Annotated in this window: 105 protein-coding genes (1 of these 105 running past the window's edge); 39 read left to right on the forward strand and 66 right to left on the reverse strand. The window is 39.3% G+C overall.

Translation table 11 applies throughout. The features are described from left to right. Positions 1 to 31 precede the first annotated feature (31 nt). From O0V13_RS16175 to O0V13_RS16205, 7 genes are all read right to left on the reverse strand, one after another. Entirely contained in the window at positions 32 to 268 is a 237-nt protein-coding gene (locus O0V13_RS16175) for a YdcH family protein (protein WP_268036013.1), read from the reverse strand. An 81-nt stretch (positions 269 to 349) separates the two neighbouring features. Then, positions 350 to 1,909 carry a M81 family metallopeptidase gene (locus O0V13_RS16180; protein ID WP_268036014.1) on the reverse strand — a complete coding sequence of 520 codons (1,560 nt, stop codon included), beginning with the start codon at positions 1,907 to 1,909 and terminating at the stop codon, positions 350 to 352. A gap of 82 nt (positions 1,910 to 1,991) precedes the next feature. Continuing rightward, positions 1,992 to 2,498 carry a hypothetical protein gene (locus O0V13_RS16185; protein ID WP_268036015.1) on the reverse strand — a complete coding sequence of 169 codons (507 nt, stop codon included), beginning with the start codon at positions 2,496 to 2,498 and terminating at the stop codon, positions 1,992 to 1,994. Between the two features lie 10 nt (positions 2,499 to 2,508). Further along, positions 2,509 to 3,408, reverse strand: a complete 900-nt coding sequence (locus O0V13_RS16190; protein ID WP_268036016.1) for a hypothetical protein — start codon at positions 3,406 to 3,408, stop codon at positions 2,509 to 2,511. Between the two features lie 55 nt (positions 3,409 to 3,463). Further along, positions 3,464 to 4,171: a 2-phosphosulfolactate phosphatase gene (locus O0V13_RS16195; protein ID WP_268036017.1), complete on the reverse strand. Its 708-nt coding sequence runs from the start codon at positions 4,169 to 4,171 to the stop codon at positions 3,464 to 3,466. After that, the gene (gene gcvT, locus O0V13_RS16200) at positions 4,168 to 5,262 is read right to left on the reverse strand and encodes a glycine cleavage system aminomethyltransferase GcvT (protein WP_268036018.1); all 1,095 of its coding nucleotides are present in this window, start codon (positions 5,260 to 5,262) and stop codon (positions 4,168 to 4,170) included. The genes O0V13_RS16195 and gcvT overlap by 4 nt, the downstream gene beginning before the upstream one ends. A gap of 131 nt (positions 5,263 to 5,393) precedes the next feature. Continuing rightward, entirely contained in the window at positions 5,394 to 5,720 is a 327-nt protein-coding gene (locus O0V13_RS16205; protein WP_073570701.1) for a HesB/IscA family protein, read from the reverse strand. Between the two features lie 93 nt (positions 5,721 to 5,813). On the opposite strand from O0V13_RS16205, the gene mce reads away from it, so the two are divergent. Both mce and thiL read left to right on the forward strand, forming a co-directional pair. Continuing rightward, complete coding sequence (gene mce / locus O0V13_RS16210; RefSeq protein ID WP_268036019.1) at positions 5,814 to 6,218, forward strand: methylmalonyl-CoA epimerase; 405 nt, start codon at positions 5,814 to 5,816, stop codon at positions 6,216 to 6,218. A 175-nt stretch (positions 6,219 to 6,393) separates the two neighbouring features. Further along, positions 6,394 to 7,422: a thiamine-phosphate kinase gene (gene thiL, locus O0V13_RS16215; protein WP_268036021.1), complete on the forward strand. Its 1,029-nt coding sequence runs from the start codon at positions 6,394 to 6,396 to the stop codon at positions 7,420 to 7,422. 55 nt (positions 7,423 to 7,477) lie between these two features. Here thiL and O0V13_RS16220 read toward each other — a convergent pair whose 3' ends face one another. Next, positions 7,478 to 7,855, reverse strand: coding sequence for a hypothetical protein (locus O0V13_RS16220; protein WP_073570698.1), 378 nt, complete (start codon positions 7,853 to 7,855; stop codon positions 7,478 to 7,480). Further along, positions 7,852 to 9,258: a 23S rRNA (uracil(1939)-C(5))-methyltransferase RlmD gene (gene rlmD, locus O0V13_RS16225; protein WP_268036022.1), complete on the reverse strand. Its 1,407-nt coding sequence runs from the start codon at positions 9,256 to 9,258 to the stop codon at positions 7,852 to 7,854. Before rlmD ends, O0V13_RS16220 begins: the two co-directional genes overlap by 4 nt. A gap of 182 nt (positions 9,259 to 9,440) precedes the next feature. Here rlmD and O0V13_RS16230 point away from each other — a divergent pair, with 182 nt between their 5' ends. Then, positions 9,441 to 10,511 carry a DUF4221 family protein gene (locus tag O0V13_RS16230; RefSeq protein ID WP_268036023.1) on the forward strand — a complete coding sequence of 357 codons (1,071 nt, stop codon included), beginning with the start codon at positions 9,441 to 9,443 and terminating at the stop codon, positions 10,509 to 10,511. A 91-nt stretch (positions 10,512 to 10,602) separates the two neighbouring features. On the opposite strand, the gene O0V13_RS16235 is transcribed toward O0V13_RS16230, so the two are convergent. Beyond that, positions 10,603 to 11,190 (reverse strand): hypothetical protein, encoded by a 588-nt coding sequence (locus O0V13_RS16235; protein ID WP_268036024.1) that lies wholly within the window; start codon positions 11,188 to 11,190, stop codon positions 10,603 to 10,605. After that, positions 11,187 to 11,651 (reverse strand): PspC domain-containing protein, encoded by a 465-nt coding sequence (locus O0V13_RS16240; RefSeq protein ID WP_268036025.1) that lies wholly within the window; start codon positions 11,649 to 11,651, stop codon positions 11,187 to 11,189. The genes O0V13_RS16235 and O0V13_RS16240 overlap by 4 nt, the downstream gene beginning before the upstream one ends. A gap of 138 nt (positions 11,652 to 11,789) precedes the next feature. On the opposite strand from O0V13_RS16240, the gene O0V13_RS16245 reads away from it, so the two are divergent. From O0V13_RS16245 to O0V13_RS16270, 6 genes are all read left to right on the forward strand, one after another. Next, positions 11,790 to 13,583: a tetratricopeptide repeat-containing sensor histidine kinase gene (locus O0V13_RS16245; RefSeq protein ID WP_268036026.1), complete on the forward strand. Its 1,794-nt coding sequence runs from the start codon at positions 11,790 to 11,792 to the stop codon at positions 13,581 to 13,583. A gap of 2 nt (positions 13,584 to 13,585) precedes the next feature. Then, the gene (locus O0V13_RS16250; protein ID WP_268036027.1) at positions 13,586 to 14,335 is read left to right on the forward strand and encodes a LytR/AlgR family response regulator transcription factor; all 750 of its coding nucleotides are present in this window, start codon (positions 13,586 to 13,588) and stop codon (positions 14,333 to 14,335) included. Positions 14,336 to 14,561: 226 nt separating this feature from the next. Further along, a complete protein-coding gene (locus O0V13_RS16255; RefSeq protein ID WP_268036028.1) occupies positions 14,562 to 15,374 on the forward strand; it encodes an SDR family oxidoreductase in 813 nt (270 codons plus the stop codon). Beyond that, entirely contained in the window at positions 15,375 to 19,262 is a 3,888-nt protein-coding gene (locus tag O0V13_RS16260; RefSeq protein ID WP_268036029.1) for an AAA domain-containing protein, read from the forward strand. It abuts the gene before it with no gap. A 263-nt stretch (positions 19,263 to 19,525) separates the two neighbouring features. Beyond that, positions 19,526 to 19,861 (forward strand): helix-turn-helix domain-containing protein, encoded by a 336-nt coding sequence (locus tag O0V13_RS16265; RefSeq protein ID WP_268036030.1) that lies wholly within the window; start codon positions 19,526 to 19,528, stop codon positions 19,859 to 19,861. Then, a complete protein-coding gene (locus tag O0V13_RS16270) occupies positions 19,855 to 21,156 on the forward strand; it encodes a type II toxin-antitoxin system HipA family toxin (RefSeq protein ID WP_268036031.1) in 1,302 nt (433 codons plus the stop codon). Before O0V13_RS16265 ends, O0V13_RS16270 begins: the two co-directional genes overlap by 7 nt. Here the strand turns inward: O0V13_RS16270 and O0V13_RS16275 are convergent. After that, entirely contained in the window at positions 21,153 to 22,049 is an 897-nt protein-coding gene (locus O0V13_RS16275; RefSeq protein ID WP_268036032.1) for a hypothetical protein, read from the reverse strand. The two genes, O0V13_RS16270 and O0V13_RS16275, sit on opposite strands and share 4 nt — an antisense overlap. Positions 22,050 to 22,166: 117 nt before the next feature. Beyond that, entirely contained in the window at positions 22,167 to 22,937 is a 771-nt protein-coding gene (locus O0V13_RS16280; RefSeq protein ID WP_268036033.1) for a YdcF family protein, read from the reverse strand. A 228-nt stretch (positions 22,938 to 23,165) separates the two neighbouring features. On the opposite strand from O0V13_RS16280, the gene O0V13_RS16285 reads away from it, so the two are divergent. Together O0V13_RS16285 and O0V13_RS16290 are read left to right on the forward strand one after the other, a co-directional pair. Then, complete coding sequence (locus tag O0V13_RS16285) at positions 23,166 to 23,684, forward strand: Uma2 family endonuclease (RefSeq protein ID WP_326492738.1); 519 nt, start codon at positions 23,166 to 23,168, stop codon at positions 23,682 to 23,684. Positions 23,685 to 23,774: 90 nt separating this feature from the next. Next, positions 23,775 to 26,720 carry an FAD-binding and (Fe-S)-binding domain-containing protein gene (locus tag O0V13_RS16290; protein WP_268036035.1) on the forward strand — a complete coding sequence of 982 codons (2,946 nt, stop codon included), beginning with the start codon at positions 23,775 to 23,777 and terminating at the stop codon, positions 26,718 to 26,720. Between the two features lie 23 nt (positions 26,721 to 26,743). Here O0V13_RS16290 and O0V13_RS16295 read toward each other — a convergent pair whose 3' ends face one another. The 6 genes from O0V13_RS16295 to hutH form a co-directional block, all read right to left on the reverse strand. Further along, the gene (locus O0V13_RS16295) at positions 26,744 to 27,940 is read right to left on the reverse strand and encodes a 6-bladed beta-propeller (protein WP_268036036.1); all 1,197 of its coding nucleotides are present in this window, start codon (positions 27,938 to 27,940) and stop codon (positions 26,744 to 26,746) included. 84 nt (positions 27,941 to 28,024) lie between these two features. Next, positions 28,025 to 28,843 (reverse strand): mechanosensitive ion channel family protein, encoded by an 819-nt coding sequence (locus tag O0V13_RS16300; protein ID WP_268036037.1) that lies wholly within the window; start codon positions 28,841 to 28,843, stop codon positions 28,025 to 28,027. A 159-nt stretch (positions 28,844 to 29,002) separates the two neighbouring features. Next, positions 29,003 to 29,959, reverse strand: coding sequence for a formimidoylglutamase (hutG, locus tag O0V13_RS16305; protein ID WP_268036038.1), 957 nt, complete (start codon positions 29,957 to 29,959; stop codon positions 29,003 to 29,005). Between the two features lie 112 nt (positions 29,960 to 30,071). Then, entirely contained in the window at positions 30,072 to 32,072 is a 2,001-nt protein-coding gene (locus O0V13_RS16310) for a urocanate hydratase (protein ID WP_268036039.1), read from the reverse strand. 41 nt (positions 32,073 to 32,113) lie between these two features. Beyond that, positions 32,114 to 33,367 (reverse strand): imidazolonepropionase, encoded by a 1,254-nt coding sequence (gene hutI / locus O0V13_RS16315; RefSeq protein ID WP_268036040.1) that lies wholly within the window; start codon positions 33,365 to 33,367, stop codon positions 32,114 to 32,116. Between the two features lie 11 nt (positions 33,368 to 33,378). Next, the gene (hutH, locus tag O0V13_RS16320) at positions 33,379 to 34,944 is read right to left on the reverse strand and encodes a histidine ammonia-lyase (protein ID WP_268036041.1); all 1,566 of its coding nucleotides are present in this window, start codon (positions 34,942 to 34,944) and stop codon (positions 33,379 to 33,381) included. Positions 34,945 to 35,037: 93 nt separating this feature from the next. Between hutH and O0V13_RS16325 the strand changes: the two genes are divergently transcribed. The 3 genes from O0V13_RS16325 (at position 35,038) to O0V13_RS16335 (ending at position 37,425) form a co-directional block, all read left to right on the forward strand. After that, positions 35,038 to 35,904, forward strand: a complete 867-nt coding sequence (locus tag O0V13_RS16325) for a LysR family transcriptional regulator (protein ID WP_268036042.1) — start codon at positions 35,038 to 35,040, stop codon at positions 35,902 to 35,904. A gap of 63 nt (positions 35,905 to 35,967) precedes the next feature. Further along, positions 35,968 to 36,492, forward strand: a complete 525-nt coding sequence (locus O0V13_RS16330) for a VanZ family protein (protein WP_268036043.1) — start codon at positions 35,968 to 35,970, stop codon at positions 36,490 to 36,492. Between the two features lie 153 nt (positions 36,493 to 36,645). Continuing rightward, the gene (locus tag O0V13_RS16335; RefSeq protein ID WP_268036044.1) at positions 36,646 to 37,425 is read left to right on the forward strand and encodes a helix-turn-helix domain-containing protein; all 780 of its coding nucleotides are present in this window, start codon (positions 36,646 to 36,648) and stop codon (positions 37,423 to 37,425) included. 5 nt (positions 37,426 to 37,430) lie between these two features. Here the strand turns inward: O0V13_RS16335 and menD are convergent, their stop codons facing one another. From menD to O0V13_RS16350, 3 genes are read right to left on the reverse strand one after another with little or no spacing between them, the layout of a single operon-like run. Next, complete coding sequence (menD, locus tag O0V13_RS16340) at positions 37,431 to 39,119, reverse strand: 2-succinyl-5-enolpyruvyl-6-hydroxy-3-cyclohexene-1-carboxylic-acid synthase (protein ID WP_268036045.1); 1,689 nt, start codon at positions 39,117 to 39,119, stop codon at positions 37,431 to 37,433. Further along, the gene (locus O0V13_RS16345) at positions 39,116 to 40,327 is read right to left on the reverse strand and encodes a chorismate-binding protein (RefSeq protein WP_268036046.1); all 1,212 of its coding nucleotides are present in this window, start codon (positions 40,325 to 40,327) and stop codon (positions 39,116 to 39,118) included. Before O0V13_RS16345 ends, menD begins: the two co-directional genes overlap by 4 nt. After that, positions 40,324 to 40,746 carry a hotdog fold thioesterase gene (locus O0V13_RS16350; protein ID WP_268036047.1) on the reverse strand — a complete coding sequence of 141 codons (423 nt, stop codon included), beginning with the start codon at positions 40,744 to 40,746 and terminating at the stop codon, positions 40,324 to 40,326. Before O0V13_RS16350 ends, O0V13_RS16345 begins: the two co-directional genes overlap by 4 nt. A gap of 52 nt (positions 40,747 to 40,798) precedes the next feature. Between O0V13_RS16350 and O0V13_RS16355 the strand changes: the two genes are divergently transcribed. Next, on the forward strand, positions 40,799 to 41,422 hold the full coding sequence (locus tag O0V13_RS16355; protein WP_268036048.1) for a histidine phosphatase family protein: 624 nt from the start codon (positions 40,799 to 40,801) through the stop codon (positions 41,420 to 41,422). A 12-nt stretch (positions 41,423 to 41,434) separates the two neighbouring features. On the opposite strand, the gene O0V13_RS16360 is transcribed toward O0V13_RS16355, so the two are convergent. The 3 genes from O0V13_RS16360 to O0V13_RS16370 form a co-directional block, all read right to left on the reverse strand. Continuing rightward, positions 41,435 to 41,833: a hypothetical protein gene (locus tag O0V13_RS16360; protein ID WP_268036049.1), complete on the reverse strand. Its 399-nt coding sequence runs from the start codon at positions 41,831 to 41,833 to the stop codon at positions 41,435 to 41,437. A 104-nt stretch (positions 41,834 to 41,937) separates the two neighbouring features. Continuing rightward, positions 41,938 to 42,708 carry a zinc ribbon domain-containing protein gene (locus O0V13_RS16365; protein ID WP_268036050.1) on the reverse strand — a complete coding sequence of 257 codons (771 nt, stop codon included), beginning with the start codon at positions 42,706 to 42,708 and terminating at the stop codon, positions 41,938 to 41,940. 3 nt (positions 42,709 to 42,711) lie between these two features. Further along, entirely contained in the window at positions 42,712 to 43,812 is a 1,101-nt protein-coding gene (locus O0V13_RS16370) for a Nif3-like dinuclear metal center hexameric protein (protein WP_268036051.1), read from the reverse strand. A 41-nt stretch (positions 43,813 to 43,853) separates the two neighbouring features. On the opposite strand from O0V13_RS16370, the gene lpxK reads away from it, so the two are divergent. The 4 genes from lpxK (at position 43,854) to O0V13_RS16390 (ending at position 48,844) form a co-directional block, all read left to right on the forward strand. Beyond that, positions 43,854 to 44,897, forward strand: coding sequence for a tetraacyldisaccharide 4'-kinase (gene lpxK / locus O0V13_RS16375; RefSeq protein WP_268036052.1), 1,044 nt, complete (start codon positions 43,854 to 43,856; stop codon positions 44,895 to 44,897). Positions 44,898 to 44,907: 10 nt separating this feature from the next. Beyond that, on the forward strand, positions 44,908 to 46,851 hold the full coding sequence (locus O0V13_RS16380; RefSeq protein WP_268036053.1) for a putative porin: 1,944 nt from the start codon (positions 44,908 to 44,910) through the stop codon (positions 46,849 to 46,851). A 2-nt stretch (positions 46,852 to 46,853) separates the two neighbouring features. Then, entirely contained in the window at positions 46,854 to 47,465 is a 612-nt protein-coding gene (locus O0V13_RS16385) for a tRNA-(ms[2]io[6]A)-hydroxylase (protein WP_268036054.1), read from the forward strand. Between the two features lie 134 nt (positions 47,466 to 47,599). Then, the gene (locus O0V13_RS16390) at positions 47,600 to 48,844 is read left to right on the forward strand and encodes an ABC transporter permease (protein ID WP_268036055.1); all 1,245 of its coding nucleotides are present in this window, start codon (positions 47,600 to 47,602) and stop codon (positions 48,842 to 48,844) included. 11 nt (positions 48,845 to 48,855) lie between these two features. Here O0V13_RS16390 and O0V13_RS16395 read toward each other — a convergent pair whose 3' ends face one another. After that, positions 48,856 to 49,692: a glycerophosphodiester phosphodiesterase gene (locus O0V13_RS16395; RefSeq protein ID WP_268036056.1), complete on the reverse strand. Its 837-nt coding sequence runs from the start codon at positions 49,690 to 49,692 to the stop codon at positions 48,856 to 48,858. A 112-nt stretch (positions 49,693 to 49,804) separates the two neighbouring features. On the opposite strand from O0V13_RS16395, the gene O0V13_RS16400 reads away from it, so the two are divergent. Next, a complete protein-coding gene (locus O0V13_RS16400; RefSeq protein WP_268036057.1) occupies positions 49,805 to 51,496 on the forward strand; it encodes a GMC oxidoreductase in 1,692 nt (563 codons plus the stop codon). A gap of 107 nt (positions 51,497 to 51,603) precedes the next feature. Further along, positions 51,604 to 52,899: a prolyl oligopeptidase family serine peptidase gene (locus tag O0V13_RS16405; protein ID WP_268036058.1), complete on the forward strand. Its 1,296-nt coding sequence runs from the start codon at positions 51,604 to 51,606 to the stop codon at positions 52,897 to 52,899. 32 nt (positions 52,900 to 52,931) lie between these two features. Here O0V13_RS16405 and O0V13_RS16410 read toward each other — a convergent pair whose 3' ends face one another. The 3 genes from O0V13_RS16410 to O0V13_RS16420 are packed head-to-tail and all read right to left on the reverse strand — an operon-like array spanning position 52,932 to position 53,675. Beyond that, entirely contained in the window at positions 52,932 to 53,138 is a 207-nt protein-coding gene (locus tag O0V13_RS16410) for a helix-turn-helix domain-containing protein (RefSeq protein WP_268036059.1), read from the reverse strand. A gap of 3 nt (positions 53,139 to 53,141) precedes the next feature. Beyond that, positions 53,142 to 53,435, reverse strand: a complete 294-nt coding sequence (locus O0V13_RS16415) for a DUF2975 domain-containing protein (protein WP_268036060.1) — start codon at positions 53,433 to 53,435, stop codon at positions 53,142 to 53,144. Between the two features lie 33 nt (positions 53,436 to 53,468). Then, positions 53,469 to 53,675 carry a hypothetical protein gene (locus O0V13_RS16420; RefSeq protein WP_268036061.1) on the reverse strand — a complete coding sequence of 69 codons (207 nt, stop codon included), beginning with the start codon at positions 53,673 to 53,675 and terminating at the stop codon, positions 53,469 to 53,471. A gap of 166 nt (positions 53,676 to 53,841) precedes the next feature. On the opposite strand from O0V13_RS16420, the gene O0V13_RS16425 reads away from it, so the two are divergent. Both O0V13_RS16425 and O0V13_RS16430 read left to right on the forward strand, forming a co-directional pair. Then, positions 53,842 to 54,897, forward strand: a complete 1,056-nt coding sequence (locus tag O0V13_RS16425; RefSeq protein ID WP_268036062.1) for a PA0069 family radical SAM protein — start codon at positions 53,842 to 53,844, stop codon at positions 54,895 to 54,897. Between the two features lie 88 nt (positions 54,898 to 54,985). Beyond that, entirely contained in the window at positions 54,986 to 56,542 is a 1,557-nt protein-coding gene (locus tag O0V13_RS16430; protein WP_268036063.1) for a M61 family metallopeptidase, read from the forward strand. Positions 56,543 to 56,584: 42 nt separating this feature from the next. On the opposite strand, the gene O0V13_RS16435 is transcribed toward O0V13_RS16430, so the two are convergent. The 8 genes from O0V13_RS16435 to mtaB all read right to left on the reverse strand — a co-directional run bounded on the left by O0V13_RS16435 (position 56,585) and on the right by mtaB (position 67,268). Further along, positions 56,585 to 58,297 carry an amidohydrolase gene (locus O0V13_RS16435; protein ID WP_268036064.1) on the reverse strand — a complete coding sequence of 571 codons (1,713 nt, stop codon included), beginning with the start codon at positions 58,295 to 58,297 and terminating at the stop codon, positions 56,585 to 56,587. A 136-nt stretch (positions 58,298 to 58,433) separates the two neighbouring features. Continuing rightward, positions 58,434 to 61,088 (reverse strand): DUF7133 domain-containing protein, encoded by a 2,655-nt coding sequence (locus O0V13_RS16440; protein WP_268036065.1) that lies wholly within the window; start codon positions 61,086 to 61,088, stop codon positions 58,434 to 58,436. A gap of 187 nt (positions 61,089 to 61,275) precedes the next feature. After that, entirely contained in the window at positions 61,276 to 61,650 is a 375-nt protein-coding gene (locus tag O0V13_RS16445) for a nuclear transport factor 2 family protein (protein ID WP_268036066.1), read from the reverse strand. An 83-nt stretch (positions 61,651 to 61,733) separates the two neighbouring features. Continuing rightward, positions 61,734 to 62,546, reverse strand: coding sequence for a DUF4349 domain-containing protein (locus tag O0V13_RS16450; RefSeq protein WP_268036067.1), 813 nt, complete (start codon positions 62,544 to 62,546; stop codon positions 61,734 to 61,736). A gap of 92 nt (positions 62,547 to 62,638) precedes the next feature. Then, on the reverse strand, positions 62,639 to 63,076 hold the full coding sequence (locus O0V13_RS16455) for a GNAT family N-acetyltransferase (RefSeq protein ID WP_268036068.1): 438 nt from the start codon (positions 63,074 to 63,076) through the stop codon (positions 62,639 to 62,641). Between the two features lie 89 nt (positions 63,077 to 63,165). Beyond that, on the reverse strand, positions 63,166 to 63,765 hold the full coding sequence (locus O0V13_RS16460; protein ID WP_268036069.1) for a GNAT family N-acetyltransferase: 600 nt from the start codon (positions 63,763 to 63,765) through the stop codon (positions 63,166 to 63,168). 3 nt (positions 63,766 to 63,768) lie between these two features. Further along, positions 63,769 to 65,784, reverse strand: coding sequence for an alpha-amylase family glycosyl hydrolase (locus O0V13_RS16465; protein WP_268036070.1), 2,016 nt, complete (start codon positions 65,782 to 65,784; stop codon positions 63,769 to 63,771). A 164-nt stretch (positions 65,785 to 65,948) separates the two neighbouring features. Next, on the reverse strand, positions 65,949 to 67,268 hold the full coding sequence (mtaB, locus tag O0V13_RS16470; RefSeq protein WP_268036071.1) for a tRNA (N(6)-L-threonylcarbamoyladenosine(37)-C(2))-methylthiotransferase MtaB: 1,320 nt from the start codon (positions 67,266 to 67,268) through the stop codon (positions 65,949 to 65,951). 233 nt (positions 67,269 to 67,501) lie between these two features. Here mtaB and O0V13_RS16475 point away from each other — a divergent pair, with 233 nt between their 5' ends. The 8 genes from O0V13_RS16475 to O0V13_RS16510 all read left to right on the forward strand — a co-directional run bounded on the left by O0V13_RS16475 (position 67,502) and on the right by O0V13_RS16510 (position 79,886). After that, entirely contained in the window at positions 67,502 to 69,664 is a 2,163-nt protein-coding gene (locus O0V13_RS16475; protein ID WP_268036072.1) for a glutamine synthetase III family protein, read from the forward strand. Positions 69,665 to 70,187: 523 nt separating this feature from the next. Continuing rightward, positions 70,188 to 73,259 carry a SusC/RagA family TonB-linked outer membrane protein gene (locus tag O0V13_RS16480; RefSeq protein WP_268036073.1) on the forward strand — a complete coding sequence of 1,024 codons (3,072 nt, stop codon included), beginning with the start codon at positions 70,188 to 70,190 and terminating at the stop codon, positions 73,257 to 73,259. Positions 73,260 to 73,261: 2 nt separating this feature from the next. Continuing rightward, positions 73,262 to 74,857, forward strand: coding sequence for a SusD/RagB family nutrient-binding outer membrane lipoprotein (locus O0V13_RS16485; RefSeq protein WP_268036074.1), 1,596 nt, complete (start codon positions 73,262 to 73,264; stop codon positions 74,855 to 74,857). 78 nt (positions 74,858 to 74,935) lie between these two features. Next, the gene (locus O0V13_RS16490; protein ID WP_268036075.1) at positions 74,936 to 75,808 is read left to right on the forward strand and encodes an ROK family protein; all 873 of its coding nucleotides are present in this window, start codon (positions 74,936 to 74,938) and stop codon (positions 75,806 to 75,808) included. Then, on the forward strand, positions 75,798 to 77,645 hold the full coding sequence (locus O0V13_RS16495) for an FAD-dependent oxidoreductase (RefSeq protein ID WP_268036076.1): 1,848 nt from the start codon (positions 75,798 to 75,800) through the stop codon (positions 77,643 to 77,645). The genes O0V13_RS16490 and O0V13_RS16495 overlap by 11 nt, the downstream gene beginning before the upstream one ends. A gap of 67 nt (positions 77,646 to 77,712) precedes the next feature. After that, positions 77,713 to 77,916 carry a hypothetical protein gene (locus tag O0V13_RS16500; protein WP_268036077.1) on the forward strand — a complete coding sequence of 68 codons (204 nt, stop codon included), beginning with the start codon at positions 77,713 to 77,715 and terminating at the stop codon, positions 77,914 to 77,916. Between the two features lie 10 nt (positions 77,917 to 77,926). Further along, entirely contained in the window at positions 77,927 to 78,475 is a 549-nt protein-coding gene (locus tag O0V13_RS16505) for an RNA polymerase sigma factor (protein ID WP_073570649.1), read from the forward strand. Beyond that, positions 78,462 to 79,886 carry an outer membrane beta-barrel protein gene (locus O0V13_RS16510; RefSeq protein ID WP_268036078.1) on the forward strand — a complete coding sequence of 475 codons (1,425 nt, stop codon included), beginning with the start codon at positions 78,462 to 78,464 and terminating at the stop codon, positions 79,884 to 79,886. The genes O0V13_RS16505 and O0V13_RS16510 overlap by 14 nt, the downstream gene beginning before the upstream one ends. A 318-nt stretch (positions 79,887 to 80,204) precedes the next feature. Here the strand turns inward: O0V13_RS16510 and O0V13_RS16515 are convergent, their stop codons facing one another. Continuing rightward, positions 80,205 to 80,936, reverse strand: coding sequence for a DUF4397 domain-containing protein (locus tag O0V13_RS16515; RefSeq protein WP_268036079.1), 732 nt, complete (start codon positions 80,934 to 80,936; stop codon positions 80,205 to 80,207). Positions 80,937 to 81,117: 181 nt separating this feature from the next. Between O0V13_RS16515 and O0V13_RS16520 the strand changes: the two genes are divergently transcribed. Further along, on the forward strand, positions 81,118 to 82,596 hold the full coding sequence (locus tag O0V13_RS16520) for a pyruvate kinase (protein ID WP_268036080.1): 1,479 nt from the start codon (positions 81,118 to 81,120) through the stop codon (positions 82,594 to 82,596). On the opposite strand, the gene O0V13_RS16525 is transcribed toward O0V13_RS16520, so the two are convergent. Together O0V13_RS16525 and O0V13_RS16530 are read right to left on the reverse strand one after the other, a co-directional pair. After that, on the reverse strand, positions 82,593 to 83,057 hold the full coding sequence (locus tag O0V13_RS16525; RefSeq protein ID WP_268036081.1) for an acyltransferase: 465 nt from the start codon (positions 83,055 to 83,057) through the stop codon (positions 82,593 to 82,595). The genes O0V13_RS16520 and O0V13_RS16525 overlap by 4 nt on opposite strands. Then, on the reverse strand, positions 83,054 to 83,746 hold the full coding sequence (locus tag O0V13_RS16530) for a DUF4386 domain-containing protein (protein ID WP_268036082.1): 693 nt from the start codon (positions 83,744 to 83,746) through the stop codon (positions 83,054 to 83,056). Before O0V13_RS16530 ends, O0V13_RS16525 begins: the two co-directional genes overlap by 4 nt. A gap of 170 nt (positions 83,747 to 83,916) precedes the next feature. Between O0V13_RS16530 and O0V13_RS16535 the strand changes: the two genes are divergently transcribed. Beyond that, complete coding sequence (locus O0V13_RS16535) at positions 83,917 to 84,951, forward strand: NAD(P)-dependent alcohol dehydrogenase (RefSeq protein ID WP_268036083.1); 1,035 nt, start codon at positions 83,917 to 83,919, stop codon at positions 84,949 to 84,951. Here O0V13_RS16535 and O0V13_RS16540 read toward each other — a convergent pair. The 4 genes from O0V13_RS16540 to O0V13_RS16555 all read right to left on the reverse strand — a co-directional run bounded on the left by O0V13_RS16540 (position 84,877) and on the right by O0V13_RS16555 (position 90,785). After that, entirely contained in the window at positions 84,877 to 85,452 is a 576-nt protein-coding gene (locus tag O0V13_RS16540) for a Crp/Fnr family transcriptional regulator (protein ID WP_268036084.1), read from the reverse strand. The two genes, O0V13_RS16535 and O0V13_RS16540, sit on opposite strands and share 75 nt — an antisense overlap. A gap of 146 nt (positions 85,453 to 85,598) precedes the next feature. Further along, the gene (locus O0V13_RS16545; RefSeq protein ID WP_268036085.1) at positions 85,599 to 88,007 is read right to left on the reverse strand and encodes an alpha-L-rhamnosidase-related protein; all 2,409 of its coding nucleotides are present in this window, start codon (positions 88,005 to 88,007) and stop codon (positions 85,599 to 85,601) included. Between the two features lie 33 nt (positions 88,008 to 88,040). Further along, entirely contained in the window at positions 88,041 to 89,711 is a 1,671-nt protein-coding gene (locus O0V13_RS16550; protein ID WP_268036086.1) for a carboxylesterase/lipase family protein, read from the reverse strand. A 141-nt stretch (positions 89,712 to 89,852) separates the two neighbouring features. Then, a complete protein-coding gene (locus tag O0V13_RS16555) occupies positions 89,853 to 90,785 on the reverse strand; it encodes a TolB family protein (protein ID WP_268036087.1) in 933 nt (310 codons plus the stop codon). A gap of 143 nt (positions 90,786 to 90,928) precedes the next feature. Here O0V13_RS16555 and O0V13_RS16560 point away from each other — a divergent pair, with 143 nt between their 5' ends. After that, entirely contained in the window at positions 90,929 to 91,654 is a 726-nt protein-coding gene (locus O0V13_RS16560; RefSeq protein ID WP_268036088.1) for an NUDIX hydrolase, read from the forward strand. A 39-nt stretch (positions 91,655 to 91,693) separates the two neighbouring features. On the opposite strand, the gene O0V13_RS16565 is transcribed toward O0V13_RS16560, so the two are convergent. From O0V13_RS16565 to O0V13_RS16635, 15 genes are all read right to left on the reverse strand, one after another. Beyond that, entirely contained in the window at positions 91,694 to 92,620 is a 927-nt protein-coding gene (locus O0V13_RS16565; protein WP_268036089.1) for a DMT family transporter, read from the reverse strand. Between the two features lie 3 nt (positions 92,621 to 92,623). Further along, on the reverse strand, positions 92,624 to 93,010 hold the full coding sequence (locus tag O0V13_RS16570; RefSeq protein WP_268036090.1) for a DUF2255 family protein: 387 nt from the start codon (positions 93,008 to 93,010) through the stop codon (positions 92,624 to 92,626). 6 nt (positions 93,011 to 93,016) lie between these two features. Beyond that, on the reverse strand, positions 93,017 to 93,997 hold the full coding sequence (locus O0V13_RS16575; protein ID WP_326492740.1) for a PQQ-dependent sugar dehydrogenase: 981 nt from the start codon (positions 93,995 to 93,997) through the stop codon (positions 93,017 to 93,019). Next, the gene (locus O0V13_RS16580; RefSeq protein WP_268036091.1) at positions 93,998 to 94,222 is read right to left on the reverse strand and encodes a hypothetical protein; all 225 of its coding nucleotides are present in this window, start codon (positions 94,220 to 94,222) and stop codon (positions 93,998 to 94,000) included. Between the two features lie 102 nt (positions 94,223 to 94,324). Continuing rightward, complete coding sequence (locus O0V13_RS16585) at positions 94,325 to 94,555, reverse strand: tautomerase family protein (protein WP_268036092.1); 231 nt, start codon at positions 94,553 to 94,555, stop codon at positions 94,325 to 94,327. 147 nt (positions 94,556 to 94,702) lie between these two features. Continuing rightward, on the reverse strand, positions 94,703 to 95,101 hold the full coding sequence (locus tag O0V13_RS16590) for a (R)-mandelonitrile lyase (RefSeq protein ID WP_268036093.1): 399 nt from the start codon (positions 95,099 to 95,101) through the stop codon (positions 94,703 to 94,705). An 11-nt stretch (positions 95,102 to 95,112) separates the two neighbouring features. Next, positions 95,113 to 95,475: a cyclophilin-like fold protein gene (locus tag O0V13_RS16595; RefSeq protein ID WP_268036094.1), complete on the reverse strand. Its 363-nt coding sequence runs from the start codon at positions 95,473 to 95,475 to the stop codon at positions 95,113 to 95,115. A 107-nt stretch (positions 95,476 to 95,582) separates the two neighbouring features. Next, on the reverse strand, positions 95,583 to 96,770 hold the full coding sequence (locus O0V13_RS16600) for an NAD(P)-dependent alcohol dehydrogenase (RefSeq protein WP_268036095.1): 1,188 nt from the start codon (positions 96,768 to 96,770) through the stop codon (positions 95,583 to 95,585). Between the two features lie 21 nt (positions 96,771 to 96,791). Then, a complete protein-coding gene (locus tag O0V13_RS16605) occupies positions 96,792 to 97,265 on the reverse strand; it encodes a cupin domain-containing protein (RefSeq protein WP_268036096.1) in 474 nt (157 codons plus the stop codon). A gap of 36 nt (positions 97,266 to 97,301) precedes the next feature. After that, the gene (locus O0V13_RS16610; RefSeq protein WP_268036097.1) at positions 97,302 to 97,889 is read right to left on the reverse strand and encodes a sugar O-acetyltransferase; all 588 of its coding nucleotides are present in this window, start codon (positions 97,887 to 97,889) and stop codon (positions 97,302 to 97,304) included. A 134-nt stretch (positions 97,890 to 98,023) separates the two neighbouring features. Further along, positions 98,024 to 98,950, reverse strand: coding sequence for a helix-turn-helix domain-containing protein (locus tag O0V13_RS16615; RefSeq protein WP_268036098.1), 927 nt, complete (start codon positions 98,948 to 98,950; stop codon positions 98,024 to 98,026). Between the two features lie 146 nt (positions 98,951 to 99,096). Continuing rightward, positions 99,097 to 99,954: an aldo/keto reductase gene (locus tag O0V13_RS16620; protein WP_268036099.1), complete on the reverse strand. Its 858-nt coding sequence runs from the start codon at positions 99,952 to 99,954 to the stop codon at positions 99,097 to 99,099. Between the two features lie 317 nt (positions 99,955 to 100,271). Then, positions 100,272 to 100,829: an NADPH-dependent FMN reductase gene (locus tag O0V13_RS16625; protein ID WP_268036100.1), complete on the reverse strand. Its 558-nt coding sequence runs from the start codon at positions 100,827 to 100,829 to the stop codon at positions 100,272 to 100,274. Further along, the gene (locus O0V13_RS16630) at positions 100,826 to 101,341 is read right to left on the reverse strand and encodes a DUF2480 family protein (RefSeq protein ID WP_268036101.1); all 516 of its coding nucleotides are present in this window, start codon (positions 101,339 to 101,341) and stop codon (positions 100,826 to 100,828) included. Before O0V13_RS16630 ends, O0V13_RS16625 begins: the two co-directional genes overlap by 4 nt. A gap of 48 nt (positions 101,342 to 101,389) precedes the next feature. Next, on the reverse strand, positions 101,390 to 102,013 hold the full coding sequence (locus O0V13_RS16635; RefSeq protein ID WP_268036102.1) for a superoxide dismutase: 624 nt from the start codon (positions 102,011 to 102,013) through the stop codon (positions 101,390 to 101,392). A gap of 193 nt (positions 102,014 to 102,206) precedes the next feature. Between O0V13_RS16635 and O0V13_RS16640 the strand changes: the two genes are divergently transcribed. The 3 genes from O0V13_RS16640 (at position 102,207) to O0V13_RS16650 (ending at position 104,726) form a co-directional block, all read left to right on the forward strand. Beyond that, complete coding sequence (locus tag O0V13_RS16640) at positions 102,207 to 102,836, forward strand: helix-turn-helix transcriptional regulator (RefSeq protein WP_268036103.1); 630 nt, start codon at positions 102,207 to 102,209, stop codon at positions 102,834 to 102,836. 202 nt (positions 102,837 to 103,038) lie between these two features. After that, positions 103,039 to 104,013, forward strand: a complete 975-nt coding sequence (locus O0V13_RS16645) for an ion channel (protein WP_268036104.1) — start codon at positions 103,039 to 103,041, stop codon at positions 104,011 to 104,013. Positions 104,014 to 104,015: 2 nt separating this feature from the next. Then, on the forward strand, positions 104,016 to 104,726 hold the full coding sequence (locus O0V13_RS16650; protein ID WP_268036105.1) for a 6-phosphogluconolactonase: 711 nt from the start codon (positions 104,016 to 104,018) through the stop codon (positions 104,724 to 104,726). A gap of 7 nt (positions 104,727 to 104,733) precedes the next feature. Here O0V13_RS16650 and O0V13_RS16655 read toward each other — a convergent pair whose 3' ends face one another. The 6 genes from O0V13_RS16655 to O0V13_RS16680 all read right to left on the reverse strand — a co-directional run bounded on the left by O0V13_RS16655 (position 104,734) and on the right by O0V13_RS16680 (position 112,657). Further along, positions 104,734 to 105,489, reverse strand: a complete 756-nt coding sequence (locus O0V13_RS16655; RefSeq protein ID WP_268036106.1) for a sulfite exporter TauE/SafE family protein — start codon at positions 105,487 to 105,489, stop codon at positions 104,734 to 104,736. A gap of 88 nt (positions 105,490 to 105,577) precedes the next feature. Next, complete coding sequence (locus O0V13_RS16660; protein WP_268036107.1) at positions 105,578 to 107,839, reverse strand: xanthine dehydrogenase family protein molybdopterin-binding subunit; 2,262 nt, start codon at positions 107,837 to 107,839, stop codon at positions 105,578 to 105,580. A gap of 10 nt (positions 107,840 to 107,849) precedes the next feature. Continuing rightward, positions 107,850 to 108,308: a (2Fe-2S)-binding protein gene (locus O0V13_RS16665; protein WP_268036108.1), complete on the reverse strand. Its 459-nt coding sequence runs from the start codon at positions 108,306 to 108,308 to the stop codon at positions 107,850 to 107,852. Positions 108,309 to 108,395: 87 nt separating this feature from the next. After that, entirely contained in the window at positions 108,396 to 110,648 is a 2,253-nt protein-coding gene (locus O0V13_RS16670) for a xanthine dehydrogenase family protein molybdopterin-binding subunit (protein ID WP_268036109.1), read from the reverse strand. 111 nt (positions 110,649 to 110,759) lie between these two features. Next, the gene (locus O0V13_RS16675; protein WP_268036110.1) at positions 110,760 to 111,653 is read right to left on the reverse strand and encodes an alpha/beta hydrolase; all 894 of its coding nucleotides are present in this window, start codon (positions 111,651 to 111,653) and stop codon (positions 110,760 to 110,762) included. A gap of 107 nt (positions 111,654 to 111,760) precedes the next feature. Further along, the gene (locus O0V13_RS16680; protein ID WP_268036111.1) at positions 111,761 to 112,657 is read right to left on the reverse strand and encodes an alpha/beta hydrolase; all 897 of its coding nucleotides are present in this window, start codon (positions 112,655 to 112,657) and stop codon (positions 111,761 to 111,763) included. Between the two features lie 159 nt (positions 112,658 to 112,816). Here O0V13_RS16680 and O0V13_RS16685 point away from each other — a divergent pair, with 159 nt between their 5' ends. Next, positions 112,817 to 114,157: an ammonium transporter gene (locus O0V13_RS16685; RefSeq protein WP_268036112.1), complete on the forward strand. Its 1,341-nt coding sequence runs from the start codon at positions 112,817 to 112,819 to the stop codon at positions 114,155 to 114,157. A 307-nt stretch (positions 114,158 to 114,464) separates the two neighbouring features. Here the strand turns inward: O0V13_RS16685 and O0V13_RS16690 are convergent, their stop codons facing one another. Next, the gene (locus tag O0V13_RS16690) at positions 114,465 to 114,986 is read right to left on the reverse strand and encodes a DinB family protein (RefSeq protein WP_268036113.1); all 522 of its coding nucleotides are present in this window, start codon (positions 114,984 to 114,986) and stop codon (positions 114,465 to 114,467) included. 249 nt (positions 114,987 to 115,235) lie between these two features. Here O0V13_RS16690 and O0V13_RS16695 point away from each other — a divergent pair, with 249 nt between their 5' ends. Beyond that, on the forward strand, positions 115,236 to 115,343 hold the start of the coding sequence (locus O0V13_RS16695; protein ID WP_268036114.1) for a hypothetical protein. The gene runs 678 nt beyond the window's last position; the window shows 108 of its 786 coding nt (coding positions 1–108); its start codon is at positions 115,236 to 115,238; the stop codon falls past the right edge of the window.

Here is a 115,343-nt window from a genome sequence, read left to right on the forward strand (position 1 = left end):
AAAAATGCCCGGTCTAAACCGGGCATTTTGATTAATTATCCTGAAGAAACTGGTAAATCTCGTCCTTCAAATGAAGTCTTTTGATCCGAAGCTGATTTGCCGCCTCATCAGAAGCCGGCTCTGTATCGGATTCTACTCTATAAATTTCATGATCTACTTCATCGTAGTTTTCGAAAAGCTTTTTGAAGTGCTCATTTGAAACCTTTAGATCATTGATCTTGCTTTCAAATTCTGGAAATTCTTCCTGTAGTGGATGTTTTTTTAACATGGTCTATTTGCGTTTATCAATTACCAAGATTACCCAGAATATTGGCCAATAAAAATGACAAATGTCACTTTTGAGTATAAATTAGTTCAGTTCATCAGCTGCTTTCATCCATCTGACAGTCAAGTCAGGATCAGCCATGTCTTTATCCAATGGGAACATCGGTCTTTTGATTCTTTGGTAGCCTAGACGCTCCAAATCCTGGTCCACTCCACCTGGAGTCAAAGCCATGATCCAATCTCCTCTCATATTATATAGTTCAGGTACTAGGTAGCCGATTTTTACAACTAAAATATCTGAATTTCTAGGATCCAATTCGAGTTCAGTAAAGTCAGATTCGTTGTGGTAAGGCTTTCTTTTTTCAGTAACGATTACCTTGATCGAGCCAACTTGAACTACAACTTCTGTTTTTGCATCTCTGTCTCCTTCTTTGATTGCTAAGACTTTTCCTTTTAGCAAAACAGGGCCTGCAAAACGATTGTCTACAGCAGCTCCCACATACCCTTCAACCTGAGCTCCAACTCCTGCCTCTTTTGCTTTTGCAACCAATTCTGGTCCCGGGATGGATGCGTAGATTAATTCTGGTCCATTCTCTGACTTGAATTCTGGTCTTTTTAATAGCTCATTCAAAGTCCAGGTAACATCGCCTGCACCCCCTGCTGTGGGATTGTCTCCCATATCAGAAATCACAAATGGCTTTTTCTCACTTTTCAAAGCCATCTCTAAACTCTCGTCCAAATATGCAACGGGTGCGACGAATTCGAATTCATTTCTGACATCCCAAAAGCTTTGAGCCAAAAACTCAGCACTTTCTTTGACTTGAGCCTCATTATCTCCGGTTACCATTACTACAGCATGGTTTCTTGGTTCATCCGCCCATGCATATCCGATCCAGATTGCAGCATCAATCACCCCTTCTTTTTTGGTCTGGGGATCAACTTTTGAATACAAGGTTTTTCCGGGGTCGATTCTGGTTGAGGTTTTTTCTCCTGGAAGTAAAATAGGAACTGGAATCCATGCTTTGAAAGCTGGTTTTCCTTTTCCGGATTCCAATCTATCCAACATGTTTTCAACTGCTCTCTGCTTGGATTCTAATGCATCCTCATGAGGTGCCATTCTATAGCAGGTGATCAAATCGGAGTTCTCAGCAAGTCTTTCAGAAACATTTCCATGCAAATCCATGGATGTAGAAATCAACGTCTCAGGACCGACTACTTCGCGCACCTTGACTATAAAATCACCTTCAGGATCATCTAAGTCTTCTACACTCATGGCACCATGGATGTCAAAGAATAATCCGTCATAGGGAAGGTTTTCTTTCAGCATTTCCAAAGTCACATTGACCAAAGAGTCATAAGCTTCGCGAGTTACCATTCCTCCTGGGATGGCATGGCCTCTCAAGGTTGGAAACCATTGGGCTCTTGCTCGATCTTCAGAACTATCAGAAAGGAATCGGTAATAATTGAAAATATCGTCTCCAACCCGAGCCTTGAAAGACTCTGCCGTAGATCTGGCAGGAGAGAAAGTGCTGGATTCTATCGCCAATCCGGCAATAGCAATACGGGGAAGTGGTTTTTCCTTACTCTCATTTTTGCAGGAAGTGAAAAGCAAAAGAAGAGAGAAAATAGATAAATAATATTTCATCAGCTGGTGGTTTTAAAGAATGTAAAATACCAGCTTCTTTTAAGAATTCAATTAAGTTTTGGTTGGTTGGGAAAAATTTCGTTTAAGATGAGTACTCATGCTTAAAGTTGGGAGTCTCATTTTCGCTTTTCGGTTTGATAATTACCGTCCTGGGTAAACTCATCAGGTCTATTCCAAATAAATAGTAATTAACCGAACCTAAGATTTCAATTCTTCCGTCTTTTTCCTGAATCCCTTCTTGTTTCCATACCCTTCCTAAAACAAAACCTGATAAGTAGGAATCCGAAAGAAAGGGATTGATTTGGTTGTTTTCCTTTTCTCGTACAATAGATATATTTAAATCATTAATAGTGGAAACAGGAATTATAATCTGATCAACTGAATATTCTAAGCCTATAGGGCTGTCCTTTCCTTGACCCGGTTTGTTTTGCTTGATTAGTGAAAAGGTCCCAATCAAAATTGCAGGGATGGCAATGAACCTCCATTTTTTTTGTAGTTGGGAAATGCCGAGTCGTATCACCAACAAGAAAAAGAATACAAAAAGAATAATTATCGCTAAGTCAAAGATACTCCATAGTAAGTCTAACATTATCAGTCTTTTAGGTGTGCTGAATAATATAGCAAACTATTTTGGTATTTGGATTCATAAAAATGAAAAGGTCCCCATCAGATCCAAAATTCATTTTATTATAATACGAATTATCAATCGAGGCCGAAGAAAATTTTAAATCAGATTCTATTACAGGGACATTTATTTCTGATGAAATTTGGCAGATAAATTTCATCATTTCTCCTGATTTTGGACATGTAGGAATGGCAGGATTTTGAATCCATTTAGGGATTCCAATCAGCCCGTTCTCCCACTCTAATTCTCTGTGTTCGTAAAGTTTTTCAGTAGAAATAAATGTTTTTTCAAATATTACTTGGCTGCTTGAATTCACAATTTTATCATCATAGTCTGAGTTTAAATACTCGGATTCATTGATGACAAATGGGTTGTTTTGATCAGAATAATCCAAAAATAGTTGGTCAAAATAACCATATAATGGAATGGTAAGATTCAGATCAAATGGTAGCCACTCGAAACCATGAGTTTTGTTTGATAATTTTCCTAAATATTGAAACGATGGCTTTTTTGAGAATTTTGGAAGATTAAATTCCTTTTCTTTTGTTCCGCCGAGAAAACTTTCTGATTTAGCTTGAGAAAGTAAAATGGCAAAAATAACATTTGGTGATATTTCTTCTTTTAGTTGGAATGATTTTTCTTCATCAGATAACTCTAATGGATCTCTTTCCCCATACATCCATTGATGCTTTTCGATTAATAAACCATCCTTAAAAACTAATTCTAGTCCATCATTGTCCTCTTTTGCAAATAATTTATCTACAGCTTGGGTTCTTAAAAAATTGTAAGATTGTGCATCTCCTTTGAATACTACTTCTGAGCCAATTAAAAAATGCTTGGTTACTTTTATTGTAAAAGGATTTTTGAATTTCATAAAATCGTTTGTTGAAAATATGAACTAAAAAATAAATAAATTTTAAGAAAGACAATTAGATTTTTTTCAAAACGTCGCCATTAAAAACCTTTCCTACAATATCAAACAAGTCCAAGGTCAAGCAGATGTCAATATCATGTTCAATTCCATGATTCTGCAGTCTTTTGGCATGTGAAGCCTGAGAAAGGAATTGCTTCATCTGATGGCCTTCTTTTTCAAAAAGTGACTTCATGGCCATCGCCCCATCATCCTCAGAAAGATGCGTGGATTCAAGAGATTTAACCAAAGCCCCGGCATAAAGAGAGTCTTCCAGATTGAATTTCCCTTTCCATCCTGCACAATGAATTAAAACATCCTTGTCTTGTTGCTGAATATATTGGATGGTAGCGGAAAGGTTTGGAAATGCACCAATTAGGATTTCGTCAGCCTCCTGAGACTTGGAAATAGCCAATGTTCCATTAGTTGTGGTCATAGCTAATTTATTTCCGGAATAATCCTTTTTCAAAAATGCCACTGGTGAATTACCCAAATCAAACCCTTCGATGGTTTTGCCATTTCTTTCTCCGGCTACCAAGTATCCCTGGCTTTGCATTTTGCGGCAGGATTCCTTGTCTGCAAAGGTTCTGATCTCTTCAATTCCCTTGGAAAGGGCGGTAACCATCGTGGTTGTCGCACGGAAAATATCCACGACAACCACGATTTTACCTTGTAATTCATGTAATTGAATCAGCTCAGGGCTGAAGCAAACTTCAATCTGTCTCATCCTTTATAAAGAGGAAGTTTTTCTACCTGTGCTTTCAGGTTTTTGTTTCTGATCTGGATAAAAATTTCAGTTCCGGCCTTTGCGAATTCGGTTTTCACATAGCCCAATCCAATCCCAACTTCCATAGAAGGAGATTGAGTTCCGGATGTGACTTCGCCGATTACATTTCCTTCAGAATCTACAATAGGGTAATGACCTCTTGGAATCCCTCTTTCCTGCATCACAAAACCCACTAATTTTCGTTGAACACCAGCTTCTTTTTGAGCTTTCAAAGCTTCAGAATTGGTGAAATCCTTGGTGAATTTGGTAATCCATCCCAAACCAGCTTCAATAGGGGAAGTTTCATCCGTGATGTCATTACCATAAAGGCAATATCCCATTTCTAGGCGAAGAGTATCCCTTGCTCCTAATCCGATTGGTTGGATTCCAAAGTCTTTTCCTGCTTCAAAAATTGCCTTCCATACTTTCTCGGCATCTTCGTTTTTCACATAGATTTCAAATCCACCAGCTCCTGTATAACCGGTTCCAGAGATGATGACATCCTGAACTCCTGCAAATTCTCCTACAGTGAAATGGTAGAATTTAACCTCGGAAAGATTAACTGGAGTCAATGACTGAACTGCTTCGATAGCTTTAGGTCCTTGTACTGCAAAAAGAGAAATCTCATCAGAAATATTGGTCAGTTTCGCTCCCATGGTGTTGAACTTGTTTACCCAAGCCCAATCTTTATCAATATTGGAGGCATTCACTACCAACATGTATTTTTCATCTTCAAATTTGTAAACGATCAAATCGTCAACAATTCCTCCCGTTTCATTTGGAAAACAAGAGTATTGCGCCTGGCCATTGATCAATTTGGAGGCATCGTTGGAAGTAACCTTTTGAATCAGATTTAAGGCTTCTGGACCTTCCACCATGAATTCTCCCATATGGGACACATCAAATACCCCAACTCCCTGTCTTACGCAATGGTGCTCTTCTTTGTCTGAGCTATATCTTACAGGCATATTGTATCCGGCAAAAGGGACCATTTTGCCACCTAATGCAGTATGAAGATCATTGAGTTGAATTTTTTTGATTTGTTCTTCCATAATTTGGGTTCGGTTTTAATGGGGGCAAAGGTAAGGAATGAGCGCTAAAATGGGGTAGGAAATGGGTAAAAAGAAAGGCAACCCGTTTGGGTCGCCTCATTAATTTTTTGATAGCTGAAGTATTGCTCAAATTAAACTGAGAAGCTTTCTCCACAGCCGCAGGTTCTGCTGGCATTTGGATTGATAAATTGGAAGCCTTTTCCGTTCAATCCGTCCGTAAACTCCAAAGTAGTTCCTGCCAGATACAACAAGCTTTTTCTATCAACGATAATCTTCACACCTTTATCTTCAAATACGTGATCGGTCTCAACAGTATTCGCATCAAATCCCAAATCATACATTAACCCGGAACAGCCGCCACCTTTTACAGAAACGCGGATGTTTTCGTTATCGGCACGACCTTCTTCTTGCTTGAGTTCCAAAATTCGCTCTTTGGCCTTATCAGAAACGATGATCATATTTTATATCTTTTTATATATCTTCAATTGTATTCGAAAGCAGAACAGAGAGGCTTTCGAAAAGATTCATTTGCAAATATACAAAATATTAAAATGAGGAAAATTGAGCATATAGGAATTGCTGTGCAGGATTTAGAAGAATCCAATGCTTTGTTTGCCAAGTTGTTGGGGAAAAAGCATTTCAAGACTGAAAAAGTGGAAGGTGAAGCGGTTGAAACCTCATTTTTTCAGGTTGGAGAAACAAAAGTTGAATTGCTTCAAGCAACGAATCCCAACAGTGCTATTGCCAAATATTTGGAAAAAAAGAAGCCCGGCGTCCATCATATTGCTTTCGATGTTGAAAATATTGAAGCTGAAGTGGAACGCTTAAAAGGGGAAGGTTTTGAAATATTGAATGAAACGCCAAAACTGGGTGCGGACAATAAATTAGTCGTATTTTTGCATCCCAGAACCACAAATGGGGTTTTGGTGGAACTCTGTCAGGAGATTGGGGTTTAACAGTGAGCAGTGAGCAGTGAGCAGTGAGCAGTGAGCAGTGAGCAGTGAGCAGTGAGCAGTGAGCAGACTGGTTTTCAAAAGAATAGAAAATAGAAAGTAGTTTCAAGGTTAGGATATTGAATCTATTGATTTCAAATACTTAATACTTTGAACATCATACTTTGTACAAATAAAAATGAGCGAAAAAAGAACAGAAATAGGTGATTTGGGTGAGTTCGGTTTAATCGATCACCTAAGCGAAAAAATTGAAATCAAAAACAACTCTTCCCTTAAAGGAATCGGTGATGACGCAGCTGTCATTGAAGGTGGAGATCATGTGAAGGTGGTAACCACAGATTTATTATTGGAAGGGGTTCATTTTGACCTTTCCTATGCGCCATTGCCTCATGTTGGCTTTAAAGCTGTGGCTGTAAACGTTTCTGATGTGGCTGCGATGAATGCAATTCCCAAGCAGATCACGGTTTCGATCGCACTTTCCAATCGCTTCTCAGTTGAGGCAGTTGATGCCCTATATTCTGGGATTCGAGCAGCCTGTGAACATTATGGAGTGGATTTGATAGGAGGAGATACCACAGCGTCAAGAAGTGGGTTGGTTATTTCCGTGACTGCCATCGGTGAAGCTAAAAAAGAAGAGATCAGCTATAGAAATGGTGCAAAGGTGAATGATATTCTTTGTGCTACTGGCGATTTGGGAGCGGCATTGGTAGGACTTCAGATTTTGGAGAGAGAAAAGCAAGTTTTCCTTGCCAATCCTGATATGAGGCCTGATTTGGAAAAGTATACCATCGTCACGGGCAGACAGCTGAGGCCAGATGCTAGAATGGATATCATTCATGAATTGAAAGAAGCTGGCGTGGTTCCTACTTCCATGATGGATATTTCAGATGGATTGGCTTCTGAAATTTTTCATATCTGTAAAGCCTCCAATGTGGGTGCAACAATTTATGAGGATAAACTTCCCATTGATAAGCAAACCTTTGATACGGCCGTAGAATTGAATTTAGATCCGATCACCTGTGTGTTGAACGGGGGAGAGGATTATGAATTGCTATTCACTATCGACCAAAAGGATTTTTCCAAGCTGGAGAAACATCCAGATATTCACTTTATCGGTCATATGACTAAACCTGAAGAAGGGAAATTCCTAGTGACAAAAAGTGGTACAGCCGTACCTCTTAAAGCTCAGGGGTGGAAACATTTCTAATCCGAAACATGTAAAAAGAAAGGCTTGATATTTATAATCAAGCCTTTCTTTTTATCTATTCTTCTGGATAAGGAATGTAAACGAAGCTGGTAAATGCTCCATCCATTACAAATAAGCAACAGAACTCGTCTGGATCTTTGTATGATTTTTTAAACTCTTCCAGAGATTCTTCAGAAATGAGTTTTCTCTGAACGAATTCATCCACATAGGTAATGAAGTAATTCCACTCTAGGTTTTTCTCTGCTTTTCCCAGAAATATCTTTCCGATCGGTTGCATTTCCTTGGAAATTGGGAATATGGGGTAATCCGAAAAACCACGGGATTTGATCTGGTAAGCAGCCTCTTTCAATACATCAGAAATCTTAATGAAATCACTGCTAATTGTACCAAGGTACTTTCCGTTTAATTCGGGATCATTGAAATCTGAAATCATGATTTGAGGGTTAAGCGTATAACATTTTCAACATGGTAGGTTTGAGGAAACATATCTACAGGCTGAATTCGTTCCACTTGATATTTTTCTCCCAATAAAGCTACATCCCTGGCCTGAGTCGCTGGATTACAGGAAACATAAACAATAGTCGGTGCTTCCAATCTCAACAGCATATTGATAACATCTTCATGCATTCCGGCTCTAGGAGGATCTGTAATGATCACGTCCGGTCTGGCATGTTGAGAGATGAATTCCTCATTCAATACATCTTTCATATCTCCTGCATAAAACAATGTATTCTCAATCTCATTGATTTGGGAGTTGAGCTTGGCGTCTTCAATCGCAGCTTCGACATATTCCACACCGATCACCTGCTTGGCTTTTTTAGCCACGAAATTGGCAATCGTTCCAGTTCCTGTATACAAGTCATAAACGACCTCATCACCTTTCAACTCGGCAAAGTCCCTTGCGACTTTGTAAAGCTCATAAGCTTGCTCTGAATTAGTTTGATAAAAGGATTTCGGTCCTATTCTAAATTTGAGACCTTCCATTTCCTCTTCTATGTAAGGCAAACCTGCGTATGTTACCAACTCCAGATCGTGGAACGTCTCATTTCCTTTGGTGTTGATTACATAAAGAAGGGAAGTGATTTCAGGGAATTTAACTTTTAGGAATTCCATAACCTGTGGAATCTGATCTGGATTGTCTTCCCCGAATTGGACAATGACCATGCTTTGACCAGTCGAGGTAGTACGGATGATCAGATTTCGGAGCAATCCGACTTGCTCACGGATGTCATAGAAGCTCAGGTTGTTTTCCAAGGCAAAACTTCTCAATTCATTTCGGACATCGTTGGAAATGCCTCCTTGTAGGTAACAATGGTCGATGTCTATAATCTTATCAAACATTTTTGGGATATGAAATCCCAATGCGTTTCTATCGAAGTCTTCCTCAGAGCGGATCTGCTCCAAAGTCAGCCATTTTTTGTTGGAAAAAGTAAAATCGAGTTTGTTGCGATAATAACGGGTTTGGGAAGAACCCAGAATAGGAAGTACTTCCGGTATCGGAACTTTGGCGATTCGGGTAAATTGATCAACCACCTGTTGTCTTTTGTAATCTTTTTGAAGTTCGTAGTTGATGTGTTGCCACTTGCATCCACCACAAGTACCAAAATGTTCGCAAAAGGGCTCGACACGGTCTGTTGAATACTCATGGAAGTGAATGGCCTGACCTTCCATAAAGGAGCTTTTTCCTTTGGTAATGCGCACATCTACCACATCACCGGGAGCTACTCCACTGACAAATACTACCTTGCCATCATGGTGTCCCACACATTTTCCCTCTGAAGCAATTCGCTCGATCAGGAGGTTGGAAACCACTTTGTTTTTCATTTTTCGCGACATGGCCGCAAAATTAGGGAAAAAAGATGGCTGGAAGAAATTCAATTTGTATTCAAAATATTATATATTTAGGTTAATTATTAAATGTTAGTAGTGTGAAATTGTTTTATGTTTTGAGTCTGTCATTTTTGATTTTCTCCTGTACTGACAAGCGCAAGGAGATAAAAGGGATCGACTTAGACCCTATGAGTCAGAAAGTAATCCCGGTTAATGATTTATCCACAGATTTTTCATTGCTCTCCCAGGTAAATTTTCAAGAGGATGGAGATGCCCTTTTTATCCATTTAAATTACTTTGATTCTGATCCCAATTATTTGTTTGTCAATTCCTTGAATGATCCAGAGATGGATTTAGTCTTAAAATTTGAGGGAGAGGGACCGAATGAAGTTGGGGGAGTGACAGACTTCTATTTTCACAATTATGATTCCATATTTTTGATAGACAGGTATCGCTATCAAGTGAGCTTGGCTGACTCTTCCGGAAAGGTGCTCAGGAGATATAGGCTAAAAGAAAATGACAGCAATAGGCCCGGGGAGAATTCAGTCCTTCCCTGGGTGACCTCCAAATCCCGAATTTTTTTGCGTGGAAGATATCTATATATCCCTGGTGTTCCAGATCAAAGTCCCTACAAAAGCAAATACACCAAGGAAAATTTATTAATTAAAATGGATTTGCAAACAGGGAAGTATACAACCCTCTTAGGTTATCCTGAACTCTACCAAACAGATGACTATTGGGGAAATATTGATCATGTGCATCCAAGTCTTTCTTCTACCGATGACCCGGATTTAATTCTAGTCAGTTACCCTTTAGCAGATTTGATTTATAGCTTAAATCTAAAAACAGAAGAATTGGAACCTTATTTCTGGATGGGCAGTGATCATCTCGATCCTCCAGTTTTTATAGATTTTAAGGATAATCAGTCAGATAAAATGATCCGATATCAGTATGGTACAGATTATTATTTCTCCTTGAATTATGACCCTTTTCGAAAACTTTATTGGAGGATTGTTTATAAAAAATATGATGCCGAGTCGCTGGATAAGATGGTGAATCGCACAGAAGCCGGAAAACCCAATAAAAAATATATGATCGTATATGATGAAAATCTGGATAGAATAGGAGAGTTTGATCTGGATTCAATTCCCAGGTTTGTAGGCTATGATTTTATTGTTTTAAAAGACGGACCTTATATTTCAGTCACTCCTGAAGATGTGGAAGATGAAAAGATTTTTCAGAGGATGGTTCTAGAGTAAGGGATGGATTGGTTTTCCTTCTTATTGAAATCAAGCGGTGTTGATTTTAAAGTGGTTACCAATTCCGGTTTTTTTAAAAGGTTCCTATGCCTTATTCATTGTTTCTGGGGACCCTAAATTCTCCCTCAGAAATCTCAACTTCACCGATCAGAAGGTTTTGACCGGAGCTGGAATCATAGGCTCTGGCCTTCCCTGAAAAATCACCTTTCATAGATTCTGCTCCTATTTCCTCAAATTCAATGACAAGCTCCTCCCATATTGGGCTAATCGTATTATTCGTTGCGATATAGACCTGTCCATTTTCATCAAAATAACTAAAAAGCAATGTCTGGAGATGAATGGATCCTGAGGTGGCTAGGTTGGAATAGCTGATTCCGGCTTTAAAGTCCTCGGTGTGATCCAGGCGGAAAACGATTTGGTTATGAAGAGGTTCGAATATATTCTTGCTTCCCGAAAGTTGGATGATATGCAATTGACTTACCTGATCAAAATATTTCCCTGCAGTTAAATTAATCTGGGTTTCAGGTTCATAATTGTAGATCTTTTGCTCTCCGTCAACTTTGAACTTAAAATAGTAAAGGGAGTTGTTGTCTTTGGGTTCTTCATCCCCGCTAGAACAGGCTGTCAGCAGCAAAAAAGTACCTGCAACTAAGCAGCATAAATAGAAGTTGGTTTTCATGAGGATTGGTTGGCTTTTTTTTCAAGGATGAATCCGATGATCCCTCCTAAAAAGGTGAATAGAAAAATGGATAACATCAGGTTTCCAATGAGGGACCAGCTGTTTCCAACATAGTGATGGTATTCCTCCATGATTCCCGGAAGGCCTGTCAAGTATCCAAAAACCCCACTTCCTCCTTTCCAGTTTTTGATGATTTCAGGCTGAAAATAGTAGCTCAAAGGAATTCCAAGCAGTGCGCCTGTTAAGGAAAAGGTCACTGTTTTTCCTTTCCTTAAAACCAGAGTCAGGTACAGGAGAATATAGAGAAAGAGTCCCAAAGGAATTAGGAAGAAAGTAAGTACTACTAGACCAATTCTAGGAACTAAGGGGGAACTGTTGATTTTTTTTGAAACTTCAGCACCAACGCCTAAAATGATTTTGTCGGGTTTTGAAAAGTAAGATTGAATTTTCTGAGCGTCCATAGAGATGGTTTTCTGATAAAAATAAAGGTCAGAGCTGCGATATGGAAGTGAGAATTAGTGTGTGTGGCAGTTGGCTGATTTTCTGCCCACTTGTATTTATTTGTTGATCTAATCGCTTAATTTAAAGTGCTTTTAGGAATGCTTATGAATTTTTGTATATCCCTGATTTTTCTCTTTTATTTTGATGGGTTGATCCAGGAGAACTTATTGACCGGATTTGATTCTCTGGATTTAAACCCAACTCACCTTTCCATCCAGGATTCTGTCATTATTGATCAAAGAAATGATTTCATCAAACAAAGGCTTTTTGAAAATCCACAGGATAGCAGCTTGTTGGAATTTGCCCAGGAAACCTTGGTTTTCTCTCATCTTTTGAACTACGCCAAGGGTGCTTTAATGTCCAACGACCGTTTAGGTTTGATTTATCAATATACTTTTTCCAATCCCTTTAAGGCCTTGGATTCCTATTTTCAGGCGCTGTCCATTGCGGAAGAAAATCCAGAGCTTTCCGACTTGCAGTGGGGAATCAAAGGAAATGTCGGGCTTATCTATTATGAACAGGAGGAATATGGGAAAAGCCTGAAATTATTTCAGGAAGTAGCTGCCAATAGCAGGGAATCAGAACTGACAGCTCTCTTGAATATAGGGAATATTTATGGGGCAATCCATCAGAATGATTCCGCTATATACTATTTTGAAAAAGCCCTTCTTTTTCAGGAACTTCATAGCAACCCCGTCCAATTGGCAAATCTGTACAGTAATCTCTCACTGATTTATGTCCAGGAGCAAGATTCCGTCAATGCTTTGGATATGGCCCAAAGGAGCCTGAACCTGGTAGATTCTTTAGATATCAATTTTGTCAAACCCACTGCGTTTGCGAATGCTGCCATGGCATATCTTCTGATTGGGGCATTGGATCAATCGGAGGAACTGGCCATAAGGTCTTTGAAGATCAGTCAGCAACAGGGGAACATCTTTGTTCAAAAAGTAGCCTGGGGAACTCTGTCGGATATCTATGCCGCCAAAGGGAATTACAAGCAGGGCTTACAGGCATTCCAGGAGTTCTCTCTTTTGAAAGACAGCTTGAATAACCAAAACCGAAGAGTTGAAATCAATAGGAGGCAAATGGCTTTTGACTTCGAAAAGGAGCATGATCAGGCAATGGCTGAAATTGAAAGGCAAAAACTGCAGAGAATTTATACTTTGGGCATCGCTGTTCTTGTGGGGCTGATACTGATGGCAATAGGGTATATTTATAAGAAAAGAAGAGATACACGTACAGAAATAAGTGAAGCAAAATCAAGGGTCTTGATTTTTGAAACTGAGTTGAAATTGCTCCGCACACAGATGAATCCTCATTTCATTTTTAATTCCCTGAACTCAATCGGTGACTATATCCTCAAATATGACCCTGAATCTGCTCAGGATTACCTTTCCAAATTTGGAAAGCTGATGAGAATGTTACTTGAAAATTCTTCGAAGGATGAAATATCCTTACAGGAAGATCTGGAATTTTTGGATCTTTACCTACAGATTGAAAGCAGAAGACAGCCCTATAAATTCTCCTATTCTATCGAGGTTGATGATAAGTTGGACGTTACCAATGTATTGGTACCACCAATGCTCTTGCAGCCTTTCGTCGAAAATTGCATCTGGCATGCCTTTCCTGAAAAAAATAAGATGGGGAAAATAGAAATTAGTTTCAAAATGGAAGAGGATACCTTGCATTGCGCTATTGAAGACAACGGAGTCGGCAGAAGCAGGGGGCAGGTGAGCGGAACCCATCAATCCATGGGATCTGCCATTACTGAAAGCCGACTAAGAATTTTAAATCAGAGATTGGGTTGGGACGGAAAACTTCAAATCATCGATAAACCTTTCAATAGCGGAACCCAAGTAGAGATTTCACTTCCTTTGATTTTGGCTTTTTGAATATGAAACGGATCATTTTTATAGTAGAGGACGAACAACATTGTACCGATAGGATTGTAGAGTTCCTTAAACCCTACCAAAGTAAAATTGACCTGTATTGGTTTGACTCAGTGGAAAGGGCAAAAAAAGAATGGGAAAATAGAAGCCCGGACATCGTTTTCTTGGATGTTAGAATAGGAGACCGGACCGGTTTTGAGCTGTTGGCAGAAATCAGTCTGACTGATTTTTGTTTGATTTTTACCACTTCCTTTGAACAGTATGCTTTGGATGCCTTTCGATTTTCAGCTCTGGATTACCTACTGAAGCCAATTGATCGGGAGGAGTTTGAAAAAGCACTGAACAGAGCTTTTGAAAAACTCGATCACCAACAGCTAAAGGAAAGATTAGGGGTGCTGTTGGGCCATCTTTCCCAGGTTCCCAGCTCCAAAAAAATCAGCCTGCCCTTTCAGGGCGGATTTATTTTCTTAGATATCCAGGATGTTCTAAGATGTGAGGCAGATAGCAACTATACCCATCTGTTTACCGTGGAGGGAAAGAAATATACTGTGTCCAAAACCCTGAAGTATTATGAATTGCTCTTACAGGATTTCGGGTTTTTTAGGATACATAATTCCCATCTCATCAATCTTAGGTACGTGAATGAATATTCCAAAACCGGTTATGTAACCTTGTCAACACAATTGATTTTGGAAGTTTCAAGCCGCAGGAAGGAAGCTTTCTCGAAAGCAATGGGTTTGTTTCTCAATGGTTGATTGAAACAATCAAAAAATCCTTCAAGATCAAATCCGTTTCAACTATCAATGGAATTCCTTCCTTTTACCGATTTCATGCCAGAGGCTTGTGATACTAAATAAACCAACCATTTAAACCAGATGAATAAGGAATTGTAAGGTGTGGAACTGAAAGTCTTTTTGAAATTCAAGATTGGGATACTGTATTTATTCCATAGCCATTATCTTTACCCCTTTAATTTTTGCCATGAAGTTTAAAGATAAAGTCGTAGTCATTACAGGAGCTACCTCAGGGATCGGAGAGGCTTGTGCGGAAGTATTCGGAAGAGAAGGAGCTAAACTGTGTATTACCGGGAGAAATCCTGAAAAGCTGGGAAAGACCCAAAAACAACTGGAAGAAAAAGGATTTGAAGTACTTGCTGTTTTGGCAGATGCAGGATCGGAATCGGATAATAAAAAAATGGCTGAAGAAACCCTTCAGCGATTTGGCCGAATTGATGTGTTGATCAATAATGCTGGTATCTCCATGAGAGCCTTGTTTCAGGATCTGGATCTGGAGGTTTTTCGCAAAGTGATGGATACCAATTTCTGGGGGACTGTCTACGCTACCAAATACTGCCTTCCTGCTATTTTGGAATCCAAGGGTTCGATCATTGGTGTGTCTTCTATCAATGGATACCGAGGTACGCCTGCTCGAACCGCCTACACAGCCAGCAAATATGCCATGAATGGCTTTTTTGAAGCCCTTCGGACAGAGGTGATGAAAAAGGGAGTTCATGTACTGGTAGTTGCCCCTGGATTTACTTCCTCCAATATTCGGAATTCAGCATTGACTGCTGATGGATCCTCTCAGGGAGAATCTCCGCGGGATGAAGGGAAAATGATGACATCTGAACAGGTGGCAGAGCATATGTTGAAAGCTACCCTGAAAAGAAAAAGGGATATTGTCCTGACTTCTGAAGGGAAAATGGCTGTGTTCCTGAATAAATGGATACCGGGAATTCTCGATGGAATTGTCTATAATAAGATGGCCAAAGAAAAAGATTCTCCATTTAAATAAATGCCCCAAAACCTCTTTCAATTTTACCTCAATAGACTCACTGATCTTTCAACCCGTAACAGGTCTTTGTATTTGCCCAAATTGGAAGGGTTCGGGATGATAGATGTACTGGATTTTGATTTTTTAATCGGAGCCCCGGCATTTTCTCTGATTCAGCTATTGATTCAAGGGAAAAAGAAAATCAAACTGATTCCAGAAATTGATCCGCGGTCAGGGGTCTCGAATCAGCTTTCTAAAGGTTTAAGCAGACTTGCCTACAGGGATCAATTAACACAAGAAGAAACAGGCGAGCAAAGCCTTTACATTGGGTGGCTGTTTGTGGAGGGGAAATTAGTGAATGGACAACTAGTCCGCTCTCCGCTTTTATTGAAATCTATATCATTACTTCGGGAAAAAGGAGATTGGGTCTTATCGTCTGATGGTGATTGGGAATGGAACCCCGCTTTTTTATTAGCGTGGAAGCACGCTGTCAAATCGGATTTTGGTGATGAATTTCCAACGAACCTTTCGGAATCCTTATCAACTGACCCAAGAGAGTTTAGGGTTCAGCTCAATCAACTGATCCAAGAGAATTTTTCGATTCAGGTTCAATCCAATCTATTGGAGGATCGAATTCTTGCTTTTCCGAATATTCAGGCATCGCTGGATCAGGAAAAGTTTCAGGAAGGAAAGGTTTCATTGAAGCCTTATGCTGTTTTGGGACAATTTTCTCAAAAGGGCAGTTTCTTGTTTTCAGATTATGAGCTGCTGCAAAAAATGCAACGGGAAAAGTCATTAGAAGAAGTCTTTCAAACTCGGTTTATTCCTGATAAGTATCTTTCTGAGCCAAGAGAAGAAGATTTGTATCCGGTATTTCCATTGGATTCTTCTCAGGAGAACGTATTGGTGGAGGTGAGAAAAGGCAAAAGCATGGTAGTTCAGGGCCCTCCTGGGACCGGGAAGTCTCAATTGATTACCAATTTGGTTTCTGACTTTATTTCAAGAGGAAAAAGAGTCCTGGTCGTCTCTCAAAAAAGAGCCGCTTTAGATGTGGTTTTTGAGCGTCTGGATCAATTGGGATTTGGGGATTTTTTGGCTTTGGTGCATGATTTCAGAGGGGATAGAAATCTGCTTTTTAAGAAAATCAAAAAACAGATCGATGCTATTGATACTTATCAGGAGGAAAGCAGGGGAATGGATTCCATCCAGTTGGAAAGAGAGATTTCGGTCTTAAGCCGTACGATTGCTAGACTTTCCTCTCAGTTTGAAGGATTAAGAGAATCTCTCTTTGATTCTGAAGCCTGTGGATTACCTGCCAAATCCTTGTATTTACAGGCCAGATCTGAGGGTCCGTTTTTTAAGTCCAAGGATCTGATTCGTCTGAATTGGGATGAGGCAAAGGATTTTGAACAAAATTATCGAATCTACTATGGCTATCAGACCAAGTTTGGTGAAGGGTTCTGGCAGAAAAGAAATTCCTTTTCCAACCTAAGCACCCAGAACTATTCTCAAATTACAGATGCACTGCATTCGGTAGAGGAATTCAGAGAAGAGAATTTCAAAAACTTAGAATTTAAAAACTGGAAAAAGGTTTTGGAAAACCTGTTGGAATCAAATCAGTTTTTGGATGATTTGAAAAAGGCTTATACTTCTTTTGAAGGCTTGGAAAACCCGTCTGTTGGACTTGAAATCATTGGGGATAAAAAGATTCAAAATGAACTGAAACTGGTTCATGGTTTTCTTCAGGAATGGATAGATTCAAAGAATTCATGGTCCTATCAAATTTCAGGTTCTCTTCAAAATTTGGAGGAAGAATTGAAGGAGTTGATTCCTCAAAGTCAATCTTGGTTCGGTAAGCTCAAAGCCAAATTGAACCGCCAAAAATTCCCTTTGGTTTTCCAAAATCTACAAGAAAATGAACTCCTATTTCAATCTGATATTTTGGTTTCGGTCCTGAATGAGGTGCGGGAGAAAATCAGGATAAATAATAGAAAAGAAGAACTTTCAAAAATCACTTTTTTCGATTTTTCTGAGCTACCAGATAAGGATTTTCAGCGAATTCAAATATTTAATACCTGGCTTGAATCATGGAATCTTATTTTAAGTAATGATTTAGTTAATGATTTATTAAAATCTGTTTATCAGGATTTTAAAGAAAAATTGAAAAGTCTTTTAGCTTTACTTGAAGTCTATAGATCCCAGTGTGTGAGGTGGAGAAATTGGCTTTCCAATGATCAGATTTTGCTTCTTTTGGAAAGTGGACTTAAAGAGGTTATTTCTGAACCTGAAATCAATTGGCAAACTATTTTTTCTGAGCTCCAGAGCTTTGATCAGCTATTGGATAATTGGCCTCATAGGGGATTAGCAAAAGCGCTTTGGACGCAAGGGGCGAGATTGGGATTAGCTAAACAAATTGATCTTTTTTGGAATGGATGGTATCTGAATTGGATTTCAGAATTGGAAAGAAGAAACCCTGTGTTGGCTGAGGCCGGAAGTCTGAAGATGGTGCAGGAGATGAGCTTAATTTCATCCTCGATTTTAGAAAAAAGGAAGCTTTCGCATCACATTTCTCTTTTAAGAATTAAGGAGCGATTTATCCAAGATTTGGAATATAACCGGCTTGGAAATCGGGTGTCATTTCGCGAGCTATTGCATCAGGTTTCCAAAAAAAGGCAAAAGTGGTCAGTACGAAAATTGGTAACAGAATTAGAGGAAGATGTTTTCCATGCCATGCCTTGCTGGCTGTGTAGTCCAGAGACTGTTTCTGCTGTTTTCCCTATGGATCAGCAATTTGATCTAGTGATTTTTGATGAGGCCTCGCAATGTCCTGTGGAGAAAGGAATTCCTGCAATGCTTCGGGGGAAGCAAGTGGTAATAGCCGGAGATTCCAAACAGCTGAAACCTTCTGATTTTTATCAGATACGTTGGGAAAGTGAGGAAGAAGGGATTGAATTGGAGTCAGAATCATTATTGGAATTGGCCTCGAATTATTTTGAAAACGCTTCCCTAAAAGGACATTATCGATCGGCTGATCCTAGTTTAATTCATTTCTCCAACCAGCAATTCTATGAAGGAAAGCTTGAAGCTTTGCCTGATTACCCTACTGTAACCGCAGGACTTTCTCCCTTTTCTTGGGAAAAAGTGGAGGGGATATGGGAAAATCAGGTGAACAGGATGGAAGCCGATGCGGTGGTTGTAAAAGTCAGTAAAATTTTAAGTGAATCGCCAAAAGCAAGCTTGGGAATTGTTACCGGAAATTATTTCCAAATGGAATTGATTCGGGATTTGTTGTGGAAAGCCGGGATTCAAGATTCGGATATAAAGGTTAGAAATATTGAAAATGTGCAGGGGGATGAATTTGATCAGGTGATTTTATCTTTGGGGTATGGACCTAATCGGGAAGGTCGATTGGTGACCAACTTTGGACTTTTGGGAAAAAGTGGGGCTCCAAACCGGCTGAATGTGGCTATCAGTAGATCCAGGAAAAAGATGCATGTGATTTCCTCCATAGACCCAGAGGATTTTCGACCCAAGCAATTGGAAAATGAAGGGTTGAAACTCTTGAAAGAGTACTTGTCCTTTGCTAAAGCTCAGAGCAAAGATTACAATGTGGCTCCATTGGAAGTTGTTTCAAGAGGATTTGAAACAGATTGGAGTTTAAAGAGTAAGCTTCGGATGAGTTCTGACTCTTATTCGCTGAACGTCCCAAGCTCTTTGATGGATTTGGTTAAGCTTGAATCTAATGGAGATGCCCTAGCGATTCTCACCGATGATCAGCGATTTTTTAATGCATCTTCAGCCAAAGCTGCGATGGTTTACCATCCTATTTTATTGGAACAGAAAGGATGGAAATGGGATTGGAAGTGGAGTAGAGAGTGGTTTTTAGGTCATGGTGATCAGTCTCAGTGATCAGTATCCAGTTTCAATTAAGGTGGATTCTAGAAATCAGAAGTCTGGATTATTAAAGCCTTACGAATTAAAGTTTTGCAAAATTTTTAATTTATGTATTATAATTCATTCATTGAATTCAATATGTTTTATTAATGAATTTTATCTCATTCATTAAATTGTAAATTCGCCAAATTTTTATTTCTCAAATCTCAAACCATATTTTCGTATGAAATATCATTCTTTATTAGTATTTTTAGGTATTAATGAATGATTAATAAGTCATGAATATCGCTAATTTATCAGATTTGGCAATTCTTCAATTGATAGGAGATTTTATCAAAAAGAAGAGAGTTGCATCCAATAAAACCCAAGATCGATTATCCGAGGAGGCTGGGATCAGCCGTTCTACGCTCAGTTTGTTGGAGCGAGGTGAAAAGGTCAATCTCATCACCCTGATTCAGGTTTTACGTGTTTTGGATGAGTTGCAGCTCTTGGAAGCTTTTGAAGTCAAATCTGAAATAAGTCCCATAGAATACATGAAGCTGCAGAAAAAGCAAGAGAGACAGCGGGTTCGTAATAGTGGTATGTCTGCTGAAAACCCACCGTCAGAATGGTAAGTGCTGCCGAAATTTGGATTTGGGGAAAAATGGTTGGAGCAGTTCTTTGGGATGAAGATTCTCAAATCGGACGTTTCGAATATGCCAATGATTTTTTGCGTTCAGGATGGGATATTTCTCCGGTCAAAATGCCTCTTTCTCAGGGAAAGCAGCTGTATTCATTTCCAGATTTAAGAATCAGCAGGAATGACTATGGGGATACTTTCAAAGGCCTACCCGGTTTGTTGGCAGATATGCTTCCTGATAAATATGGGAATCAACTGATTAATGCCTGGCTGGCTCAGAATGGAAGACCTTCGGATAGTTTGAATCCCGTTGAGTTACTTTGCTTTATTGGAAAGAGAGGAGTGGGAGCTTTGGAAATTCAGCCCCCCATGCGGAAAGAAACTACCAGAACCTCTGTGTTGGAGATCAATAGTTTGGTGGAGACAGCAAATAAAATATTGAATTCCAGAGAATCTTTTCAAACCGATTTATCCAAAGAGGAGGAACACGCACTGACAGATATTCTCAAAATTGGAACCTCAGCAGGTGGAGCCCGGGCAAAGGCTGTTATTGCCTATAACTCCAAAACTGGAGAGGTTAGAAGCGGTCAGGTAAAAGCTCCTGCTGATTTTTCCTATTGGTTGATCAAGTTTGATGGAGTTATGGATAGCCAATTTGGAGCTTCTTCCGGCTATGGAAGAGTGGAGATGGCTTATTACCTGATGGCTAAGGCAGCTGGAATCGAGATGAATGAATGCAGGCTTTTGGAGGAAAATGATAGGGCTCACTTTATGACTAAGCGTTTTGACAGGACAGATTCTGGAGAGAAAATCCATATGCAAAGTCTCTGCGCTATGCGTCATTTTGATTTCAACCGCGTAGGCGAATTTAGCTATGAGCAGGTATTTGAAACTATGCGAATGCTAAGGCTTTCGTATCCGGAAGCGGAGCAAATGTTTACCCGGATGGTATTCAATGTACTATCTAGAAATTGTGATGATCATACTAAGAATTTTGCCTTTCTAATGGATCGGGCCGGCAAATGGAGACTTTCACCGGCCTTTGATATTTGCTATGCCTACAGACCAGGTAGTCTTTGGGTGAGCAAGCAGTCACTTATGGTCAATGGAAAAAGAGAAAATATCACAGAATCGGATTTTTTGACTGTGGCTAAACAAATGAATATCAGAAAACCAGAGGAAAAAATCTCTCAAGTCAGGTCAGCTATTTCCAAATGGTCAGAGTTTGCCGAGGAAGTGAAAGTGGAACCTGTACTTAGAGATACCATTCAAAGCAACCTTTTGGTTTAATCTTTTGGCAGAACGCCGGTTCCTCTTAGATTGACTAATTTATTGAGGGTTTGGAACCAGAATGGTGCCCCAATGATTCCGGCAATTATTGAAAATATCAGGCCCAGCAGCTTGTTGATGATTTCTCTCATGGAGATCTCTCCGTCTCCTTTTTGCCAGCCAAATGGCAATTTGCTAGAGTCTATGGAAGCTTTGATTTCTCGAAGTTGCTGAATGTCCATTTTGATTTTTTGCTCAGTGCTTAAAGAATCGGCGTTTTCGACTCTAGAGTCAGTGTTTAGCTCTTGGATGGATTCACTGATTTGGTCAGCCAAAGCTTCAGATTCGGCTGGATGATTATAGAGATATTGAACGATATTGATGGTATCTACATTCAAAAGTAGGACTGTCCCAGTAGATATCATCACGATAAATAGTTGAGCTTTCTTTTTGTAAGTACCAGAAATTCTGTCCATACAGTCATTGAACCAACCTTCTATATCCCTTCTGACATCTTGAAGACCATTTTTGGCCTCTGCAATACTTTGAAGAAGCCGTCTTTTTAAATCTGCAGGGAGTTCAGAAGTTTTGACAGATTCCTGGAGGGATTCCAGATCATAGGGTTCCTCCTTTTTTTGATGAATCAAATCCAGTAGGACTCCAGAAAAAACCATAGAAGGAATGTAACTCGCTCTTCTTCCTATCGCTGTTAGTCCATCAATTAATCTGTGTTGCAATATTTTTTCACCCAATTGATGTTCCCGAAAAGTGTCTTTGATCCATGTTTCCAGATTATCTGCTCGCATATCCAAATAGTGAGCGATGAGTTCTTGGATGGTGGAGCAAGCCAATGCAATCAGGAAATAAATAAAGATCAAACCTATAACAAGGTTGAGAATAGCTGAAAAATCCATAAAAATAGAATCTAATGAAAAATTGTTAATATAGGTTCTATTTACGAATTATTGTATTGAAAATCAATAGTTTGAGATTTTTGGTTGGTTGTTTTTAAAGATGAAAAAGTGATTGTTTTACATATAACCAACCAATTTATAAACAATGATTCCAAGCCATTCTTTAAACAGTTTGGTCCAGTATTGAATAGAGTTTGAGTCCGGGAAAATCAGGGAAGGAATGTCATATTTGACATCATGGCTATAGTAATCGGTTGGAAAGGTTTCTGTTTTCAGCCCGACTTTATCAAAGCAACCTTTTGCTCTATACATGTGGAAAGCTGAGGTGATCAAGATAAATCCCTGATTTGTGTCAATCCCTTTCTTCACCAAAAAGTCCTTGGTGAACTGAGCATTTTGGGCGGTGTTTTTACTTTGATCCTCGATCCAAATATCTTCTTGCGGCATACCGGTCATGATCAGAAAACGCTGCAATAATTCTGCTTCAGATTGAGGATTGACAGGGTTTAGTCCCTGACCTCCTGTAATCAGGATCTTTTTAATTTTCCCCATCTGATACAATTGAAGGGCATGGGTGATTCGATCTGCTCCTTTATTGAAGAAGGTTCGATCATAGGCTGTTTTACTCAAATTGGTGACACCTGTCAGGACTATTCCGATTTCATGATTCTCTATCTCATCAAAGGATTTGAAATCTGGTTCCCAAGCCAATAAGGCTAGGTTTGAAAGGAAAGGATTCGTGAAAAAAATGAGTAAAATGATTCCAGTCCAAAGCATCTTCTTGCCCCATTTTCTTTTCAAAAAGATTGCTCCTCCTATGATCAGGATCAACAAAATCGTCAAAGGCATTGCTAGGAAACTCAAAAATTGGGAGAGGTAGAAAAACATGGATTTGAGATGGATTTGAAGCAAATAAAATATGGAATTGTTCAATTTTCAAATTAGAATTCAAAGGAATTAATTATTGATATGGAGGAATAATAACTTTAGATTTAGGTAATCAAGGAGTATAGATTGATTCGGAAGATATATAAACCCGAAGACAGGGTAGAAGACCCGGGTATCAATGCGGGACCATATTCCTATGCCGATTAGTTGACTTGGGAGTTCGATGAAATGGTTGAATTGATCCATGGGAAAATCTTTAAAAAGGCAGCAGCTGCTCCTCGCAGAAGTCACCAAATTGTTTCAGGGGCGCTTTTTTATCAGATTTTTAAATTTTTAGAAGGGAAAAAATGTCATGTGTATTCAGCCCCTTTCGATGTGAGATTCCCAAAAGAGTCCAAAGCTGATAAAGACGTATTCAATGTCGTCCAGCCTGATATTTCAGTGATTTGTGATCTATCCAAATTGGATGAAATGGGTTGCTTGGGAGCACCTGATTTGGTTGTAGAGATCCTTTCTCCTGCCAATAGTAAGACCGAGCTACGCTATAAATATTCTTTGTATGAAGAGTTTGGAGTTAATGAATATTGGATAATACACCCGATCGAATGCACCCTTTTGATTTATACATTGAAAGATGGGAGATTTCAATCTTCTAGGCCATATTCGAAAGGTGACGAAGTGCAATCGCAAGCTGTTCAGGGGTTTGAACTTGAGCTAGATGATATTTTCAAAGGTCTGGATGCCTAATCGATTTTTCTGTCAAATTAATTTTCAGGCAATTTTTATTTTCTCTTTCTTCCTGTTTCCGTAATCCCGTCCAGAAAGCTATTTTTGGACATGAGTTCAGACCAACCTAACCTATTGCCATTATTGCAAAAACTTTCAACCGAATTGGAAGGTGCTTTGCAATTTGATAGCCTTATCAAGACCCTTTATGCTACAGATGCTTCTGTTTATAGAGAAGTGCCTCTGGCGGTGTCTTTTCCTAAGTCAATCAAAGACATTCAAAAATTGATTCGATTTGCATCTGAGAACGGGACTTCACTGATTCCAAGGACTGCAGGGACATCACTGGCAGGGCAATGTGTGGGAAATGGGATTGTCGTGGACGTGTCTAAGAATTTCACTCAAATTCTCGAATTCAACAAAGAGGAGAGATGGGTTCGTGTACAACCTGGGGTTGTCCGGGATGAATTGAACCGTTTTTTGAAACCTCATGGACTTTTCTTTAGTCCTATCACATCCACTGCCAATCGTGCGATGATCGGTGGAATGGTTGGAAATAACTCTTCTGGTACCACTTCTATCGTTTATGGTGTGACCCGAGACAAAGTGATTTCCTTGAATACCATCTTAAGTGATGGGGAAGAGGTGACGTTTGGAGAGTTGACTAGGGATGAATTTGAGGCAAAAAAAGGACTGAATACTCTTGAAGGGAAGGTATACCAAGAGATTTTTCAAGAGCTTGAAAAGGAGGAAGCAAGGACGGAGATTCATGCGCAGTTTCCAAAAAAATCTATTCATAGAAGAAATACAGGTTATGCAGTAGATGAATTGTTGAAGTCGGAGATCTTTGAAGGAGAGGAGAAATTCAACTTTTGTAAACTTTTGACAGGCTCAGAAGGTACATTAGCCTTCACAACTGAAATCAAGGTGAGTTTGGATCCTCTTCCAGATCCGGTGGATATTGTGGTTGCGGCCCATTTTGAGACTATTCATGAAAGTATGAAGTCCTCTCAAGTCGCGATGAAACATCCTGCAGCTGCGGTGGAACTAATGGATAAAATAATTCTGGACTGTACCAAGGAAAGTATTGAGTACAGTAAAAATCGGGATTTTGTAGAAGGAGACCCTGAAGCTTTGTTGATGGTGGAGTTTCGAGGTAAGACCTTGGAAGAAGCCTTAGCAAAAGGTGAGGCTTTAGTAGCAGACTTGAAGGCAAATGGATTGGGATATGCTTATCCAGTAATTGGTCCAGAAAGGACGGCGTCCGCTTGGTCTTTGAGGGCCGCTGGTTTGGGATTACTTGCCAATATACCAGGGGATCCAAAAGCGGTGGCATGTATTGAGGATACCGCAGTGGATATTGAGGACTTGGCTGATTATATCGATCAGGTGGATGAAATGATGGAAGGTTTTAATCAGAAACCTGTTCATTATGCTCATGCAGGTGCTGGTGAGATTCACTTAAGACCGATTCTGGATTTGAAAACCAAGGAAGGGGTAGAAGATTTTTATAAAATTTCATTGGCTTCTGCAGAATTGGTGAAAAAATTCCAAGGCTCTCTTAGTGGGGAACATGGCGATGGAAGGGTTCGTGCCGCTTTTATTCCCTTGATGGTGGGAGAAAAGAACTATGAGCTGGTCCGGCGTATCAAGTTTACATGGGATCCGAAGAATATTTTCAACCCAGGTAAGATTGTCGACGCGGCTCCAATGAATGAATTTCTTCGCTATGAGCCAGGAATGGAAACACCCGTTCATAAAACTGAATTGGATTTTTCAGCGACAGGAGGGATTCTTCGGATGGCAGAAAAATGCAATGGCTCTGGAGATTGTCGTAAACTTCCAGGTTCTGGAGGGACGATGTGTCCATCTTATATGGCAACTCGAAATGAAAGGGATGCTGTTCGGGGTAGGGCTAATACACTACGTGAGTTTTTGACAAGAGGAGAAAAGGAAAATCCTTTCGATCATCCGGAGATCAAGGAAGCTATGGATCTTTGCCTAAGCTGTAAAGGATGTACCTCAGAATGCCCTTCCAATGTCGATATGGCAAGCATGAAGGCAGAGTTCCTATATCAGTACCAAAAGACGAATGGAGTTCCACTTCGCGCGAAGGCTTTTTCTCATATCAATGAATTGAATGAATTCGGTTCACTTGTTCCAGGAATAGCTAATTTCTTCCTCAATAACTCGGTGACGGGCGGAATGATGAAATCCATCCTGAACGTAGCTCCTGAGCGGAATCTGCCAGCAATTAGCTCTGTAAGTTTGAGGAAATGGTATAAAAAGAATTACGGTTCTCTTCCAGGAGCTGAAAAGCCTATCAAATCGGTTTATTTCTTTGTGGATGAATTTACCAATCACAATGATACTGAGATTGGGATCAAGGCTATTTCATTGTTGAAAAAGCTGGGCTATGATGTCCAAGTAATCGATCATCAGGAAAGTGGTCGTTCTGCCTTGTCTAAAGGTTTGCTTCCAAAAGCTAGAAAACATGCGGAAGCGAATGTAAAAGTTTTTGAAAAGCTGATTGACGGAAATACACCTTTGATCGGTTTGGAGCCCTCAGCCATTTTGAGTTTTAGAGATGAATATCCTCGGATAGTTGGCAAAGAATTGGTCGATGCTGCCAAAAAATTAAAGTTTCATGTCAAGCTAATTGATGAGTTTTTAGCTCAAGAAGCAGCTGCAGGAAATATCAAATCAGAATCTTTCACTTCTAAAGAGCAAAAGATCAAATTGCATGGGCATTGCCATCAAAAGGCACTCTCTTCAGTCCTTTGGACCCAAAAGATTCTTTCATTACCCGCCAACTATTCTGTAGAAACGATTCCAAGTGGATGCTGTGGAATGGCGGGAAGCTTTGGTTATGAAAAAGAGCATTATGAAGTTTCTCAGCAAGTAGGAGAGCTGGTTCTTTTTCCAGCTGTTAGAAAAGCTGATTCTGATACATTGATCGCTGCGCCAGGAACTTCCTGTAGACATCAAATCGCAGATGGTACAGGCAAGAAAGCCAAGCATCCAGTTGAGATACTTTGGGAAGCTCTAGCTATTTAAGCCAGGGCTTCCATTTTCATTGATTAATCGAACTTCACTTTGTATTTGATCAGAATAGGGTCTTCGAATCCATTAAGTTCAGATAATTGTTTTTCTAGAACTTCTCCAAAAGTACCAAAAGAGCCCTTCTCCAAAGCATATATCCAGTCTTCAGTTTGGAGAACATCGTAGAAATAACCGTCTTTGGCATCACCAAACCCATTGGACCATCCTGCCAAAGAAGGGAACGCGACAGCTTTTTGACTTTCATGATCGATGAATACTTCATGGATAGGAAAGCTACGCATATTTGACATTTCCATATCGGGATTGGGAGACAAGGCAAAGGTCTTGATTTTTGAAATTGAATCGGTATACTGGATTTTTCCCATATTGAATGCATAGGGTTGGTTGACAACAGTAGACTCAAAATCTTGCGCATCCATATTTAAGTCATCTTTCGCCATCTTTCGATCACCAAAATCGATAACAGAGAACGCTTCTGTTTTTCCTTCCTTGAACAAAAAGAGAGTGTCTGAAAATGCATAATTCAAGACATGAGTTTTAGTATCAATTTGAGCGATTTCACCTTCACTGATTTCTGCAGTTAATGCGGTTGCTCGCATAGGAAGATCGGAAATGCTATTTGTAGCTGAGTTGTAAGTTTTAAAAACCGGATAAGTCCCATTTTCATCCAATTCACCCATAAACATCGGGGACAGTAGCCATTTTCCGGGAGAATATTCTAAAAAGGTCAATAAGAAAGGGAATGATTCACTTAGCTTTTGACTTCCGATAAATTCGAAATCAGGAAGTAGAAAAGATTTGAGAACGCCGCTTCCAACCGAAATAGTCAAAGTATCTTGAATTAGGTTCATTCCTTGAATAAACTGGTATTCTTCTGGGCCATCTCCTGCTTTATCTATGGTTTTAAGATGTTCTCCAGCAAGATCAAAAAGGTGGATTTTGGCATCAGGATTACAGATTGTAGAATAGATCATCCTTTCATCTTGTACCAGCAATCTCCATACGCTGCAATTCAAATTAACAGGGGAATCTGAATCGTTTTTTAATGGGATAAACTCGATGGACTCAATAGCCTCATCAAAAGGTACAATAGTACTTTCATTGATCTGGACATTTATTGATTTTTTACTTTCCTCATGCTTGGTTGTGCATGAGTATAGAACAATTCCTGAGAAAAGGAATGTCAAAAATGGGGAGCTTAAAAATTTCTTCATGGATTGAAACTAATTCAACCAAGCTAAAAAAGAAAAGACTGGGAACTAAGTCCCAGTCTTTTAATTCATTTTAACAGAAGCAGATTATGCCTTCCCTTCCGGATAAAAATGATGTACATCTCTTTGAGGGAATGGTATTCCGATTCCAGCTTGATCAAATGCTTTTTTGATGTTTTCCTGCATGTAAAAATGGACATTCCAGAAATCTTCAGTTTTACACCATGGCCGAACAGCAAAATTCACTGAAGAATCACCCAGTTCGGAAACCAAAATATCAACTGGCTGTGATTGGTCAATAAATTCACATGAGGCGGCTACCTTTTCAATGACACTCCTTGCTTGATCAATATCAGCTCCATAGCTGATTCCAAAAGTCATAGGTACTTTTCTTATTGGATTCATTGTCAAGTTTTCCAATGGGTTCGATGCTATCGCTCCATTTGGAACGATGATGACTCTATTGTCCAATGTGGTCATTATCGTATTGAAAATCTGGATTTCTTTGACTGTACCAGAATATCCATTGGTTACGATGAAATCTCCAACTCGGAAAGGCTTAAAAAACAAAATTAGGATTCCAGCCGCCATATGGCTGAGATTCCCTTGCAAAGCCAAACCAATAGCAAAGGCTAAAGCCGAGAATATGGCAATAAATGAAGTTACTTCAATTCCAAACATGGATGCAGCACTCAAAAGCACCAAAAGCTTCAGAGTGATGTTGATCATGGAATTTAGGAAAGGAGCAAGGGACTTGTCCACATTGTTCTTTTCCATAGATTTTTTGATTTTGGAGGAGATCAATCCTGCAATCCAAAACCCAATAACCAGGGTGATAATGGCTCCTAAAACTTTGGGAGCATAGGTGTAGACTTGGTCTAAAATTTTTGAAATATCAAAATCCATAGTTGAAAATTGTTTGGTAAAACAGAGTATGGAATGTTCTGTTTTACAATTAAAATTTTAATTGACTCAAACAATTTGATTAATTTTTCTGTAGGGGAAAAATAAAATGGATGGAAATATGTGTTTTTTAAAGTGGAATTAACTGTTTCTTAATAATTATTAGGAGAATATTTTTCTAAGTAAATATTCAATACATCTCGCGGCCAATCTTGCGGTAGCATTATCTTGATCAAACCTCGGATTTAATTCAACCACATCAAGTGAGATCATTTTTTTGCTTTTTGCGATCAACTCAAAGACTTTAAATGCAATCTGAGGATTGAAGCCCATCGGAGAAGGAGCGGATACTCCGGGAGCAAATGCCGAAGCAAATCCATCCAAATCAATCGTGAGATAAACCTTATTCACTGAATCCAAAAACCAGATGATTTGCTCCTCGATGTATTCCCAATTTTGAAGTCGAAATTGCTCCATTACCAAATAATTGGCATTTACATTTTTGGCAGTATTAAAGAGGGATTGGGGGTTGGCTGCCCGCTGGATACCTAAAGCTAAATACCGGAACTGATCAGGGAATTCTTCATATAATTGATAAAATGGAGAGCCTGAATGTCCCTTTCCATTGACCAAAGGTCTAAGATCAAAATGGGCATCTAGGTTGATAATACCCAACTTTTCTCCCTTAGGGTGTAAATGTTGTAGAATGCCCTTTCCATGCGCGTACGCCAAATCATGACCACCTCCTAAAAGGACAGGAAAATGCTTGTTTCTAAGCAAATCAAGGACTGTTTCAGAGATTTTTTGCTGGGTACTTTCCAAGTCATTGCCTGAAGTCACTATGTCTCCATAATCAAGAATCTGACTATTATCATTCAAATGAAAGGCAGTTCCGGCTAGAAACTTGCGAATCAAATCAGGTCCTTCTTTTGCTCCGGGCCTTCCCTGATTTCTCTTGACTCCTTCTTCTCCCGGATAACCTAAAATGCCTATTTTCCTGCCTGTTTCTGATGAAAAATTGAAGTCTGATATGCATTGGACAAACTGGTACCAATATTCAGGTTCTGAGGTTTTTCTTCCTGTCCAAATTTCCTGATTCGGGTTTTGATGTAGGCTCATGGATAAATGGTTTTAATAAAAGTAAGAAACAAGTTTGCTCTTTTTTTGAAAATGAAAAAAGCCTTGAAAGGAAAAGAATCCAATTCAAGGCTTTACGACAAATTATCCCTGATTAGTCGATGTTTTGCAAAATTGATTCATCCACCAAGTTTGGAAGAGTGACTTTCAATGAAGGAGTTCTATCCATTTCTCTTTGGATGGCTTCCAAAGACCCCGAATTTCTTGCCCAAGCTCTTCTTGCAATTCCATTGTTGACGTCGTAGAAAAGCATGGATTTGAGGTTGTTTTCTGCCTTTTGACTGCCGTCCAAAACCATCCCAAAACCACCATTAACCACTTCTCCCCAGCCAACGCCACCACCATTATGGATAGAAACCCAGGTAGCACCTCTGAAGCTGTCTCCAATCACGTTTTGGATTGCCATATCAGCAGTGAACCTACTTCCATCATAAATATTGGATGTCTCGCGAAAGGGTGAGTCAGTACCACTGACATCATGATGGTCTCTTCCCAAAACGATAGGGGCAGAAATTTCCCCTGAAGAAATCGCTTGGTTGAAAGCTTGGGCAATTTTAGCTCGACCTTCAGCGTCCGCATATAAGATTCGGGCTTGAGAACCAACCACCAATTTATTCTTCTCAGCTTCTTCGATCCAAGTGATATTGTCCTGCATTTGCTGCTGAATTGAAGCAGGGGAGGAATGCATGATTTCTTTCAAAACTGAAGCAGCAATTTGGTCAGATTTTCTTAGATCCTCGGATTTTCCTGAAGTACAAACCCATCGGAATGGACCAAATCCGTAATCAAAACACATCGGTCCCAAAATGTCCTGAACATAGCTTGGATAGCGGAAATCAATTCCATTCCCCGCCATTACATCTCCTCCAGCTCTGGATGCCTCTAAAAGGAATGCATTTCCATAATCAAAAAAGTATGTCCCTCTAGCCGTATGTTTGTTGATGGCGGCAGCATGCCTACGGAGAGATTCCTGAACTTTCTCTTTAAAAAGCTCAGGGTTTTCGGCCATCATTTCATTCGATTCTTCCAAAGAAAGCCCAACTGGATAGTAACCTCCGGCCCAAGGATTATGAAGGGAAGTTTGATCTGAACCCAATTCAATAAATAGGTTTTCAGTATCGAATCTCTCCCAAACGTCTACGATATTTCCTATAAAAGCGATGGATACAACTTCTTCATTTGTTTTTGCTTTTTGAACTCGATCAACCAAAGTATCCAAGTCATCGATCAATTCGTCCACCCACCCTTGCTCATGACGTTTGGTTGCAGCGCTTGGATTGACTTCAGCACAGATAGTAATACAGCCTGCAATATTTCCCGCTTTAGGTTGGGCGCCGCTCATTCCTCCTAAGCCAGCGGTTAAAAAGATTTTCCCATTAGGGCTAATTCCTGAACCTAATTTCTTCCGAAAAGCATTCATTATAGTGATGGTTGTCCCATGAACGATTCCTTGTGGTCCAATGTACATGTAAGAACCCGCCGTCATCTGTCCATATTGAGTGACTCCTAAGGCGTTGAATTTCTCCCAATCCAATGGCTTGGAATAATTAGGAATCATCATCCCATTGGTCACGATTACTCTTGGGGCATTTGCTGAAGAAGGGAATAGTCCCATGGGATGTCCAGAATACATGTGGAGAGTTTGCTCCTCCGACATCTCGGACAAGTATTTCATGGTCAGCAGGTATTGTGCCCAGTTTTGGAATACCGCACCATTTCCACCGTATGTGATCAATTCTTCAGGATGCTGCGCAACTGCAGGATCTAAATTGTTTTGGATCATCAACATAATGGCTGCCGCAGATTTGCTTTGAGCAGGATACTCTTCGATTGGTCTGGCATACATTTCATATTCTGGCATAAATCGATACATATAGATTCTACCAAAATCTTTAAGTTCATCCATGAATTCCTGAGCTAAAACTGAATGCCATTCTTTGGGAAAATATCTCAAGGCATTGCTCAAAGCCAACTTTTTCTCATCAGAAGAAAGAACATCTTGCCTTTTTGGAGCATGGGAAATTGAGGCGTTTCTTACTTTTTTTGGAGGGAATTGAGAGGGGATTCCTTGCTTGATATGTTCTTGAAAAGTCATGAGGTTGATTTTCTAAATATGGGAAATTGGGCTTAGTGGGCTTATTTTTTAGGAGTGGGTACTTTTTTTCCAGATTTCCAGACCTGAGCTGGTTTTAATTTTCCCTGTTGGTAGAGTATTTCCTGGTAATTGGAAGTGGGGTATAAGACAAAATCTGCCTTTTGACCAGCTACTAATTTCCCTCGATCTTGAAGTCCAAGGGCTGCAGCAGCTCTAAACGTGATTCCTGCAAAAACTTCGGCGGTGCTTAATTTTTCAAAAGTTGCCAAGATCGAAGCTTGTGTAATCAAATCTCCCATTGGGGCAGAGCCGGGATTCCAGTCTGTGGCAATTGCCAAAGAGCCCCCTAGATCCAAAAGTTTTCTTGCCGGCGTAAATCCACACCCGAGACCTAAAGAAGCACCGGGAAGCGCAACTCCGATAGTGTTTGATTTTGCAAGTCTCTGAATATCTTCATCAGTAGAAGCCTCCAAATGATCGGCAGAAATAGCACCAACCTGGACCGCCGCTTCGGATCCACCAGAGCTGAATTGGTCTGCATGGACGGTCAAATCAAAGCCCATTTCTTTGGCCTTTTGGAAATAGGGTAAAATCTGCTCCGGTGAAAAAGCCGATTTCTCCACAAAAGCATCTACCCGCTTACTTAATTTTTCTCTTTTGAGGAGAGGAAGAAGTCGTTTGACCAACTCTTCTAAATATTCATCGGTTGTTCCCTGAAAATCTTTGGGTAGCATATGGGCCGCAAGACAGGTTGAAATCAAATCAGCTTTGGTTTTGGCCTGGGCTTTATGAATAGCCGTTAGCATCTTGATTTCTTCCAAAGTAGAAAGGCCGTAGCCGCTTTTCACCTCAATGGTCGTAACACCTTCTCGTAGATGTCTATCAGCTCTTTCTGTAATGCCTTTTGCCAGTTCTGAGGCACTTAATTTCCTTGTTTGGGTAACCGTATCCCAAATTCCACCTCCTGAAGCTGCAATCTCCAGATAGGATTTTCCAGCATTTCGCATAGCAAAGTCTTTTGCTCTGCTACCACCAAAACAAATATGAGTGTGACAATCAACTAAGCCAGGAATCGCTACGAAATCCTGATTTAGGTCAACTCTCATTACTTCTGATAAGTCTGACCTTTTTCGAAGGTCTTCATATTGGCCAACCTCAAGGATTCTGTCATCTTCGATAAGTATTCCTCCCTTAGAAATCACCTCCAATTGGTCGTCAGTGATAGCTCCCTTTTGTGGTAAGCCTTTCAAGCTTACCAACTGATGGATAGGACCAATTAACTTTTTGTTTTTCATGGAGTTTGGGTTTAATATTCAAACTTTTCAGTCCAAGGAGTATCAAATTCTAAGCCTTCCTCCTCAGCCACTTGATGTGCGAGAGATATCAATTCCCCTGAGCGAATCAGTTCAATAGCAGTTTCCATGTCCTCGTACATGACTCTGTCAGAAACAACCGGAGGAATCAATTTTCGAACCTTCTCATAGATTGCTGTCATGATTTTACCTGATTTCATAGGAGCATGATAATCCATTGCCTGTGCTGCGTAGAAAAGCTCAATTCCGAGGATTTTCTCCACATTTTCTATCACTCGCAATGCCTTTCTTCCTCCGATACTTCCCATACTTACATGGTCTTCCTGTCCCAAAGAGGTAGGGATGGAGTCCGCAGAAGCGGGAAAGCATAAACCTTTATTTTCAGATGCCAAAGCAGCTGTTGTGTATTGAGGAATCATCAGGCCGGAGTTTAGACCTGTTTCCTTCAAAAGAAGTTTTGGAACTCCTGGAGTATCTCCTTCAATGGAAAGATAAATTCTACGGTCAGAAATATTTCCGATTTCAGAGGCTGCAAGACATGCGTAATCTAATGTCAAAGCGATCGGTTGCCCATGGAAATGACCTCCGGAAATGGTGTGATTCTCATCAAAAACAACCGGGTTGTCTGTCACGGAGTTGATTTCAATTTCCAAGGTATCCTTTACATGCAACCAAGCATTCCAGCTAGCTCCATGTACCTGAGGCATACATCTCAAAGAATAGGGATCCTGAACTCTGGCACAATTGATATGGGAATTGACAATCTCTGATTCATGGAGCAGATTCAATATAGTCTGAGCCACATGTTGATTTCCAGCAAAAGGTCTCAATTGATGCAATTCTTCAGAAAATGGCTTGACAGATCCCATCAAACCTTCGATCATCATGGCTCCTGAAATACTTGCATGAGTCAGAACATTATGGAGTCTTTCGACAATCTTCATCCCATGAGCTGCCATGAATTGTGTACCATTGATCAAAGCAAGTCCTTCTTTCGGCCCTAAAGACAAAGGTTCTTTATGGAATTCTCCCAAAACCTCTTTGGTAGGAAGAAAACGGCCATGATGCCATACTTTTCCATACCCAATCAAAGGCAAAAACAAGTGGGACAAAGGAGCCAAATCTCCTGAAGCACCTACTGATCCCTGTATTGGTACTAAAGGCACCAAATCAACTTCCAGCATCCAATGAATTCGCTGTATAGTTTCAAGACGAATTCCAGAAAATCCCTGAGCCAATGCATGGATTTTCAAAACCATCATCAATCTGGCGATTTCCAAATCAACAGGTTCACCCACGCCAACCGCATGACTTTTCAGAAGGTTTTCCTGAAGGGTGGTTGTATCTGCAGAAGAGATTTTCGAAGTACAAAGCGGACCGAAACCGGTATTGATTCCATAAACAGCCTTTTCTCCTTGAGCGATTTTGGCTACAGCTTCCGACGAAGCCTCAATTTTTTTGATAGTTTCTGGGCTGAAAACTCCTTTGATTTCCCTTCGAGCTAATTGAATAGCTTTGGAAGCTGTAAGATGGTCCTGACCAAAATTGAAAGTAGACATGAAGATGGGTTTATATTCTGATTCAAAGATAGGGACTTTGATTGATGCTTTTTGATACTATATTTGTCAATATTTGATAACTGATAGGTATCAATGGAGCTAAGACATTTACAATATTTTAAGGCTGTAGCTGAGGAGTTAAACTTTCGAAAAGCAGCAGATCGATTGTTTATTTCCCAACCGGGATTGAGTAGGCAGATCCGCCAATTGGAAGAACTATTGGGAGTTCAGCTTTTTGAAAGAGATCAAAAGCATGTGCAGCTCACACCTGCAGGAGTATACTTGAAAGGGGAAGTGGATTTCGTATTAAATCACCTTGAAACTACTCGTACCCAATTGAAGCAGATTGACTCTGGAAAAATAGGGGAATTGAGGATTGGCTTTTTAGGGTCAGCATCCAATCGGGTTTTGCCGGATTTATTACAAAAGCTCAATGAGAAGCAGCCCGGAATTACCACCAGTCTGGAGGAGCTCAGCAATGCCATGCAGGTAGAGATGATTCAAAAGGATAGATTGGATTTGGGGTATGTTCGTATGGCGATAGTCCCAGAAGGTTTGAGTAAAAAGACTGTTCTAAAGGATTCATTCTCAGTCGTAGTGCCGTTGGACCATGGAGTCAACTCTTCTAATTTCAATAGTCTATCCCAATTTTCAGAGGAAGCTTTTATTCTTTTTTCGAGTGATTATAGCAAGTATTATTATGATCAAATTATGGGGATTTGTAGAGATGCTGGCTTTTCTCCACAGATCAGACATAAATCTGTCCATGCTTTAACCATTTTTAAATTGGTAGAAAATAGAATGGGAGTTGCCATCGTACCAACTTCTCTGAAAGAGGGATATGAGTTGAAAGTTCGATTTTTGGAGATACCGAATACCAGTCAATATACAGAGCTTTCTGCCATCTGGAAACCGGAAAACAGAAATCCAGCTTTGAAGCGGGTATTGGCATTATTGTAGTGTAAATTGAATTACAAGGATTCCAATTTCTAGTTTTTTAAAAGAATAAGCTATAAATCAAAAGTGACTAAAGAGATTGCAAAGGGAAATCAGTCCAATCAACTGACTAGGATTTTATTAATAATTTATCTGATAGTATTGGTTTGGATCATTTTGTTCAAAATGGGAGTAAGTTTTTCCTATATGGAAGAAAGAAGAATCAATCTGATTCCATTTGCAAATGGCTATTACACCCTGACTGAAACCATTATGAATGTGGTGATTTTTATTCCTCTTGGTTTATACGCTCATATTTTGTTCCGAAGGAAATCGTTTGTTTGGTCAGTACTTTTCTTTTTTTTGGTCAGCTTGATTGCAGAGACTCTTCAAGTTATCATCAAAACAGGAGTGTTTGATGTTACCGATTTATTGACTAATACCACAGGGGGAATTGTAGGTTATCTGCTTATCTCACTTTTTGAAAAGGTTACTTCCAAACCATTGAAGGTCCAAAAGATCCTGAATATCCTTGCTTCAATCTGTACAATTTTGGTTATTTCATTGTTGGTTTTGCTGAAACTCAATATGCTTCCAGTAAGATTTCAATAACTTGAATCAAGCAACAATATTTTTGAAAAACCCTCTAAATAGGCCTTAAACCTAAATGTCGGGCAAATGTCGGGTGAAAACCGAGTTGTTTTCGTCCTCTTATAATCAATGAACTGAGAAATTGCCATGGTTAAATCAAAATCACAATTCACAATGAAGCAACCAGAATTAGGTAAAAAAATCTCAGAATGGAGAAAGGCCAAGGGAATGACCCAAGAGGAGTTAGTCGAAAAATGCAATTTGAATGTAAGGACCATCCAGCGGATAGAAGCTGGAGAAGTCATGCCCAGAAGCTATACGATCAAGGCATTGATGGAGGCATTGGAAATAGAGTGGGAGACTTCATCTGAATTTGAAAAAGCTTCATCTTCTGTTTTTCCGAAAACCCCTTCCAAGATCCTTTTGATCAGTATACTTTTCGGGGTTTTGTATCTGCTTTCTATTTTTTTTGAATTCGGTTTGGACATGGCATATATCCAAAAATCGATTTCAGCTATTAACTATATCCCTTATAAAATAGTTATTTTCATTTTCTATTTGATCTTCATGCTTCCCATATTCAATATCGCCTGGGGACTTAAATCTAGGTGGATGAAAACTGGAGTTTGTCTTTTGGTGATCGCCAAATTTGTAGCCTATATAGTTTCTTTTTTTGTGATCGCTAATGATTCTTTGAATCATCAATTTTCTTATATGATACCAAGTATGATTCCTTGGGGAGTTGGATATATCTTGTTGGGTTACCAATTAACCAAAATTGAAATTAGCTTTCCGGAGGAAGTAAAACTCATTGGAATTCTAGGAATTGTTTCTGGATTTTTAATTCTTTCAATTATAGGAGGGATTTTGGCACCCTTTACTTCTTTTGTATTTGAATTGGGACTTTTATATATCTATTTCAAGCTTTTCAATTCAAAGATGGTGATGGCTTAATTTGATTAATTTTCACCTAATTCAGATTTTATTACCCCTTTCAGTTTTTTCAACTGCTGCTCATTGAGGCTGCTTTCACTTTCAATCTCCAGGATTTTTGGATGGATACTTGGAGAATAGAAATCCTGTAATGCTTCAGTCAGGGATTTTTGATCCGAAACTTTTGTGTAGTTGAAATGGAAATCTTTTGCCAAACTCTCCGCCGTTAAGGCTTGTTTGGTTTCGAAGTATTCCTCCAATTCTGGTTGTTTCTTTGGCCCGTCAATCATTCTGAAAATGCCGCCTGCATGGTTGTTCAGCAGGATGATTCTAAGATTCGGCATGGAGTAGTTGTGCCAAAAGGCATTTCGGTCATAGAAGAAGGCCAAATCACCTGTAATCAGTGTGACTGGATCTTTGGTGGTAAACGTACAACCTACTGCAGTGCTATTGGATCCGTCTATTCCACTGGTCCCTCGATTGCAATAGATTTCTTGAGTTCTTGCTCCCAATTGATTCAGGTAGCGAACAGACATGGAATTGGCAACGTGGATTTTTGAGCTTTTAGGTACATAAGAAAGTACGGTTTTCAAGGCTGAAAACTCGCCAAATTCTAGTTCCTGAAAAGCTGTTTCCAGAAGTTGATCGGTTTGGCAATTCAAATCATGCCATCTAGCGTAATAGCTTTCCTCTTGAGATGAAATATGCTCCAAGAACCAAGAAAGAAAATCCTCAGGTGAAGCAGGAACCAATTGACTTAAAGACTGAAATACATCTTTCCCTTTTCCATCTTCTTGAATATGCCAATGTACAGCATTCGCTTCTCTAAGGAACAGCTTCAAAGGCTTAGAAATAATGGATTTTCCAAAGCTGATGATCAAATCAGGATTTAATTCCAGATTCAAATCTTCATTTCCAACAAAATGATCATGAAGATTAATCGTTTCCTCCGACTGCATGTTGGAAATGGTGTCGGTGATAACTACCACATTTTTTTCTTTGGAAATCTTATCTAAAAGAACTTGAATCTCTGGATTTGGGTTTTGTTGACCTGCTAGAATAAGAATTCTCTTTTGATCTTTTAGCTGACTTAGAAGCTGAATTTTAGATTCAGAAGAGAGCTCAATATTGCTAGAACACAAATGTGTGATTTTGGGATTTTCAGGAAACTGAAACTTCTCATTTTCGGAAGGGTAAAAAGGTTCTCTTAAAGGAATGTTGATGTGAACGGGACCCTTTGGAAAACTTTGACTTAGATTGATCGCCTCATTACTGATTCTGCTTGCCCAGGCTATTTGATCTGGATGTGAATAAGAATCCGGAAACTGAAAGCTCCCTTTTACATGCTTTCCATAGACTTCCGGTTGGAAAATCGTCTGTCCATCCCATTGATCAATCCATTCTGGAGGTCGATCTGCCGTTAGAATAAGCAATGGGATATTCTGGAAAAAAGCTTCTGCCACAGCAGGAAAGTAATTCAGTGCGGCAGATCCCGAGGTGCAAACCAACACGACTGGCTCATCCAATTGCTGAGCCATACCCATTGCTATAAAAGCCGCGGAACGCTCATCAGATATAGTTCTTGCGTGTATTTCAGGATGCCTTGCAAAGGCTAAAGTCAAAGGAGCACAACGTGATCCAGGGGATAAAATGACGTTTTTGATGCCTTTTTTGGCACAAATAGCCACTAGATCGATAATGGGTTGTAAGATCAAGCTTGGGATTTTTGAATGAATTTACCGATGATTTCGCATTTCATTTCAGTCTCTTCCCATTCTTTTTGTGGATCTGATTCTTCGGTAACTCCAGCGCCTGCATAAAGAGTGACTTTTCCATCTTGGAAGGAAGCTGTTCTCAAATTGACAAAAATGGAAGTTTCATCTTGAATATTTACCGGACCAATAAAGCCAGCATAAAATGAGCGATCAAAACCCTCGAATTTTTTCAAGAAATCATGAGCTTCTTTACGAGGCATGCCACAAACTGCTGAAGTGGGATGAAGCAATTCCAACATGATTGACCCCAATTGTGGGAAGTTGGTTGCTTTCATATTCACTCGGAAATCTGAACGCAAATGAAGTAGGCTTCCTGCCATCACAGTTTTAGGTCCATGTTCCTCGTATTCTCTTAGGCGGATTCTTTTGAAGCAATCCACTATGTATCGGCAAACCAAAGCTTGTTCTTCGATTTCTTTTTGAGTCCAAGCGGCTGTTTTAAGCGGGTTTTCTCCTTTTGCAGCCTGTGTTCCTGCCAATGACATGGTAAAAAACTCATCGCCTTTGGTTTCTATCAAAACCTCTGGGCTTGCTCCAAGCCAAGTGCCGATTTTTGGAATGTGGAAGAAGTTGACAAAGGAGTTAGGAGAAGATTGAAGAAGATTTTTGATGGCGATGGCCAAATCAAAATTCTCAGGGATTTCAAAACTTTTTGTTCTCGCAGGAACAACCTTTTCTAAGTAACCATCCTGAATGGATTGGATACTTTTCTCTACCAATTCAATGAAATGCTCTTGAGACTCACCATCCTTATTTTTTGGATAAGAGTTAGAAAGCACATTGATTCTCTGGACAGATTTTAAATATTCCTGATGAGAAATGTCTGTTGCTACTTTTGTCCATTCAGGAAGGTCTTCTTTTTGAATTTGCTGATCCAGCTTCCAATTCCAATAGTGAGTAGCTTCAATGAAAAAAGCTTGCTTATCTTCTTGGTCCTCAAATGGATGTACTATGAATCCTGAAGGTAACTGCTCTAGTTGTAAATTGACTTTTCTGGGGGTTTCCTGTCCATCGAAAATTAATTCTAAGGTATTGGATTTAGGTTTTCTCCAGATGGCAAATGAGCCGCCTGATGCAAATCCTGCATTGAGGATTTGGTCTAATACTTGAGTAATGGAAAGCGACTTTGAAACGATAGATTCGATCATTTTCTATCTAAAATTGCAAGGGTGATTCTACTGATGCAGCAAAGGTCTTTTGCTTCATTATAAATTTTTATTTCCCAAACTTGAGTTGATTTGCCTACATGAATGGGACTTACCCGACCAGTAACGTGACCTTCTTTGGCAGATTTAAGATGGTTTGCGTTGATTTCCAACCCTACACAGACCTGCTTTTCTAAATCTAAAGTCAATGTTCCCGCGATAGAACCCAGTGTTTCGGCAAGTACAACGTTTGCACCTCCATGTAACAAGCCCATAGGCTGTTTGGTTCGATGATCGACAGGCATGGTCGCTTCAATGAAATCATTACCTATCTCGGTGAATTTGATTCCAATGAACTGGACCATATTATTGGTCCCCATTTTATTTAGTTGGTCTAGAGAAGGCTTTGAACGAAAGACCATGAATTTTGACGGGATTTGTTTTTCTTTGGGCTTGAGACAAAAATAAAGAATCTTGAATCGAAAAAAAATTTACTTAGTACGCCACGGACAGACTGATTTTAATTTGAAAGGTGTCGTCCAAGGCTCAGGCATAGATGCACCTATCAATGATACAGGAAGAGCGCAAGCAAAAGCATTTTTTGAAGCGTATCAAAACGTGCCTTTTGACCAAGCGTATCATACGGCATTGATTAGAACCAGACAGTCGATTGAATCATTCATTGAAAAGGGAATTCCTACAGAAACATTGCCTGAATTGAATGAGATTTCTTGGGGAGATTATGAAGGGACACCAATGACACCTGAGGAAAGTCAGTACTATCAGCACATGCTTCACCAATGGCAGCAGGGTAATTTGGATTATGCGATTGCAGGTGGGGAAAGTCCCAATACTGTTGCCGAGAGAATGAGCAAAGGGATACAAAAAATCTTAGATGGTCCAGGCGAAACGGTTTTGGTGTGTATGCACGGTAGGGCTATGAGAATCTTCCTTAGTTTGATTTTCAACTATGACCTGCGATTCATGGATCAATTCGAGCATAGCAACCTTTGCCTGTATTTATTGGATCAATTGGAAGACGGAACCTTCGTCCTCAAAAAAGGGAATGATAGAGAGCATTTAAAAAGCCTTGGATAAACCTAGCTAAGGTTACTGGGCTTTTTGATTTCTTTTGGAATTCTCTTGATTTTGGTGTGCTTCCAAATAAACCTCCATGGTCTTTTTGCTTTCAGTAATATCAAAAAGTCTAAATGCAATTTCTTGCAATTTAATAGCTGAATTTTTACCAGTATCAATCAAGAAGTCCCCGAGAAAGCACTCATCAAAATCACAAGATGGGATTTCGATCAATAAAGCTAGCTCCGAATTACCAGAATAGGTTTTCGTATCAAACAAAGAAAATTGGGATTCAATCTCTTTTAAATTGGTCTGATGTGACTTTAATTCTTTGGATTTGAAAAGAACCAAAAATGTTTTGGTATCGTCTTCATTGGCCCAAGATAAATTAAAGGTTATCAGAGTGAACAGGGTGATTAACAGTACTCTCATAGCTTTCAATATAAAAATTAAAAAGCTTGAAATCCAAAAGAGCCTCTAAAAAAAGTGCAATAAAAAACCCCGAAGATTCGGGGTTTCTTTTTCTAGGTATGAAATTAAGACCTTGCGGTTCTTTTTCTCTTTGGTGCTGGTTCTTCGACGATTTCGTCTTCAACTCCTGCAAGGATTCTTCCACAGTGCTCACAAACGATCAATTTTTTCTTTTCACGAATGTCTGCTTGTCTTTGTGGTGGAACAGTGTTGAAACATCCGCCACAAGCCCCTCTTTTGACCATAACAACTGCCAAACCGTTTTTGGCATTCGCTCTGATTTTGGTGTAAGATTTCAATAACCTTTCTTCCACCTTTTTCACAGCCTTCTCACGATCTGCATTTAATTTAGCCTCTTCGTTTTCGCTTTCAGAGATGATGGTAGATAGCTCGTCCTTTTTCAAATCAAGGTCTTTCTGTCTATCCTTCATTACTTCTGTTAACTCATCCAAATCGTGCTTTTTGGTGTCAATTCTAACGCCAGCTTCTCCAATTTTCTTCTTGGCAACTTGAATCTCAAGATCTTGAAGTTCCAACTCTTTAGTGATCGCATCGTACTCACGGTTGTTTCGTACATTCATCTGCTGTTCCTGATATTTCTTAATCAGTTTTTCAGATTCTTTAATGCTATCCTTCAAAGCTTTGATCTCATCTTCGAAAGATTGGATCTCGTTGTTGAATTTTTCAAGTCTAGTTTCGTAGCCAGCGATTTCATCTTCTAGATCCTGAACTTCCTCAGGAAGTGCTCCACGGACTTTAATTATGGAATCTAATCTTGAATCTATAAGCTGAAGGTTATGAATTGCCTCGAGTTTTTGTGCTACTGTACTTTCCATGTACTATCGGTAGGATGTGGGATTTGTAACTACTTTTGTCAAATAGAGTGCAATATTAGGAAAATTTTGTGACAATAGTTCGCCAAGTAATTCTTTTGTGAAAATTTCGCTCTCATAATGTCCGATATCACAAAGAATTAATTGGCTGTCGGCATCAAAAAACTCGTGGTATTTCACGTCAGAGGTAATAAATACATCAGCTCGGGCTCTTTTTGCATCATTCAAAAGAAAAATTCCTGCACCTCCACAAACAGCGACTTTTTTAATCTTTTTACCTAAAAAAGACGTGTGTTTGAATGTTTTCAAGTTCATTTTTGCTTGAAGGTGATCCATGAATTGGTCTTCAGTCATTTCTTCAGAAAGACTTCCTACCATTCCAGCTCCGACTTCTTGGTTTAGGTTCTCAAGATTTTGAAGATAGTATGCTACTTCCTCATAAGGATGGGCTGTTTTCATGGCATTGATCACTTTGCTGCTGAGATAGGATGGAAGAATGACTTCTGCTCTAATTTCAGCTACATATTCAGGAGTTCCTTTCTTGCCAATATGAGGGTTGGCTTTCTCGGAAGGAGTGAAAGTCCCCATTCCTTTGATTTGAAATGAGCAATCCTTGTATTCACCAATTTGACCTGCTCCGGCAGCATATACAGCATCCAATACCTCTTGTTTGTTTTCTTCAGGCACAAAAAACACTAGCTTTTGAAGCAATTGTTTTTTGGGTTGGAGGATCTGGGTATTGGTTAGGTCCAATCGATCGGAAATTCTCTTATTTACTCCATGAGTTACATGGTCCAAATTCGTGTGGATTGCGTAGATTGCGATATCATTTTTAAGGGCTTTGATGACAGTTCTTTCGACGTAATTTTTTCCAGTAAAGCTTTTTAAACCCTTGAAAACGATGGGGTGATGTGCTACAATCAGGTTAGCTCCCAGTTTAATGGCTTCCTCTACAATAGCTTCTGTACAATCTAAGCTGCAAAGGACCCCAGTAATCTCGGCTTCTCGGTTGCCCGTGATCAAAGTTGCATTGTCGTAGGATTCCTGATAGGCAGGAGGAGCCTGCTGTTCTAAAAATGAAATTACTTCCCGAATCTTATATCCCATAAATTTTTGGTTTATTTGGTCAAAAATACAAAATCTAAGGAATGCATCCTTTGGCATTTTTACTTTATCCATTTGCTCTTTTATTCGGAGGGATCACTCGCCTCAGGAATTTCCTTTATGATCAGGGTATTCTAAAATCTCATCAATCCCAAACTCCCAGCATCCTAGTGGGGAACCTGAGAGTCGGAGGGACAGGGAAGACTCCCATGGTGGAATTTTTGATTCGAGCATTTAAGGATGAAAAAAAATTAGCGACTCTTTCTAGAGGATACGGCCGGAAAACCAAAGGCTTTTTGCAAGCTATACCTGATTCGAGTCCTGGCTACATAGGAGATGAACCTTTCCAGATTTATCAAAAATTCGGAAATGAAATCAACGTATTTGTAGGAGAGGACAGAGTTCAGGCAGAAAATATAATTCATCAATTTCCCGATCGGCCAGAATTATTGATTTTGGATGATGCCTTTCAGCATCGTTCTTTCAAAGCCCATTTCTCTATTTTGCTGAGCACTTGGGATGATCCGTTTTTCAAAGATTACCTAATGCCAATGGGACGCTTGAGAGAAAGCCGAAAAGGGGCAAAAAGAGCAGACGTTGTGGTGATTTCTAAAAGCCCTGAAAGAATTGAAACTGATCAAAAGAATGAAATTATCCGTGAGGTAGGCAAGTATGCTGGCTCTGAAAAACCAGTTTTGTTTTCTTCCATCGGTTATGGAGGTCCAGTTCCCATTTCAGAACAAGATCTGTTTTCCAAAAAAGTGATTTTATTTAGCGGAATAGCTCAGACTGAAATTTTAGAAAGGTATTGTAGAGAAAATTTTGAAGTATTAAACTTTCATAAATTTCCGGATCACCACGACTATACTGAAGAGGATTTAGCCAAATTGAAAAGAGAATCGGAAAGCTATCCAAAAGATGAAGTCGTTTTTCTGACCACAGAAAAAGATGGAGTCAAAGTAAAAAACTTGCTTCCAAATGGTTTTTTGGGAGAAATTCCGATTTTTGTCCTGCCAATTCAGGTGGTCTTTTCTCCTGAGGATGAGCAAAAACTAATTGATCTAATCCAACAAAAAGTCTTTACCTAAGACAAATCCTGTGAATAAAGCTCTATTTGGAATATGTTTCCTGGTCTTGATGGGAATTGCTGAATTCGCTGTGGCTCAGCGTACCACGACCAATACCCGTGGGGGAAATGGGCCCAAAACCGTAAGGGAAGTCGATCCGGAAGAAGGTGAAGAAGGAGAGCAAAATCTTAGAAAATCTTTGTTGGATGATAGTACCAAAATGGTCTTTGGACCTAAAACCGCCCTCTATTATTTCGAAAAAGATATCAAGAGAAATAGTCTCGTTTTATATCCTCAGGATACTTCCTTGACTAATTTTCATAATTATGATCCAGTAGCTAAAAGTGGTTGGAAATATCAGGATTTGGGAAATATTGGTAGTGCTGCTACACCAGTTTTTTATCAAGTTCCAAAAATAATCGGGACTACTTCAGGCTTTAGTGCTTACGATATTTATTTCAGAGACCCTTCTGACAATAAGTATTTTGATACCAAATCTCCATTCACAGAAATGTCTGCTTTTTTTGGAGGGGGAAACCGAAATATGTTGGACATCAAGTTTGCCAGAAATATCAATTCCAGATGGAATGTAGGCTTCGATTTCCACACTATAAAGTCGAGAAAAACATTGAATCCGACAGCCAGGGATGATAACATGGTTAATCAGACGAGCTATTCTCTCCATTCTAATTATCGATCTGAAAATGGGAGATATTGGATTTTGGGAACATTCTCCAGAATGCGCCATGTTGTAAATGAGATCGGTGGGATCATTCCTCCTGAGGAAGACAGTACTTCGGTTTACTTTACCTATGAAGATGCCAAGGTTTGGCTTCGCTACACACAAGCGCGGGATTTAAGGCAAGACTATCACATATACCATGAGTATAAGGTGCGAGATGGGCTGCAGATTTATCATATTTTTGATAAAAGAAAGCAGGAAGTTGTTGTGGATGCAGATTTGACGACTAGCGACTCATCCTATTACCCTTCGACTCGGCTTCATCACCAAGACACCACAAGAAATTTCAACAATTTCTCTGAATGGCGAAATGAGTTTGGTTTCAAAGGAACCTTTGGAGGGTTTTATTACAATGCATTTACTCGCTTGAGAAACGGAAGAATGAGGAGTACATTTTTTGAGTCCAACAATGCCTTCAATGAGGTTTATCTAGGTGGTGAACTGATCGGAAAACTTTCTGAAAAATGGAGTTTGAGCGCTGATGGAGAATATTTGATTCCTGGAGCATTTCGAATTCATGGAAAATTCCAATCTCCTTGGCTCGATGGAGAATATACCAAAGCCGTCTATAAACCCACTTCCATGCAGCAGCTATATGCTGGGAATCAATACGAATGGTCCAATAACTTTGGCAATATTGGAGTCGATCAGATCAAAGCAACTTTGAAATTAGATCTGAATAGAATTCATCTTAGGCCATCTCTTACCATTAATCGAGTAAATAATTACGTTTATTTTGATGAGAATAGGATGCCAGCTCAAGCCAGTGGAGAAGCATATATGTTAATGCCTGGGTTGAAAGCATCCATACCTGTAGGAAGGAAGTTCCAATGGGATACTGAAGTGGTTTTGACCAATATTTCAGGAGAGGCTTCGGATGTATTTCGTATTCCAAGAGTCTATGGAAATACACGATTCTATTTTGATAGCCCAGCTTTCAATGACAATGTTTTTATCCAAATGGGAGTGGATGTTCGGTATAAATCGAGCTATTACGCCAATGCCTATTATGCAGGGACTCAACAGTTCTATTTACAAGACAGATTTGATGTTTATGCTTATCCTGTAGCTGATTTCTTCTTGGATTTCCGAATCAATAGAACTCGGGTATTGTTGAAGTACAATCACTTGAATGCAGGGTTTATGGAGCAGGAAGGTTACTTCGTGACTCCTGATTATACGGGTATCAAATCATTTCTGGATTTAGGAATTACCTGGTATTTATTTGATTGATTATGAGTTGGGAAGAGAGTACGAGACAGAAAATGCTTCATCTGAAATTACCGACTGATCCTAGATGGGTTGGGATTGCAGAAATGCAAATAGAAGACATTTTGACTGATCATGCTTATTGTGAGCAGAAGGCCGCTTCTTCTTGTATTTCTTTGATTGTTCGATTCAATGATTTAGACGAGTTGGTGGATACCTTGACTCCAATTGTAGCTGAGGAATGGGGGCATTTTGAGCGGGTGATGGATCAAATCCGAAAGCGTGATATGAAATTCGGAATGGCAAGAAAAGATGAGTATGTGACCCAACTTAACGCTTTTGTGAGAAAAGGCGGGAGTCGTATGTCACAGCTTACTGAGCATTTGCTTTTGAATGCACTAATCGAAGCGAGAAGTTGTGAGCGTTTTAAGCTTTTGTCTCAGAATATTCAGGATGATGAGCTTCAAAAATTTTACTATGAGCTGATGATTTCAGAAGCTGGTCATTATGTGACTTTCATTGAAATGGCTAGAAAATATCAAGATCCAGAAATCGTCAATAAGCGTTGGCAAGAATGGTTGGATTTTGAGGCGGAGGTACTAAAGAAAATGGAAATCCGAGGAGATCGGATGCATTAAAGTTTTTTTTGAACTTAAACTTCTGGTGGTATTTGAAATTTTTATTAATCCTATAGCCATATCCTTCGTATTTGTTTATTATTAAGGTTGAGAGAAAGGAATTTTTAAAAAACCTGTTCTAATACGGACATTCCATGAATTTGATCGAAAATGTAAGAGAGGCTTTAAAGTCTGTTCAAGTAAATATTCTGAGAACCATTTTGACTGGAGCTATCATTGCTGTGGGGATTTCCTCTTTGGTAGGGATGCTGACTGCTATTGATGGGATCAAAAGTCAGATTGCAGAAAGTTTTTCAGGGCTCGGTGCCAATTCATTTGATATCCGAAATAAAGGATTTAGTGGTGGTAGGGCAATCCAAGATGGTAAGGAAGAGAAAACCTATCCAAAACTAACATTCCGTGAAGTTCAGGATTTTAAGCAGGCTTATACTGCGCTGGGTATTTCTACAGTTTATGCCAGTGTCACAGGGGCAGCCGAGATCAAAAGAGGTTCTGAAACTACCAACCCGAATACAAGAATCAGAGGCGGTGATGAAAATTATATGAACATTAAAGCCATGAAACTGGCAAGTGGAAGGAATTTTTCCAACCTCGAAGTTCGATATGGAAATAATGTCTGCATTATAGGAAAAGAGATCAAGGAGACGCTTTTCGAAGCCAATGAAGATCCTATCAATCAGAAAATTAGTTTCCTTGGTAGACCTTACACTATTGTTGGGGTATTGGAAGAGCAAGGTGGAGTGGGGCAGGATCAAGGTGCCGATAGACAGATTTTAATTCCAATCGAAAACGCTGCAAGATTAGATAAAAGAGGTGTGTTTAATTATAGTGTTACTGCAATTGCTTCCGGTCCAGAAAGGATAGATTATGAAATGGGCCAAGCGATCGGTATGATGCGTAAAATCCGTCAGGATAGAGTTGCCCAAGAAGATTCTTTTGATTTGACTAAAAGCAGATCTGTAGCTGAAAGCTTGGAAGAAGTAGCCGGATATTTGAGAATTGGTGGGTTTGGAATCGGTTTTATCACCCTTTTGGGAGCGTCGATTGGCTTGATGAATATCATGCTCGTATCCGTTACAGAGAGAACCCGTGAGATAGGTATCAGAAAAGCCTTGGGAGCAACCCCACTTAGAATTCGTCAGCAGTTTTTGATCGAGGCAATTATGATCTGTGTCTTGGGAGGAATATTCGGAGTGATCCTCGGGATGGCTATCGGGAATATCATTGCCAATGCGATTGGGCCTGGTGGTTTCTTGGTACCTTGGCTATGGATGTTCGTTGCCTTTATGATTTGTGTGGTGGTAGGACTTCTTTCAGGTGTAGTTCCTGCCTACAAAGCTAGCAAAATGGATCCAATTGAATCCTTGAGATATGAATAAGAGATTTTAAATTAATAGATGGGTATTGCGGGAGTGATACCCATTTTTTTTGCCTCTTCCATAAATTCCTCCAGTTCATTTACCAAAATAAAATCGATCCCTTGATCCCATAGAGATTCCAATTCCTCAGAGGTTTTGGCGTAAAAGTAATTGATGATAATTCCTTTTTCTTTGAGCATCTGAATTGCCTTTTGAGGAATTTTCCCTTCTGAAGGAATCCGAAATTGAAGTCCATTTGCTCCCAAAGAAACAGTCGATTCTGCATAGGAAATTGGTTCGTTTCTGTATGAACTTTCGACATTGGAGATAAGAATTTTTGGGTTAAAATCTCTGGCAGCTTCGATCGCGTCTTCTTCAGCAGTCAAAAGAACCTGGTGTTCTCTATTTTGCTTCAAAATCTCTTTGGCTACAGCAATTCCCAATTCAGCTCCACCTTTCAAATGACAATTGATCCAAATATTTTTGGGCATCAATTGAAGAGTTTCTTCTAATGTTGGGACTTTGGTTCCTGTAAATTTTGTATCAAACCAAGCTCCTGCATCCAATGCTCGGATTTGAGCAAACTTCAGTTCTTCCACTTTTCCGCTTCCATCGGTGGTTCTGTCAACGGTACCGTCATGCATGATGACCAAGGCACTGTCTTTGGTAAATTGGACATCAAATTCGATCATTTGGACACCTTTATCTATGGAATATTCGAAGGCGGGAATCGTATTTTCAGGTCGATTATCCATTGCACCTCGATGTGCACATAGGCCTTTTTCAGGCATTTGAATTCTTTCTTGCGAAAAGCCGGAAAAGAAGATACCGATTATAAAAAACGAGGACAATAGGAATAACTTTTTCATAAAAATCTATCAAATTCAGACTAAACTTAAGTTTATAAAATGACATTTGAGAAAGATGTAGATGAAGATTTCTTAATCCATCTTTTTGAAAATAGAAAATCCAATTTTTGAAATGGAATCAAATCAATATGATGCGATTGTTGTCGGTTCGGGAATTTCCGGTGGATGGGCAGCAAAGGAACTATGTGAGAAAGGCTTAAAAACTTTGGTCTTGGAAAGAGGAAGGGATGTGCAGCATCTCAAAGATTATCCAACCATGACTTCTGCTCCTTGGGAGATGCCTCATCATAATCAGATTCCAAGAGCTGATAAATTGGAGAATCCAGTTGTCAATCGATGTTATGCCTACAAAGAGGATACAGAACATTTTTTTGTAAAAGATTCGGAGCATCCCTATGTTCAGGAAAAGCCCTTTGATTGGGTTCGTGGCTATCAAGTTGGTGGGAAATCGTTGATTTGGGCAAGACAAACTCAGCGATGGAGCAAGTATGATTTTGAGGGACCCGGTAGAGATGGCTTCGCTGTAGATTGGCCAATTCGATATGAGGATGTAGCTCCTTGGTATAGCCATGTGGAGAGATTTGTTGGTATTTCAGGAAGTTACGAAGGATTAGATACTTTGCCCGATGGAGAGTTTCTCAAAGCTTGGGAGATGAACTGTGTAGAAAAGGAAGTGAAAGACAGAATCAATGCTCATTACAAGGATAGAAAATTTATCATTGGCCGATGTGCTCATTTGACCTCACCCAAAGAAGAGCATTTAGCACAGGGAAGAGGTCAATGTATGGCTAGAAATCAATGCTACAGAGGGTGTCCTTTTGGTGGATATTTCAGCTCCAATTCTGCGACTTTGCCTTGGGCTGCAAAAACGGGAAACTTGACTGTGAGACCTGATTCGGTGGTTCATTCGGTGATTTGGGATGAGGAGAAAGGAAAAGCCACGGGGGTTCGCGTGATTGATAGAATTACCAAAGAAGAGCGGGAATATTTTGCTAAAGTTATTTTCCTCAATGCTGCGGCTTTGAATACTAATTTGATTCTTTTGAACAGTACCTCTAAGCGATTTCCAAACGGTCTTGGGAACGACTTTGGGATTTTGGGGAAATACATTGCTTTCCATAATTACAGAGGTACAATCTCTGCCAATTTTGAAGGATTTGAGGATAAATACTATTTCGGCAGAAGGCCTACAGCTATCATGATGCCTAATTTCCGAAATGTAAAAAAGCAGGAAATGGACTTTTTGAGGGGGTATATGACTTTCTATTCAGCAGGAAGAGCAGGTTTTGGACATGCTCAAACGGAAGGCTTTGGAGCTGAATTCAAAGAAGCGAATACCAAACCGGGACCTTGGGGGGTGTATATGATGATTCAGGCTGAAACCATCCCAAAGGAAAGTAATCAAGTTAGTTTGAGTTCGGATCAAAGAGATCCATGGGGAATTCCTCAGCTTAAAATCAATGTTAGTTATGATGATAATGATGAAAAGATTCTGAAAGACTTCTTTGAACAAGGGCAAGAGATGCTGAAAGTTGGGGGATGTGAAAATATTAGAACTTCAGACAGTAAACAGGCTCCCGGATTGGATATCCATGAAATGGGAGGGGTAAGAATGGGTAGAGATCCAAAAACATCTCTTTTGAATGGATTTAATCAAATGCATTTGGCCCCCAATGTCTTTGTTACTGACGGAGCATGCATGACTTCTACTGGAACCCAAAACCCTTCGATTACTTACATGGCATTGACCGCAAGAGCAGTGGACCATGCTGTGAAGGAATTGAAAAAAGGGAATATTAAGTGAAATAAGATAAATCGAATTCAAATCCCACTTATCAAATAGTAGCTGTTTTGTTCTTAGGTTTTGTTTAAATAGATTGAAAATCACTTATCTATAAACCTAACATAACCATGAAAAAAATCACTCTTTTTTTGGCCTTGTTGCTGGCATTCCAGTTTACCTGGGCTGAAGTTATTAATGAAGATTTTGACCCAAATCGAGAATATAAGCTGGTGGTCGAAGGCTTTGATTGGGGACCTGCTGTTAGCAAGGTAATCTTGAGAAATGAGCAGGAAATTAAAGATTTTTCACCGACTGACTTTAAAGTTTTTGCAACCAGAAGTACCGATGAAGGAGAAATTCCTGCCAGCCAAACCAATGGAGAAAGAAATGTAGTCTTTGCCTATACTTCCGATGCTGATGGAAATCGAGTAGAAGCGGGAATGTTTATCACCTTGGTTCTAGAGGTCAGTCCGATTTTACCAATTGGATCCCCTTTTCAATACATGAGATCTGGAGGTAGAGGAGGAAACTTTTGGGTGAATTATTCTCTAACTATTGTCCATAAAAAGAACAATCAGGTTTGGGATCAGAAAATAGGAAAGAAAATGCCATTGGTTGATGATTATGATCTCAATGGGAAGTTTTCAAATGGAAGCATAACCATGTCCTATGCTGCTTTTACCCCAAAATCCATTCAGGCTAAAGTTCCATTGATCATCTGGCTACATGGAGGTGGTGAAGGAGGAACAGACCCTACGATCCCTCTTTTGGGAAATAGAGCGGCAAATTATGCTTCACCTGAGATTCAGGCCTTGTTTGGAGAGAGTGGTGCCTATGTCCTGGCTCCTCAAGCTCCAACCTTCTGGATGCAAGCTGCCGACGGAATGACTCGAGGGAATGCGGAAGATATTTACCACGAGGCTTTATTCGCCTTATTTGAAGATTTTGTAGCTAAGAATCCACAGATAGATACAAACAGAATTTATGTCGGCGGCTGCTCAAATGGAGGCTATATGTCTCTGAAACTGATTTTGGAGCACCCTGATTATTTCGCAGCTGGCTATATTTCTGCCTTGGCCTACAGCAATGAGTTTGTTTCTGATGAACAAGTCAAATCTATCAAGAACGTTCCGATTTGGTTTGTACATTCTGAGGATGACGGTACTACAAAGCCTGATGAAACGGTAGTTCCATTATACCATAGATTAAAGGATGCAGGAGCAAAAAGTGTCCATTTTTCCTACTATAAACATGTGACAGATATTACCGGGTTTTATGGGGGAGAGGATTATTACTATCCCGGGCATTGGTCTTGGATTTATTCCCATGCCAATAAGGCAAGGCTGGATTTTGATGGGAAACAAGTTTACTCAGAAGATAGGCCAGTAACTATCATGGAATGGCTTTCAGAGCAGGAGAAATAAATTGAAAAGAGGAGTTAAAAGCTCCTCTTTTTTTATTCATCTCTGAATTCCAAAATGTCTCCAGGTTGGCAATCCAAGGCTTTGCAAATTGATTCTAAAGTACTGAATCTAACAGCTTTGGCTTTTCCGGTTTTTAAAATTGAAAGATTGGAAAGTGTGACTTCTACTTTTTCGGATAGTTCATTGAGAGACATTTTTCTTTTGGCCATCATGACATCCAAATTGACAATAATAGGCATGGCTCAAATGGTTAATTCGCTTTCAGCTTGAATTTCAATTCCTCTTTTGAAGACCTGAGAAATAACAAATAAGATGGCAGCCATAAAAAGAAACTCTGCTCTTCCGCTTATAAACTCCTGAAGGTTAGCGAGGTCAACTTCAAATTTGGAAATCCATCGACTATATATGTATGCCCCATAGGAGAGTAGACCTGTTGACAAGGCTAATTGGCTCATTTTGTAAATATGAGAATATACTTCCTCTGTAAATGGTTGTACCAATTTTAGCTTATTGAAAATGTGAATAACCTGGTACATGATGCTTGCTTTAAGCATCCAGATCACTATCACCTAGGATAGCATAAAATGATAATAAAGTGGGTTGAATTCCATCAAGGAAGAAAGGTCCAAACTTAATCCTAAGTCAGCCGACGCTTGAGGGTTTACAAAAATACTGACCAAATAAGAAATGATGATTGTTCCTGTTTTGATACTGATTCCAATGTAAATAATCCAGGAAAAGACCTTGAGGAGAGGTAGTGTTTTTTCAGCGTTCATTTTCGAATGTTTTTTTCAAAAAAAAGTAAAAATTTATTGAAAAACAATAAATAAACATTGAATTACATTTTTCCTAAAGTTTGAGTTGACAGTTTTTGTCGTTGCTGGTTCATTTTTGCAAAAACTTCCTTAAACTATATGTGAAGCATTTGACAATATTATTGACATGGAAGAGGGTTATTTCAAAGGAAGGGGATCTCAGGTCCAGACTGGAAACAGGTTTTTGGAAAGGCGAGTGGTTTCTGAACATATAGAAGGTTTGGATGAAGAGTTGATATCTATACCAAAAACAGAGGTGTTTTTTGAGCATCCCAAGACAATCGTCAATCCTGTCAAAAGCCCTGATATCCCTTTGGCCTTTTCTCTAAATCCCTACCAGGGTTGTGAGCATGGTTGCAGTTATTGCTATGCAAGGAATACCCATGAATTTTATGGGTTTACCGCAGGTTTGGATTTTGAAACCAAACTAATGGCAAAGCCTGATGCTCCTGGGCTTTTGGAAAAGTTTCTTTTGAATCCGAGATGGAAAGTGGCGCCGATTTCATTGTCTGGAAATACCGATTGTTATCAACCACTGGAACGGGAAATGGGTATAACACGTAGACTTTTGGAGGTCTTTGTCAAATATAGACATCCTGTTGGGTTGATTACCAAAAACAGTCTGATACTCCGTGATTTGGATCTTTTGCAGGATCTGGCAAAAGATGGTCTGGTCCAGGTTTTTATATCCATAACGACCCTAAATGAAGATCTGAGGAGAAGAATGGAACCCAGAACTGCCAGCGCGATCAAAAGGATGCGAACCATTGAAGAACTATCGAAAGCAAATATTCCTGTGGGGGTGATGAATGCTCCAATTATTCCCGGATTGAATCACCATGAGATTCCTTCTATTTTGAAAATGGCATCCGAAAATGGAGCCTTGGGAGCAGGAATGACCGCTGTCCGGCTGAATGGGAAAGTTGGGGAGGTTTTTTCAGATTGGTTGAAAAAGAATTTTCCAGATCGGCATCAAAAAGTAATGAATCAGGTAGCCGAAATGCATGGTGGATCAATCAATGATAGTCAGTTTGGAAGAAGGATGAGGGGAGATGGTCCCGTTGCGACCATGATCCAACAATTGTTTCGGCAAGCTCGAAAAAAGTATTTTGCAGATAAATCCTTTCCTGCTTTTAATGAAAAAGCATTTAGAAGGGGAGGGAATTTGAATTTGGGCTTTTGATTCTCCTTGAATCCGCAATTTGCCTTTTAAAAAACAGCAATGGTTCCAAAGTTTTGGTAGGTTTAGTTTTGTGTTTGAATCTCTACCTATGAACTACCAGAATAAATTTCAATTACAAGGTCTATTTGCCTTCCTTTTTCTGTTTTTAACCTCAATTAGTCTTTATGCCCAGACTGAGTTGAGCTATACGATTTCATTTCCTGATCCGAGTTCGGGAGCCTATCAGGTTGAAATGGAAATTGGTGGACTTTCGGAAAGCGACCTGACTTTGCAAATGCCTCGCTGGATGCCAGGATACTATCAACTCATGGACTACGGCAAGAATATAAGAAATCTCAAAGCCTTATCATTAGAAGGAGATGAATTGCTTGTCGTTCAAAAAGACTTTTCAACTTGGGGGATTTCTGGAATTGGATCAAAATCTGTGATAGTTACCTACCAAATTCAAACAACCAGAAAGTTCGTGGCAACGAGTTTTGTCGATCAAGAACATGCCTACATCGTTCCAACTAATTCTTGGTTGTATCCAAATGGTAGATTGGATCTGTCTCCAAAAGTGAAAGTGAATTTGCCAAATGCCTGGGAAGATGTTGCAACTGGATTGAAGGTAGAAGGGGACTTGACCTTTTCTGCAGTTGATATGGATGTTTTGTTTGATAGTCCCTTGTTGATTGGGAATTTGGAAGAGCTACCAAGCTTTGAAGTAGCAGGAGTGAAGCATCGGTTTTTAGCTCATCAGATAGGGGAGTTTGACAAGCAGGATTTTATCAATCGACTTAAAAATTCTTTGGAGGAATCAGTTGAATTGATGGGGGATATCCCTTTTGATGAATATACTTTTATCTCAATTGGACCGGGAAGAGGAGGGATCGAGCATTTGAATAATACGACATTCAGTTTAGATGGAAACCAACTTCAAACTGAAGGTGCTGTCAATGGGGCCATTGCTTTTTTGACTCATGAGTATTATCACCATTACAATGCAAAGCGAATCAGACCTGTAGAATTAGGTCCATTTGATTATCAAAAAGCAAACAGAACCACTCAATTGTGGGTGAGTGAGGGGTTGACAGTTTATTACGAGTACATTTTGATGAGACGCTCTGGAGTCATCAACGACGAGCAGTTTCTATCTTATTTCGCAGATTTGATCACTCGCTATGAAAATGATGAGGGGAAGAATTTTCAATCTTTAGAAGAATCAAGCTACAGAACCTGGGATGAAGGACCTTTTGGTCAGCAGGGGACAACTCAGGATACAACAATCACCTATTATGAAAAAGGTCCAGTAGTAGGTCTTTTGATTGATTTTGCAATCAGAAATGCTTCTAATAACCAACAATCCTTGGATGATGTGATGCGCTTCATGTACAATCATTATTACAAGGATTTGGGAAGAGGGTTTACAGATGCTGAGATCCGCGAAGCCTGTGAAACTGCAGCTGGGATGCCTCTGGGAGAGCTTTTTGACTATTTACAAACTACAAAGCCGCTGGATTATCAGAAATACCTTCTAATGGCAGGTTTGGAACTAGAAAAATCCATAGGGGATGGGAAAGATAGATTCACCATTGTTCGGAGCTCAGATACTAATGAGAAGCAATCAAAAATTTATAAAGAATGGACAGAAGGAAATGTACATTGACATTTCCTTCTGTCTAATGAATTTGAAAAGTGATAGTTTGTTCTATTCTCTTTTGAAAATGCTATGTCCTTCTTTGATGGTTTCCATCACTTGAATTTCCTTAATTGTTAATGGATCTACTTTTAATGGATTTTTGTCCAAAATCACTAAATCTGCCAATTTTCCAGGACTTAAAGTTCCTTTCTTATCCTCTTCGAAATGCTGCCAAGCACTCCAGGAGGTGATACATTGTAAGGCTTCATAGGGAGATAATCTTTCATTTTCTCCCATCACCGTTCCACTACGGCTGAGTCTATTTACCGTGGTCCAAAGGATCATCATTAAATTTGGTAATGCAACTGGTGCATCCGTGTGACTAGTGACATGAATTCCCTTGTTTAAAGCTGATTTAATCGGACTGATTTTTTGAGCTGCTTCCGCTCCGATGATTTCCTTGTACCAATCTCCCCAATAAAAAGTATGCATTGGGAAGAGAGAGGCTACCATGTCATATTTGGCAAGGCTGTCAAGTTGATCTTGTCGAATGAGTTGTCCATGGATCAAAACAGTTCTTCTATTCTCATTTCCGAATTTTTGGGAGGAATTCCCAACGGCTTTGATCAATTGATCTGCAGCAGCATCTCCATTGGTATGGGCCAGAAGTTGCCAGTTATTCTTATAAGCCAAATCAACGATTCGTTGAACCTCTGAATCCTCTGGAATAGCGGGGTAACCGCTGTATCCTTCTTTTTGCCCATCTGGAGGAAGTAGGTATGGAGTAGTTCGCCAAGCTGTTCTTCCCTGTGGTGAACCATCAAGCGTAAGCTTCAACCCGCCAATTCTATAATGGTTATTGTAGTCCTTGCTGTTCCATTTAGATTCCATGTATTGAGGGAATGCATAATCGATATAGCTTACGACATCAAGCTTGAGATTCCCTCGATCGGCATAACTTGCCAATAATTCATGATTGCTCATAGCTCTTCCTTCTTGGGCTGTGGTGTATCCATAACTTGCTGCCATTTCTTGGCCCTTATCCAAATAAAAGTCAGCAATATCCGAGGAGGATGGAGTTAAGACTTTAAGCATACTTGGTATTGCTGCCAATTCCTCAAGAACTCCATTGGGCGACTCTCCATCTGCTTCTCTTCTGATGACTCCACCTTCCGGATTGGGAGTAGATGCATTGATTTCAAGAATTTCTAAGCCTTTTGTATTGACTACTGCAAAATGACCTGAAATATGAGAAACCATCACAGGAAGAGTATCATTGACCAAATCCAAATCATGTCTTGTAGGGAATCGGTTTTCTTTCAATGCAGCATCATCAAAGCCTAATCCAAATATCCATCCATTTGTTTTATCGATTCCAGATTTGGAATACCAGTTTTTTAGGGTTTCGATCAGAGAAGGAATATCATTGACATTTCCATCAGGACTTGCTAATAAATTGGCAGTAATGGCCTGAGCTCCGAAATTGTAAAAATGGGCATGTCCGTCAATAAATCCAGGAACTAGTGTTTTCCCTCCCAAATTTACCATTTGATGTCCTTGGCCAGCTTCTTTCATAGCCTCAGCACTAGATCCAACAAAAAGGATTTTTCCATCTTTTTCAACCAAAGCTTCTACATATTCCGGAGAATCTCCCTCCATAGTAATGATGTCTCCTCCGAAATAAACTGTAGCAGGACTCTCTGCTTCCAAATTCTCAGTAGGAGAACTGCATGCTATTAAAATCCCAAGTATAATTGGACTTAAATAAGTTGAATGTCTCATGATCTTGTTTTGAAAAGAGGGGTGAAAAATAAAAGACTTTACATACCAATTTACCAAAAATAAAAGAAGGTGGACTTGGTACTAAGCAAAAAGGCCTTCCCATTTGGAAGGCCTTTTTAAACAATTTCTAATTTAATTATTTCTGAGACTGAAGGTAAGAAACCAAGGAAGCTAACTCCTCATAAGAAAGAGAATTTGCCAATCCCGGAGGCATCATAGAGTTTTCCAACTCTTTTCTTTCCTTGATGTCACTTTTGCTCAATTTGGTCGGGTTACCTGCAATGTCTTGAAGAACAATTTCATTTGCATTTTCTCCGGTTACAAAGCCCATGTAGGTTTTACCATCATTTGTTTGAACTTGAACTGTTGCAAAACCTTGAGAAATGGAAGCATTAGGCTTCAAGATAGATTCTGTTATCTGAGAACGGTTCATGATGGATCCAATCTGACCCATGAATGGACCTTTCAATGGCTGACCTTTTTCGACACTATGGCAAGCCACGCATCCTTGGCTGGTGAATAGCGCTTTTCCTTTCACTGGATCACCTTGGATGTTTTCTACCGCAATGATCACATCTTCGATTGATGCTTCACCCACCTGACCTTTTTTGTTTTTGATGGACTCAAGGTCAATGGTATTTTCTACAACAGTCAATTCAGAGGCTCCATCACCGAATTCGGTAATATCCATTCTGTTTTTCTCATTCAAATCTGCGAAGTACATTTTGCCGGCAGCATCTTCCAAACCATTCCATTCTTCCATCAAGAATGCCTTGATTTTTGGAGACTCAGACCAATCTACAGCCTTATAGTAAGGACCATGTGTGTCAGGACGAGTTCCCCACCACCAATCGCCAGCGTAAGGAGCTTCTTCTTTATATAATCTTGAAATAGTTGAAAGGATTTCAACTTTCAATGCCTTGTCCTCTGTGTTTTTATAGGCCTCGATCAAACCATCCACAGCTTTTGGATCATGCATGTATTTCAATGCCCAAAGAGCCAATTTGGAATGGTCAGAGCCAATTGCATCTACAGCTGCATCTACAGCGCCGATTTCTACCAATGATTGAACTGCGATATGAGGAAGTACAATTGCTGAATTTGGAGTAGCATGTGGTCCTTCTGTTCCTTTTTCTGGTTCTACGAAGGAGCTTGGAACTGCCACTGCAAGAAGCGCTTCAGCTGCTTCTGGGTTACCGATTCTACCTAAACCAACGATTGCTGCGGATTTCACTCGATCATTAGGGTCAGTGACGCCTTCTACAAATGGGTCTAAAGGAACACCTTGAAGACATGTCTTACGATCAGCCAAAGCACGTAATGCGAATTCTCTGATTTTATCCTCTTCGGTTAAGCTTAAAAGTTCACCATTTCCGTCAGTACAAGTCGCCTGAGCATACGTATAAATACCAGCAACTCGTGCTTCCAGAGGCAAGTTTTTATCCAAAGCAACTCTCAAGGCAATTTTACCTGCTTCTTGAGGGAATCTAGCCAATAGTTCTTGCTGAGCTGCCAATCTTGCCACAGAGCTTTGCGTTTTCAACTGTTCGCCTAATTCTTCGGCACTTGCAGCTTTCAAATCGATGAAAGGCTCAAAAACAAATCCTTTTGGCTCTACTTTGACTACATATCCTTTGTCTGGAGAACCATTATATCCAGCTCCATCCCAAGCAGCAAGGAACATTCTACCACTTGCATCTACATCGATATCGGTGATTTGAGGCAATTTGATAAACTCCTCAACGTCCTGAGTAAAGCTTGGTCCATCCATGGTAACACGGTGGATATACAGTTGACTTCTACCCCAATCTGCCATCATTGGCGTGTGGTTGTATTTGGCCGGCCATCTGTAATCATCCATGAAGTAACTACCGGTACCTGAACCACCTCCGACATCAACTAATGCAGGGATGATTTCATTGGTGAAGTTTTTGAAATAGTTTGGATATCCGAATTCACCAGACTGCGTGTAATGGATAAATCTAACATTCCATCCACCACCGTCATTGGTATTCCCTCTGGTATAGATGTTCATAAATGGATCAATCGCCACATCATAGATGTTTCTTGTTCCATGCGCATAGACTTCCATTTCTGTTCCATCAGGACGAACTCTCACGATTCCTCCGCCCAGCATGGTCATTTTTTTACCAGTTCGGTCGGTTGCTTCATGGAAACCAAAGTCTCCAACAGCGATATAAATCCAACCATCTATCCCCATTCTGATTCCATTGGTTGCATGGTCAGTTCCTCTGGAAGTCAATGGCTCTAAAGAGCAAATATTTTTAATCAATGGCTGAGATGGGCCGTCCGCAACTCCGTCATTGTCTTTGTCTTCAAAAACAACCAAGTCCATTCCTGTCGCGATACCGGTTTCTTCAGAGAAGACAGTATGCAAAACAAAGACTTGATCTCTCATGGCAATAATACCTCGAGGATTATCCACTTTGGCAAAAGTGGTGTGGGAGTCTAGTGTTCCATCATTATCAGCATCAATCAATTTAACGATGCTTCCTTTTCCTGGAGTTTTTCCCAAAGAGCCAATCATATCTACACCCACGAAGACTTCTCCATTGGCTGAAACTGCCAAAGCAGCTGGGCTTGGTACCAAATCAGGTCCTGCGAGATTGGTAAATACCAAATCGGTACTATCTGTGGTTGAGGTGATGTCTGAATTGAAATAGGACTTCAATTCAGTAAAATCTGCTGTTTTAGGTTTGTTGTTACCCGTACAAGCAAAAGCAAGTAATGCTGCTCCGGCCAGAAGGGTGTTAGGTTTGAACTTAAGCATTGAAACAGAAAAGTAATTGAATAAATATTGAATTGTCTATCAACAAATATATCGGAATCCTAGGGCAAGAGACTAATTATTGGGGATTGCTTTTCCTTTTCGGCGAAAAAAATGGATGAATGGACCAATCGTATGAACGTTTGAGCATGATTAGTTACTTTAAAAACAATAAATAGCCCATACTTAGTTAAATTTTTTGAACATAGGAGCTGATCGACTGTACTTTTTTAAATGAAGCACTAGAGAAAATGTAGAAATCTGCAAATCCATAAATGACTCCATCTTTCATTTTCATTTTGCCATTCACAGCTGCGGTTTTACCGTGTGTGATTACCTGAAATATTTCAAGTTCAGATGCAGAATTCGAAATCATTTGTCTGAGTGCATCTAAGAATTCCTTCTTTCCAACTATCGCATCATCTCCAACCAAAGTCCAACTGATATCTTCTGCAAGGTATGGTTCAACAGTCTTAAGATCGTAGCTTACAAAAGCTGCTGTTAGGTCAAGTATTAGTTGATTTTTAGGTGAATTTCCGCAATCTGAAGGAATATTGATTTTCATTCTGGACCGATTTTTAGAGTTCTCTTGAATTTAGCCAACAATTCCGACATCAATCCAAGGTTGACAGCATTTTATTAAATCAATTACTTTTTCTTCTTTTTTGAATACCAGAATATACCTAAAACCATCCCGATGAGAATCAAAATAAAAGGCCAAATATTGGTCAAGATTACAAAGAAGTAGATGAAATTATTCCAGCCATTGACGAAGCCATTCTTAAATTTTTTCCCAAACTCATTTTCTCTAGCTGACCTCTGAATTAATGTGAGAGTCAGAGTTGAAAAAGTAACTCTGTTTTTCAGATAATTTAATCTTCCTTCGATGGATTCTATTTCTGATCTGAGTTGGGCAATTTGTCGCTCAATTTCTAGCATGTCACTGACGCTATTGGCCTTTTTCAAAAGCTCCAAATAACGTGTTTCCAATTCTTTTTTGGTCTTTAGTCTTGCTTGGACATCCAAAAACTCCTCCGTTACATCTTTAACATTGATCTCTTTGGATTCGAATTTTTCTACACCCTGTGTGGCCTCATTGAGGAATGCATCAAAATTTTCTGATGGGATTCTAACTGTAATAGTATTTCTAAATTCTTCTGAATAATTGAATTCTTCATCCAAAGAGATGTAGGCTTTGTACTTGGTGACTGCCTGTAAAATCTTGTCCCTGGAAGCATTTATGTTAGATGTTTCAAAGCTTACACGACCTTCCGTGATGAGTTTTCTTTCAATTTGATCAGGTTCAGGTTCTTCTGATTCTGGACTTGGCGCCATTACCGGCGCTTCAGAGTAGTCAGAGACTCCCTCTTCGCTAGCATAATTGAATGAACCTGAATTCCCTGAACAACTCAGAATCGTAAATAGGAAAATGACGTAAAAATTTTTTGCAAAATAGATCATGGGCACCCAGATTGTTGAATATCAAGCAAACGTAAAGTCTATTATTCTATTGGGGTAACCTGTTGATTTTTAACCTTTTTTATAATTTGATCTTAAGGAGTTTTTGTCCAAAGCCAAGCATCTCCGATTTCATGGTCTTGGACAATTTCGGTAAAGACAAAACCATTCTTTTCCAAAATGCGCGTGGAAGCGTTTTTATCAGGGGCTGTTTTAGCAATGATATTAATTTCGGGATTCTCTTCTAAAGCGATTTCAATTAGGCTTTTACAAGCAAATGTGGCAATTCCTTTTCCTTCAAATTCTTCAAAAGTCCAATAGGCCAGTTCCACTGTTCTATCTTGAGGTTTACCTGTAAAACCGCAACTACCTACCAATTTTTGCTGATCCAAAATTGCATATCCGACCCATGGTGGATTAAATCCAATGATAGGATAGTAGCCTGCATAGATTTCCAAAAGTTGTCTTCCTTTCGGATTATTAAAAATTTCAGATTGAGAGTCAATTGATGGTTCGATAATATGGAGTCTCATCTTTCTTGGGTTTGGGTTGAAATGATGAGAAAAATAGGCTCTTTCAGTGGATGGAAGACCAAAATAGAGTTGATTTATTGATTTTTAGTCTACGTTAATTTATTCCCCAATTCTGATTTTACCTGATTTTCCCATTCATTTTTCAAAATACTCAAAAGGACAGCATCGGTTCTTCCATTTCCGTTCAGGGAAGGGAATATCCCGCGGAAAACTCCTTCTTTTTTGCAGCCAACACTTTGCATCGCAGTGATGCTTCTGAGATTTTCAGAATAGGCAGCAAGACCGATTCGTTCGGCTCCCATTATTTCGAAAGCAAATTGAAAAAGTAAATATTTGCAATGTTTGTTGATACCCGTTCCTCTAAATTTTTCACCATACCAGGTATAGCCCAATCGTATAGATTGGATGTTGGGTGAGATTTCACAATACCTTGTACATCCCGCAAATTGGCCGGTCAGTTTGTCAAAGACAATGAAGGGATACTCCTTTTGATTATGCCTTTGGTTGATAGCTCCTGCGATATAGACTCTCAGATTTTGCTCTCCATCTCCTTTAATAAAGGAGTATTTCCAGATATCCGGTTCATTTGCGATTTCTAATAAATCAGCGACATGCTCTATTTTTAAAGGGCTTAATCTGACTCTATCATCTTCAAGGATATATTCTTTGTTGAAGTCAAAATCAAACATGGATCAATCCGTTTTTTTCAAGACAATGGCTACTCTATTCGGGACATATATATGGATGTTCGATTTTTCGTCCGTTGAATAGGTTGTTTTCTTGTCCAGTCTTTCGAATCCACCAAATTTTTTATCATCAGATTCTAAGATGATTTTGTAATCTCCTTGGTTTGGTAATGGAATAGGAAACCCGAAATAAGATTCAGTAGGGTGAAAGGAAAAAACAAAAACCAGATCGGCCCTTTGATAGGCCAATATTTTTTTGTCTGGATCCAAATACAATTGAATTGCCGGAGATGAAGCCGGGATTTTATATTCCATCGCCAACTGAATCATCGCCTTATCCCACGCATTCAACTGTTGGTATCGTAGGTGCTCAGTATCTACCAATGACCATTGTCTTCGGGCATATTGATAGCTCCAGTTATTTCCTTCTCGAGGAAAATCTACCCATTCTGGATGGCCAAATTCATTTCCGATGAAATTTAGGTAGCCTTCACCACCTAAAGTGAGAGTGATCAGTCTAATTATTTTATGAAGAGAGATTCCTCGGTCAATCGTCAGATTTTGCTGAAGAACAGACATTGAAAAGTACATTTCTTTGTCCATCAACCAGAAGGCAATGCTTTTGTCTCCTACAAGTGCCTGATCATGACTTTCGGCATAAGCGATTGATTTTTCCTTGGCTGGACGATTGGTGAGTTCATGCCAGATTTCAAACATGTCCCATTCCTCATCTTTTTTATGCTTGAGAGTTTTAATCCAAAAGTCCGGAATCCCCATGGCTAGCCTGAAGTCAAAACCTAGCCCTCCATCATCAACTTGGCGGCAAAGTCCAGGCATTCCGCTCACTTCTTCTGCGATCGAAATTGCCTCTGGCTTCACTTCATGGATAACAGTGTTTGCCAATTGGAAATATAATAAAGCATCTTCATCTACTCCCTCATTGAAGTAACTTTCAGCCCTGTCAAATCCTGCATGACCATGATGCTTATAAAGCATGGATGTGGCTCCATCAAAGCGAAAACCGTCAAAATGAAACTCGTCCAACCAATACCGGATATTGGAAAGCAAGAATTGCTGAACTTCCCATTTGCCGTAATCAAACAATTTGGAATCCCAGCCTTCATGGTATCCTCTTTCACCTGGATGAAAATATTGATGATTGCTTCCATCAAATTCATTAAGACCTTCATTGACATTTTTCACAGCGTGAGAATGAACTATATCCATGATGACAGCTATCCCCATGGAATGTGCTGTGTCAATCAGGGCTTTTAATTCCTCAGGTGTCCCAAATCGGGAAGAAGGCGCAAAAAAGTTGGAGACATGATATCCAAAAGAGCCATAATAGGGATGTTCCATTACTGCCATGAGCTGAATGGCATTGTATCCACCAGCTTTGATTCTGGGCAAAATTTCGTCAGTGAATTCTTGATAGGTTCCGACGCCTTCTTTTTCTAATGCCATTCCCACATGACACTCATATATTAAAGGCATCTGGGTAGAGGGGGATGGATCAAAGTTTTGATCTTTCCATTGATAGGGAGTTTCAGGAAACCAAAGCTGACCTGAAAAGTCGTGGGATGTTTCATCCTGGACTACTCGGGTAATGTAGGCTGGGATCCTGTCCAAAGCTGATCCGTTTTCCCCAACTACATGAACTTTGATCTTGCTTTCATGGATAAAGCTGTCTTTGTAATCATGATAGGGGAGGAAAATTTCCCAATCTCCTCTTCGATTTTTTTTCAAAGGATGTGAGTACCGGTCCCAATTATTGAAATCTCCCATGAGAAAAAGTTGCTGGGCTGCGGGAGCCCATTCACGATATGTCCAACCTTTTCGGATAGGCTCATAGTGCACACCATAGTATTGATGGAAATTGGCAAATTCCAAAATACTCCCAAACTCATTTTCAATATGAAATTTAGCAGAGTGGAATCGGTCGATTCTTGCCTGGACAGCCTTTTCAAAGCCCTCCAGCCAAGGTTCGTCTTTAATTAAAACAGGAATGTTTTTTTTACTCACAAAAATTGAATTTTACCTCTGTTGAATTTATGAAAAATTGACAGGAATGAAATCGAGTAGTCTTAAATCTTTAAAAGATTCTTTTCTCAATACAATAAACAGGATTAAATGAAAAAAGGAAACAGAGTCAATTCCATTTCCTTTTCTTATTGATTTAGATTATTTCAGTGTTTCTCGTAGATGAATTCTGGTTCTAAAACCTCAACATTTCCTGAATCATTGATATAATCCAAGGTGACCTGCTTCGTTTCGTTGATTAGCATGGGGTCATATTTGGCAGCCACTCTGATGTAATTTTCTGTAAAGCCGTGCATTTTGCCATCTTCGACATCTTCCTCAAATAAGACCGTGTAGGTTTTGCCAAGATTCTCTTCATAAAACTTCCTTCTTTTCTTTTCAGAAAGGATTCTCAGCATTTTGGATCTTTCGTTTCGCTTTTTCATAGGAACGACTCCATCCATTTCAGTTGCTCGGGTATTGGCTCTTTCAGAATAGGTAAAGACGTGGAGATAAGAAATGTCAAGTTCATTGAGGAAATTGTAAGTCTCCAAGAAAAGCTCATCTGTTTCACCTGGGAAACCAACAATCACATCTACTCCGATACAAGCCTGAGGCATCAAGGTTTTGATCTTGGAAACTCTATCTTCATAAAGCTCCCTCAAGTATCTTCTTCCCATTCTCCTTAATATAGTATTGGATCCAGATTGAAGAGGAACGTGGAAGTGAGGTACAAATCTTTGGGACTGGGATGCGAAAGTGATGATTTCGTTTGTAAGCAAATTTGGTTCGATAGAAGAGATTCTGAATCGATCAATACCTTCTACATTATCTAACGCGAATACCAAATCAGCAAAACGCTCATTTCTTTTTCCTTCCACAATTCCAAAGTCCCCGATGTTTACTCCGGTCAACACCACTTCTTTAACATCTGTTGCAGCGATTTCTCTTGCTGACTCCAATACTGACTCAATGGTGTTACTTCGGCTTTTGCCTCTAGCCAAAGGAATAGTACAGAATGCACATCCATAATTACAGCCATCCTGAACTTTTAGAAATGTCCTGGTTCTGTCATTAATTGAATATGCATTATTAAAAGATTTGGCTTCGGTAATTTCACTGGCAAGGACTTTGGATTCTTGCTCCTTTGCAAAGTCTCCCAAAAGTTCGATCAGTCGGAATTTTTCAGCAGCTCCCAAGACCGCATCAACTCCTTTGATATCGGAAATCTCTTTTGGCTTGAGTTGAGCATAGCAGCCAATAATAGCGACATAAGAATTAGGGGAGATCTTTTTGGCCTCCTTGACGATCTTCTTACATTTTTTATCAGCATTTTCGGTTACCGAGCAGGTGTTTATGATGAAGATGTCTGGATTTTCCTGAAAATCGACTTTCTGAAACCCTTTTTCTTCAAATTGTCTGCTAATGGTGGATGTTTCTGAGAAGTTCAGCTTACAACCGAGCGTATAAAAGGCTACCTTTTTCACAAATTTCCTTCTGATTTTGAGATTGCAAAGGTAATCAAACTTGTTTTGTTTTCAATTTTCCAATAATCAAGGTGAAAAGGCTACTTTTTTCGGTAGATGGGTCGAAAAACACTATGTTTTTTTGAAAAAAGTGTAAAAATTTGAAAAAAATAGCTCAAAAATCGATCAAAAGCTTTTTAAAACAAGTATTTTTCTATTTTTGCTAGTGTAAATTTAAACCGCAAATTGTAGATATGGCAACACTAAGACAGCAAGCCTTGGGAATTGTTCAGGCTAGACCGCGAGTGAAAGTCACTCCGCCTTCTCCAAAAATTTCAGACTTCTTCGGTACTAACGTATTTGGTACTGACCAAATGAAGCAGTCTTTGGCGCCTTCAGTTTTTAAAAAGGTGATGGAAGCTATCGATAAGGGTAGCAAGATTGATGTACAGACAGCAGAGGAGGTAGCATCTGCAGTGAAAACTTGGGCTTTGTCTAAAGGTGTAACCCATTACACACACTGGTTCCAACCATTGACGGGTTCTACTGCAGAAAAGCACGATTCATTCTTCGATGCGCATGCAGGGTTAGAGAAATTCAAAGGTTCTGCATTGGTTCAGCAAGAACCAGATGCATCTTCTTTCCCTAACGGTGGGATTCGTTCCACTTTTGAGGCTAGAGGTTATACTGCTTGGGATCCTTCTTCACCAATCTTTATTTTTGACAATACACTTTGTATTCCAACTATCTTCGTTTCCTATACGGGAGAGGCATTGGATTACAAAACTCCATTGTTGAAATCTTTGGAAGCTGTGAATGATGCGGCTGTTCAAATTTGTCAATTATTTGATAGAAATGTTCGCAAAGTGACTCCGTCTCTTGGTGTTGAGCAAGAATACTTTGTGATTGATAAAGCTCTTTTCAATGCTCGTCCTGACTTGGTAATGGCGGGTAGATCAGTTTTTGGTCACAATCCTGCGAGAGGCCAGCAATTGGAAGATCATTACTTTGGTTCTATTCCTACCAGAGTAAAAGATTTCATGGTAGATTTTGAAATCGAAGCACATAAATTGGGTATTCCAGTTTCTACTCGTCACAACGAGGTAGCTCCTGGTCAATTTGAAGTAGCTCCGGTATTCGAAGAAATCAACAAAGCGGTTGACCACAACCAATTGTTGATGGACATGATGGATAAAGTGGCTGAAAGACATGGATTGAAAGTGTTGTTCCACGAAAAGCCTTTCGCTGGAGTTAACGGATCGGGTAAGCACAACAACTGGTCTTTGATCACTGATACTGGTGTTAACCTTTTCCAGCCTAGCAATTCTGCAAGAGAAAATCTTCAGTTCTTGACTTTCTTGGTTGCTACTATCAAGGCGGTTTATGATAACGCTGATTTGCTTAGAGCAAGTATCGCATCTGCTGGCAATGATTTCAGATTGGGTGCTAACGAAGCTCCTCCAGCAATTATCTCAGTATTCTTGGGCGAAACTTTGACTGGAGTATTGGATGAGTTGGAGAAAAATGGAAACATCAAAATCGAAAAAGGTGATAACATGTATATGAAATTGGGTATCTCTAAGATTCCTGAAATCATTTTGGATAACACTGATAGAAATAGAACTTCTCCTTTTGCTTTCACAGGTAATAAATTCGAATTCAGAGCCGTAGGTTCTAATTCAAACTGTGCAGGACCAATGTCAACTTTGAACGTGATCGTTGCAGAGGCATTGAGAATTATGGCCAAAGATATCGAGAAAGAAATCGAAGCTGGTAAGGAAAAGAAAATCGCCATTGTTAATGTATTGAGAAAATACATCAAGGATTCTAAAAAAGTAAGATTCGAAGGAGATGGTTATTCTGAAGAATGGGAAAAAGAGGCTGCTAAAAGAGGTCTTTCCAACTTGAAGTCCACTCCAGAAGCTTTGGATGTATATGCAACAAAAGCTACGAAAGAGATTTTCGAAAGGCACAATGTGATGAATGGATTGGAAGTACATGCTCGTCATGAAATCCAGTTGGAAAACTTCATCATGAAGGTTCAGATTGAAGCTCGCGTTATGGGTGATTTGGCTTTGAATCATGTGATTCCTACTGCGATTCTTTATCAAAACAAAGTAATCCAAAACGCTAACGGATTGAAGGGACTTGGTTTGGATCATTCTGCGGCAGTTGAGACTATCAAGGAAGTTTCAAAGCATATTGAATCATTGAAATCCAATGTGACAGCAATGATTGATGCTAGAAAGAAATTGAATAAAGAAGAAGATGTTGTTAAGAGAGCTAAAGGTTACCAAAAAGAGGTGAAAGAGGCTTACTTCGACAAAATCAGATATGCTGTAGATAAATTGGAGCTATTGGTAGACGATGAGTCTTGGCCATTAGTGAAGTATCGTGAGATGCTTTTTATCCGATAAAAATACCGCTAGAAATTTAATGAAAGCCACTCCAAAATGGGGTGGCTTTTTTTTATTGTAAAAAACAAAATACATAGTTTGAAATTTTTGAATTAATTCCTTAGATTTCTAGTTGGTGTCGAATTAAAATAGATGAAGTGATTCTGTCAATAACTTTTTTTGTTGCTTTAAAAATCCTAAAAATTATTTTTTAGAATTAGTAATTTTTATTTAATCAAAATAAAGTACTAATGATTATATCTTTTTTAAAAAAATTAAAAAAGTTTAATTTTCAATGAGAAAAAAATATTAAATATCTTTTGATTGATTTTAGGAATTTTTAGATTTACCAAATCAGATATTGTAAACGGTCCGATTTTCAGGATTATTCATGGTAAATCGGTAAGTCTTTCGAGATAATTTTGAGACCAATTATTCTTTGTAATTTATTTTCTATGAGGGAAATTTTACACCCAATTCAAGCTCAAGTTTCCAAGACCTTGGAAACAAATTTTAATTCAATTCAAACCTTTATTTACCAGCTATGAGAAAAGTTTTATCAATTGCTTTTACTCTGGTTATGCTGATCTGTGTTGTCAATTTGACACAGGCTCAGACTAGGATTGTCAAAGGTGTTGTAACTGCCTCTCCGGATGGCTTGCCAATGCCGGGAGTTACAATCTTGGACAAATCCAACCAGACAGGGACTACCACCAATGTGGACGGTGAGTATTCCATTACTGTGGGACCAAATTCTGTTTTGGTTTTTTCGTTTATCGGTTATTCCTCTCAGGAAGTAACTGTAGGTAACCAATCTGAAATCAACATTAATCTGGAAGAAGATGCAAGTGAACTTTCAGAAGTTGTGGTGACTGCATTGGGTATCAGTAAAGAAAAAGAAAAATTGGGATACTCGCTTACTGAAGTAGGGAGCGAAACCATGACTAAAGCTCGTGAAACCAACGTAGCAAACTCCTTAGCTGGCCGTGTAGCTGGTTTGGTTGTGAAAGGTACTAACTCTGGTCCAGGTGGAACTTCTAAAATCACTTTGAGAGGTACTCCAAGTATCAATGGTACAGGGTCTCCTTTATACGTAATCAATGGAGTGCCAATGGATAACACCCAAAGAGGATCTGCTGGTCAGTGGGGTGGTAGTGATAACGGTGATGGTATCGGTAACCTTTCTCCTGATGATATTGAAACTATGACCGTATTGAAAGGCCAGGCGGCTTCTGCTTTGTATGGTACAAGAGCTTCAAATGGTGTGATTTTGATCACTACCAAATCAGGTAAAAAAGGTGGCGAATGGTCAGCTAGTTATAACTTGAACTATATGGTGGAAAATCCAGTTGATTTTACTGATTTCCAAAATCAATATGGTCAAGGTACCGGCGGTCAGAGACCAACTACTGCAACGGATGCTCAAACTACAGGTCGATTGGCTTGGGGTGAAAGAATGGGAGGTACAGTGATTGGATTTGATGGAAATCAGTATCCATATGAGCCGACTAGTGATGGTTACCTTGATTTTTATAGAACAGGTTCCAATTTTACAAACACAGTTTCTGTCTCTAAAGGTTTGGGAACAGATGGTTCTTTCAGAATGTCCGTTTCGAATCTAGATTCAAAATCAATTGTTCCTAACAGTGGAATGGATCGATTGAGTTTGAACTTGAATGTAGATCAAAACATCACTGATAAATTGAATGTGACTGCTATGGTTAATTACATTGATCAGAAGTCAACTAACATTCCATTCTTGAGTGATGGTCCTAAGAACCCAAACAACTTCTTGTTCTTGGCACCAAATATTTCTCAGAGCATTTTTGCACCAGGTTACAATACTGACACTGGAGCTGAGACTGTATTTAGTGATGATATTTATGTGACTAACCCTTATTTCATTGTAAATCAAGGAATCAATGATTTGGGTAGAAAGAGAACAATTTCAGCATTATCTACCAAGTATAGCTTTACCAAAGATATCTATGCAATGGTTAGAATCGGTAATGACGTTTCTAATGATGATTTCTATAGCATTGATCCTTATGGATTGGCTTATTCTGCAAACCTTCAAGGTAACTTAAACTCTAGAGGTCAATCTGCTAGATCTGAATTAAATATTGATGGTATTTTTGGAGCAAAAGTTGATTTGACTGAAGGATTGGTACTAGACGCATTGGTAGGCGGTAACATCCGTAAAAATAAATTTGAATCAGTAAGTGTAGGTGGTAGCCGATTTGTGTTGCCTTACTTATATTCTCCATTCAACGTTGAAGCATTCTCAAGAGGATATTCTTATTCTCAATTAGAAGTTCATTCTGGATTCTACTCATTGGATTTTGGAATCAAGGATTTCTTGACACTATCTACCACAGGTCGATATGATGTTTATAGTACTTTGACTAGTCCGGTTTCTAGTGACAACAGCATTTTCTCTCCATCTGTATCTATGGCATTCTTGTTTGATCAATTCTTGAATATGCCTGCTATGGATTTTGGTAAGTTGAGAGCATCTTATGCTGTAACAAGTGGTGACCCAGGAGTGGCATATAGTAATCAATTCTATTATTCTTCTGCAAACTCTTATGCTGGAGTGCCAGCTGGTTCTTCTCCAACCTCTCTTCCTAACTTGTTCTTGAAGCCATTTACTACTGATGAAATTGAAATCGGTTTGGACATGAATTTCTTCAACAATAGATTAGGTTTGGATATGGCTTATTATACCAAGACTACTCACAACGAGATTATGAATGCAAGTTTGAGTATTGCTTCTGGTTTTAACAGTGCTGTTGTGGCAACTGGCTCCATCCAGAACAAAGGTTTGGAAGTATTATTAACTGGTAAGCCAATTCAAACTGCAGACTTCACCTGGACTACTTCTTTCAACTTGACAAAAGTGAAAAATGAAGTACTTAGCACAGATGAGAATAACAACCCTGTGAATTTGGGACAGAATAGAGCGACTCTTGGTAATGCTGTTACTGCTTATGTAGTAGGAGAGCCTGGTCCTCAAATCAGAGCTTATGATTATCAGTATAATGCTGATGGAAGTATTGTTGTTGATGAAGCTGGCCTTCCAGTTAGAGGTGATTTGATCAATATGGGTACAGTTCTTCCTACTCTATATGGAGGTTGGAATAACGAATTTAACTACAAAGGTGTTTCTTTCTCATTCTTGATTGATTACAACTATGGTAACAAGGTACTTTCTGCAACTGAATTCTACTCTACTTTCAGAGGTTTGAACCAAGTGACTTTGGAAGGAAGAGAGTCTGGTGTTACAAATGGTGGAGTAACAGCACCTGCTGAAGACTACTATAAAGCATTGGCTCAAAATATCACAAGAACTTCTGTTGTTGATGGTGATTTTATCAAATTGAGACAATTGACTTTAGGATATTCTCTTCCAGCTAGCTGGTTTGGAAATACTCCAGTGATCAAAGGGTTGGATATCTCTTTTGTAGCTAGAAACTTGGCTATTTTGATGAGAAAAGCTAAGAACATTGATCCAGAAGCAAGCTTTGGTTCAAATATCAACTATACGGGTATTGAAGGAACTTCCCTTCCAAGTACAAGATCTTTCGGTTTCAACCTGAACTTTAAACTGAACTAATTATGAAAAAATATATAAGCATATTGTTATCAGGATTGCTTCTGACTGCTTCCAGTTGTGATGGAGACTTTGCTGATATCAATACCAACCCAAATAGTGCAGGTTCAAATGTATTTGATCCGAATCTGATTTTACCAACTGTTTCCTATAACTACGGAAATATGATGACTGGATATACCGGTGCTATCTTATTCCAAAGTATGTGGGTTCAGGTGATGGCTTCCACCTCTACTGGCGGTGCAAACTACTATTCCAATGCAGATAAATATGTGGCATCAGGAAGTACAAACAGCTATATCCAAAGTGTTTGGAATGATGGGTTTTCTTCAGCATCTCGAACTTATCAGATGCAAAAGTTGGCTGGTGAAAAAGGTTTCTCCAACCTTCAAGCAGTAGGTACAATTTGGAAGGTTTTGACACTTTCATTCGTGTCTGATGTTTATGGAGATATTCCTTACTCTGAAGCACTAAAAGCTGAAGATGGAATTACAACACCAGTTTATGATTCTCAGTCAGCTGCTTATTCTGCTATGCTTTCTGATTTGGAAAATGCTATTTCTTCAATTACTGATTCAGGTGATGCTATCAAAAATGATGTTTTGTATGGCGGGGATAAGAGCAAATGGAGAAAATTGGGTTATTCACTTATGTTGAGAATGGCCATGAGGTTAGTGGATGTTGATCCTTCTACTGCTCAAACTTATGTTTCCAAAGCAATTGCAGGGGGTGTTTTCGCATCTCCAGCTGATGAAGCGGTATTGGTTTCTGATCAGAATAATGGATATTCTAATTCAAGTGCAAATGCATTAAATGTTACTGATGACGTTTACGAAGTAAGATGGTCGAATCATTTGATTGATTTCTTGAAATCGACAGATGATCCAAGATTGTCTATTGTGGCAGAAGTTCCTGCTGCAGGTCTTGCTGCAAACAGAAGTGCTGCTTCTGGAAATAATGACCCTTCAGTTCAAATTGGTTTGCCAAACGGATATGATTTAAAAGGAGGAAGTACTGATGTTTCTAATGAGCCTAATTATCCAGGTCCTACCGGTTCTGGTGATGATGTTGCTCCAATTGGTGCGTATTCAAGACCTACAGCAATCTATAGAGATAGAAACGCTCCTGTATTCATTTTGACTTATGCAGAGATCCAATTGCTATTGGCAGATGCTGCAGCAAGAGGTTATAGCGTCCCAGGATCCGCATCTAGCTATTATGCAGCTGGTGTTGAGGGAGCTTTAGTTTCTATTGGTAAATTTGGAGGAGGAAGCGTATCTGCTTCTGCTGCTTCTGCTTTTGCTTCTGCAAATCCGTTGGATACTAGCAGTGAAGCCGCTTCTTTGAAAATGATCAACGAGCAGATCTGGGCAACTACTGGTTTATTTGCAAATTTTGTTGAATCTTGGAATAACTGGAAAAGATCCGGCTATCCTGAATTGACTCCAGTAAATTATACTGGTAATTTCTCAGGAGGTCAAATCCCAACCAGACAATTGTATCCTGCTTCTGAAAGTACCACAAATCCAAATGGACTTGCAGGTGGTGTTTCTTCTATGGGTGGAGATACTTGGACTACAAAAATGTGGTGGGATAAATAATTTCGCCTAAACAATATCTAATAAATAGGGCTTTGGAATTTTCCAAAGCCCTATTTTTATGATCTTAACTTTATACAAATGATCATAGGAGTTGATATCGGGGGATCTCATATTTCTGCAGCTGAAATTTTAGTTAATGAAACTGGGGTTTCTCTTGGTAGGAGAGCAGATGATTCAGTTGACACAGCCAAAGATGCAATTGATATAATCAAAGATTGGGTCGAGGTGATTCGAGCAGTTTCGCTTGGTTCTAAAGACCTTCAAATAGGAATAGCCATGCCAGGCCCCTATGATTATGAAAATGGAATTTCCTTGATCTCCGAACAGGGGAAAATGAAGGCCTTATATGGTCTTTCAGTTAAAAAATTATTGGCTGAATCTCTCTGCATTCCTTTAAATCAAATCAGTTTTACCAATGATGCTGAGGCATTTTTGAAAGGGGAAGTTTTTTCAGGTGTAGGAAAGGGATTTACAAATACGCTTGGTTTGACCTTAGGAACAGGCCTTGGGTCTGCAATTCATGTAGATGATGTGGTGAAAGATGCCAAACTTTGGACTGCTCCTTTTCGGGAAGGAATTGCGGAAGATTACCTAGGTACTGCTTGGTTTTTAGAATTTGTCCAAATGGAGTTTGATTTAGTTATAAAAGGTGTAAAAGACCTAACTTCACCCGATTTTGATCAAAATATCTCTTCCCAAGTATTTGAAGAATTTGGTAAAACTTTAGGAGAGTTTTTGTTTCCTTATGTGATAAGACTCCAAACTCAGCTAGTAGTTCTAGGTGGGAAAATATCAAATGCAAGCTCCTTGTTTTTACCTTCTACCATTGATTATTTGAAAAATAATGGAGTAAATCTTTCCTTAAAAAAATCCTCTTTAGGTGAGGATTCAGCTTTAATAGGTGCATGTGAACCCTTTTTAAAAATGATAATTAATCTCAATGAAATTTAAACTCATGTTCTTTTTGGCCATGGTAATTGGTCAGTCCCTTATTGCTCAAGAAAAGTTTGATTTGATCATCATAGGAGGAGGAGCAAGTGGAACTGCAGCCGGGATAACAGCAGGTAGAATGGGAGCAAAAACTTTGATCGTAGAATCTACCCCTTGGCTTGGAGGAATGCTTACTTCAGCTGGTGTTTCTGCCATTGATGGAAACCACAGACTTCCTTCTGGGATTTGGGGAGAATTTAGAGATAGTTTGGTTGCACATTATGGTTCTCAACAAGCCATGGCTACAGGTTGGGTTTCTAATACACTTTTTGAACCACATGTAGGGAATGAAATTTTTCAATCTATCAGCCAATCAGTTTCTAGTCTGACGGTTTCTTTTCAAAGTGAGTGGAAAGAGGCAAAATATTCTGAAGGGATTTGGAATATTACTTTTCATAAGGATGGGAAAATAATTAATGTATCAGCTCCTATTCTAATTGACGCCACAGAAATGGGAGATGTAGCTGCCTCAGTTGGACTACCATATCGCCTTGGGATGGATGCAAGGGATGAGGTAGGAGAGGAGTTTGCACCTGAAATTTCCAATGATATTATTCAGGACTTGACTTATGTGGTGACTCTTCAGGATTTTGGAATGGGCTCTGATAAGACAATTCCGAGACCTGAAAATTACGATCCGGCGGAATTCGCCTGTGCCTGTGCACACGCCGATCCCATCTCTGATAATGATCCCACTTTGGATTGTGGGAAAATGATCGACTATGGTAAACTTCCCAATGGTAAATACATGATTAATTGGCCGAATTGCGGGAATGATTATTATGTGAATTTGGTGGAGCTGAGTCCTGAGGAAAGAGAGATTGAATTAGAAAAAGCAAAACAAGCCAGTTTGCGATTCGTGTATTATATCCAACATGAGCTGGGATATAAAAACTTGGGAATCGCCGAAGAAGAATTTCCAACTGAGGATCATCTCCCTATGATTCCATATCACCGTGAGTCTCGGAGATTTCATGGCTTAGTTGATTTCACATTACCTTTTGTAAGAACTCCATATGAAGCTCAAAGCCCTCTGTATAGAACAGGTGTAGTGGTCGGGGATTATACGATTGATCACCATCATAAGAAAAATCTGGATGCCCCGGCAATCGATTTTATCAAAATTCGGGTTCCTTCCTATAATGTTCCATTAGGGGCTTTAATTCCAGCAAATCATCCCGCATTAATACTTGCAGAGAAAAGTATTTCAGTTTCCAATATTGTCAATGGGGCATCACGGCTTCAGCCTGTTGTTTTGGGAATTGGGCAGGCTGCAGGAGTTTTGGGAGCTTTGGCTTCTTCCAAAAAACTACCTTTAGACCAGGTTTCCATACGCGATGTTCAGCAGATCCTTTTGGACCAAAAAGGATTTATCATGCCATTTTTGGATATGAATCCAACTGACAAGCATTTTCAGGCCATGCAAAAGATTGGTGCCACAGGAATTCTAAAAGGTGAAGGGGTCCCTTATCTCTGGGCAAACCAAACTTGGTTTTATCCTGAAAGATTGGTAACTGAATACGAACTGGTTTCCGGTTTGAAAACTTATTATTCCCAATTGGATGGAAATTGGGGTGCTTCTGGAGATTATTTGACTTTGGAAAAGCTTGAGCAGTTTTTGAAAATAATTGACCCTAAATTGACTTGGGAGGGTTTGTTGAAAATTGCAGACTCAGAAGGTTTGGTTATTGATTTTTCTGCGGATAGAAAATTGACCAGGGAAGAAGTTTCTGTTTTATTGGATAGCATTTTGGACCCTTTTTCGATTCCGATTGATTGGGATGGCTCTATTAAATAATTCAGGTTTATTTTAATTTTTCCTGTAGCGCTCTGAATTTTCCTCTCGTCTCCCTTAAAAAAGAAACATGGGATTATTTTTTCGAGGGATATTATTACTGTTCTTTTGCAGCTTCGCCATCCAGGCAGGCAAAGAGTTGAGTCTGGATACGAAAGAAAAGGATAGTGTAATGCATCCCTTGAAGGATAGTAAACCTTGTTCTGAAATAGAAAATCGAAACCTGCTTCAAGGGATGAAGCGTTTGAATACAGACAAACCAGGAATTAAGTAATTCTACAGTATTGAATTGGTCTGACAAAGAACTGATCGACGGTTGCAAACGTCGGTCTGCCAAACATGAGGAATATTTTTTCAAAAAATACTATGGCTATGTCATGGGGATAAGTCTGTCCTATGCAAAGGACAGAGATTTGGCTCAGGAAATTGTCAACGATTCATTCATGAAGTTTTTCGGTTCGATAAAATCCTTTGAGGAGTTTCAGTCTGTCAAGTCTTGGCTTCGGAGGATCACAGTCAATACAGCCATTGATTTCTATAGGAAGAATAAAAAAATCCGAGAACAATTAGAAATCAACGAACAAACGGAAGTTTTTCATGAAGTCAATGCCCTAGGGGATTTGGCTTATGAAAATCTGATAGCAATCTTGGATCAGCTGCCTGATGATCAGAAGCTGGTATTCAACCTCTACGAAGTAGAGGGTTACAGTCATAAAGAAATAGCGGGAAAACTCAATATCACCGAAAGTTCCTCCCGCGTGTACCTAGCTCGTGCAAAAGCAAAACTTCGCAAGCTAGTTCATACTCATTTAAAAGAATATGCAGGAAGATAAGCTAAGCAAACAGATAGCCGACTCCCTGAAAAAATATCAGGAAAGCCAGTCCCAACCCTACGATGAAGGAGCATGGGAGAACTTTGATCGAAGTCGAAAGGCAGGAAATAGGCAGGTGTTCTTTCGATGGGCAAGTGGAGTAGCGGCGACGCTATTACTCTTGGCTGCGGTATATTTTATTGCTGATACCACAGAAAGACTACAGGAAGATCAATTGTTGACAGAGGAAATTGGACAAACTCAAAGTGACACTGCTAAGGAGGAGAGTCCTTCTTCACAGAAATCAAAAGGATCCCCAACTGAACCTTCCTATCAAAATGATAAGGGAGATGAAATTTCGTTGCCATTTGAAAGTCAAAAAAGTGAAGCCAACTCAAAGGTGTTTGAAAACACAGTTGCAGAAAACTTAAAATCTAAATCAGAAAATGGAACCAACTCTTTGGAAGAAGCACCTGCGATTCCATCCAAAAAAGAGGATATGGGTAAAGCCAAAAATCAAACGGCAGTGAACTCTGGTAAGGAGGAAAATGTCAATTCTAACAATACTGAGAAGGAAGAAGTGTTGGAAGTTGAAAAAGCGATTGCTCAAATAGAAGAGAAGCCAGTTCAGGAAAAAACAGAGGTAACTAGCGGAGAACTTCAAACATCATTAGTTCCTGAAAAGCCAAAAACAGAAGAGACAACCCCTTTGATTGCTTGGAAAGAAGAATCAGAAATTAAGGAAATTCCGAAAGAAAAATCGGATTGGACTTTTGGAGTGGGCTTAGCACCTGGTTATGGAGCGAGTCAACAAAATGGAGCCAATGTTTCAAGTTCATCTTTGGGCTTGGGACTTTCTGTGGATTTAGAATTGCCTGGTAAAATAACATTGGGATCAGGTTTGGGGTACAATTTGCTAAATCAACAAAATGAAGCCTCTATGGTACTCAATGCTGACTATTCGAATGCATTTGCAGCAAATGTGGCTCCTCCAAGCACAGAAACTGTTGTGGTTCGACAGTCTCAAGTGGAAATTCCGATTTATGTGAAGTACCCAATAACTCGGTCTCAATCCATAGCTATTCAAGCTGGATTTTCGAATTTCTATGCTTTTAAACAAAAAGCTGAGCTAAAGACTACTTTTTCCCGACAAGTTACATTGAATCAGATTAGCTCTAGTGGATATAGTACCTATACAACAATGAATGAAAATGTAGTTCAAAGTAGATCTTTAGATGCTGTAGAAAGTAAATTCTATCCTTTTGCAACCATGAATTTTGGTTTGAATCTTAGACTTTTGCAATCGGAAAAAACGAGCTACTTCCTAATGCCATTTTACAATTATCCTTTAACTCAGTTCACTGGTTTTGGGGATAATCCTGGATTTGTGGGTGCTTCTTTCAAAGTGAATTTTGGAGGTGGAAATAAGTGATTTAGTTCTATTGAAAGAAATTGCAAGACCAACTATTCTAAAGTACCAATGGCTGTTTCTGAAATGAGGCAGCCTTTTTCTATTCTGGCCAATCGTTTTCCCTTTTAATGAATTAGCTGGATCAAATCACTTTACATTTGAATCAAAGTATCCTTAATAATGGAGAGGAGCTTAATCACCCTATTTTTGATATGGAAATTTTGGTTTGGCCTAGGATGATTAGGTTAGGAATGGAAGTTTAATAAAACGTAGACTCCAAAAAAAATGGACAAAAAAAATCCCGAACCATAGGCTCGGGATTTTTTTGGATCTACTTGATTAGTAGTAGTTAATATAGTTGGTAATTAATTGTAAGTCTCTTTTTGTAGTGGCTTCAGTGCTGGTGCTTAGTCCTTTCAAAACAAAAGTGTAAACTCTATTTCCTCTAAGTTCTATACTATTTGCCGTCAATAAGGTTTCATCGGTTTCAACAGATTTTACCTCTACAGTATAAATGTCTGAAATCACATCCGAGAATTCTGTAGCACTTCCGAAGGCAACCGAACCAGTTATTGGGTCTTCAACCTCAGTGATTTTCAAATAGACCTCGTCGGTATCTGGAGAAAGATGAATCAATCTGACCTGAGCCGAATCTGCCACAGGATCATTCCAGCTATCTTCGACTAGAATCGCATTCAAGTTGTCAACTTCATCCATGACATACATGGAGTAAACAGCATCTTCTTCTAAGGTAAAGTCCTTCTCCAAAAGAGAAGTTGCAGAATTGAAAGTGGAAAATTTGAAGGTTCTCTCACCAATGTAAAATGGACTGTAAGCCAAAACTTCCGAATAATTCAGAGGATAATTGTTGACCTTGTTTGCATTTGCGTAGATGTCCATGGCGGGAGCATCTGGTGATCCTTGATAGATTGAGATGTAGGCAGCGGGTGGAGTCTCAGGAGTTTCCAGATCATCTAAGCATCCTGTCATCAGTACTGTGGTACTCAAAATCCCTGCGGCCATTAGGCTTTTGGATTTTAGCTTTTTCAAAGAAGTTAAACTTTTAAGCATTTTGTTGGTATAAGTTTTAATTCCTCTCCGAGACGTAACATTTTTTAAAAGCGCTTCAAATCAGTATGAATTTTCTAAGAAAGAGTTTTTAACTTTCTGATGAACAAGGATAAATATGGAGATCTAAATACCTGCAGTTAATTGTTTTAAAGGATAACGTATACCGGAAGATAAAATTCTCATGAATCAAGATTTGGATGAAATTAGAGAAGGTTTAATCAAGCTTGAAAGTGAAATGAGTCATGTAGATCAGGTCTACGAAGAGCTATTGAAAACTATACATCCCAATCACAAAAGTTCTGCTGAAAATTTTTTGAAATATCTGATTCTTCGAAAAACAGATATTCAACACCTTCAATTGCTCTTGCACAAAAATGGACTCTCCTCTTTGGCTAGTAGCGAAAGTCATATCCATCGCCAAATTCAGGTTACCCTAGAAAGAATTGGACAAGATTTTCTGGAAAATCAAAAGGGAACAATAGAATCTGGACAATCGAAAATAAAAAATGCAAGCAAGGAGTTGTTTGGAAAGCCACAAATAGGTTGGCCTTCTTCTGTAATGGTTACGATAGATTCAGCTTTTTTAGGGGAGAGAAAATTGATTCGAAAATTGCTGGAAAAAGGAATGGGGATAGCAAGAATCAATTGCGCTCATGATGATGAGAAAAAGTGGGAGAAAATCATCGAATTAATTCGGGAGGAATCCGAGCAATCAGGAATTTCTTGTAAAATCCACATGGATCTCGCAGGGCCAAAAATTAGAACCAATTTGTTGAAAAAGGGAAAAGAAAAGGGAAGGGTGAAATGTAAAACCGGCGATAAAATCTGGTTGTCGGATTCTGGAAAAGGATTTTCTGAAAATGATATTGTAATCAGTCCAAATGAAAAAGGAGTGGTTCAAGCACTTAAAATCGGAGACTTAGTTTTCATTGATGATGGTTTGATTGAGGCTAAAGTTGAAAAATTAGAAGATGGGAATGCTCAATTGCTTATTCTCAGGAACTCTTCCAAAAAGAGTCGACTCAAAGCTGAGAAAGGAATTAATTTTCCTGATTCTGTCCTCTCAATTCCTGCATTAACTGAGTTTGATCGAGAATGCCTGCCTTTTGTGATGAAACATGCCGATACGGTCGGTTTTTCCTTTGTTCAGAGGCCAAGGGACCTTCAGTTATTAAGAAATGAAATGGAGAAGATTTCCACAGTTACTCCAGCTATAATTTTAAAAATAGAGACAAAAGATGCTGTCAATCATCTTCCTGAATTATTGCTTGAAGGGATGAAATCTCCTTGGTTTGGAGTCATGATTGCTCGTGGGGATCTGGCTGTAGAAATTGGTTTTGAACGAATGGTTGAGATTCAGGAAGAGATTACATGGCTTTGTGAGGCAGCACATGTGCCTACTATTTGGGCCACTCAAGTCTTGGAAAACCTCCATAAATCAGGAGTGGCTTCTAGAGCAGAAATTACAGATGCTGGACATGCTGTGATGGCTGAATGTGTCATGATTAATAAAGGAGATCATACTTTGGAGGTTCTGAATTCCCTCAAAGAAATTGCTATAAGAACACATTCGTTAAAAATGAAGAATAGGTTGACCTTCAGACCTTTGAGAATCGCTGGTGAATTTTTAAATCAATTGGATCAAAGTCTGAACCACTAAAATAGGTTGTTCAACTGTATGCTTACCCCGAAATAATTTTTGATTGCATAGGCTCCCAAGTAGCAAATCCCAATCAACAAGAGGTTGCTAGTTGCTCGTATCCACCAGGCTTTGCTAGCAAAATTTACTCCTAAGAAATCTGTAAATAGAATAGCCAGCCCCATAAAGGCAAACCACCAAGAGAATAGAAACCTTGTTTCTCCCCGATAAAGGAATGTGACCAAATCATGGATACCACCGCAAAAAACAAAGGTTAGAAGCAATGCAATCCCTTCAGGGCTTGCCTTTTTTAAAGGTTTAAATATTTTGTAGGCTAAGAAGTAGCCGAAAATAGGATTCCAATGATTCCAGAAAGTTCGAAAATCTTTTGCCCCCAATGAACGCTTAAGCATATTTCGCAAAGAGTTTGGAGCACCCATAGGTACACCATTTCTTTTGAGTATATAGGCCGCTAAAGTCATATTGTTGGTTCAAAGGATGAAATTTCATTCCTGCACTTTTTTATCCCGTTCCAAAGCAGATAAATACATAAAGTAAGTTCAGTAATTACTGCAGTGCTCAATAGTAAGATTTCGGTGAGATTCCCATAAGCTGGAAATAGGAATTGAGTGAAAGAGTCTACAAGGTAGGCGATTCCAGCAATTCCTACCGTCCAACCAAGGATTTTTGAAAACCATGAGCTTTTTACCATCATAAATGCCAATAAAATACAACACACCCCAAAAGGAATTCCTGACATAAGATATCCAAGTCTATGAGCTTCCAAGCTAGAAAACAGAGTGTTTTGAGTGATTGAATCTATTGGTACTAGGATACCCTCGATGAGATTATTCAGATTGGTGCCGATCATCGCAGCTTGAACAATTCTGAAGGCTGCGGTTAACAGGGAAAGCTCTGGGAAGTCGTTTTTAAACAAAACCCAAAATACCCAAGCCAATCCGATATCTGCCAATACCATGACCATGTCAGAAGCGATTCCTATTCGAAGAAAGAATGAACTTGATTCCCAATTTTGAATAGTATTTGAAATTTGATCTGGGCTGAAAAATGCTTCTCTAACCCCCAATTCGCTGAAAAGTCCGGTAAATATTACTATGAGATATAATATTCCAGCAGTTAAACATTGATTTTTACGACTTAATGATTTCATAGCTTGTTGATTTTTGTACAAGTTTAGAGGGGATTTGCTTCGCTCACATTGACTTCGGTTAAGAAGTGATTTGATCTTCTTTTTTGACTTTTTCACGATCTTAACCCAAGTCAATTTTTGAGATTCTTGTGCTTTCTAGTTTTGAGTCATCAATCAAAAACAAAAACATCATGAAAGCATTTACTTTTAAAAAATACGGGGAAGCTTCAGTGTTGAATATGCAGGAACTTCCAAAGCCAACACCTAAATCAAATGAGATACTGGTAAGAGTTATAGCAACCTCTGTAACTGCAGGGGATTGGAGAACCAGGAGTGGAAAGCCTTTTGCAATTCGTTTGTTTGCGGGTTTGTTCAAACCAAAGAATCCTGTTTTGGGTCATGAATATGCAGGTGTGGTAGAACAAGTGGGAGAGGAAGTAAAAGGATGGAAACCGGGAGATAATATTTTTGGAGGAACCGGATTGGAGTCAGGTACTTATTCGGAATATATGTTGATTGATTCTGAAAAAGCGAAGGAGAAGATTCCTGAAGGAGTCAGTTTTGAGGAAGCGGCCGTAGTTCCCGTTGGTTTTATGACAGCCTATGATTTTTTGAAAAAAGTAGATATAAAACCCAATATGAAGGTTTTGATCCATGGGATTTCAGGTTCTGTTGGATCAGCAATGCTTCAATTATTAAAATTGGAAAAAACTCATGTTACGGGAGTTTGTAGCTCCAAGAATGCTAATTGGGTGAAAAGAATGGGAGCGGACAAAGTGATTGCCTATGATCTAGAAGACATAGAAAGAAACTTGGAAAGCTATGATTTGATTGTCAATGCTGTTGGAAAAACCTCTTTTCAAGAGTTAAAACACTGCTTGGTTTCAACTGGAATTTATATCGCCATTGATGCTGCTGGTTCTGATTACATAGATTGGGCAAAAGGAAAAATGCTAAAGGATAGCAGAAAGATCATTTTAGGAGTAGGAAATCAATATCAAGAAGATTTGACTCGGATTCAAAGGCTTATGGCAAAAGGATCCATTCGTCCTCATTTAGATAGAATTTATTCTTTCGAGGAATTACCTGCCGCCCATGATTATGTGCAAAAAGGAAGAAAAGCTGGTAATGTGGCAATTCGAGTTGAGAATTCAGCCCCTTTTTTCAGCCAGTCGTTTTCTAATTCTGCTCAAGGATTCGGGCTTGACACCGAGGTAAGAGGCTAGAATGTATTGGGGAACTCGATTCAATAATCCTGGTCTTTCGTTTTGAAGATCGAGATATCTCTGTTCCGGTGATTTGATCATATAATTGGCCAGAACTTCCTGGTTTTTACCAAATTCCTGTTCAATCGAAATCCTGCAAATTGATTCAAATGCCGGTACCCTTTTGATTAATTCTTGCTCCTTTTCAAAGTTGAGAATAGTCAAGGTGCACTCTTCAACGCATTCTAAATAATGAGGGGAAGGTGTCTGATGGTGGTAGCTGGATAGGGAAGCGATAGGATCTCCTTCGGTAAAAAACTGAATGGTCTTTTCTTCTCCATCGATTAGGTAATAAAGTCTGACCAGTCCTTTTAAGTTGAAGTATGAGTCTTTGGCAATTTGACCTTGTTTCAACAAAACAGTTCCTTTTGGAAAGGTCTTGATAGGTATCAATTCATCAATAGCCTTTGCGTCCTCCTCACTGAGAGGGATTTCAAAAAGTGTAGAGCTTTTTATATCCATGTTTCAAATTACAAAAAATCAAAATTAAACCCAGAGTGCTTGAACTCTGGGTTAAAAGGTTCAATAGGAAATAAATGGTTGTTTTCATTAAAAAAATACCACAATTGATAAAAACCAATTGGGGTAAAGAAGTTAAGTATTAAGTCCTATTCTTCCAAAGAGATTGTATTGGCTCCTCCATTTAATGAGTGCCTTTTTCCTTTGAATACAAATGTTCCACCTATCCCGGTTGGTAAATTAATGGTGGCAGATTTAGCAGATTCCAAATCATAGGAAACCTCAATTTCTCCATTTGGATGTGGCATTTTACCTGAAATTTTGGTGAATTCACCCAAATGTGGTTCAATGATTACTTTGCTAAAACCTGGTCCATCACTGTCAATTCCCAAAATCGTTCTGTAGAATTCAATATTTGGACTGGAACCCCAGGCATGACTGTCTGATCTAGTTTTGTCTAGGTCGGATGTTTCTGCCCAAGTGGTCAATCCTAAGTCAATTGCTTTTCTCCAGACATCCAAATAGGAAAGATATTCATCCCCTTTGCCAACTTCTACCATCGCCTGATGGATGTAATACTTAAAGTAAATGGTAGCTTCCACCATTTCGTTTTCCAAAGCAAGCATTTTATCACCTATAGATCTGGCTTCATTTCCTTCAACCAAACCGGCAAGAATAGCTAATCCATTCGCATGTTGTGAATAGACATCTTTTTCTGATCTGTCTGCAAATAATCTCTTACCTGCATCCCAATATTTTCTACGGATAGTTGCCTTCAGTTTTTCAGCTTCCTCTAAGTAGGTAATGCTCAATTCTTGGATTCCCAAATGCTTTTCAAGATCTGCGGCGTATTGTAGCGCCAAGACCATTTGAAGATCCAAAATTGCTGAATTGCCATCAGCTCCAATAGGAGGAATGCCGGGGCCCCATTCCGGACCTGTTGCCCAGTCTACAAAGGACCAAAAGGGAAGGGTTCCCAAGGAACCATCATCACCCTGTACGCTTTGGAAATACTGGATCACAGATCTGGCAGAATTCAATTTGGTTTTCAAAAATTCCAAATCGGTTCCATACATTAGGTAATCATGAAGCATTCCCACATACCACATGGAGAAGGGAGGAATATATTGGGGGCTCGCAGATGGATAGCGACTGAAAGTCACACCTTCCGGTTGCTGGGAATAAGAAATCTGGTTGATAGAGTTTTTGGCAAGTCTGTCATCACCTGCATTGTAGTAGGAAATCACCATCTGGATTCTACCATCGCCGATGTATTGAAGTTGCTCATAATAAGGGCAGTCCAAATAGGAGTCAACTGCGCAAAGCCGGGCAGTTCTCCATCCGATTTCCAAGATTTTTTGGAGTTCCTGATCATCCGAACCGAACTCAGCTTTCATTTCGAAAGGGAAACCTGTAAACATTGCTTCCATCCCTTTGAGAGTCAAAGGCTCCTCTTTGGTCTCAATATCCAGTTGAATATAGCGGTAAGTTCTATAGTTGAGGCTGGTGAATTCTTGGTTGTCACTACCATCTGTAGTGATTTCATCAAATCTTCCAACCATCGTTTTTCCTTCGATTTCATCCCGGTTTCCCTTGGATCTTTCTTCTCCATACAAAGCCTCCCCATACGTGATTTTCACAGTGGCATCTTTGCCTTTTGCGAACTTAAAGGTGGGGTAAGCATTGGTGAGATAAGTTTGATCTAAAAGAATACTAACTGTTTTATTGGAAGGGATTTCAATGGGTGAATTCCCGAAAGTTCCAGTGGCTACTTCAATACCCTCTGCTTTTCTGATTTCTGGGTTTTTCTCGGGAGAAAACTCAAAGGTTGGGATACCGGATGGGATCAACATCCAGCCCATGGGGGCTCCGAAAGCCCCCACTTTGGATTTGGGTACACCTGGGAAAGATGCTTGAGCTGCAGGCCAAGATTCATCATTTAGATCAGGAGATTGCCAATCTTTAATATAGTTCTCCATTTTGATGTCTTCGCCTGGTCCAGCAGCATAATATCCATAAACCCTTACTTGAATAGGAGAGTAGGCTCCGTCTTTCATGGCTTTCCAGGTATCATTTGTAGCAATAGCCGAGGCTTCTCCCTCTCCATCCAAAATGAAGCCTGTTCTTAGGGAAATTTGGGCTTCAGCTTTTCGAGGTCCTTCATTCCAAACTTTTGCTGCAATGGTATTTTTCCCTGCTTTCAAATACTTGGAGATGTCATAGGTATCAAAAAACCAATGTTCCACATCGTTTCTGGCTGGGCCAACGCCTATGAATTGTCCATTGACAAAGAGGCGATATTTGTTATCTGCAGAGACATGAATGATGTACTTAGAGGGCTTGTTACCTAGGTCGAAATTTTTCCTAAAAACATAAACACCATAATCTGTGGGATTGCTCTCAGCTGCAGAAATCCATCTTGCATTCCAGTTTTTTGTCAAAAAATCCGTACTGATTTCTTGGGCATTTCCATACTGAATATTGAATGGCAAAATCCCAAGCAAAATCAACCCCGACAAGAGGAGGATTTTTTCTTTGATTTGTTTAAATGAAATCATATTGAGTTTAGGTTTTGGGTTTATTTGATAAAATCAACTTGTAACAAGCTTTCCGATTTTTCTCCAGACATCCAATTCCTCATGAAATCGATCTTCAATGACTTCACAATGAGCATCGATTCGCAATGTTCGACGAGTTTCCAAATTGTAAGCAGGCCAAGTGGGTTCGCCTTTGGCAAATGGGATTCCTGTTTTGGCAAAATTGGTCCAGTAGGCTGCGAAATTGTGGGAGGCTTTATATCGGTCTGGTTTACTACCTCCAAATCCCATTCGAGGTGCCTCACCTTCTTTCGGAGGCACTTCATTGTTGAATTTAAAAGAAATATCCATGGCATGAGGTGTCCCCATTTCGTAGTCAGTTCCGGGGATTTTCATGTCGGACTTGTAACCGAAATTATAGAGATAAACGGGGGCTCCGCCTTGTTTTGCTTTTTTCTCTGCAATCTCAATGGAGCCTAAGCCCATCATATTGATTGATGAAATGGCAATAAATATCTCGGGGGCCGAAGCTTGAGGATTTGCCTTTCTGTAAGTTTCTACAAGCTCAATAGCATTTTCACCGATAGACCCTTGAAGTCTTTCGGTGATTTCTTCAAAATTCATTGAAAATGGAGCTACATCACGGCTTTGCCAAACGAAGAAATTGTACTCGTCTTCATTCCATCCTACCAAAAGAGGTTTGTTTTTCGAGATTTCGACCGCTTTGGGGTCGAATGGATGGTGAGGCAATACTCCACCATCTACCACCGGTCCAAAACCCCATATCGGTGACTCAGAAACAGGTCCATTGAACTTGGGTTGGAAAGGAGGAACTGTCGGGATGGCGTTTTGGATTTCCAACAATTTTTCAGCAGGGATATCCAGCAGTTTTTTCCAGTCACTTTGAACAATTTCCAGCTTTCCAAGGACGGTTAACGTGGTTTTTTGTGCCTGCTTTTTGCTCAACATTCTCGCTCCCGGACCGCTTTCTATGGAGGTTTTGTTGAAATAGGGAGCTGCCTCAGGCATAGCATAGAGACATGCTGTCTTTCCTCCTCCTCCGGATTCTCCAAAAATCATCACATTGTTGGGATCTCCTCCAAAATTGGAAATGTTTTCGTGAACCCATTTTAAACCTAAGGCAATATCCTGGACTCCTCGATTACCCGATCCTATATATTCTCCTCCAGCTATTTCATCTAGGTAGAGAAAGCCTAATAAGCCTAATCGATGATTGGTTTGGACTACGACTACGTCAAAGTTTCTGGCCAGATTAGCACCGTCCTGTCCCCCCGATCCTCCCGATCCGATGACATATCCTCCACCATGACTATAGAACATTACCGCTCTTTTCTTTCCATCATTGGCAGGAGTCCAAACATTTAAGAAAAGACAATCCTCAGAAGGAGCCGGTTCACCTCGTCGGGCTGCTTGAATGGCCGGAGGTCCTAGTTCTAATGTATCTTTGATTCCAGTCCATGATTCAGGAGGTCCAGCTTTTTTGAATCTGTTGTCACCTGAGACTTTTCCACCGTAGGGAATACCTTTGAATGTATTTACTCCATCAATTCTGGATCCCCGAACCAATCCATAAATCGTGTCTGAAGTTACAAATTCATCCCACTCTTTAGAACGGGAAAAGCCTGAAAACGGAAGTGCTAAAAGAACTGCTGAGGCTGAGATTTTATGGATAAAGTCTCTCCTGCTGGATGAAATTTTTTTCATATAAAATAAGTAAGAGGTATTATCTTATTTTTAGATAATACTTCATAAGATAGAAAATAGTGAATGATAACTCTGTCCTGTACTTGCAGGGTCCATTTATTAGACTTTCTGATTTTCGAAGAGGGAATTTTTGAAAAAATTCTATTCTAATTTATAGCTTACAAATGCGATTTTTTTGCTGTCTGGACTCCAAGAAGGGACATTGATTGTTCCTTGACCTCCAAAAAACTGTGGAGTTAAATCTTTTATTTCTCTTGTTTGAAGGTTCATTAGTCTGAGTCTTACCTGTTTTCCAAATGGGTGACCCTGCTCTTGGTCTTCCATATATGAAATGTAGGCAATCCATTTCCCGTCAGGAGAAGGGTGAGCAAACCAATTAGAATATTGATCAAAAGTCAATTGTTCTGGATTGCTTCCATCTGCATCAATTCTCCAGATTTGCATTTTGCCAGTACGATAGGAATTAATATAAATGTACTTTCCATCCGGAGAATAATCTGGTCCATCATCTAGGCCTTCGGTTTCAGTCAATCTAGTCTCTTCTCCACCATTGATACTGATGGTATAAATGTCATAATTCCCATTTCGCTCACCCGTATAGGCTAATCTATTTCCATCTGGACTCCATCCATGCCAGAATGACATTACTTCAGATGTTATTTTTCGCGGATTTCCACCCGTAATTGGCATGACGTAAACCAAAGATTTATAGGATTTGGGGGAGGGGTCATTTTTATCGTTGTGACTTATTGCAAGCCATTTTCCATCAGGAGAAATACCGTGATCATTATTGCAAGCGTTTGCAAATCCTGAATCCAAATGTTTCATGGATTTGGTAGCCAAATCAAAAGTGTAAAGGCTGCCTAGACTATTCAGAATTAAATAATTGTCTGGATGCCAGTTGGGTGCTTCAAAATGCTTCTCAATAGTTGCCAAAGTGTCGATTTCCCCTGAAAAAATATCCACCGTATGAATGTAGCTTGTGGTGTCCATATCCTGCTGGGAGTAGGACATCAAAGGTGTGAATGAAATGATAAAGAATAATACCAGATTTAAATTGACTTGGAGTTTCATGGTTTTGAAGGGTTTAGGAGTTAATTGCTTGAAAATTTAATCAATTTTTCTTATTATCTAAAAAATAGATAATAATATTACTTGTGATTTATAAGGAGTTTTTAATTTAGATTTTAACATATTGAAATTTAGAATTTACTAACATGCCCAAATTTGATATCAACCTTTTTATCGCCCACCTGTCCATTGACTGTGTAGTATTTGGATATGAAAAGGGAGAGATAAAAGTGTTGCTATCCAAACCTACTTATGTGAAAGGGTTTTGGTCTCTTCCTGGAGGTTACATTCTGAAAACTGAAGGAATAGAGCAAGCTGCGTCGAGAATTTTGACAGAAAGAACCCAGTTGAAAAACATTTATTTGGAACAATTTAAAGTGTTTGGTTCTAGGGAAAGGAATATCGAAAATGAGCAAAAGGAATTGATCAAAGCTGGTCTCAAGGATTTGGACGCAGATATATTTGATGAAGAGGTGGTTTCTTGGATGACAGAGAGGTTTATCAGCATTGGTTTTTATGCTTTAGTAGACATAAAAAAGGTCAAACCTCAAACTGGTTTTTTGGAAGATTCACTGGTTTGGTATTCTCTTAAAGAAATCCCGGAATTGACCTACGATCATTCTTTCATTCTAAATCAAGCATTGGAAGCATTGAAAAGAGATTTGGATATCAAATTAATAGGGTTTAACCTACTTCCTGAAAAATTCACAATGAAGGAGGTTCAGCATCTTTATGAGGCTGTCTATGAGAAAAGTTTCCCCATGAACAACTTCCAAAAGAAGATTCTTGCACTGAATACACTGGAGAGACTAGAAAAGAAATTTACAGGTGCGGCAAACAAAGCACCTTATCTATACAGGATTAAAAAATAGTTTTTGAAAATGAAAGGATTTCATTCAAATAGGCAGAAATCATAGCCTTACTTTAGTTGATTCAATATTTTTATTTTTCGAAGAAACAGTCACTAAATACACTCCAATTATAACAAGAATTGTTGCCAAAGGCTTGTCCCAGGTAAAAATGTCTTGTCCTGCTATAATTGCGACAATGGAAGCCACAATTGGCTGGAGGTTCATAAATATGCTTACAGTACTAGCCTCCAATCTTTTTAAGGAGTAGGGCATGAGAAAGAACGCGAATGTGGTTGAGAAAATCAATGCAAATCCCAAGAATAAATAAGCTTTTAATGTAGCTGATTCTGAGTAAATTACCTGCTCTGGTAAAGATTGAAAACTAAAAGGGAAAGCTGCGATAGCAGAAACTAGAAACATCCATTTTGCGATAGTAACCGGTTGGTATTTAATTGATACTTTTCGAGTAATAACCAAATATCCAGCATAGGAGAGGACACACATTAGAGCAAATCCAATTCCTAGCAGGTTATTTCTTCCAGAGCTAGTTTGAGTTTGACTCAAAAGAATAATCAAAAATGCTCCCGAAATACTAATAAATACGCCTATCAACTTTCTAGCCGGTAATGATTCCTTTAAAATCAAAGCAGACAACAATAATACAACAACTGGAGTCAAAGCCATTAATAAAGAAAAAATGACAGGAGTGGTATAAAGCAAGGCCTGTGAAAACAAGAATTGCGTTCCTATGAATCCCATTAAACCACCTGCTAAAATGGATAAATAGTCTTTTTTGTCAAGTGTGCGGTCTTTAAAAAATGATCCAATCAACCAAAAAATAGCGGCTCCAAAGAACATCCTGGTAACAGTATATCCAATTGGATTCATCCATTCTTCCATTAATGCTTTTGTAATAGGAATATTCAGGCCAAAAATGGTGTTAGCTGAAAGAATGGCTATCAGGCCCTGCTTTTTCTCCTGGTCCATTAATTATACTCCTGGAAGAATTTGAACTGTTGCCGCCTTAGATCGGTCACTGATCATTGAATTAAGATAGGGACTACCAGCATATTTTTTTCGATACGCCTGATCAATTTCTTCATTGATATTTCCTTCGATAGGTTCAAATCTGACCTTTTTCTCCATTCCAGCAGCGGAGATTTTACCAGCTTTTTGTTTCAATGCAGATTGGTACCAACGGGATTTTTTACCATAATATGCTCTGACAAAAAGCTGGTTGTTTACAGATACATTCCAGATCCATGTTAATGTGCCGAAGGTTTTCCCATCTTCTCGAAAAGGAGCAATGTGAAAATTGTCTTGTTGGGATATTTTCTGGATTTCTTGTTGAGTTAGTGTAGTAGATAAGTCTGACATGGTATATTAAATTGGCTTTTTAGTGATTTTATAGAGTCTTCCCTTTTCGTCATCTGTCAATAGGTAAATAACTCCATCGGGCCCTTCGGTGATATTCCTAAATCTTTGTTTTTCGTCTGTTAATAGTTTTTCTTCTCCCATGACTCTTCCAGTTTTTGGGTCTAATTCCAAACGTGCGACATACATGCCGCGTAACATTGCCACAAAAAGATTGTTTTTCCATTCCGGAATAAGCTTTCCTGAGTAAAATGAAATTCCACTTGGGGCTGTAGCAGGATCGTAGTAATAGACCGGAGAAACCATTCCTACTTGTTGAGTAATTTCTGTTCCGTTAACTGGAGAACCATTGGATTCTATTCCATAGGATACGATTGGCCAACCATAGTTTGACCCCTTTTTTATTTGATTGATTTCATCTCCTGCCCAGGGTCCATGTTCTGCTTCCCATAGTTCATGGGTTTCTGGGTGAAAAGCTAAACCTTGGGGATTTCTATGTCCAACAGACCAGATTTCTGGAAGAGCTCCAGCTTGTCCTTCAAATGGATTTCCTGGTGCTGGATTACCTTCTGGTGTGATTCGGATGATCTTGCCCAAAGCAGAGTCTACCTGTTGGACTTTTTCTCTTCCATTTCTAAACCTGTCACCAAAAGTGACTAAAAGCATGCCTTCTGAGTCAAAAAGAAGCCTTGAGCCAAAATGGAAGCGGCCTCCGGAAATAGGCTCAATCTCATAGATCACTTTCACATTTTCAATTTTTGATTGATTGGGAGAAAGTGTTCCGGAGGCTACCTGATTCATTGCCTCGCCATTTTTGGTAGAAACATAAGTCCAGAATACTTTTCGATCTTTTTCAAATGATGGAGATAGTTTTACGTCAAATAGGCCTCCTGATCCCTCATATCTTACAGGAGCTATTCCCAGCAATGGAGGACCTACATTCCCTTCTTGGGAAATTATCCTAATTCTACCCGGTTTCTCACTGATAATCTAGTTCCCATTCGGTAGGAAGTCCATTCCCCAAGGAAAACTAAGTTCGTCAGTTACCATTGAAACTTGATAGTCTGCTTGGGTAGAAATGGATGGTGCCCTAGTTTGGTTAGGAAACTCAGGATTTTGATCTGGAGCTTCTTTGGTGTCATTTTGAGCATTAGAATTGATAGCTGAAATCAAAAATCCAAATACTATGAATAGGATGTAAAGGGTCTTTTTCATGGTTAAATGGGTTTGTGTTTACAGAATAAATTACAAAAAAATGTACTTATGGTCTATATTCCACCAATAGGTTGTTTTATGAAAATCAGGTTGCTCCGGAGCCTAATCAAATGAATACCCTGGCTCTTTGATTAAAATTTCTTTGTTGGACATGATTGAGTTTGGATACAAATCATTTCTCCATTCATCCATGCTGAATTCTTCAATAGAGACTGAATAGGATTCATCTCCCATTCCAATCACTTTTTGAGCAGCTTGGATGATTTCTTTTGTCAGCCGTTCTTTTTGCTCTTGGCTTTTACCTTCAAGTATTTTTATTTGAAAATGTGGCATAGCTTAATTTGATTCAAGAGGTTTGAACTTGGTTCAATTTCCTTTTAAGAATTAATGGTGATTAACAACTTAAAGTAACTCCCCTTTATGGTTAGCTTGGATTTAAGAAAAAGAACCAAGTTCAATTATTCTCAGATCGTTGAAAGCTTATTTAGCATTGTACTGCTCTTCGCTTACCTGTTCCATCCAAGTGACTACCTCACCATTTACTTCTTCTTGAACAGCAATATGGCTCATCGCACAATTTGCTGAGGCACCATGCCAGTGTTTTTCATCGGGTTCGAAATACACGACATCTCCTGGTCCCACCTCGATGATCGGTCCATTTTCTTTTTGGACCCAGCCCAAACCGGTTTGGATAATGATGGTCTGTCCTGCAGGATGCGTATGCCAAGCAGTTCTTGCTCCTGGTTCGAAAGTAACCAAAGCTCCCTGGGCTACTGTTTTAGGTTGTTTTGGGAATACAGGTTCCACTCTTACTTGTCCTGTAAACCATGCTTCTGGTCCTTTGAAAGATCCGCGAGTTCCATTCTTTAAGATTTCCATGGTTATGAGATTTAGATTTTAATAATAGTTGCTTTTTCCGACTTGGAAAGAGCTTTGACTAAGCCGTCAATATCTTCGATTTTTCCCATAGGGATCAATCCTGATGCATATCCGGCGTCCTTATAAAAAAGCGCCACATCACCCCAAGGTGCATAATACATGATGTCCCCTTTTGAAGGTTTTGCACCTGAGGGTGCATTTTCTTTTGAAAGCTTTTTCGGCGGATAAAAGATCTTCTCCAATCCGGCAAAATCTTCGAATTCTACTGAGAAAGGAGCCTGATCCAACAAACTTTGGGAAGTAGGGTTGGAGTCTAATTTGATTTCAAACTTTTGGTCTCCAACTTGAATTAGAAGTTTCAAAGATGATTTCATTGGTTTTTGAAAGGAAAAAACCTCTTCAGAAAATGGGATTGAACTTGTCAAAATAAAAGCCCCGGTGAGGACAATAGCCAAAATCCAAAGAGGTTTCATTTTACATTTTAGAATGTGGCAGCATCGATCACATATCTGTATCGTGCTTCCTTGTTCACTACTTTTTCCCAAGCCTCATTGATCTCCTCTCCGGAAATAATTTCAATGTTTGGACGAATATTGTTATCTGCACAATAATGTACTACTTCCTGTGTTTCTGGAACCCCTCCGATCAAAGAGGCATTGAAGTTTACTCTGGCAAAAGATAGCATCAAGTTATTGATTTTGATCTCGGAATTGATAGGCATTCCAACCAAAGTAAAGGTTCCATAAGGCTTCAAGCACATGATGTAAGGAGTCACGTTGAATTGGTATGGAATGGTGCAAATCATATAATCCAATGTCTTTCCATAGCCTTGCATAGACTTGTATTCTTCATCCACAACAATCACTTCCTTCACACCCCAAGACTTGATATCTTCTACTTTGTCAGCAGTGGTAGTGAACGCGTAAACTTCAGCACCTTTAGAAACTGCAATTTTCACAGCAAGGTGACCCAATCCACCGATTCCTGCAACTCCCACTTTGTCACCAATTTTGAAATCTGCTTTCATCAGAGGAGAATAGGTGGTAATCCCAGCGCAAAGCAAAGGAGCTGCTTCCTCAAAGCTGATATTTTCTGGTATGTGGACTGCAAAATGATCTCTAACAACGATTTTGTCAGAATATCCACCTTGAGAAATTCCAGTTGGTTCATCCTTGGTAGGGTAACCATATGTAAAGACGGTTTGTCCTCTTTCACAGAATTGTTCTTCACCGTGGGTACAGCTGTCACATTCCATACAACTATCTACCATGCATCCCACTCCAGCTCTATCACCAACTTTAAATCTGGTTACATTTTTCCCGACGGCAGAAACGATTCCAACAATCTCATGTCCCGGAACTTGAGGGTAGATTTGTTTTCCCCAATGTCCTTTTTCCTGGTGAATGTCCGAATGACAAATACTTGCGAACTTGATATCGATTAAGATGTCATCATCCCCTACAGGGCGTCGTTCAAATTCAAAAGGACTCAATTTTCCCGATTCATCGGTAGCGGCATAGCCACGGGTTTTAATGTTTTCATTCATAAGGGTAGAGTTTTGGTTACTAGTTGGTTTAGCAATCAAGTCAATGGGGTTTCCCAAAGTCAATGCTGCGCCTGCAAGAGCAGATTTTTGAAGAAATTTTCTCCTTAGATTTTCAGGTTCCATGCTTGGTTCAAAAGGTTTGATTTATTTGTTGTATTGTTCATCGGTGACAGCTTCCATCCATTCTACAATACCTTTTTCAGTGTTTGGAAGAACATAAAGTTGCTGCATCCCCACTTCATGACTCGCACCATGCCAATGTCTGACATTAGGTGGACAAATGGCCACGCTTCCTTTTTTCAATAATTCTTTGGGTTGTCCTTCGATTTGATGATAGCCTTCACCGGATGTGATGATCAGGATTTGTCCGGCTGGATGACTGTGCCAATTACTTCTGGCACCAGGTTCGAAATAGACATTGCCGATCAAGGTGGTCAAAGAAGTGTCACTGGGTACGAGTCCGTAGTTGTAGGCATTTCCGGTAAAAAACCTTTCGGAGCCTTTTTGTCCTTGAGGAAATATGGCATCCACTTCATTCTGGGTGCTTTTCTGAGCAAAGGCAGAAAAAGAAAATCCTACTATTGCGAAAAGAAGGAATAGTTTTAAGGCGATTTTCATAGGTTATTCAAATTGAGTGTATGATTGGTTAAACAATTATTGGGAAATGCTTTTTAGAGTTTTGGCAGGAATACCACCGACAATGGTGTTGTCAGGAACATCTTTGGAGACTACTGCTCCTGCTGCGACAATTGAGTTTTTTCCAATGGTAATTCCCGGTAGGATAGTTACCCCTGCACCAATCCAAGCATTTTCACGGATAAGAATTGGAGCTGCGATCATCCCTCTTCTGGTTGCAGGATCTGTAGGATGATTTTCTGTCACTAATTTGACTTGAGGACCGATGAGAACATGATCTTCGATTGTGATTCCTCCCAAGTCCAAAAATGAGCAGCCATGATTGATGAAAACATGCTTCCCTAATCTGGTGAACTTTCCAAAATTGATAGTAAATGGTGGGAATAGGGTAGTAGATTCATCTACAGGTGAATTGAATATCTTGCCTAAAATTACCCGTGCTAAATCTATGTCTCCGGAGTTGTTCAATTCTGCCACCCACTTAAGTGATTGAACACATTCTTTATTGATTATTGTGAATGCCGGGTCAGAAATCGGTAGAACCGTTCCTGAAGTTAGTTTTTTATAGACATTTTGAAATTCACCGTATTCAAATTGATTCTTCATAGATTTTACCTTTATCATTTTGAACTAAAACAAAGGTACTTCCTATCAAATCATTTGAATAAAACTATTCAAATCAGAACTTAAGAAAATCAAACATGCTCTTTTTATAGTTTCAATTTGGAGCAATAATGCAGCTAAGCAATACTTTCTCGTAGAGATTTTGGATTGGTTCCTACATGCTTTTTGAAGAAATTATTAAAGTAGGTTGGGTACTCAAATCCTAATGCATACGCAATCTCGCTGATATTCCAGTCGGTATGCTGCAGCATTGCTTTAGCTTCAATCAAAATCCTATCTGCAATGTGTGCGGATGTTGGTTTTCCTGTGATTTCCTTTACTGCCCTATTTAGTGAATTGACATGAACAGAAAGAACCTTTGCATAATCTTGTGGGGTGCTAAGTTGGAGTGGGCTATCGGGAGTTTCTATTGGAAACTGTCTTTCCAAAAGTTCCAGAAATACGGAAGTCAATCGTGATGCTCCGCTTTTGTGGTTGACAAAATTTTCTGAAGGCTTCATTTTTAGCGCTTCATGGAAAATTAGATGAATGTAATTTCTAATCAAATCATCTTTAAATGCATAATCAGATTCCTGCTCTTCAATCATTTTTTCAAAAATGCTATTGAGGTAGACTCTCTGCTCTTCGCTGATTCGTAAAATCGGAGTTCCGTCTATTTTAAAAAGAGGGGATTGTAGTAAGCTTTCATTTCTTTCGGTCTGGTTCAGAAATTCCTCAGAAAATAAACAGGTATAACCCACGTATTTGGTGGAAAGCGTTTCCCAGGAATAGGGGATGTGCGGATTGCCAAAAAATAAAATCGTCTCTTCCTCGTGGTAGCTTTTATCCGAATAATTAATGATGCTTTTCCCAGTTGTCAGGCAGATTTTGTAAAAGTCCTTTCGGCTATAAACCCGCGTGGCGGCACCATCACTCTCTATCTGAAAAGCGTTAAATCCTTTCAATTTGAGTTGATTGTTGTATTCTGAGAGAGATCGGTCTGATTTTGAAAGCATATCTAAAGTTAAGGAATTCAAATCATCCATTGTTCTTTTTGTGCTCATGAAATTCAATTTTTATGATCGGAGGTGAGGTCATGATCAAGAAAACAAAGGATTTGGCCTCAAATATAGTTTTAGCTTAAAAGCCTGAAATGACTTTGTCAGATCAGGCTTTGGGTTGACTCCTAAATAGAGTGATCGGTTAATAATTACTTCGCATAAACTGGAAACATGCTGGCGTCCCCATAATGTTCGATTTTCTCCATGCTTATTAATTTCTCCAAATCTTCAGTCGATATAGTGAAATCAATAGCCGCGTTAGATTTCATGTGTTTTGGATTGGCTGTTTTAGGAATAGGAAGAAGTCCTAATTCGACACAATAGCGGATCGCTAACTGAGGAATAGATACCTCGTATTTATCAGCAATAGCTTTGATTTCTTCATTTTTTAGGATTTCTCCATGTCCAATCGGTGAATAGGCTTCGACCAAGATGTCCTGGGCATTGCAATAATCAATTAAATCCTGAGGAGTATTGCTGATATGAGCTAGGATTTGGTTGACCATTGGTTTTACCGTAGCTGTTTCCAGAATGTTTTCTATATCGGATTTTTCAAAATTGGAAACTCCAATTGATCTGATTTTTCCTGCTTTATATGCTTCTTCCAAAGCTTTCCAAGCCTCTTGGTTTCCTTTAGCAAAACTTTCGTCTCCGAGGAAGTCCGCCCAAGGTTTTGGGCTATGGATGATCATAAGATCGATGTAATCCAACCCCATTCTTTCTAAAGATCCTTCGATGGATTGAACTGCTTCTTCATAAGATTTTACCTCAGCTGCCAGTTTGGTAGTGATAAACAATTCTTTTCTATCAATTCCACTTGCCACAATTCCCCTTCCGATTCCTGATTCGTTTTGATATGCCTGAGCTGTATCGATATGTCTGTAACCGATTTTTAGGGCATCAACCACCGCTTGCACAGAGTCCTCATCACTTATAAACCATGTTCCCAATCCCAATTTTGGGATTTCGACTCCATTTGATAATGTATAATTTTCTTGAAGTATCATTTTAATATCAATTTTAGGTTTGACTTATTTTGATGATACAAAGGTAGGGTGTGGGTAAATGCCTAAATAAAACATTTCAATCTGAAAATTAATAAAATCAAACAAGTCGCATGATTATATAATCTCAGGTTCAGTTAGGGTTCCTTTTATGAAATAGGTATTTACTTTATCGATTTGATTCTAAATCGTTGATGTATAATGATTTATAAACGAGCTTTATTAGGAACAAGGATTCTATAAGGGCCTTAAAATAAAAACTCCTTTTCTAATGATGCTAGAAGAGGAGTAATGAAATCAAACAGGGGGTTTTGTTAGTTCTATTTATTGATTTGGATCTTTCGGCCTACAGTTAAATCTAGCAGCAGATTTAATTTGTTTTCAGTTTCCAGAGAAAGGGAATCGGGTAATTCTGGATGAATCAAACTTGCTCTTTGTAAAGGAACTGAATAGGGAACGGGCCAGGCACGAAGTGACTTTGCAATAGCTTCCATGGCATTGATTCCTTGCATAGCCTGAACTCCATCTGCCCAGCAAACCATCCCAATAATTTTGTCACTCAAATAAGGAGTGATATTTTTTGATGTAAGCTCCAGCCAATCGAGACAGTTTTTCATTACTCCTGGAATACTTCCATGGTATAAAGGTGATAACCAAATATGAGCATCTGCCTCCTGAAACTTTGCATTCATGATTTCAACGCCTTTCGGAGTTCTGTTCAGAGTTGGGTCAAACAGGGGAATGCCGCTATCGGATAAATGGAAAATTTGTGAAGGGATTCCTTTTTGATCCAGTTTTTGGGTCAGGTAGTTTCCGATAATTCCAGCAATAGATTCAGGTCTTGAATCCATTGTTCCGTTGAATATTAATACACTCATTTTGAATTGATTTTTCTCTTGAATATCACTTTTGGAAGGCCAATATCTCCCATCATCAAAGATTGTACGACAGGTGAAAGAAGTCTTCCTGCTTCAATATAAATAGATGCCGGGATGTTTGGGTTTGCTTTTACTACTACTTTTTGATTTCTATAGCATTCAAAATCATGTTGCTGTAGGTTTTGTTTCCAAAGATCTAGTTCGATTTGGAATTTTTCTTTCCAATCAAAATATGCGGCATTGGTGTGCAGTTTTTCAGAAAGCATCATATAGACCCATGTAGGGATAATGGTGTCTGCACTACAAATTAAAGCAACAGCCTGCTGTTTGAAACTAGTGGGGTCTAGCTTTGCTAATTCTTCTTTGAATTCTTTCTCCTTTGCAATCAATCCAAGATAGAAAAGCGATGAAACGTCCAACTCAATCACTTTTAGGGAAGGAAAGAAATCCAATAAATCAATAGAAAGTAGACCCCTGTTTGCAGGATCCCGAATCAATTCTTCTGAGTCCATCAATATGTCAAGGTTTGGTAACCATGATTCACCAACGCCGCAATGAATTTAAATTTTTGCTAAGGCTTCTGTGTAGTTTTTCTCTACTGCTTTCCAATCCAAAACAGACCAGAATGCATCTAGGTAGTCAGGTCTTTTGTTTTGATATTTCAAATAATAAGCGTGCTCCCAAACGTCAATTCCTAAGATTGGGAATCCTTTGTCTGTAGTTTGGGTATCCATCAATGGATTGTCTTGATTTGGTGTTGCGGTTACTGCCAATGATCCGCTATGTTTCACGATCAGCCATGCCCAACCTGATCCAAACTGACCCATTCCTGCTTTTTTAACTTCTGCTTTAAATTCTTCCAAAGAACCAAAAGTCTTGTTGATGGCGTCAGCCAAATCTCCGGAAGGCTCAGATTGTGGAGTTGGAGAAAGGATTGACCAAAATAGACTGTGATTGTAGTGACCTCCTCCGTTATTTCTTACAGCTGGTCCATAAGTGCTCACAGATACTAAAATTTCCTCCAATGATTTGTCTGCACCTTCTTTTCCTTCCAATGCATTGTTCAGGTTATTAACATATGCCTGATGATGCTTGGTATGGTGGATAGTCATTGTTTCTTGATCGAAATGTGGCTCTAGAGCCTCATAGGCATAGGGTAATGCCGGTAGTTCAAACTTGCTCATTTTTGTTTTGGTTTAGAATGATTACTGATACAAATGTAGTAGCTTGTTAATAATAAAACAACCTTTTGGTTGTTTAAATATTTTTCTATTACATTTGTAATGCATTGAAAATCAGTATTTATTGATATTTTCTATATCTTATAGAAATTATATACCTTTGAATAGGTAGTGAAAACCAACATTTTATTGATTTATGAAGAAAGAAATTCAAGATCGGATATTGATGTTTCTGAAAATGAAAGGTCAGGGAAATGCCCAGCAAATCTCTGATGAGTTCTCTATTACTAAGGAGGGCGCTCGAAAACATTTAATGAAAATGGAGGCTGAAGGCCTTTTGAAACAGGAAATTAAAAAAGAGGGAGTGGGAAGACCGGTAGTTTTATTCTCCCTTACTGAAAAGGGCTTTTCTAGATTTCCTGATTCCCATGCAATGATTACAGTTCAACTTCTCAAATCAATCAAAAATCTCTTAGGAGAAAATGCGCTGGACCTTTTGATCAATGATAGAGAGACATTTACCTATCAGATATACTCTCAACAGATGAATCAGGAGAAAACTTTGGAAAGAAAGCTTTCAGTTTTGGCCGAAAAACGAAGTAAAGAAGGGTACATGGCAGAATGGAAAAAAGAGAATGGAAGCTACTTTTTAATAGAAAACCATTGTCCAATCTGTGCAGCGGCAAAGGAATGTCAATTATTCTGCAGATCTGAATTGAAGAATTTCAGAGAATTGCTAGGGCCAGATTATCAGATTCAGAGAGTTGAATACATTCTCGGTGAGGGAACTCGATGCGTATATAAAATTGATCAAATCTCGAAATGAAGTAAATAGGCCTCTGTGAGATGGCAGGCTAAAGCCTTCATTTGATAGCTTCAAAAGAAACCGTTTATTTTAATTTTCCGGGAGATATTATTTTTTTTCAATTGTCAATAAATTCCTATTTTAAAACTGGTAGAATCCAATCTTTACTAAAAATTCAATTTTGTAGCGAGATTGGATTTCCTCGGTTATAAAAATAGAGTTAATGAGCATAAAATACGGGTCCAATAATTCAAGATTAGAGCAGGAGAGAAGTCGGAAAGATTCAGGCTTTGGGACCACCACGACCAGTACTAAAGCAAGATTAATTTTGCCTGATGGTTCCTTTAATGTGAAAAGGAAAGGTCAATCATTTTCAGCTTGGCTCAATTTATATCACCGAATGATCACCATGTCAGTTTTTGAATTCGTTTTTGTGATAGCCTCAGCCTACTTTATTGTCAATTTGGTTTTTGCACTGTTCTATTACCTGATCGGTGTGGAGCATTTGAATGGTATTGAGGAACAGACCAAGTACCTATCTGAGTTTTGGGGGGCATTCTTTTTCAGTAGTCAAACTTTAACGACTGTAGGTTATGGACACATCAGCCCTCTGGGAAGCCTGACAAATGCAGTAGCTGCAGTCGAGGCATTAATAGGTCTAATGATGTTTGCCTTGATCACAGGGTTGGTTTATGGTCGATTCAGTACTCCAAGTCCCAAAATTGTCTTCAGTAAAAACATCCTGGTTTCACCTTATTTGGATATTAATGGCTTGATGTTTCGGATGATTAATGAAAGGAATAGCCAGTTGATCAATGTGAGGGTGAGCGTCATGATGAGCCGAAATGAAAAGGATGTAGCAGGTAAAGTGACAAGGAAATATTATACACTGGCGTTGGAAAGGGAAATGATTCAGTTTTTTTCCACTAGCTGGACCATCGTGCATCCCATAACGCCGGACAGTCCTTTTTATCAACAAAACCAAGAAAGTTTGGCCGCAACTGATACGGAGATTTTGATAGCCGTTGAGGGTATGAATGATGCTTATGCAGATCCTGTTCACGTTCGCACTTCTTACCTATACAATGAATTTTTATGGGGGAAAAAATTTGAGTCAGTTTTGTCCGAAAGGGGAAGTGGATATATTGTGGATCTGGATGGAATCAATGCAGTAAGAAATGAGCCTTTAAATAATTGAATATGAAAATTCACGTTTGTCCTGATTATAAGGCGATGAGCCAAAAAGCTGCTGATTTGGTTCATTTGGAAATCGGGAAAAAGCCCAATTTGCTATTTTGTGTTGCCAGTGGAGGTTCGCCAGCAGGCTTATATGAGTTAATGGTAAAGAAGCATCTCAAAAACCCGGAGTTTTTCAATAAAATCAGAATGATCAAACTGGATGAATGGGTGGGGCTACCAGCAGGATCTGAGTTTTCTTCAGAGTATGATGTGCAACAAAAATTGCTTCAACAAATTGATATTCCAGCCTCCAGATATATTGCTTTCGATGATCAGACTTCTGATCCTGATGGGGAATGCAAAAGAATCCAGACAGAAATTGAGCAATCCGGGCCCATTGATATTTGCATCTTGGGAATCGGTCAAAATGGGCATATAGCCTTGAATGAACCTAATTCAAAATTGCAATTGGATTGTCACGTGGCGGCTTTATCCGAGAGAACTTTGTCCAGCGGGATGATAGAAAAAGTTGGAATTCCTTTGAAGGAAGGTATGACAATCGGATTAGGAGGAATTATGGCTTCTAATATGGTGATTTTGCTAATTACAGGGAAAGGCAAAAAGGAGGCTTTTGATCAATTGATGACAAAAGAAATCAATCCTGAATTACCTGCTTCAATGCTCTGGTTGCATCCAAACGCCTATGTGATTGTAAATGAGACTTCGGTATAGATGCATGTCAGATTTTTATCCCAAAAGCATGCAATAATACCAATCTCAGACCCACATAAATCACCAAAATCGCTGTGAGACCTCCTAAGATTCTGAGATTAAATTTTTTGTTGGAAAGGTAAGAACCTATTCCTCCTCCTAATAAGACGGCAATTACCAATTTCCAAAGTAAACTTAGGTCGATTTCAAGTGTTCCTGCAACCGATAACCCCAAAAGGCCTGCAACCGAATTGACCAGGATAAAAACGGATGCCAAAGCTGCAACTGTTCTTGGATTGGCCCAATTTAGAAGGTTCAGTACTGGAGAAAGAAATATTCCTCCACCGATTCCTGAAATACCAGCCAAGAATCCAACACTACCACCTAAAGCTAATTTTTTAGGGAGTTGAAATTCCTTGGAAACTAATTTGGCTTTGACATATCTCAATAGCATAAACCCTCCGGAAAGTATCAAAGAGGTTCCCAAAATAAGGAAAAAGGTAGTTTGAGAAAGGCGCAATTGCGCTCCAAAATAGGAGAGAGGGATGCTGCTGACTAGAAAAGGCCAAAAAAGCTTCAGATCAAATACTTTGTTTTTGACAAATACGAAAGTCCCAATTGAAACTACGCAAAGGTTTAAAATCAATGCTGTGGATCGAATTTCATAGAAATTGCTGATAAAAAGGCTCATGATGGCCAGGTAGCTTGATCCTCCTCCAAAGCCTACAGAACTGTAAAACAGGGCAATAATAAAAAATAGAACAGGGAGAAATTCAATGGACATGAAGTTTGATAGTGTAAGTTGGGTGAAAATAAAAAACCAACCCAAGTTAAGAATGATTTGGGTTGGCTTTCCAGAAATTGAATGAGAATTACATTTTCAAGTTTTGCATCTCTAATTGAGGGGCAAATGGCTGTTCGTAATATCGTTTGCCTGTTGCTTTATATAATGAATTGGCCAATGCAGCAAATACAGGTGGGAAGAGCGGCTCTCCCAATCCGGTAGGATCTTCATTGTTTTGTACAAAGTGCACCTCGATTTTTTTTGGGGCCTCTTTATGCCTGATCATTCTATATTTATCAAAATTGGTTTTGGTAGGAGCTCCATTTTCAAAAGCCATTTCTCCGAAGTAGGCATTTCCGATTCCGTCGACTATTGCGCCTTCTCCCATATTGGCTGCAGCATCTGGATTTACCACGATTCCACAATCCACCGCGGCATAGACATTTTCTACCACTGGTTGATTGTCTTTGACTACTGTGTCTACCACCTCAGCTACATAGGAATTGTGACAGAAATAAGCGGAGACTCCTCGGTGAACATTTGCTTGGGGGCTTTTCCAGTTTGATTTATCTCTTACCATTTCCAAAACCCCGGCATATCTAGCTGGGACATAGTCGTTGTTTTCACCTACGGGATCAGTTTCCGCTCTTTTCAAAAGTTCCAGTCTGAATTCAATTGGGTCTTTTCCCATTTCTTCCGCTAATTCATCCAAAAAACTTTGTTCTGCACCTGCGATGAAGTTGGATCTCGGTGCTCGGAAAGCTCCGATGGTAATGTTTGATGGAATATCCCAGCCTTCAGCAAGATAGTTATCAATGGCACCTGCCGGAAATCGGTTGGCATGCAAAGGTGATTCAGGGATCCCTCCAGCCTTGACATGGAAAGCCAATAGGTTGTTATTTTCATCAAGAGCTGCTCGATAGGTTGCCGAATAAGTAGGTCTATAAACCCCGGCGGACATATCATCTTCTCTTGTATAGACCATTTTAACTGGAGCTTGGATTTTTTGAGAAATCAAAGCTGCTTCTACCAAATGATGGCTATAGGCTCTTCGTCCAAAACCTCCACCCATTCTGGCTAGATTGATTTGGATATTTTCTTTGGGGATTCCCAAAGCTTGTTCAATGGTACCTCTTATCAGATCAGGCGCCTGAGTAGGGCCGTAGATTTCTGCTTTATCTCCTTTGACATCAGCGAATGCATTCATCGGCTCCATGGTGTTATGAGCCAAAAAAGGAGCAGAATAAGTTCTTTCGATTACTTTATGCGCATTTTTGAATTGACCTTCTGGATCACCATCTCTTCTAAGCACATTTCCTGGCTTATTGATGTATTCAGCCATTCTAGCCTTGTGACTGCTGGTATTTTCCAAGCCTGCGGGAATTGTAACTTCGGTGGCATTTCCACCAAATCCTGCTGCCATGAACTCTGTTTTGGGAGCTTCTTCCCATTCAGCTTTCAAATTCTTTTTGGCTTGCATTACTTCCCAGGTCGAATTACCGACGATTGCTATTATTTCGGGGAAAGTAGTGGTGTCGAAAAAGTTCCTTCTATAATCATCCTTGAAAAGATTAATAGAAAAAGCATCAATTATGCCTGACATTCCACTTACTGACTCCTTATCAAAGGATTTCAATTTCATTCCAAATGCCGGTGGATGGACAATGGCAGCGTATTTCATTCCTTCTACCTTCTTGTCCAAGGCATACATCGGTTTTCCCGTTACGATATTTTTTCCGTCTACATTCTTTTTGGAGTTACCGATGATTTTAAAATCTTTGATTTCTTTTAGAGCGATATCCTCTGGAATTTCCATCTTGGCTGCTAAAGAAGCCATTTCGCCATATCCGGCTTTTTTACCTGATTCTGCATGGCTTATTTCTCCATTAGAAGTGGTGATTTCAGAGGATGGTACACTCCATGTCTGGGCTGCAGCAGCTACCAATAAGGCTCTGGCTGTAGCACCTGCGGTTCTCATAGGTACCCAACCCTGACGGATTCCCTGACTACCTCCTGTAAACTGTCTGTCGTATCGTTCCGGATAAAAATCTGCTTGTTCTACCATCACATTTTTCCAGTCCACATCCAATTCCTCTGCAATAAGCATGGGCATAGATGTTTTGACATTTGAGCCAAATTCCGGATTTGGAGAGAAAAGAGTGATTAATCCATTGTCACCAATTTTGATGTAGCTATTCAATTCAAACCATTCCTTAGGCATGGCAAGCATTTCTTTAGCGGTAGGTTTGCAACCGGCAAGCCAGCTAAAACTCAAAACCATACCACCTCCAGCTAATGCAGAAACCTTTAAAAACGATCTTCTATTAATTTTTGTGTTTGCGCTTTTCATGGTGTCAGATTTATAGGTTTTGGGATGCGGTCTTAACAGCAGCTTTTATTCTAGTGTAGGTTCCGCAACGGCAAATATTCCCATTCATCGCATTTTCGATATCCGCGTCGCTTGGACTTGGATTACTTTTCAATAGGGCTGCAGCAGACATGATTTGACCTGCTTGGCAATAACCGCACTGAGGAACATCATGCTCGATCCATGCTTTTTGAACGGGATGGTCTCCTTCTTCTGAAAGCCCTTCAATAGTGGTGATTTCTGAAGATTCCACTGCAGAAACGGGCAGCTGACATGATCTGACTGCATTTCCATCCATATGGACTGTACAAGCGCCACATTGGGCAATTCCGCAACCGAATTTAGTACCCACAAGATCCAGGTGATCACGCAATACCCAAAGCATTGGTGTATTTGGATCTACATCTACTTGTAGGGATTTACCATTGATTTTAAGATTGTATGTAGCCATAGTATTTTCTGTTTATATAAAGATAGGGATAAGAATAAAGGCCTGCTTACGAAATTCAAACAGAAAGCCTTCTAAATCAAATTGATATCAGGTATTTGATAGAGTGTTGAGTTGGTCTATATAAGGTTGGTCATAAAACCGCTGTCCCGTATTTTGGTAAAGGGCATTGGCCAAAGCTGCAAAAACAGGGGGATAGGCAGGTTCACCTAATCCAGTTGGATCAATTGAGTTTTCAACAAAGTAAGTTTCTACTTTTTCCGGAGCTTCAGACATTCTAATCATGCGATAGGTGTCGAAGTTTTGACTTTGAGGGATTCCATTTTCAAATGATTGCTTTCCAAAAAGGGCGGTTCCAATTCCATCTACAACTGCTCCTTCACAGAGGTTTTTTGCAGCATCAGGATTGACTACGATTCCACAATCTATTGCACTGATCACCTTATTTATTTTTGGGGTCCCATTCTCTTTTTTCAACTCTACCACTTGGGCAGCATAACTGTTATGGCAAAAATAGGCCGAAACTCCTTTTGATATTTCAGGATTATCAGTATTCCAATTGGATTTGGTTTTGACTAACTCTAAAACTCCGATATATCGATCAGCATCATAGTCATTTCTTTCGCCAACAGGTTTGTCTTTTGCCTTTTTCAAAAGTTCCAATCTGAATTCAATGGGATCCTTTCCCATTTCTTCTGCCAATTCATCCAAAAAGGACTGTTCGGCAGAGGCATTAAAATTGGATCTAGGAGCTCGGAACGAACCTGTTGTGACATTTGAAGGAACTTCCCAGCCTTCGGCCAAATAATTGTCTATTGCTCCTGCAGGGAATCGATTGGCATGAAGAGGGTTTTCAGGCAATCCACCTCCGATTACATGGAATCCAATCAATTGATTGTTGTCATCCAAAGCCGCCCGGTAGATTAACTGGTATCGAGAACGATAAATTCCTGCGGACATATCGTCTTCTCTGGTGTAGGTGAGTTTTACAGGACTACCGACCTGTTGGGAAATTACTGCAGCTTCGATTAGCCAATGAGCATAGGATCTTCTACCATATCCTCCTCCCAATCGCGTCATTTCTATTTCTATATTTTCTATAGGAATTCCCAACCTTTGCGATAAAGCTTGTTCCGTTAATTCAGGTTTTTGTAGAGGTCCTGCTGCAAGAACTTTATTATCTCTTACGTCGGCGAAGAAATTCATCGGCTCCATGCAATTATGAACCAAAAAAGGAGCTGTATAGGTTTTTTCAATGATTTTGTATGCCTCAGCAAAAGCTTTTTCAGGATTTCCATCCCTCCTTAGTTGACTTGGAGATTGAGTCGCTTTAAGCATTTTTGCTTCTTGGGTGCTTTCACTTTCCAGTCCAGCAGGAACTTCCCGAGATCCAGGGCGTCCAAACATATCTCTTTCCTCTACATAAGAGTCAATTTCTTCCCATTCAGCTGTAATTGCTTTTTTTGCCTGAAGTACCTGCCATGTACTATCTCCAACGATAGCGATTAAATCGGTGAATTGAACAGTATCAAAAAAGGTTCTTGGATAATCATCCTGTAAAGATTTAATCCGAAATACATCTTGAATCCCAGGTAAAACCTTGGCTTTTTCTGCATCGAATGATTTAAGCCTTAGACCAAATGCCGGGGGATGGATGATCATCGCATATTTCATCCCTTCCTTTTTGTAGTCTATCCCAAACAAGGGTTTTCCCGTCACGATTTTTTTGATGTCCACATTTTGATGGGATTTTCCTATCAATTTGAAATCTGATATCTCCTTGAGTGGAATTTGTTCCGGAATTGGTAGTGTAGCTGCTATGGACGCCATTTCACCATAATGTGCTTTCTTTCCAGAGGATTCATGGGTTAAGTACCCAGACTCTGTTTTGATTTCGTTTTGGGGTACGTTCCAAGTTTGAGCAGCAGCTAGGATCAATAATTGTCTTGCAGTAGCACCTGCTGTTCTCAGGGGAATCCAACTTGTTCGGATTGCCTGACTTCCGCCGATGAATTGTCGAGTGAAATTATCAGTGTCCAAAGGAGCTTGCTCCACCACTACATTTTTCCAAACGGCATCCAGCTCTTCTGCTACGAGCATGGGCATGGATGTTTTTACATTTTGCCCGCCTTCTGGATTTGGAGACATAATTGTTATCAGTCCGTTTTCCCCAATTTTGATAAATCCATTTAACCTAAACCATTCATCCGGCGCACCAAGTTTTTCAATTTCATCAGGTTTACAGCCTGTTAACATATTAAAACTTAAGAGCAAGCCTCCTCCGGTAAGGGCCGAGACTTTCAGAAAAGATCGACGATTTATTTTTTTTGATTCCAAAATCATAAATGAATCAAGGTGTTTTTGTAATTGATTGGATATGAAATACTTGATTAATATAAGGAATATTAAAAACAAGCACTAGATAGGATTGATGGAAGGAAAATGAAAGCGGGCTTATTTCAAATGAGTTTCCATAAATCCAATTACTTTTTTTCTGACTTCCGAAGCGTCAAACATAGGCCCAAAATGTGGAGCGCCCGGAACTATATGGAGCTCAGTTGGTACTTTAGAAACTTTGAGCCAAGAGTTTAATAAATGGGATTGACGAGGGGAGACTTGATCATCTTTTTCTCCATGTATGATGATAAATGGGGGATCTTTCTCATCCACAAAACTGACTGGGCTTGCCATTTTTGCCAAATCTGGTCTATCTAATGGGGCTGCACCAATTAGTAAGCCTTCAGGGGATTTGGGGTCATCTGCTCCTGGAAATAAGGTTAAGTCTGCCGGCCCGTAGTAGTCTACAACTCCTCTGAATTTGAATCCTTTATTACTATTTGAAAAAAAGAATTTATCCACTTGATTGTTTTTTGACAGACCTAGCAAAGCTGCCAAATGTCCACCTGCCGAAAACCCCATCACGATAAATCGATCTGTGTCAAAATTGTATTTTTCAGCGTTTTCGAATAGGTAAGAAATTGCAGCATTACAATCTTGCATCTGAGCAGGAAATACAGCTTGAGTGCTAAATCGATAATCAATCGAGGCAATTGCGTAGCCATGATTGATGATTTCCGATACTGTTTCTTTCAAATAACCAAAAGCTGCATACTTGTCATTTTGAAGCCATCCTCCTCCATGCATCCAAATGATCAAAGGTGTTTTTTCATTCGCTTTCGGTGGTAAATAAATATCCAGCAAATGTTTTTTTAAAGTGTCTTGGAAATAGGGGATATTCCCGTGAAGAGTTGTTCCTTCTGGGAATAGATGCATGATTTTATTGGTTTGCGATCTGGAGCTGAAAGCAACCAAGAGAATTATAAGGCATGAAAGGAGTGATTTTTTCATAGGGGATTTTTTTCAGCGCATAATGTTCTAAAAATCAACTTAAAAGACTTTTCCAACAATCATGTAGGGTCATGGGATTGTTACTAGTTAAAGCTGATTTATAAATTCTAGTTAAGATTAATCTTAAGGAACTCTAACACACGTTTTCTGATTTCCGGAGCATCGAACATCGGTCCAAAATGTGGCGCCCCAGGGACAACGATTAAATCAGTCTGCACCCCTTTTACTTTCAACCATGCATTCAATAAATGAGATTGCCTAGGTGAAACCAAATCATCTTTTTCACCATGAATAATCAAAAAAGGAGGGTCATTTTCATCTACAAAGCTTACAGGACTGGCCATTTTTGCTAAATCCGGTCTATCCAATGGTGCTGCTCCAATCAATAATCCTTCGGGTGATTTTGGGTCTGTTGCCCCTGGAAACAAGGTCAAATCCGCTGGTCCATAGAAATCCACTACCGCCTTGAATTTGAAATCCCGACTAGTACCCGGGACAAAAAATGTGTCCACTTTTTGATTGATTGAAAGACCCAGCATCGAGGCCAAATGACCACCTGCAGAAAATCCCATCAGAGCAAAGCGATCTGTATCAAAACCATATTCTTTGGCATGATCATACAAATAGGAGATTCCTGCATTACAGTCCAGCATTTGAGCAGGAAAAGTTGCCTGTGTACTGAATCTGTAGTCTATGGATGCCAAAGCATAGCCTTGATTGATGATTTCTGCTATAGTCTCTTTCATATATCCCATATCTGCATATTTGTCATTGCTGAGCCATCCTCCACCATGCACCCAAATCACCAAAGGTACTTTTCCTTTAGTGTTAGGTGGCAGGTATATATCAAGAAGGTGTTTTTTTAATGTGTCTTGCATGTAGGGAATATTTCCATGAAGGATTGTTCCTTCGGGAAAAAGTTTCATCACTGGATTGGATTGAGAAAATACAGGTGAAAGACTTAAACCTAAAAATAGGAGTAGGAGGGTTATTCTAGTTTTCATTGGATTTTAAATTTGCATTAAGGTAGATTTTTTGAAAACATGATAATCCTGATTTTGATTCTTTTTAATAAAATTTTGTTCAGACGATAATAATTTCAATTTTTGCCTGAATTTTTATTAAAAAGGCAAAGTAATTTTGCTGATTAAAGAAAAAGTAAAATGAAAAACAAATGGAAATTGGCGTTTCTGATTACCATAGCAGCGCCAGTAGTAAGTTTCTTTTGGAAAGTAAAAGACCCTGTTATTGACCATTTTGGAACTGAAGATCAATTGGTATTTGCAGATATAGCCTGGCTATTGACTGCATCCTGTTTGGTTCTTTTGATGACTCCCGGCTTATCCTTGTTCTATGGTGGAATGGTAGGTAAAAAGAATTTGATTTCGACCATGCTTCAAAGCTTTATTTCCCTGGGAGTAGTGAGTATGCTTTGGGTGGTTGTGGCATTTAGCCTTTCATTTGGAGATGCCTGGTTGGGAATAACAATCGATGGTACCAGATATGGTATTTTGGGAAATCCTTTCCAATTTATGTTTTTTGATCAGGTAGCTACCTTGCCTCATTTGGCTTTGGGCTCTACAATTCCATTTGTTCTCTTTGCTCTATTTCAGATGAAATTTGCAGTCATTACCCCTGCAATTATCACCGGTTCTTTTGCTGAAAGAGTGCGATTTATCGGATACTTATTTTTTATCGGAATATTCACGGTTTTAGTTTACGCTCCCTTGTGTCATATGGTGTGGCACCCAGATGGGTTGATTGGAGCATATTTTGGAGTGGTGGATTTTGCCGGTGGAACGGTGGTACATATCAGTGCTGGATTAGCATCACTCGCAGGAGCACTTTTCATTGGAAAGAGAAAAAGCCCGAATCATAATCCTTCAAATGTAACCTATGTAATTTTGGGTACAGGGATGCTTTGGTTTGGCTGGTTTGGCTTTAATGCGGGATCCTCATTGGCAGCAAATGGCACAGCTGCTATGGCATTTGCGACTACGACTATTAGTTCTGCAACAGCCATGATGACTTGGGTGCTATTTGATAGGATTCAGGGAAGAAAAATCTCAGCAATGCAAGCATGTATAGGAGCGGTAGTGGGTTTGGTCGTGATTACCCCTGCAGCAGGTTATATTACAGTTCCTCAGAGTTTTATGTTCGGATTTATTGGGGCCATGGTTTCTAATGTTCTAATGAATGCCAAGTTCCTAAAAAGAATAGATGATACACTTGATGTGTTTGCATGTCACGGTATCGGAGGGATCATGGGGATGATATTAACTGCGATTTTTGCCAATAAAGAAGGAGCTAGTCTTCTGCATGGTGGTTGGGGAGTATTTGCATCACACATGATGGTGTTGATCGCCGTTGCAGCATTTTCTTTTGGAGCTTCGTATCTGATTTTCTTCGTCTTGAATAAGTTTGTGACTCTGAGAGTAAGGGAAGAATATGAGGAAATTGGCCTGGATCTTTCTCAGCATGGAGAATCATTGAAAAGTAGCTAAGGAAAGTACATCAATAAAAAAGGTTTGAAATTGGAGTTTATCCCAAATTCAAACCTTTTTTAATTTTACTATTATCTCTCTTGTTTAATAATTATGGAACTTTTTTAAGACAAGAAGTTCCCAAACCTAAGGTGGCAATCGGGATCTTTTGCCTGCATTGGCTTGAAAAATGCCCTCGGACATTTTCTGCCGGATTGGTTCAACCGCTAAAAATCGCCGGATTTCCGAACAAATTCGGAACTAGGCGATTTTTTTAACGCTTGTTGACCTCATTCCGTCATCAGCCTCACGTTTTTAAAGAAATTCTTTAAAACAACTTCTCTTGTGGAGGCGTAACTCCACCCAATCTGAGATAAACAGTAGTTTGCCCTCTGTGATGAGTTTGATGTTCAAAGGCCTTTTCGATGGCTTTCATTCTGCTCATGTCAAATCTTCCGAATAGTTGAATTTCTTCATTAAACTGGCCTGAAGGAAGTTTTTTAATGCTTTCGATAACAAAATCATATCCATCGCTTACCAATTTGATGACCGTGTCTTTGGATTGGTCTGTGGATTTTTCTGATCCACCAGCTCCTTCAGGCATAGCAGCTCCCGTTGCGGTGGCAATAAACCCATAATTGGCATCATTTAAATGCAACATTTGTTGCGCAAAGGACCGCATCTCGGGGGTTGGTTTCAGGTCATATTTGTCAGCAGGCATGGCTTCCAAATATTCTAGCGTGTAGGCTTTCGCTCTTTCCCAGTCTTTGACCATTTCATCAGTAAGAGTTTGGGAAAAAGCTACGGTACTAATCCCAATGAAGAATAGTAGTGTTGTTAAGGCTTTCATTTTTTTCTGGTTTTTGTTTCCAGAAGGTACAAAAAATAAAAGTCAGATTACCTCAAGATTTTTTGCACTGGGGAATCTATTCATCTTGAATATCTGAGGAGTTTGGGTCTAATTGAAAATCCATTGTTTGAATTTCGTAATATTAGGTTTGAAAAATAGAGGTATAATATTTTGTTAGAATCTATTTTTGTAAAATAAATTGGAAAAGAATCGCTTTTTTCCTTTATAAATCTGCAATTGCCCAATCTAATGAATACTCAATCTACTATGAGAATTGTGTTGATCTGTTTATTGATCAGCGTAACTCTTTCCTTGGAATCCAATGCCCAAAATCCCACCGAAAATCAATCTTTAATC

The organism is Algoriphagus sp. PAP.12, assembly GCF_026652115.1.
Taxonomy (GTDB): Bacteria; Bacteroidota; Bacteroidia; order Cytophagales; family Cyclobacteriaceae; genus Algoriphagus.

Bases quoted from the DNA above. Each gene is read 5' to 3' on its own strand.
- O0V13_RS16175 (WP_268036013.1), bottom strand. From the start codon at position 268: ATGTTAAAAAAACATCCACTACAGGAAGAATTTCCAGAATTTGAAAGC.
- O0V13_RS16180 (WP_268036014.1), bottom strand. From the start codon at position 1,909: ATGAAATATTATTTATCTATTTTCTCTCTTCTTTTGCTTTTCACTTCC.
- O0V13_RS16185 (WP_268036015.1), bottom strand. From the start codon at position 2,498: ATGTTAGACTTACTATGGAGTATCTTTGACTTAGCGATAATTATTCTT.
- O0V13_RS16190 (WP_268036016.1), bottom strand. From the start codon at position 3,408: ATGAAATTCAAAAATCCTTTTACAATAAAAGTAACCAAGCATTTTTTA.
- O0V13_RS16195 (WP_268036017.1), bottom strand. From the start codon at position 4,171: ATGAGACAGATTGAAGTTTGCTTCAGCCCTGAGCTGATTCAATTACAT.
- gcvT (WP_268036018.1), bottom strand. From the start codon at position 5,262: ATGGAAGAACAAATCAAAAAAATTCAACTCAATGATCTTCATACTGCA.
- O0V13_RS16205 (WP_073570701.1), bottom strand. From the start codon at position 5,720: ATGATCATCGTTTCTGATAAGGCCAAAGAGCGAATTTTGGAACTCAAG.
- mce (WP_268036019.1), top strand. From the start codon at position 5,814: ATGAGGAAAATTGAGCATATAGGAATTGCTGTGCAGGATTTAGAAGAA.
- thiL (WP_268036021.1), top strand. From the start codon at position 6,394: ATGAGCGAAAAAAGAACAGAAATAGGTGATTTGGGTGAGTTCGGTTTA.
- O0V13_RS16220 (WP_073570698.1), bottom strand. From the start codon at position 7,855: ATGATTTCAGATTTCAATGATCCCGAATTAAACGGAAAGTACCTTGGT.
- rlmD (WP_268036022.1), bottom strand. From the start codon at position 9,258: ATGTCGCGAAAAATGAAAAACAAAGTGGTTTCCAACCTCCTGATCGAG.
- O0V13_RS16230 (WP_268036023.1), top strand. From the start codon at position 9,441: ATGAGTCAGAAAGTAATCCCGGTTAATGATTTATCCACAGATTTTTCA.
- O0V13_RS16235 (WP_268036024.1), bottom strand. From the start codon at position 11,190: ATGAAAACCAACTTCTATTTATGCTGCTTAGTTGCAGGTACTTTTTTG.
- O0V13_RS16240 (WP_268036025.1), bottom strand. From the start codon at position 11,651: ATGGACGCTCAGAAAATTCAATCTTACTTTTCAAAACCCGACAAAATC.
- O0V13_RS16245 (WP_268036026.1), top strand. From the start codon at position 11,790: ATGCTTATGAATTTTTGTATATCCCTGATTTTTCTCTTTTATTTTGAT.
- O0V13_RS16250 (WP_268036027.1), top strand. From the start codon at position 13,586: ATGAAACGGATCATTTTTATAGTAGAGGACGAACAACATTGTACCGAT.
- O0V13_RS16255 (WP_268036028.1), top strand. From the start codon at position 14,562: ATGAAGTTTAAAGATAAAGTCGTAGTCATTACAGGAGCTACCTCAGGG.
- O0V13_RS16260 (WP_268036029.1), top strand. From the start codon at position 15,375: ATGCCCCAAAACCTCTTTCAATTTTACCTCAATAGACTCACTGATCTT.
- O0V13_RS16265 (WP_268036030.1), top strand. From the start codon at position 19,526: ATGAATATCGCTAATTTATCAGATTTGGCAATTCTTCAATTGATAGGA.
- O0V13_RS16270 (WP_268036031.1), top strand. From the start codon at position 19,855: ATGGTAAGTGCTGCCGAAATTTGGATTTGGGGAAAAATGGTTGGAGCA.
- O0V13_RS16275 (WP_268036032.1), bottom strand. From the start codon at position 22,049: ATGGATTTTTCAGCTATTCTCAACCTTGTTATAGGTTTGATCTTTATT.
- O0V13_RS16280 (WP_268036033.1), bottom strand. From the start codon at position 22,937: ATGTTTTTCTACCTCTCCCAATTTTTGAGTTTCCTAGCAATGCCTTTG.
- O0V13_RS16285 (WP_326492738.1), top strand. From the start codon at position 23,166: ATGGTTGAATTGATCCATGGGAAAATCTTTAAAAAGGCAGCAGCTGCT.
- O0V13_RS16290 (WP_268036035.1), top strand. From the start codon at position 23,775: ATGAGTTCAGACCAACCTAACCTATTGCCATTATTGCAAAAACTTTCA.
- O0V13_RS16295 (WP_268036036.1), bottom strand. From the start codon at position 27,940: ATGAAGAAATTTTTAAGCTCCCCATTTTTGACATTCCTTTTCTCAGGA.
- O0V13_RS16300 (WP_268036037.1), bottom strand. From the start codon at position 28,843: ATGGATTTTGATATTTCAAAAATTTTAGACCAAGTCTACACCTATGCT.
- hutG (WP_268036038.1), bottom strand. From the start codon at position 29,959: ATGAGCCTACATCAAAACCCGAATCAGGAAATTTGGACAGGAAGAAAA.
- O0V13_RS16310 (WP_268036039.1), bottom strand. From the start codon at position 32,072: ATGACTTTTCAAGAACATATCAAGCAAGGAATCCCCTCTCAATTCCCT.
- hutI (WP_268036040.1), bottom strand. From the start codon at position 33,367: ATGAAAAACAAAAAGTTAATTGGTCCTATCCATCAGTTGGTAAGCTTG.
- hutH (WP_268036041.1), bottom strand. From the start codon at position 34,944: ATGTCTACTTTCAATTTTGGTCAGGACCATCTTACAGCTTCCAAAGCT.
- O0V13_RS16325 (WP_268036042.1), top strand. From the start codon at position 35,038: ATGGAGCTAAGACATTTACAATATTTTAAGGCTGTAGCTGAGGAGTTA.
- O0V13_RS16335 (WP_268036044.1), top strand. From the start codon at position 36,646: ATGAAGCAACCAGAATTAGGTAAAAAAATCTCAGAATGGAGAAAGGCC.
- O0V13_RS16345 (WP_268036046.1), bottom strand. From the start codon at position 40,327: ATGATCGAATCTATCGTTTCAAAGTCGCTTTCCATTACTCAAGTATTA.
- O0V13_RS16350 (WP_268036047.1), bottom strand. From the start codon at position 40,746: ATGGTCTTTCGTTCAAAGCCTTCTCTAGACCAACTAAATAAAATGGGG.
- O0V13_RS16360 (WP_268036049.1), bottom strand. From the start codon at position 41,833: ATGAGAGTACTGTTAATCACCCTGTTCACTCTGATAACCTTTAATTTA.
- O0V13_RS16365 (WP_268036050.1), bottom strand. From the start codon at position 42,708: ATGGAAAGTACAGTAGCACAAAAACTCGAGGCAATTCATAACCTTCAG.
- O0V13_RS16370 (WP_268036051.1), bottom strand. From the start codon at position 43,812: ATGGGATATAAGATTCGGGAAGTAATTTCATTTTTAGAACAGCAGGCT.
- lpxK (WP_268036052.1), top strand. From the start codon at position 43,854: ATGCATCCTTTGGCATTTTTACTTTATCCATTTGCTCTTTTATTCGGA.
- O0V13_RS16385 (WP_268036054.1), top strand. From the start codon at position 46,854: ATGAGTTGGGAAGAGAGTACGAGACAGAAAATGCTTCATCTGAAATTA.
- O0V13_RS16390 (WP_268036055.1), top strand. From the start codon at position 47,600: ATGAATTTGATCGAAAATGTAAGAGAGGCTTTAAAGTCTGTTCAAGTA.
- O0V13_RS16395 (WP_268036056.1), bottom strand. From the start codon at position 49,692: ATGAAAAAGTTATTCCTATTGTCCTCGTTTTTTATAATCGGTATCTTC.
- O0V13_RS16400 (WP_268036057.1), top strand. From the start codon at position 49,805: ATGGAATCAAATCAATATGATGCGATTGTTGTCGGTTCGGGAATTTCC.
- O0V13_RS16405 (WP_268036058.1), top strand. From the start codon at position 51,604: ATGAAAAAAATCACTCTTTTTTTGGCCTTGTTGCTGGCATTCCAGTTT.
- O0V13_RS16410 (WP_268036059.1), bottom strand. From the start codon at position 53,138: ATGCCTATTATTGTCAATTTGGATGTCATGATGGCCAAAAGAAAAATG.
- O0V13_RS16415 (WP_268036060.1), bottom strand. From the start codon at position 53,435: ATGTACCAGGTTATTCACATTTTCAATAAGCTAAAATTGGTACAACCA.
- O0V13_RS16420 (WP_268036061.1), bottom strand. From the start codon at position 53,675: ATGAACGCTGAAAAAACACTACCTCTCCTCAAGGTCTTTTCCTGGATT.
- O0V13_RS16425 (WP_268036062.1), top strand. From the start codon at position 53,842: ATGGAAGAGGGTTATTTCAAAGGAAGGGGATCTCAGGTCCAGACTGGA.
- O0V13_RS16430 (WP_268036063.1), top strand. From the start codon at position 54,986: ATGAACTACCAGAATAAATTTCAATTACAAGGTCTATTTGCCTTCCTT.
- O0V13_RS16435 (WP_268036064.1), bottom strand. From the start codon at position 58,297: ATGAGACATTCAACTTATTTAAGTCCAATTATACTTGGGATTTTAATA.
- O0V13_RS16440 (WP_268036065.1), bottom strand. From the start codon at position 61,088: ATGCTTAAGTTCAAACCTAACACCCTTCTGGCCGGAGCAGCATTACTT.
- O0V13_RS16445 (WP_268036066.1), bottom strand. From the start codon at position 61,650: ATGAAAATCAATATTCCTTCAGATTGCGGAAATTCACCTAAAAATCAA.
- O0V13_RS16450 (WP_268036067.1), bottom strand. From the start codon at position 62,546: ATGATCTATTTTGCAAAAAATTTTTACGTCATTTTCCTATTTACGATT.
- O0V13_RS16455 (WP_268036068.1), bottom strand. From the start codon at position 63,076: ATGAGACTCCATATTATCGAACCATCAATTGACTCTCAATCTGAAATT.
- O0V13_RS16460 (WP_268036069.1), bottom strand. From the start codon at position 63,765: ATGTTTGATTTTGACTTCAACAAAGAATATATCCTTGAAGATGATAGA.
- O0V13_RS16475 (WP_268036072.1), top strand. From the start codon at position 67,502: ATGGCAACACTAAGACAGCAAGCCTTGGGAATTGTTCAGGCTAGACCG.
- O0V13_RS16480 (WP_268036073.1), top strand. From the start codon at position 70,188: ATGAGAAAAGTTTTATCAATTGCTTTTACTCTGGTTATGCTGATCTGT.
- O0V13_RS16485 (WP_268036074.1), top strand. From the start codon at position 73,262: ATGAAAAAATATATAAGCATATTGTTATCAGGATTGCTTCTGACTGCT.
- O0V13_RS16490 (WP_268036075.1), top strand. From the start codon at position 74,936: ATGATCATAGGAGTTGATATCGGGGGATCTCATATTTCTGCAGCTGAA.
- O0V13_RS16495 (WP_268036076.1), top strand. From the start codon at position 75,798: ATGAAATTTAAACTCATGTTCTTTTTGGCCATGGTAATTGGTCAGTCC.
- O0V13_RS16500 (WP_268036077.1), top strand. From the start codon at position 77,713: ATGGGATTATTTTTTCGAGGGATATTATTACTGTTCTTTTGCAGCTTC.
- O0V13_RS16510 (WP_268036078.1), top strand. From the start codon at position 78,462: ATGCAGGAAGATAAGCTAAGCAAACAGATAGCCGACTCCCTGAAAAAA.
- O0V13_RS16515 (WP_268036079.1), bottom strand. From the start codon at position 80,936: ATGCTTAAAAGTTTAACTTCTTTGAAAAAGCTAAAATCCAAAAGCCTA.
- O0V13_RS16520 (WP_268036080.1), top strand. From the start codon at position 81,118: ATGAATCAAGATTTGGATGAAATTAGAGAAGGTTTAATCAAGCTTGAA.
- O0V13_RS16525 (WP_268036081.1), bottom strand. From the start codon at position 83,057: ATGACTTTAGCGGCCTATATACTCAAAAGAAATGGTGTACCTATGGGT.
- O0V13_RS16530 (WP_268036082.1), bottom strand. From the start codon at position 83,746: ATGAAATCATTAAGTCGTAAAAATCAATGTTTAACTGCTGGAATATTA.
- O0V13_RS16535 (WP_268036083.1), top strand. From the start codon at position 83,917: ATGAAAGCATTTACTTTTAAAAAATACGGGGAAGCTTCAGTGTTGAAT.
- O0V13_RS16540 (WP_268036084.1), bottom strand. From the start codon at position 85,452: ATGGATATAAAAAGCTCTACACTTTTTGAAATCCCTCTCAGTGAGGAG.
- O0V13_RS16545 (WP_268036085.1), bottom strand. From the start codon at position 88,007: ATGATTTCATTTAAACAAATCAAAGAAAAAATCCTCCTCTTGTCGGGG.
- O0V13_RS16550 (WP_268036086.1), bottom strand. From the start codon at position 89,711: ATGAAAAAAATTTCATCCAGCAGGAGAGACTTTATCCATAAAATCTCA.
- O0V13_RS16555 (WP_268036087.1), bottom strand. From the start codon at position 90,785: ATGAAACTCCAAGTCAATTTAAATCTGGTATTATTCTTTATCATTTCA.
- O0V13_RS16560 (WP_268036088.1), top strand. From the start codon at position 90,929: ATGCCCAAATTTGATATCAACCTTTTTATCGCCCACCTGTCCATTGAC.
- O0V13_RS16565 (WP_268036089.1), bottom strand. From the start codon at position 92,620: ATGGACCAGGAGAAAAAGCAGGGCCTGATAGCCATTCTTTCAGCTAAC.
- O0V13_RS16570 (WP_268036090.1), bottom strand. From the start codon at position 93,010: ATGTCAGACTTATCTACTACACTAACTCAACAAGAAATCCAGAAAATA.
- O0V13_RS16580 (WP_268036091.1), bottom strand. From the start codon at position 94,222: ATGAAAAAGACCCTTTACATCCTATTCATAGTATTTGGATTTTTGATT.
- O0V13_RS16585 (WP_268036092.1), bottom strand. From the start codon at position 94,555: ATGCCACATTTTCAAATAAAAATACTTGAAGGTAAAAGCCAAGAGCAA.
- O0V13_RS16590 (WP_268036093.1), bottom strand. From the start codon at position 95,101: ATGGAAATCTTAAAGAATGGAACTCGCGGATCTTTCAAAGGACCAGAA.
- O0V13_RS16595 (WP_268036094.1), bottom strand. From the start codon at position 95,475: ATGAAATCATCTTTGAAACTTCTAATTCAAGTTGGAGACCAAAAGTTT.
- O0V13_RS16600 (WP_268036095.1), bottom strand. From the start codon at position 96,770: ATGGAACCTGAAAATCTAAGGAGAAAATTTCTTCAAAAATCTGCTCTT.
- O0V13_RS16605 (WP_268036096.1), bottom strand. From the start codon at position 97,265: ATGAAAATCGCCTTAAAACTATTCCTTCTTTTCGCAATAGTAGGATTT.
- O0V13_RS16610 (WP_268036097.1), bottom strand. From the start codon at position 97,889: ATGAAGAATCAATTTGAATACGGTGAATTTCAAAATGTCTATAAAAAA.
- O0V13_RS16615 (WP_268036098.1), bottom strand. From the start codon at position 98,950: ATGAGCACAAAAAGAACAATGGATGATTTGAATTCCTTAACTTTAGAT.
- O0V13_RS16620 (WP_268036099.1), bottom strand. From the start codon at position 99,954: ATGATACTTCAAGAAAATTATACATTATCAAATGGAGTCGAAATCCCA.
- O0V13_RS16625 (WP_268036100.1), bottom strand. From the start codon at position 100,829: ATGAGTGTATTAATATTCAACGGAACAATGGATTCAAGACCTGAATCT.
- O0V13_RS16630 (WP_268036101.1), bottom strand. From the start codon at position 101,341: ATGGACTCAGAAGAATTGATTCGGGATCCTGCAAACAGGGGTCTACTT.
- O0V13_RS16635 (WP_268036102.1), bottom strand. From the start codon at position 102,013: ATGAGCAAGTTTGAACTACCGGCATTACCCTATGCCTATGAGGCTCTA.
- O0V13_RS16640 (WP_268036103.1), top strand. From the start codon at position 102,207: ATGAAGAAAGAAATTCAAGATCGGATATTGATGTTTCTGAAAATGAAA.
- O0V13_RS16645 (WP_268036104.1), top strand. From the start codon at position 103,039: ATGAGCATAAAATACGGGTCCAATAATTCAAGATTAGAGCAGGAGAGA.
- O0V13_RS16650 (WP_268036105.1), top strand. From the start codon at position 104,016: ATGAAAATTCACGTTTGTCCTGATTATAAGGCGATGAGCCAAAAAGCT.
- O0V13_RS16655 (WP_268036106.1), bottom strand. From the start codon at position 105,489: ATGTCCATTGAATTTCTCCCTGTTCTATTTTTTATTATTGCCCTGTTT.
- O0V13_RS16660 (WP_268036107.1), bottom strand. From the start codon at position 107,839: ATGAAAAGCGCAAACACAAAAATTAATAGAAGATCGTTTTTAAAGGTT.
- O0V13_RS16665 (WP_268036108.1), bottom strand. From the start codon at position 108,308: ATGGCTACATACAATCTTAAAATCAATGGTAAATCCCTACAAGTAGAT.
- O0V13_RS16670 (WP_268036109.1), bottom strand. From the start codon at position 110,648: ATGATTTTGGAATCAAAAAAAATAAATCGTCGATCTTTTCTGAAAGTC.
- O0V13_RS16675 (WP_268036110.1), bottom strand. From the start codon at position 111,653: ATGAAAAAATCACTCCTTTCATGCCTTATAATTCTCTTGGTTGCTTTC.
- O0V13_RS16680 (WP_268036111.1), bottom strand. From the start codon at position 112,657: ATGAAAACTAGAATAACCCTCCTACTCCTATTTTTAGGTTTAAGTCTT.
- O0V13_RS16685 (WP_268036112.1), top strand. From the start codon at position 112,817: ATGAAAAACAAATGGAAATTGGCGTTTCTGATTACCATAGCAGCGCCA.
- O0V13_RS16690 (WP_268036113.1), bottom strand. From the start codon at position 114,986: ATGAAAGCCTTAACAACACTACTATTCTTCATTGGGATTAGTACCGTA.